Source organism: Streptosporangium brasiliense, from assembly GCF_030811595.1.
Classification (GTDB): Bacteria; Actinomycetota; Actinomycetes; order Streptosporangiales; family Streptosporangiaceae; genus Streptosporangium; species Streptosporangium brasiliense.
This window is the reverse complement of sequence record NZ_JAUSRB010000002.1, coordinates 403106-515914: the sequence shown is the minus strand read 5'-3', so window position 1 is coordinate 515914 and position 112809 is coordinate 403106. Positions and strand designations below refer to the sequence as shown.

The window sequence follows — 112809 nt, the reverse complement described above, 5'->3', positions numbered from 1 at the left end:
GAAGCCAGCGCGATCGCGGAGGAATATTACTTCTCCTTCCTGCTCGACCGCGCGAACCGCACCTTCCTCGCCATCTGCTCCGCCGCGGGCGGCATGGACATCGAAGAGGTCGCGCACAGCACCCCGGAGAAGGTCGCCAAGATCCCGGTCTCCCCGCTCGACGGGGTCGACCGGGCCAAGGCCCGTGAGATCGCCGAGGCCGGCGGCCTGCCGGCGGTCGCGCTCGACGGCGCCGCGGAGCTCATCGAGAAGCTCTGGTGCGCCTTCGTCGACGAGGACGCCTCCCTGGTCGAGGTCAACCCGATGATCCTGTCGGCCGACGGCCAGGTCAAGGCCCTCGACGGCAAGGTCACCCTCGACGACAACGCGACCTTCCGCCAGGCCGACCACGCGGTCTTCGAGGACAAGGCCGCCGAGGACCCCCTTGAGGCCGCGGCCAAGGAGAAGGACCTCAACTACGTCAAGCTCGACGGCAGCGTGGGCATCATCGGCAACGGCGCGGGCCTGGTCATGTCGACCCTCGACGTCGTCGCCTACGCCGGCGAGGCCTTCCCCGGCCGGCCCAAGCCCGCCAACTTCCTCGACATCGGCGGCGGCGCCTCGGCCGAGGTCATGGCGTCCGGCCTGGAGATCATCATCTCCGACCCGTCCGTGAAGTCGATCTTCGTGAACGTCTTCGGCGGCATCACCGCCTGTGACGCGGTCGCCAACGGCATCGTCTCCGCCTTCCAGCTCCTGGAGAGCCGCGGCGAGGCCGTCAGCCGCCCGCTGGTCGTCCGGCTGGACGGCAACAACGCCGAGCTCGGCCGGCAGATTCTGGCCGACGCCAAGCTCTCCGGCGTCGAGCTGGTTGACACGATGGACGATGCGGCCAAGCGTGCCGCCGAACTCGCCGCGGTAGGTGCGTAATGGCTATCTGGCTGACCGAGAACAGCAAGATCATTGTTCAGGGCATGACCGGCGGTGAGGGCACCAAGCACACCCGCCGCATGCTCGCCTCCGGCGCCCGCGTCGTCGGCGGCGTCAACGCCCGCAAGGCCGGCACCACCCACGAGGGCCTGCCCGTCTTCGGCACCGTCGTCGAGGCCGTCAAGGAGACCGGCGCCGACGTTTCGGTCGTCTTCGTGCCCCCGGCGTTCACCAAGGACGCCGTCAAGGAGGCCATCGACGCCGAGATCCCGCTCTGCGTGGTGATCACCGAGGGCGTCCCGGTCCACGACACCACCGAGTTCTGGGCCTACGCGGTCGCCAAGGGCAACAAGACCCGCATCATCGGGCCGAACTGCCCCGGCATCGCCTCGCCCGGCGCCTCCAACGCCGGCATCATCCCCGCCGACATCACCACCGCCGGCCGCATCGGCCTGGTCTCGAAGTCCGGGACGCTGACCTACCAGCTCATGTACGAGCTGCGTGACTTCGGCTTCTCCACCGCCGTCGGCATCGGCGGCGACCCGGTCATCGGCACCACGCACATCGACGCGCTGCAGGCGTTCCAGGACGACCCGGCCACCGACGCGATCGTGATGATCGGTGAGATCGGCGGCGACGCCGAGGAGCGCGCGGCCGCCTACATCGAGCAGCACGTGACCAAGCCGGTCGTCGCCTACGTCGCGGGCTTCACCGCCCCCGAGGGCAAGACCATGGGCCACGCCGGCGCGATCGTGTCCGGCTCGGCCGGCACCGCCCAGGCGAAGAAGGAGGCTCTGGAGAAGGTCGGCGTCCGCGTCGGCAAGACCCCGAGCGAGACCGCCCGCCTGATGCGCGAGGTCATGCAGTCCCGCTAGTCCCGCTGGTTCCGCCAGGGAGGCGCCCGATGTCCAACCGGGCGCCTTCCTCGCTGTCCGGCGCCCTTCCGTAGGGCCGTCCGGCGGTCGCCCGTACGGTCCCGCTGTCCGGCGGCCTTTCGCACGGTCCCGCCGTCCGGCGGTCTCCCGTACGGCGCGCGACACGCGGGGCGGAGGAGTCTCTCCCACGCGGAAGATCCTGAGACCATCGACTATTGTGACGGCCCTTCTCGATCAGCTCCGGACGGCTCCCCGTAACGTCCTCAGCCGTATCCCCCTGCCAGGCGTCACGGGTGACGACGACGACGTCCGCCGGCCGCTCCCCGTATCCGGGATGCTCGCCGCCGCCTGGACTCTCGGCGTGGGCCTGGCGGTGCTCACCACCCTCACCCTGGTCGGCTGGATCGCCTCCCCCAAGGGCGCGCTCGGCCCCGGCCTGCCGGGGGTCTTCCGCACCGCCGCGCAGCTCTGGCTGGCGGCCCACCACGCGGGGTTCGCGATCCCCGGCGGGTCGGTGGGGCTGCTCCCGCTCGGGCTGACGGTGCTGCCGGCCTTCCTGCTGTACCGGGCCGGCATCTGGATGACCCGGGACGCGGACCTGCGCCTGCGGCTGCCCGCCCGGCTGCCCAAGAACAGCCCGAAGGACGAGGCCAACGCCCGGCGCCGGGCCCAACTCGTGCTGGTCGCCCAGGCGGGCGTCTCGCTGGCGGCGCCGTACGCGCTGCTGGCCGGGATCATCGCGCTGGTCACCCGGAACGAGATCACCCAGCCGTTCCTCGGCGACGTGCTGGTCAGCCACGTGGCGGTGGCCTTCCTCGCGGGCTCGCTGGCCACCGCCAGGACGATCGGCCCGTGGCGGTCGATGCTGCGCCTGCTGCCCGAGCGGCTGCGCTCCGTCGTGGTGGCCTCGGCCGCCGCGCTGGGGATCATGCTCGTGGCGGGTGCCGTCATGGTGCTCGCCGCCGTCGCGGTGAACTTCCGGCAGGTCCAGGAGCTGTCCGGCGTCCTGTCGCCCGGCTTCGTCGGCGGCCTGCTGCTCCTGCTGGTCCAGGGGCTCTACCTGGTCAACGCGGTCATCTGGGGGATGGCCTACATCGCCGGTCCGGGCTTCGCGGTCGGCTCCGGCACGCTGGTCGCGCCCACCGGGGTCCAGCTCGGGACGGTGCCGAGCCTGCCGATCCTGGGCGCCCTGCCGGAGACGGGTCCCACCCCGGCGTGGGTGATGGTGGTGATCGCGCTGCCGTTCGCGGCCGGGGCGGTGGCGGGAGTCCTGGGCGTCAGGATCGCGCCGTCGCCGTCGTACGAGGGCGCGCCGCTGTGGGGGTTCGTCTGCGGGCTGGCGACCGGCGCGGCGGCCGGGCTGCTGGCCGCGCTGTCCGGCGGGCCGCTGGGCGGGGCGAGGCTCACCTCGGTCGGTCCGGCGGGCTGGGAGGTCATGCTCTCGGTGACGCTGGAGGTGGGCGTCGCCGCGGGCATCTCGGCGGGGCTGGCCAACTGGTGGCTGATCTTCCGGGGGCACAACACCGCCGTCACCAAGGCCGCCGCCAAGGTCGGCACGGCCACCGCGCCGGTCCGCAAGGCGGGAGTCAAGATCGCGAAGGCGGCGGGGGCGGTGGCCGGCAAGGTCGGCTTCGCCGAGCCCGAGGGCCTGCGCACGCTCCCCGGCCACTGGCTGGACGCCACCGAGTGCGACACCCAGCCGATCCCGGTCATCAGGGACGACTGGGAGGACGAGCACGCCTCGGCGGCGGCGGAGAACCCTCCCCAGCTCCACCACCGCGGGCCGCCACGCCCGCCCCGGCGCGACATCGTCGACGAGTCCGACGACAAGGGCGGCCACGTGATCTACCTGGACCCCTACGCCTGGGACCGCGACTGAGTCGCGGGCGGCCCGCCCCGCCCGAGGAGGGGCCGGGCGGGGGTTCCGCGGGGACCACGCGGCCGGCGGCCCGGGAGCCGCGGGAGCGGCCGGGGTCACCGACCGGCTCACCGAAGGGTCCTGAGAGTCCCCAGGATCGGGACTCCCGGGGTCAGGGGGTTCCCGGGATCAGGGAGGGAACGGGAACTGCACGTCGCCGGGCCGGACGAAGGGCATCTTCTTCTCCATCGCCCGTTCGAGCTGGTCCACGCACTCGTTCTGGGCGGTGACGGTGCCCGCGCCCCGGCGGCACTCGGCGTAGGAGGCCAGCTCGTCGCTGAAGTAGAACTGCATCGCGGTCACTCCCGCGGCGATCAGCAGCGTCAGCACCGACACGGCGACGCCGACGACGGCGGGCGTCGTCGGCTTCGTCACCGAGCGCAGGGCCCCGATCGCGCGGACCGAGGCGACGAGGGCGAACAGCGACATGACGAGCCCCGCGAGGGGGAGCATGAGCGTCAACACCACCGAGGCGAAGGCGAGCCACAACGCCCGCCGTCCCGCGCCCTCCGCCGGCCGTGCCTGGACGGGAGTCGTCACCTGACCTCCTTGCTTCGTGTGAGCGGACAGGCAGATACCCTTGCAGCGGCGTGAGTCCCCGTCGGAATGGAGTGCGTCGGTGTCATCCCAGGCCGCTCGGCTTGTGGTCCTCGTGTCCGGTTCTGGAACCAACCTACAGGCCTTACTGAACGCTGTGGCAGACGAGGCTTACGGGGCCCGGATCGTTGCGGTGGGCGCCGATCGCGACGGTATCGAGGGATTGGCCCGCGCGGAGCGCGCCGGCATCCCCACCTTCGTCGAGAGGCTGGCCGACCACCCGGGGCGTGACGTCTGGGACCGGGCGATCGCGGCGCGGATCGCCGAGCACCGGCCCGACCTGGTCGTCTGCGCGGGGTTCATGAAGATCCTCGGCGAGCCGACGCTGACCGCCTTCCCCGTCCTCAACACCCATCCCGCGCTGCTGCCCGCCTTCCCCGGCGCGCACGGGGTCCGCGACGCCCTCGCGTACGGCGTGCGGATCACCGGCTGCACGGTGATGCTCGCCGACGCCGGGGTCGACACCGGGCCGATCATCGCCCAGGAGGCCGTGCCCGTTCTCGACGGCGACGACGAGGCGTCCCTGCACGAGCGCATCAAGACCGTCGAGCGGGCCCTGCTCGTCAAGACCGTCGGCCGGATGGCCCGTGAGGGCTGGACCGTGGCCGGAAGGACCTTTCGCTTCGGACGACCCGGCGGATGAGCCGGGCGCCCCGGATGAGACCGGAACCAAACAGGAGGATCAGGAAGTGACCCGCATCGCCATCCGGCGCGCGTTGATCGCTGTGTATGACAAGAGCGGGCTGGAGGAGTTGGCCCGCGGACTCGACGCCGCGGGTGTGGAGATCGTCTCCACCGGCGGCACCGCCGCGAAGATCGCGTCGTTCGGTGTCCCCGTCACCCCGGTCGAGGCGCTGACCGGGTTCCCCGAGTGCCTCGACGGCCGCGTCAAGACCCTGCACCCGCGCGTGCACGCCGGCCTGCTGGCCGACAGCGGCAACCCCGCCCACGTCAAGCAGCTCGAAGAGCTGGAGATCGACCCGTTCGAGCTGGTGGTGGTCAACCTCTACCCGTTCCAGGAGACCGTGGCCTCCGGAGCCTCCGACCGTGACTGCGTGGAGCAGATCGACATCGGCGGCCCCGCCATGATCCGCGCCGCGGCGAAGAACCACGGCACCGCCGCGATCGTGGTCGACCCGGGCGCCTACGGCGACGTGCTCGCCGCGGTGGCCGAGGGCGGTTTCACCCTCACCCAGCGCCGCCGCCTCGCCGCGGCCGCCTACGCCCACACCGCCGCCTACGACACCGCGGTGGCCTCCTGGTTCGCCGACGTCTACGCCCCGGAGGAGGGCGCCTGGCCGAGCTACATGGGCGCCGCCTGGGAGCTCAAGTCGCCGCTGCGTTACGGCGAGAACCCGCACCAGGGCGCGGCCCTCTACTCCGGCGGGCGTGACGGCCTGGCCAACGCCGAGCAACTGCACGGCAAGGAGATGTCCTACAACAACTATCTCGACGCCGACGCGGCCTGGCGGGCCGCCTGGGACTTCACCGAGCCCGCGGTGGCGATCATCAAGCACCAGAACCCGTGCGGCATCGCGGTCGGCGCCGACGTCGCCGAGGCGCACCGCAGGGCCAACGCCTGCGACCCGGTCTCCGCCTACGGCGGTGTGATCGCGGTCAACGGCGAGGTCACCGAGGAGCTGGCCCGGCAGATCGCCGAGGTGTTCACCGAGGTCGTGGTGGCCCCGTCCTTCGCCGCGGAGGCGCTGGCCGTCCTCACCCAGAAGAAGAACATCCGGCTGCTGGCCTGCCCGCAGGGGCCGGACAACCGGACCGAGTTCCGCCGGATCGACGGCGGCCTGCTGGTGCAGGCCACCGACCGGGTGGACGCCCCCGGCGACGCCCCGTCCACCTGGGAGCTCAAGGCCGGTCCGGCGGCCTCCGCCGAGGTCCTCGCCGACCTGGCCTTCGCCTGGAAGGCCTGCCGCTCGGTGAAGTCCAACGCGATCCTGCTCGCCGCCGACGGCGCGAGCGTCGGGGTCGGCATGGGCCAGGTCAACCGGGTCGACTCGGCGCAGCTGGCGGTCTCCCGGGCCGGTGACCGGGCCCGGGGGTCGGTGGCGGCCTCCGACGCGTTCTTCCCGTTCGCCGACGGCCCACAGGTGCTCATCGACGCCGGGGTGAAGGCGATCGTGGAGCCGGGCGGCTCCATCCGGGACGCGGACGTGATCGCCGCGGCCGAGGCCGCCGGGATCACCCTCTACTTCACCGGCACCCGCCACTTCTTCCACTGAGCTCCGCTGCCGTGTACGGCCGCCGCACAGGTGGGGCGGCCGTACACGGGAGACAAGAGAGTGGCGGACCGGACAGGATTTTCTGGCCAGAGAAGGTTTAAACCCCGGTTAACCTGAACCATTCCTTCCCTCGCCTCCTGTGGAGATCCCTCATGCCTCTGCTCGATCCCGTCCTGAACGCCTTCGTGATCATGAACGGGTTCTGGGAGAGCCCCTGGCTTCTCCTCATCTTCGCCTTCGGCGCCGCCTACCTGGGCGCCAAGGCCGTGGAGGTCATCCCCTTCACGCGCAGGATCATCGAGCGGAGGGAAGCGGAGCGCGGCTGATCTCGTGGAAGGATTGAACCCATGAGCGCGCAGATTCTGGACGGCAAGGCCACCGCGGCGAAGATCAAGGCAGACCTCACGGCGCGGGTCGCCGCGCTGAGAGAGCGCGGGATCACCCCCGGGCTCGGCACCGTCCTGGTCGGCGACGACCCGGGCAGCCAGATCTACGTGGCCGGCAAGCACCGCGACTGCGCGGAGGTCGGCATCGCCTCCATCCGCAGGGACCTGCCCGCGACGGCCACGCAGGCCGAGGTCGAGGCGGTCATCGACGAGCTCAACGCCGCCGAGGAGTGCACCGGCTACATCGTGCAGCTCCCCCTGCCCCGCCACCTCGACACCATGGCGCTGATCGAGCGGATGGACCCGGCCAAGGACGCCGACGGCCTGCACCCGCTCAACCTGGGCCGGCTGGTCCACACGGTCGACGCGCCGCTGCCCTGCACCCCGCACGGCATCGTCCTGCTCCTGCAGGAGTACGGCGTGCCGATCAAGGGCGCCGAGGTCGTCGTGGTCGGCCGTGGCATCACCGTGGGCCGCTCGCTCGGCCTGCTGCTGACCCGCCGCTCGGAGAACGCCACGGTCACCCTCTGCCACACCGGCACCCAGGACCTGGCGGCTCACACCCGTCGCGCCGACATCGTCGTCGCCGCGGCGGGCGTGCCGCATCTGATCACCGCCGACATGGTCAAGCCCGGCGCCGCCGTGCTCGACGTCGGGGTCTCCCGGGTCGACGGCAAGATCGCCGGTGATGTCGCCCCCGGCGTCAAGGACGTCGCGGGCTTCCTCACCCCCAACCCCGGCGGCGTGGGCCCGATGACCCGGGCCCTGCTGCTGAGCAACGTGGTCGAGGCCGCCGAGAAGCAGGGCTAGGTCTCAGGACGCCCGGCGGCCCGCGGCGGTCGCCGCCGGCTGCGGCTCCGGGGTGCCGGCCGCGCGCTGCGGCGGCACCACCGGGGTCGGCCGGACCAGCCCCAGGGCGACGACCTCGTTGGCCAGCCTGGTGCGCCGGTTGGTCCCCTCCGGGATCCGGAACTTCTGGTAGAGGCGGAGCAGGTGCTGCTTGACCGCGGCCTCCGTCACCACCAGATCGTCGGCGATCTCCCGCGCCGTGGCCGGTGCGACGAACGCCTCGTCCGACAGCGCCGGACGGCACAGCGACGTCAGCACGTCCACCTCCCGCCGGGTCAGCTCCGGAGCCGCGGCGCGGCGGAGCTCGACCTCGGGGGCGAAGTCCTCACGCGGGACTCCGCCGATCCTGCCCCGCGCGGCGCCGAAGGAGACGACGTCGCCGTCGTCGAGCACCCTCCGGGCGATCGGCCTGCCGTTCACCCGCGTGCCGTTGCGGGACAGGCCCAGATCAACGACATACAGGTAGGGTCCGCGCCGGACGAATTCCGCGTGCAGCCGGGACACACTCGGATCGGTGAGCCGGATGTCCACTCCCCGGCCGCGTCCGATCGTCGTGATCTCGGGGCGCAACGGGACCACCTCGCCAGTGTCCTCGATGCGTATGAACGGCCCCTCCACGGCAGTTCCTCCCCAGGTAGCCCGCCGTAACTATTCCTACAGCTCCGGCTTACCCAAACGAGGTGATGCGGAATCGCCTTTGCCAGAAGGAGAATCCCTCATGAAATTGGTCTGGACCTCTCGGGAAGGTTTCCCCTGCTCACGGGTAGACTTCGAACGAAGATAAGCGGAGGAAACACTCATGGCGGACAAGCCCACAAAAGGCCTCGCCGATGTCGTAGCCGCGTCCACAGCGCTCAGTGACATCGACGGTCAGGCCGGTCTCCTTTTCTATCGTGGCTACGACATCCACGATCTGGCCGGCCGCACCACCTTCGAAGAGACCGCCCACCTGCTGCAGCGCGGAAGCCTCCCCAACGGGGAGCAGCTGGCCGCCTACGGGGCGCAGCTCGTCGAAGGGCGTAAGCTCGGCGCGCTCGCCGACGCGAACATCCCGGAGATCGCGGACAGGCAGGCGCCCATGGAGGCGCTGCGCACCCTGGTCTCGCTGGCCGGGGCCGACGATCCGGACAAGGACTCCAACAGTCCCGAGGCCAACCTGCGCAAGGCCGCCCGGCTGACCGCCCAGCAGCCGGTCCTCGTCGCCCGCTACCACGCGGCCAGGACGGGCGCCACGATCCCCGAGCCGGATCCCGGGCTGAGCGTCGCGGCCAACTTCCTGCTGCAGATCACCGGCCGCACCCCCGAGCGGCGCGAGGTCGAGATCTTCGACACCTGCCTGGTCCTGCACGCCGACCACACGATGAACGCCTCGACGTTCGCCGCCCGCGTGTGCGCCGCGACCCTGTCCGACATGCACTCGGCCATCGTGGCGGCCATCGGCACCCTCAAGGGCCCGCTCCACGGCGGGGCCAACGAGCAGGTCATGCGGACCCTGGAGGCGCTCGACCCGGCCGCCGTCGCCCAGTCCGTGCGCGACCGGCTCGCCGCCGGCGAGAAGATCATGGGCTTCGGGCACCGGGTCTACAAGACCGAGGACCCGCGCGCCACGCACCTGCGCAAGATGTCGCAGGAGCTCGCGGACGCCTCCGGCGACGACAAGTTCTACCGCATGTCCAAGGAGATGGAGGAGGTCGTCTTCGAGACGAAGGGCCTCTATCCCAACGTCGACTTCTACGCGGCGACCGTCTACCACTACCTCGGTATCCCGACAGACCTGTTCACTCCGGTCTTCTCGGTCAGCCGCATGGCAGGATGGACCGCACACGTCATCGAGCAGCACGCCGACAATCGCCTGATCCGCCCGGACAGCGAATACATCGGCGAGCGCGACCAGAAGTGGAAGCCGCTCGCCGAGCGATGAGCCGGGTGCGGGCGACGAGTGCGCGAATGAACAGCGGCCATGGGTGGGAGCGGTGAGCACAACTGAAGATCGCTGGAGACCGTATCCGCTGGTGCTGGCGGGTGCGATCCTGGCCGTTACCTTTGCCGTCCTGCTCGACCCCGAGTGGGGTGGGTTCTCTCTCGGTGTGGTCATGACGCTGGGGGCCGTGCTCCGGCTGGTGGGCAGCGGACTGCTCGCCGTACGCACCAGGACGACCGACGCCGTCACGCTCGCCGTCTTCGGCGTCGCGCTGATGGCCGGCTCGCTGGTGCTTCAGTATCCGGCGCTCATGCCGCTTTAAGCCGGACGCACGGGTGGATCGCAAGCCGCCTGAACCCGTCCGATAGCCTCAACGGCCAGTGAGCCTCAAAAGGACTGTCTGGCCAGTGTTAGTTCAGAAGGGGAACCACACGCATGCCCAAGATCAAGGTAGAGGGCCCCGTCGTCGAGCTTGACGGCGACGAGATGACCCGGATCATCTGGCAGTTCATCAAGGACCAGCTGATCCTTCCCTACCTCGACGTCGACCTGAAGTACTACGACCTCGGGATCGAGCACCGTGACGCCACCGACGACCAGGTGACGATCGACGCCGCCAACGCGATCAAGCAGTACGGCGTCGGCGTCAAGTGCGCCACGATCACCCCGGACGAGGCGCGGGTCGAGGAGTTCGGCCTGAAGAAGATGTGGAAGTCCCCGAACGGGACGATCCGTAACATCCTCGGCGGTGTCATCTTCCGCGAGCCGATCATCATGTCCAACGTGCCGAGGCTCGTCCCCGGCTGGACCAAGCCGATCATCATCGGCCGTCACGCGTTCGGCGACCAGTATCGCGCCACCGACCTGAAGATCCCGGGCGAGGGCACGCTGACCCTCACCTACACGCCGAAGGACGGCTCGGAGCCGATCGAGCTCGACGTCTACGACTTCCCCGGGGCCGGCATCGCGATGGCGATGTACAACCTGGACGAGTCCATCCGCGACTTCGCCCGCGCCTCCATGCGTTACGGCCTGTCCCGTGGCTACCCGGTCTACCTCTCCACGAAGAACACGATCCTGAAGGCCTACGACGGCCGCTTCAAGGACATCTTCGCCGAGGTCTTCGAGACCGAGTTCAAGGCCGAGTTCGAGGCCGCCGGCATCACCTACGAGCACCGCCTGATCGACGACATGGTCGCCGCGGCGCTCAAGTGGGAGGGCGGCTACGTCTGGGCGGCCAAGAACTACGACGGCGACGTCCAGTCCGACACCGTCGCGCAGGGCTTCGGCTCCCTCGGCCTGATGACCTCGGTGCTGATGACCCCCGACGGCCGGACCGTCGAGGCCGAGGCCGCCCACGGCACCGTGACCCGTCACTACCGTGAGCACCAGAAGGGCAACCCCACCTCCACCAACCCGATCGCCTCGATCTTCGCGTGGACCCGTGGCCTCCAGCACCGTGGCAAGCTCGACAACACCCCCGCGGTGATCGACTTCGCCGAGAAGCTGGAGCAGGTCTGCATCGAGACCGTCGAGGGCGGCCAGATGACCAAGGACCTCGCCCTCCTCGTCGGCGGCGACGCCAAGTGGCTGACCACCCAGGACTTCCTGGCGGCCCTGGACGAGAACCTGAAGAAGAAGATGGCCTGAGGCGTGTTCCGCGGATCCTCGCCACGGTGAGGATCCACGGACGCGCCCCGGCCGTCCGCCGGGAAACAGGAAGGGCCGCCCGCCGGGCGGCCCTTCCTGTTTCCCGCCCTCGACCCGGCACGCCTGCTCCCGGCACGGCCTGCTCCCGGCGCGGCGGCGGGCGGTCTCCACGGCCGCTACCGGGCGGCCACGGCCGAGGCGTCCTCCTGTCGTCGCCGGGACCCGTCCCCGAGATGTCCTTCTGCCGTCGCTGGGACCCGTTCCCGAGCTGTCGTCGCCGGGACCGGTTCCCGAGGTGTCCTCCTGTGGCCGCCAGGACCCGTCCCCGCGCCGCCCTGAGCTGTCCTCCGGCCAGTGCCGGGACCCGTCCCCATGCCGCGCTCAGATCCCTCCTGCGGCCCGTTCCCGTCCGTGCCGTCCGGGACTGGCTCAGGCCGTCTCCCGCCGTCCGCAGGCCGACTCTCCGCAGCCCCTCCGGCCGCCCCCGCGCCGTCCTCAGCCGGCCGTCACCGCGCCGAGCACGATCAGGTTGTCGTCGGCGAGGCCGGTCACGCGGTGCGCGCGGCCGGTCACGGCGTCCATCCTGAAGAAGCCGGCGGGGCGGCCGCCCGCCTTGGCGCTCAGCCGGACGACGACCTCGTGGGAGTTCAGCCAGCCGACGACCTCCGCCTTGGCGGGGCCGCCCAGGGAGGGGAGCGGCAGGCGCTTGAACACCTGCCGCGACCGGGCGTCGACGATGTGGAGGCTGTCGCCCCCGGCCTCCTCGGCGCCGACCGCGGCCGCGTGCCTGCCGCTGGGGGACTCGCGCCAGGCGCGGTAGCTCTTGCGGAGCCAGCCCGCCGCCTTCTCCGCGGCCGTCGCCTGCCCGGCGGGCAGTGACGTCACGGTCCCGGTGGTGAAGTCGGTCCGCAGCCGGCGCGCGCCGAGCGCGACGGTGAAGTGACGGCCGTCCGGGGAGACGCTCACCCGGGTGCCGGTCTCGGTGTCGGAGGGGGCCAGCGCGGGCGTCAGATACCGCTTCACGCCGCTGTGCAGGTCGTGGGCGACATATCGCCCCTCCGCCGCACTGAGATAGGCGATGCGGCGCCCGTCGGGGCTGAGAGCCGGGCTCAGCCGCCAGGAGCTCCGGCCGTCGCCGTACGCCAGCCGTTCGGCCGCGTCGGGCACGCTCACCGTGGACTCGCAGCGGCCCTTACCCGTGCAGCCGGCGGGCTCGCGCGCCGAGCCGGCCGGGTCGCCGCCGGCCAGCTTGAGCGTCCAGCCCGCGCAGATGACCTTCCCGGCCTTCGGCGGCGCGGAGGCGTCGCCCGCCGAGCCGCCGTCGGGACACCGCTTGGGCACCGCGTAGCGGATCGTGAGGGAGGTACGCGGGGCCTGCCAGGGCTTGAGGCCGGAGCCCGGCTCCGGGCTGCCGGTCGGCTCCGCGCTGGTGACCACCCGCATGGCCTCCGGGGCGTCCGCCGGATGGGACCGGTTCGGCTCGCCCAGTGCCGAGTTCCACACCACTCCCTGCGAGAACAGGGTGAAGGCGGCGATGAGGCCGATCGGGACGAGGGCCGCGATCGCCGTCAGGAAGGCTCCGCGGTTGCGGCGGCGCCGTAGCGCGCGCACCGACCGCGCGGTGAGGTCGGGGACCGACGCCTCGCCCGCCGCGGTCGCCAGCCTCGTCTTCAGCCGGGCCACGTTGCCCTTGGTGAGCGTGGCCACCGCCTCGGTGACCTCCGTCTCCACGGTCTCCACCGGGATGCCGAGGAGGGTGGCCATCTCGGCGTGGGTCCTGCCGTCATGGATGCACGCGACGGTGAGGAGGCGCTGCCGGGGCGGGAGCCGTACCAGGGCGGTGGCCCCCGCGGCGGTGGGCTTGCGGAGGAAACGGCGATAAAGGGCGATGTGGGCGTGTGTAGTGGTGTTCTCCCAGAGGGTGGGGGGCCAGCTGAGGCCGACCGTGCGCAAGGACCACAGGGCCAGGCGGATGGCCTGCTCGTGGCTGCCGGTGAGGAGGAGGGCCGTGCCGACGAGGGAACGCTGATCGCGCTGAACGAATTCGCGATAACCGATATATCGGCGCATGAGGGATTTGCTCCGGCTTGCGTGAGGGACGGTCAACGGTAGTGATCTAAGCGGTTGGAGCGCCAACTTGGGTTGATTGTTGCTAATTGGGTGGTTGGTGGGCCCGCCGACCCCCATCGCCGTAGGTGATGGGAGGTCACTTGGGAGTAACACGGCGGGCGGTGGAGCTACGGCATCGTAAAGTTTGGCTGGTTGGAGATTTACTACACCGTAGGGACGATGATGCCGGAGATCGCGCCGCTGGAAGCGGGGGAACCGCACCGTCTGGGGCCGTTCCGCGTCGTCGGCCGGATCGGTGAGGGCGGGCAGGGGATCGTCTACCTGGGGGTCAACGAGTCGGGGGAGCGGGCGGCGATCAAGTTGCTGCACGTGAAATTCTCCGGCGACACGACGGCCAGATCCCGCTTTGCCCGCGAGGCGCGCGCCGCCCAGCGGGTCGCCTCGTTCTGCACGGCGGGCGTGGTGGACGCCGATCTCGAAGGCGACACCCCCTACATCGCGAGCGAATACATCGAGGGCAGGTCGCTGCGGGAGGTCGTGGAGACCGACGGCCCGCTCCGGGGCGCCGCACTGCAGCGGCTGGCGATCGGCACGGCCACCGCGCTGACCGCGATCCACCACGCCGCGATCGTGCACCGCGACTTCAAACCGGACAACGTGCTCATCGCCGCCGACGGCCCCCGCGTGGTGGACTTCGGCATCGCCCGCATCCTCGACTCCACCGGGACGATCACCAGCCGGGCCATCGGCACCCCGGCCTACATGGCGCCCGAGCAGATCTCCGGCGCCGACGTCGGCCCGCACACCGACGTCTTCGCCTGGGGGGCGACCATCGCGTTCGCCGCGACCGGGGAGACGGTCTTCGCCGGCGACTCGATCGCGGTGGTGCTCAACCGCATCCTCAACCACGAGGTGGACGTCAGCGTCATGCCGGAGCCGCTGCGCGGCGCGGTCCGCGCGGCCCTGTCCAAGTCGCCCGCCGCCCGCCCGTCGGCCGACCAGATCCTGCTGCGGATGCTCGGCCACCCCGAGAGCGTGGACGCGTCGCCGGCCGTCCTCAACGAGGGGGCGCAGGTCGCCGGCCCCGACTCGGACGAGGCCACCCACCTCATGCGGATACGGGGCACGGCCCCGGACCGGCCCGCCCCCAACGCCCCGCCCGTGCCGTCCACCGGCTTCCGCGCGCAGCCCCCGGGGCCCGGCGAGCGCCCGTCCTCCCCGGCGTACAGGGAGCATCCGTCCTCCCCGGCGTACGGTGAGCATCCGTCCTCCCCGGCGTACGGTGAGCATCCGTCCGCTCCGGGCCATGGCGAGCGCGGTCCTTCCCCGGCTTACGGGGAGCGCCCGTCCGCTCCGGCGTACGGCGAGCACCCGTCCTCCCCGGCGTACAGGGAGCGTCCGTCCTCCCCGGCGTACGGCGAGCAGCCCCCGCCTCCCGCCCACGGCGAGCGTCCGTCGTTCCCGGGGCACGGCGGGTCCTCGACCGTCCCGCCCCCGGACTGGCAGACCACGCTCACCGAGCACGTCACGGACGTGGACCCGCCCCGGCGCTCCCGGAAGGGGCGCTGGGTCGCGGCCGCCGTGGCCGTCCTGCTGGTCGCCGCCGCCGTGGCGGCCGTCGCCCTCACCGGCTGGCCGCCGAGCCTGGGCGCCGGCGCCGAGCCCACCGCGTCCGCCCCGGCGGAGTTCACCTCGGTGGTGGACAAGGCGGCCCGGACCGGCAAGCTCACCGTCGGCGTGCGCGGCTTCCTGCCGGGCATCGCGCTGGAGAGCGGCGGTAAGTGGAGCGGGTTCGAGGTGGACCTCGCCACCGAGATCGCCAAGGCGCTGCAGGTGCCCGCGGACGGCGTCACCTTCCGGGCGACCAGCCGGGAGGAGCGGCCGGGGCTGCTGGCCGCCGGTGACGTCGACCTGGTCATCTCGACCTACTCGATCAACGACGGCGACGACGTCACCTTCGCCGGGCCGTACTATCTCGCCCACGTCGACGTGCTCGTCAAGGCCGGCTCCCCGATCGTCTCCGCGGCCGGTCTGGAGGGCAGGCGGCTGTGCCAGCCGGCCTCCAGCTCCTCGGTCCGCGTCCTGCAGGAGACGGTGAGCCAGATCGAACTGATCCCCGCCCAGACCTACACCGACTGCATGAACAAGCTGCTGGCCGGTGAGGTCGACGCGGTCCCGGGCGACGACCTGCTGCTGGCCGGGTTCGCCAACCGGGAGAGCGTCCGCTACAAGGTGCTCGGCCTGAAGCTGACCGACGAGCGCTACGCGGTGGCCGTGAAGAAGGGCGACAGCCGCACCTGCAAGGCAGTGCAGGGCGCGATCGCCGACCTCTACGACAGCGGCGTGATCAAGAAGCTGCTCGACAGGCACTTCTCCCGGGTCGACTTCGCCACCCGCGAGGACAGCCTCCCGGCCATGACTAGCTGCGGTTAGTCCCCTCGATCTCGGCCGCGGTCTCCTCGGCCCAGTCGCGCATCAGCCGCGTCTGACGGATGCCCAGCTCCAGGGCGTACTGACCGAAGCCGGGCTTCTTCCACGAGGACCTGGCCGCGCGCATCGCCTCCAGCTCGGCCAGCCTGATGTCGTAGGACTCGGCCTCCGCGCGGAGCAGCGCCGCGGCCTCGTGCGGCTCCAGCGTGGGCAGCAGGAAGGCGCGCAGCACCCCTTCGCTGCGGTAGGACCGTGACGGTCCCTTCTCGATCAGCCACCCGCGCAGCTCATGCGTGCCCTCGTCGGTGATCGCGTAGGTCTTCCGGCCGCGCGGGCCCTCCTCCTCGACCGTGATCAGGCCGTCGGCGGCCATCTTGTTCAGCTCCGGATAGATCTGGCTGTGCCGGGCCTGCCAGGCGTTGTTGATCGAACTCTCGAACAGTTTCGTCAGGTCGTAGCCGCTGGCGGGGCCGGAGACGGTCAGCAGGCCGAGGAGCGCGATCCGTAGGGACATGCCCTCATCATAATTATCAATTGACATGTCAAAACTGACACGTCACTATCAACAGGTGTCTACTGACGTATCGCCCTCCCACGCGGCCTCCCCTCCAAAGCCCAAGAACGGGCTGCTCCTCCTCGCCGTCCTCGGCGGGATGTTCCTGGCCATGCTCGACCAGACGATCGTCGGGACCGCCCTGCCCCGGATCACCCAGGAGCTCGGCGGCGCGGACCTCTACACCTGGGTCGTGACGGCCTATCTGCTGACCTCCACGATCACCGTCCCGCTGTACGGCAGGCTGTCGGACACCTACGGGCGCAAGCCCCTGCTGCTCGTCGGCGTCGTGCTGTTCCTGCTCGGCTCGCTCCTGTGCGGCCTCGCCCAGGACATGAACCAGCTCATCGCCTTCCGGGCGCTGCAGGGCCTGGGCGCCGGGGCGCTGCTGCCCCTCTCCCTGGCCCTGGTGGTCGATCTGTTCCCGCCGGACAAGAGCGGCCGGGTCCAGGGCGCGATGGGCGGGGTGATGGCGCTGAGCTACATCGCCGGCCCCTTCCTCGGCGGCGTCTTCACCGACCAGGCGAGCTGGCGCTGGGCCTTCATGGTCAACCTCCCCATCGGCCTGGTCCTCATCGCGATCGTCGTGGCGCGGCTGCCGCACGTGGCCGGCCAGGGCCGCGGCACCCGCCCCGACTACCTCGGCATCGCCGTCTTCAGCGGGGCGATCGGCGCGCTGCTCGTCGGTCTGACCGAGAAGGGCCTGGACGGCCACACCTGGACCAGCGGGCCCGTGCTGTGGCCCATCGTGGCCGCGGCCGTGCTGCTGGCGCTGTTCGTCCTCGTCGAGCGCGGGGCGGCGGAGCCGATCATCCCCCTGGAGCTGTTCCGCAACCGGACCTACACGCTGGCCAACGCGGTCTCGTTCTGCACCGCGTTCTGCCTCTACGCCGGGGTGGTGTTCCTGCCCCGTTACTTCCAGGAGGCCGTCGGGCTCAGCGCCACGGACTCGGGTCTGCGCATCTACCCGCTCATGCTCGGGATGGTGGCCGGCAGCGGGATCGCCGGGGCCCTCATGTCCAGGACCCAGCGCTACAAGCCGTGGCTGATCGCCGGGGCGCTGCTCATGGCGGTCGGGGCGCTGCTCTGCGCCGGGATCACGGTCGGGACCTCGGGCCTCGTCCTCGCCGGGTGGATGGCGCTGCTCGGCCTCGGCATGGGGCCGATGCTGTCGGGTCTGACCGTGGCGGTCCAATACTCGGTCCCGCCGCGGTTCACCGGCACCGCCAGCGCGAACCTGACCTTCTTCCGGCAGATCGGCGGCTCGGTCGCCCTGGCCCTCGCCGGCACCTTCTACGCCTCCGTCGTCGCGGAGGAGGCGCCCGCCCACGGGCTGCCGGCCGCCCATGCCGCCGCCACCGCGAGCGTCATCCCCTGGCTCGCCGTCGGCGGGGCGCTCGTCGCCCTCCTGGCGCTGATCGCGCTGCCCGGAGGCCGGATCAAGGCACTCGCCGCAGGACCGGCGACACTGGACGGGTAACATCCGAGCGTCACAGTTCATCCTTCGAGTGGGGGAAGGTCATGGCCCAGACTCCCGTAAAGGTCACCGTCACCGGCGCCGCCGGTCAGATCGGCTACGCGCTGCTGTTCCGCATCGCGTCGGGCCAGTTGCTGGGCGCCGACGTCCCGGTCAAGCTGAGCCTGCTGGAGATCCCGCAGGCGGTCAAGGCCGCCGAGGGCACCGCGATGGAGCTCGACGACTGCGCGTTCCCGCTGCTGAGCGGTATCGAGGTCACCGACGACGCCGGCAAGGCGTTCGACGGCGCCAACGTCGCGCTGCTGGTGGGCGCCCGCCCGCGTACCGCCGGCATGGAGCGCGGCGACCTGCTCCAGGCCAACGGCGGCATCTTCGGCCCGCAGGGCAAGGCCATCAACGACAACGCGGCCGACGACATCCGCGTCCTGGTCGTGGGCAACCCGGCCAACACCAACGCGCTGATCGCCCAGCAGCACGCCCCGGACGTCCCGGCGGAGCGCTTCACCGCGATGACCCGCCTGGACCACAACCGCGCGCTCTCCCAGCTCGCCGCCAAGCTCCAGGTCCCGGTCACCGAGATCATGAAGATGACCATCTGGGGCAACCACTCCGCCACGCAGTACCCCGACCTGTTCCACGCCGAGGTCGGCGGCAAGATCGCCGCCGAGCAGGTGGACGAGGCCTGGCTGCGCGACACCTTCATCCCGACCGTCGCCAAGCGCGGCGCCGCGATCATCGAGGCCCGGGGCGCGTCCTCGGCCGCCTCCGCCGCCAACGCCGCGATCGACCACGTCTTCGACTGGGTCAACGGCGCCGAGTGGACCTCCGCCGCGATCCCCTCCGACGGCTCGTACGGCGTGCCCGAGGGCCTCATCTCCTCCTTCCCCGTCGTCTCGCGCGGCGGCAAGTGGGAGATCATCCAGGGTCTGGAGATCGACGCCTTCTCCCGCGAGCGCATCGACGCCTCGGTGCGTGAGCTCGAAGAGGAGCGCGCCGCCGTCCGCGAGCTCGGCCTCATCTGAGCTCAGCCTCGTGTGAGCCCGGCCCCGGCTGAGCTCGATCCTGTCCGAGCCCGGCCCCGGCCGGGCTCACGACGGCTCCTCCGCGTCCAAGGGAAGGGGCCCCGGTCCGCCGGGGCCCCTTCCGCGTCTCCGGGCCCGGCCCATGAGGCTCGGCGTCCCCGAGATCCCGCGGTCCCTGCGGCCTGGAGCCCCGCCGTCCCGTCTCCCGTGGATCGGCGTCCCGGTGGCCGGGGCGCCCGCCGTGGTGGGGCGCACGGCGATTGGCGGCGTGTCGAACATGCCGTCCGGCGGCCCCCCGGCGTTAAATGATCATTGAGGGTCGGGGGATCGGTGTTCATGGCGCATGGTGCGGCGCGGGTCGTCGTTGGAATAGTCAGTCTTGCTCTCGTCGGAGCGCCCGGAGCGGTGCTGGCGGAGCCGGGGAGAAGCAATCCGGGCGGAGCCGATCTGTCCGTACGGCTGGAGAACTCGCCGAGGGTCGCGCAGCCGGGGCAGCCGCTTCTCTACCGGGCGGAGGTGCGCAACATCGGGCCCGAGGACGCGGTGCTGCCCCTGCTCACCGTCCGGGTGCCCGAGGGGGTGGAGATCCTCCGCGTCGACGTCGCCGAGTGCCGTCCGGGCACGACGGCCAACGAGGTGGTCTGCGCCTCCCCGCAGGACGTCATGGCCGGCGGCAGTGGCGGGGTGACGATCAGCGGTCTGGTCCGCCCGGGCGCGCGCGGCCCGCTGGAGGCGACCGCGACGCTCTCCTCGGAGATCGTGGACGGCAACGAGGAGAACAACTCCGCCCGGACGCTGACCCCGGTGGACGAGGGGGCCGACCTGGCGGTCCGGCTGTCGCGCAAGGCGCGGGCCGGCCGGCTGGTCATGATGGGCGCGGTCGTCCGCAACCGGGGGCCCCGGGTCGTCCGCGACGCCGCGCTCTTCTTCCACACCAGGAGCGCGCGTTTCCTGTCGGCGCGGGGCGCGCGGTGCCGGTCGTTCCCCGGACTCGTCGGCTGCAGGCTGGGCGCGGTCGGCTCCGGCAAGCGGGTCAGTCTCCGGCTGGCCTTCCGCGCGCACCGGCGCGCGCTGCGGGCCAAGGCGACCGTCTACTCCACTCACGTGGGCGACCGCCGCCCCGCCAACAACATGGCCCGCATCAACCTGCGCTAGGCCCTGTCCCCGGCCCTCCCGCCTGTCGCGGCCCCAGGCTTCCCGCCTGCCGGGCCTAACCGGGCGGCGCCCGGCCGTGGACGGCCGGGCGCCCGCCGCCGCCGGTCAGCGGGGCAGCGCGGCCCAGGCGTCGGCGACGATGTCACGGACGGACGGGTGCTCCGGCTTCCACCCGAGCTCGCGCTGGATCCGCTCCGAGGAGGCCACCAGCACCGCGGGGTCCCCGGCCCGGCGCTCGCGCACGACCGCCGGGATCTCGTGCCCGGTGACCTCGCGGCAGACCGACAAGACCTCCTGCACCGAGAAGCCCGTGCCGCTGCCCAGGTTGTAGATCTTGTGCTCGCCCGCCGAGCAGGCCTCCAGCGCCAGCAGATGGGCCCGGGCCAGGTCGCCCACGTGGATGTAGTCGCGGACGCATGTCCCGTCGGGAGTGGGGTAGTCCGTGCCGAACACGCTGACCGACTCGCGCAGGCCGAGTGCGACGGCGAGGACGTTAGGGATCAGGTGGGTCTCCACGGAGTGCCGTTCGCGGTAGACCCTGCCGTCGCCGCCGGTGTGGGCGCCGCCCACGTTGAAGTAGCGCAGGCTCACCGCGGCCAGGCCGTACAGCCCGGCGAAGGTGGTCAGCGCGGTGTCGACGGCGAGTTTGGACGCGCCGTAGGGGTTGGTCGGCCGGGTGGGGTCGGTCTCCGCGATCGGGGAGCGCTCCGGCTCGCCGTAGGTGGCGGCGGTGGAGGAGAACACAATCGTGCCGACCCCGGCGGTCCGCATGGCGTCGAGCAGGGCCAAGGTGCCGCCGAGGTTGTGCGCCCAGTAAAGGCCGGGCTTCTCCACCGACTCCCCGACCAGGGACTTCGCCGCGAAGTGGAGCACACCGTCCATCCCGGGCAGCACGTCCGCGGCCTCGGTGATCGATCCCTCCACGAAGCGCGCGCCCGGCGGCACCGCGTCGGCGTGGCCGGTGGACAGATCGTCCAGCACGGTGACCTGATGGCCCGCCTCGACGAGTTGCGCCGAGACGACGCTGCCTATGTATCCGGCGCCTCCGGTGACCAGCAGCTTCACGGAGCCTCCTGTTTGATGGTGTCTGAATGTGTTTATTTTTGTAAGGCTACTGCCAGCATATGCTGGCTCATCAAATATCGGCCACAGTCGGAACGGGCGACGGCCATGACGGAGACAGTCTCGTGAACAGCGTCCTGGCGAACATCGCCTTGGTCATGCTTTTCGTATTGATCGGGGGGTTCTTCGCCGCCGCCGAAATGGCCATGGTCTCCCTCAGGGAGAGTCAGGTCCGCAGGATCGGCACCCGGGGCCGCAGGGGAGCGCGGGCGGCCAAGCTCGCCCGTGACCCCAACCGCTTCCTGTCGGCGGTGCAGATCGGCGTCACCGTGGCGACCATGCTGTCGGCGGCGTTCGGCGCCGACACCCTCGCCCAGGACCTGATCCCGGTCGTGGACGGATGGGGCGTGCCCGACGCCGTCGCGGCCCCCCTCTCCCTGGTGCTGGTGACGCTGGCCATCTCCTACCTCTCGCTGGTGCTGGGCGAGCTCGCGCCCAAGCGGATCGCCCGACAGCGCGCAGAGGGGATCTCGCTGCTGGTCGCGCCGTTCCTGGACCGGATGGCCGCGCTGTCGCGGCCGGTCATCTGGGCCCTGTCCAAGTCCACCGACGGCGTGGTCAGACTGCTCGGCGGCAACCCCGAGGCCGACCGGGAGGAGATCTCCACCGAGGAGCTGCGCGACATGGTGGTCGGCCACCACGAGCTCGCCGCCGACGAGCGGAACCTGATCGCGGAGGTCTTCGCCGCGGGCAAGCGGCAGCTCCGCGAGGTGATGCTGCCGCGCACCGAGGTGGAGTTCATGGCGGCCGACACCCCGCTGGCCGAGGCCGCCGTCCTGGCCGCCGCCATGCCGCACTCCCGCTTCCCGATCTACCGCGACTCCTACGACGACATCGTGGGCTTCATCCACATCAGGGACCTGCTCGACCCGGTGCTGACCGGGTCCATCGAGCCGATCAGCGAACTGGTGCCGATCCGCCCGGTCAAGCTGGTCCCCACCAGCAAACGGGTGCTGCCCACGCTGTCGGAGATGCGCGGCGAGGGGCACCACCTGGCGATCGTGGTCGACGAGTACGGCGGCACCGCCGGCATCGTCACCCTTGAGGACCTGGTCGAGGAGCTCATCGGTGACATCCGCGACGAGCACGACGTCGAGGACGAGCAGGTCGTGCTGCCCGCGGGAGAGGTGGAGCTCGACGGGCTGGCCAACCTCGACGAGGTCGCGACCGAGACCGGGATCCGGCTGGCCGACGGCCCCTACGAGACCCTGGGCGGGTTCGTCATGGCGGCCCTGGGGCACCTGCCGACGTTGGGGGAGCGGGTGGAGATCCCGGGCTTCGAGATGTCGGTCACGGACATGGACGGCCGCCGGGTCTCCCGGGTCCGCATCAAGCGCCGCACCCCTCCGCCGGAGGCGCCCGCCGCCCCCGGCCCGGACGCGCCCGCCCCTCCCGGTCCGGGGTCGCCCGCCGCCCCCGGTTCAGGGCCGTCGGCCGCTCCCGGCCCGGGGACGTCCGCCACTCCCGGTCCGGGGCCGTCCACCGCTCCTTGAGACGGGGCCGTCGGCCGCTCCCGGTCCGGGGCCGTCGGCCGCTCCTGAGGCGGGGCCGCCGGCCGCTTCCGCACCGAGACGCCGGCTGCTTTCGAGTCGGAGTCACCGATCACTCCCGACACCTGACACAATTACGTGCTATGGCCAGTCCCCGTGTCCTCTCCGGAATCCAGCCCACTGCCGACTCCTTCCACCTGGGCAACTACCTCGGTGCCGTGCGGCAGTACGTAGCGATGCAGGACGGCTATGACGCGTTCTACTGCGTCGTCGACCTGCACGCGATCACGGTGGACTACCAGCCCGAGACGCTGCGCAGGCGTTCCAGGGTCGCCGCCGCCCAGCTGTTCGCCGCCGGCCTGGATCCGGAGCGCTCCACGGTCTTCGTGCAGAGCCACGTCCGCGAGCACAGCGAGCTGGCCTGGGTACTGATCTGCCTCACCGGCATGGGCGAGGCCGGCCGGATGACCCAGTTCAAGGACAAGTCGGCGAAGACCGGTGAGAGCTCGGCCAGCGTCGGCCTGTTCACCTATCCGATCCTGCAGGCCGCCGACATCCTGCTCTACCAGGCCGACCAGGTCCCGGTCGGGGCCGACCAGAAGCAGCACCTGGAGCTCACCCGCGACCTCGCGCAGCGCTTCAACCACCGCTTCGGCGAGACCTTCACGCTGCCCAAGCCGCACATCGTCGAGGGCGTCGAGAAGATCACCGACCTGCAGGACCCCACGGCCAAGATGTCCAAGTCGTCGTCCTCGCCCGGCGGCATCCTGGACCTGCTGGAGCAGCCGGGGCCGCTCCGCAAGAAGATCATGCGCGCGGTCACCGACACGGGCTCCGAGGTCCTCGCCGACGACGAGAACAAGCCCGGCATCACCAACCTCCTGCGCATCCAGTCCGCGCTGACCGGCACGCCGATCCCCGAGCTGGAGGCCCGCTACGCCGGGCAGGGCTACGGCACCTTCAAGAAGGACGTGGCCGAGGCCGTCGTGGAGACCTTCACGCCGATCCGGGAGCGGACCGAGAAGCTGCTGGCCGACGAGGCCGAGCTCGACAAGATGCTCGCCGCCGGCGCCGCGCGGGCCCGCGCCGTGGCCGCCGAGACCATGACCAGGGTCCGCGACCGGGCGGGATTCCTGCCCACCCGCTGACCCGCCGGCAGCTCGCTCCCCCGACACCCGACGGCCCGCCGGGCGACCGCCCGCGGGAGGCGCCCGTCCCCGCGCGCGGTAGGCGCACGGTAGGGCGGTAATTGGGTAGGTGACGCGGGTGACGAGCGTGCAGGAACGGATCGAGGTCTTCCGTGAGTGGGGCCGGTCGAGGATCGGCTCCACCCGGATCCGGTGGCCCTGGTTCGATCATCTGATCAGGACCGTGCAGCGATACCAGATCCAGTCCGGTGACCGGCTGGCCGGGGCGGTGACCTACTACGCGTTCCTGTCGTTCTTCCCGATCATCGCGCTGGCCTTCGCGGTCTTCGGCTACTTCCTGTCCGTCCGGCCGGACGCCATCAGGACCCTCCAGCGGGCCATCGACCAATATCTCCCCGGCCTCGCCGACCAGCTCCCGATCCAGCAGATCGCCGACTCGCGGGCCAGCGCCGGGATCATCGGTCTGCTCGGCCTGCTCTACGCCGGGCTCGGCGCCGTCGACGCCCTGCGCGACGCGCTCCGCGAGGTCTCCATGACCGCCGAGGCGCCGCTCAACTTCTTCCTGGCCAAGCTCCGCGATCTGGCAGCCCTGGTCCTGGTCGGCGTCACGATGATCGCCTCGGTGCTGGTCGGCGGCTTCGCCACCCAGGCCAGCGGGACCGTGGCCGGATGGCTGGGCCTGTCGCGGTCGGTGATCGGCAGCAATTCGATCTGGCTCGTCGGCCTGGTGGTCAGCGTCCTGGCGGACACCGTGCTGTTCGTGATCATCCTGCGCTGGATGGGCCGGTCGAGGCAGCCGCTCCAGGTCGTGCTGCGCGGCGCGCTGCTGGGCGCGCTCGGCTTCGGCGTCCTCAAGCAGCTCGCCGCGCTGATCCTGGCCAGGACGTTGAACAACCCCATCTACGGGGTGTTCGCGGTGATGGTCGGGCTGTTGGTCTGGATCAACCTGTCGGCCCGGGTGATCCTCTACGCGGCAGCCTGGACGGAGACCTCCTCGCTCGGCCCGCCCCCCGAGCCCACCCCGATCCCCGCCGCCGACGTCCCTCTCTAGCCACTCCAGCGGACTCGGCTGGAAAAATTTGTGCCCGTAAAGCCTGTCTGTGCCTATAAGAGGCATTTGGTGGCCCGGTAGGCCCGGCCGCGGCCCTCGCCCGGCCAAGCCCTTAACTCGGCCGGACCCTTGACCCGGCCGGGCCTCTCACCCGTCACCCGGCCGGACTCTTCATCCGGCCGGACCCTTAATCCGGCCGGGCCTCTCATCCGGCCGCGCCGCTTGGGCGTGCCGTTTGGACGTGCCGGGCCCGCGCTAGCGGGACCGCCTGCGCATGCCGTACACCAGCCAGATCCCGCCGCCGAGCAGGCCCGCGCCGAGCACGTAGAGGCCCACCGGGACGGCCGCGGGGGAGCCGTCCCCGGAGGCGGGGGCGGCTCCTGTGCTGCCGGGCCGGGGCGCCGGTGACGGCGGCGTCGCGGGCGGGGTGGTCGGGCCGGTCGGCATGGGGGCGGCCGCGGGGAGCGGGTCCACCAGCCGGCCGACCGGGGTGATCTTGCCGCGGGTGGCGAAGCCCCAGTCGAGCAGGTCGGCGACATCGTCCCAGAAGTAACCGTCGTGCCGCATGATCGACACGATGACGGTGTGCCCGTTCCGTTTGGCCGCGCCGACGAAGCTGCCCATGGCCTTGGACGTCCAGCCGTTCTTGACGCCGATCATGCCCTTGTAGCGCCAGAGCAGCTTGTTGTGGTTGCCGATCTCGTAGTAGCCCTTGGGCGCGGGAAACTTGTCGGTCTTCGTGCTGATGTACCGCCGGAAATCGGCGTTGGCCAGTCCGGCCCGCGCGATCAGCGCCAGGTCGTAGGCCGAGCTGCTCTGGCCGGGCTTGTCCAGCCCGCTCGGCGTCTTGGCCACCGTGTCGAGGGCCTGCAGCCGCTTGGCCTCGGCGTTCATGTCCTTCAGCGTCTCGGTCAGGCCGCCGTTGGCCTCGGCCAGCGCCATCGCGCAGTCGTTGCCCGAGACCAGCATCAACGCCTTGAAGAGGTCTTCGACGGTGTAGATCGGTTTGGAGACCAGGCCGACGGCGCTGCCCTCCTCGTTCACGGCGCGGCTGCTCGGCTTGACCTTCCGGCTCTTGTCGAGCTTCGGGATGAGGGTGAGCGCGGTCAGGGCCTTGAGTGTGCTCGCCGGCAGGTATCGTCCGTGCGGGTCCTTGGCGGCGAGGACCTCCCCGGTGTCGGCGTCGGCGATCACGTAGGACTTCGCGGCCGTCTTCGGCGGCGCCTTCACCCCTGTGGGGGCGATGATGCCCCGCTCGCCGAGCTCGTTCCCGCCGACGGGCGCTTTCTCGGCATATGCGGGAACGCCCAGGAAGGCGGTCGCCGCGAGCAGCACCCCGACGGGCGCGACGTGTTTCATCCCCATAGTGATCTCAGGGTAGCTTCGTGCCGATTCACATGCCGTGCCCCACACGCTGACCAGGGGACACATCAGGTAACGGAATACTGATGTCATGCAAATGTCGCGAAAGATCGCCGTATTCCTGCTCGCCGTCGCCGCTTTCATGGTCTTCGAGTGGATCAATCTCGGCTTCAACCTCGCGGACGGACACCCGACGGCCTTCTACGTGGTCCACGGCATCCTGATCGCCGTGAACATCGTCCTGGCCATCGTGCTCGGCGTGATCGGCCTACGCGGACTGGCGAAGCGTCCGCAGGGTCCTCCGGTGTAGCTCGGCGGCCTCCTCGGCCGAGTCGCCGATGCTGGTGAAACCGAGTTTGCCGAACTCCGGGACCGCGCCGAGCAGGTGCAGCACGTTGCCCGTGCGGGTCTCGCGGTCGAAGCCGAGGCCCTTGTCGTGGACCAGCTTGACGACCTCTCCGGGGGTGCGGCCCCGCAGGCAGGGGGCGGTGCAGTTGTCGGTGGCCACGTAGCACTTGGGCTGGTCGCCGTGCATGAGCATGCCGGTGCCGGGATCGTAGGCGGCGCCGGTGGTGAGCAGCGCGGCGCCGAACGGGTGCGTGGTGCCGCCGATGCGCAGGTTGACCTCGCACAGCAGAGCCCGGTAGCCGGCGTCGGTCTTGACGGCGAAGAAGTCCATGCCGAACAGGCCGACCACGCCCCGTCCGGCGAGGACGCGGGCGATCCGCTCGGCGCACTCGCCCACCTGGGCGCGGTAGTCCGGATGGGCGGGGAAGGCGCAGCCCTGGTAGACGTCGCCGTTCGGGCCGCCGAGGAGCTGCTCGTGCGTGGCGACCACGTCGTAGGCGCCGCCGGGGGTGATCCTGGCCAGGGCGCTGGGGGAGCGCAGCGGCCGGCCCTCGACGAACTCCTCGATCACCGCGCCCCGTTCGGCGATCTTCTCGGCGAACGTCGTCCAGGTCTCGCCCGCCGCCGAGAAGCTCGTGTGACAGGCGGTGAGCGGCCGCTCGTCCTTGATCACGATGGCGTTGCCCAGCCCGGAGTAGCTGTTGTTGAGCTTGACCATCAACTTCGTCGTGGGGCTCAGCGCGCGGGCGGCGTGCTCCACCTCGGTCAGCGACCGCAGGTCGGCGAAGCCCCGCGCCATCGGCACCCCCGCCTCCTCGCCGATCATGCGCCCGCCGCTCTTGGATCCCAGGTGGGCCAGCGAGGTGGCCGGGCCGTAGATCGGCAGGCCGAGGACCTCGGCGAGCCGTTCCTCGTGCTCGCTGACCACGAACGGCACCATCCAGGCGTCCGCCGTGCCGCCGAGCGCCGCCCGGATCCGCCTGACGACGTCCGGGCGGCGCAGCACCGACACGGTGAGCGGCTGCGTGCGAGGATCATCCAAACTGATCATTTGCAGGCGGGTGCGGGCCTCGTCGGGGTCGTCGAGGAAGCTCAGGTAGTAGTCCACGATCGCGGTGTCCACCGGCGTCGAGGACAGGTAGACGACTCCGACGCCCGGCTGCCTGAGGGTGAGCAGGAGGAACAGCAGCCGCTCCTCGTAGCAGAGGGCGCCGGTGATCCTGCGCAGCTCGTCCTGGGGGAGCGAGAGTGACGGGATGACCACCAGGGTCCCCTCGTTCGGTTCGAAGATGCTTAACCCGGCGTGCTTCTTTCCGAATGGGATTTTAGTGATCATATGCGGAGTGAAGCACGCATTCTTCCGGTTTGCATCACTCCCTCGGGTTCGATGACTGGCACCTGAGGTGACGTAAATTGCCAGGTCGTCAATGTTTCAACGGAGCCACGGACGGTCACCTCCCGGGCCGCACCACCCGGTACGGCTACCGCCCCTAGCCAATCCGGGTCATCGGCTCTGGTCCGGGTGGGTCACGAGGCACAGAAGTAATGGATGGGACGGCAAAACATTTGGTCTAGATGTCGGCGGGCGGCCACGGAGGAGAGATAAAGTCGATGTCATCGTCAGCGCGCCGGTGGTCTCACCCTGGTCCGCCGCTCCCGCGTTGGCGATCCGTCAGTCGCTCCGGCACGGCCCACGGCACCCACTCCGGCCCACCGGTGCGACGATCAATTTTCGGGCTGTCTCATGGATCGCGTGATTCTGGGCAGTGGCACGGTGCGTCGAGATCAGGCTGCTGGCGCGGATGGGATGGTGACCAATGCGGGGGCGTAATTTTCGGGGAGAACTCGACACGTTCCTCGCCGGGCATGAGCAGGACCTGATCGGCTTCCGCCGCGACCTGCACATGCATCCCGAGCTCGCGTTCGCCGAATACCGCACGACGCAGCGCGTCGCCGACCGTCTGACCGCGGCCGGTCTCATGCCCTCGGTCCTGCCGCGTGGCACCGGTCTGATCTGCGAGGTCGGCAGCGGCGACGGGCCGACCGTGGCGCTGCGGGCCGACATCGACGCGCTGCCCGTGCCGGACGAGAAGGACGTGCCCTACAGCTCCACCGTCCCCGGCGTGTGCCACGCCTGCGGCCACGACGTGCACACCACGATCCTGCTCGGCACCGCGCTCTTCCTCGCCCAGCAGGCGGAGGCCGGGCTGCTGCCCGGCCGGGTCCGGCTGATCTTCCAGCCCGCCGAGGAGCTCCCCGGCGGGGCGCTGGAGGTCATGGCCTCGGGCGGGATCAGCGGTGTCGACCGGATCTTCGGCCTGCACTGCGACCCCCGGGTGGAGGTCGGCAAGGTCGGCCTCAAGTCCGGGCCGATCACCTCCGCCTGCGACAAGGTCACGATCCGGGTGAGCGGCCCCGGCGGGCACACCGCCCGGCCGCACCTCACCGCCGACCTGGTCTTCGCCCTCGCCAAGATCCTCACGGAGCTGCCCACCGGACTGTCGCGCCGGGTCGACCCGCGTTCGTCGCTGAGCCTCGTCTGGGGCCGGGTCGAGGCGGGCTCGGTGGCCAACGCGATCCCGGACGACGGAGTCGCCGAGGGCACCGTGCGCTGCCTGGACGAGGACGCCTGGCACGCGGCCCCGGAGCTGATCAAGGGGCTGCTCGACTCGGTCGCGGGCGCCTACGGGGTCGAAGCCCGGATGGACTACGCCCGCGGCGTGCCGCCCGTCGTCAACGACAAGGTCAGCGTGCAGATGCTGACCGAGGCCGCGATGGGCGTGCTCGGGGAGGGCTCCGCGGTGCCGACGCAGCAGAGCCTGGGCGGCGAGGACTTCGGCTGGTATCTCGAGTCCGTCCCGGGGGCATACGCCCGGCTGGGCACCCGCAAGCCGGGCTCGGACCAGCTGGCCGACATCCACCAGGGCACCTTCGACGTGGACGAGACGTGCATCGGCACCGGCGTGCGGTTCCTGGCGGCGACCGCGCTGACCGCGCTCTGGGAGGGGCGGCGCCCCACCTCGGCCGAACCGGTCGCGGGCATCGCGATGTCCTGAAGGACCGGGGTCCGCGATGTCCTGAGGGACCGGGGCCGGGCGGCTCCCCCCGGAGGGCGGGGAGCCGGACGGCACGGCGGTCGGGGGATCAGCCGTCAAGAATCGGAGTCCGGTGAATGTCGTCACCGGTAATCGTGGACGTCGTCCGCTGCTCTGCCCGGCCGCTCCATTTCACTCGACATCGACTTCACCTGACGTCGACGGCCGGATTTGATCCGGGCTGACGGATGTCGCCGACGCGGGATGTGTCACGTTGTTTTCCGCGTTTTCCGGGCGTTGCCGGACGGGCTCACCGCACGGAATTCGCCGGCGCCTTCACAGAAGCCCTGATGCTTGCGTTGTGGTGGCCGGGTCGGTGAGGGGTGGACGCAACCGGGACCTGCTCCGCTGACGGCCGGGCGGGCACCACGGCCACCGGCTGTCAGCTCACGTGGCACGGTTCCCCTTGATCACGTGGCACGGTTCCTCCTGATGGAGGCGGGTTCTGAGCTGATCTTCCGAGGTGTGCCGCATCGCGCCGTGATCGTCTCGGCGCTCCGGTCCGGGGTGGGCCGAGCTCCGGCCGGGCGGCGACCGGACGGAAGCCTCGTTCCTTCCCCGGACGCGAATGTTCCCGGCCATGGACGTCAATGCGTGTTCCCGGCCATGGATGTCAATGCGCGCCACGGCGTGGACGGCGGTCAATTCGGCGGGCGCCGTGTGTTTCCTCCAGGCGTCACGGCTGACGTGAGGCGTCAGATGTTCTCCGCGGTCTGATCGGACGCTCACGGCGGTCGAGGTGGCTTTTCTCCATCGGCTCTGCTTTTCTTTACCGGGTCCGCTTTCTCGACCGGGCCCGCTTTCTCCGCCGGATCCGCCTCCCTGCCGCGCTGAGCTCTCTCCGGTCACGGCCGCCGATCTCCGATCACGGCCGCCGCTCTCCGGTAACGGCCACCGGCGGGCCGGCGCGGTGGTCGACGCGTCGGCGGCCCCGCTCCAGGCCGGGGGGCCGCGTCTCGCCGACCTGTCGCCACGGGCGGGGCCGCTGAGAAGATCGTTCGTGATCGGCCGCCATATCGTGACGCCGGACGGTGCTACCGGCGGGTAGGATCGGCCGCCTTCCTGTGTCACAAGGCGGCGTGAGCTGCATAACGGACCTATTTCGGACCCGTGCGCTGGTTTGGTCAACCCTGGTCGACCAACTATCTTCCGTGCAGGGTTGCCGTGCGTCTCTTCGCGCGTGCACTGAGACGCGAAGGGAGTCCATCTTGCTTCAGAACCGATTCGGCAAGCTGGCAGCTACCGTACTGACGGGCAGCATGCTCATGGGGGCTGCCGCGTGTGGTGGAGGCGACGACTCGACCACGTCGGCCAAGCCGAGCGACGGGGGCGCCAGCTCGGCTCCGGCCGCGACGGGCGCGAAGGTCGGTCTCGCCTATGACATCGGCGGCCGTGGCGACCAGTCGTTCAACGACGCCGCCGCAGCCGGTCTGGACAAGGCCAAGACCGAGCTCGGCCTGGCCGAGGCCAAGGAGATCGAGGCCAGCAACGGCGAGACCGAGGCGGCCAAGGAGGAGCGGCTGCGCCTGCTCGCCTCCGGCGGCTTCAACCCGATCGTCGCGATCGGCTTCGCCTACTCCGGCCCGGTGAAGAAGGTCGCCGCCGAGTTCCCGGACGTCAAGTTCGCGATCGTCGACGACGCCGCCGCGACGGGTCCCAACATCTCCAACCTCCTGTTCGCCGAGCACGAGGGCTCCTTCATCATCGGCGCCGCCGCGGCGCTGAAGTCGAAGAAGAACCACGTGGGCTTCGTCGGCGGCGTCCAGGTGCCGCTGATCCAGAAGTTCGAGGCCGGCTTCGCCGCCGGTGCCAAGGCGGTCAAGTCCGACGTCAAGGTCGACGTCAAATACCTGACCCAGCCGCCGGACTTCGCCGGCTTCAACGACCCGGCCAAGGGCAAGACGGCGGCCGAGGGCATGTGCGGGCGCCGACGTGGTCTACCACGCCGCGGGCGGTTCCGGCAGCGGCGTGTTCGAGGCGGCCAAGGCCGCCAAGGGCCTGGCCATCGGCGTCGACTCCGACCAGGCCAAGACCGCGGCCGCCGAGCTGCAGGGCGTCATCATGACCTCCATGATCAAGAAGGTCGACGTCGCCGTCTTCGACTTCCTGAAGAGCTTCAGCGGCGGCACGGTGAAGAGCGGCACCACGATCTACGACCTCAAGGCCGGCGGCGTCGACTACTCCACCACCGGTGGCCAGGTCGACGACATCAAGACCAAGCTCGACGAGTACAAGCAGAAGATCATTTCCGGCGAGATCACCGTGCCGGAGAAGACCTCCTGACCTGGTCCGGCGGACGATTCCCCGGGCCCTTCGGTCAGTCTCAACCATCCCGTTCCGCAAACAGGGCCACCCGTGCGGAGGAGGCCGTCATCAGCACCCCGACCCCGGCCGTCGAACTCGCGGGGATCACAAAACGATTCCCCGGCGTCGTGGCCAACCGCGACATCTCCCTATCTGTGCAGCAGGGCCACGTGCATGCCGTCGTCGGAGAGAACGGCGCGGGCAAGTCCACCCTCATGAAGATCTTGTACGGCATGCAGCGCCCCGACGAGGGCGAGATCCGCGTCAACGGGGCGGTCACGAGCTTCCGTTCCCCGGCCGACGCGATCGCGGTGGGCGTCGGCATGGTCCACCAGCACTTCATGCTGGCCGACAACCTGACCGTGCTGGAGAACGTGATCCTCGGCAACGAGCCCCGCACCGGTGGGGTCGCGATCGACTTCGGCGCCGCCCGCAAGAAGATCAGGAAGATCTCCGACTCCTACGGCCTCGGCATCGACCCCGACGTCATGGTGGAGGACCTGGGCGTCGGCGCCCGGCAGCGGGTGGAGATCCTCAAGGTCCTCTACCGCGGCGCCCGGATCCTCATCCTGGACGAGCCGACCGCCGTGCTCGTGCCGCAGGAGGTGGACGAGCTCTTCGACAACCTGCGCGAGCTGGTCCGCGAGGGCCTCACGATCATCTTCATCTCGCACAAGCTGGACGAGGTGCTCTCGGTCGCCGACGCCATCACCGTCATCCGGCGCGGCACCACCGTCGCCAGCGTGTCGCCCAAGAGCGTGACCGCCAGGCAGTTGGCCGAGCTCATGGTCGGCAGCGAGCTGCCCAGCCCGGAGACCCGCGACTCCACCGTCACCGACGTGGTCGCGCTCTCGGTACGCGACCTGAGCGTTCACTCGGCCGAGGAGCGCTGTCTCATCGACGGGGTCAGCTTCGACATCCGTAAGGGCGAGGTGCTCGGCATCGCCGGCGTCGAGGGCAACGGCCAGGCCGAGCTCGTCGAGGCCATCATGGGCATGCGCGCCGCGGAGGGGGAGATCCGCCTCAGCGAGGAGGACATCTCCGCCTGGCCGACGCTGCGCCGCCGCGAGGCCGGCATCGGTTACATCCCCGAGGACCGGCACCGGCACGGCCTGCTTCTGGAGGCCCCGCTCTGGGAGAACCGGATCCTCGGCCACCAGACACGGCGCCCCAACGTCCGGGGCCCCTGGATCGACCGCGGCGGTGCCCGCAAGGACACCCAGCGCATCGTCGAGGAGTACGACGTCCGCACCCCGGGCATCGACGTGGACGCCGCCGCCCTGTCCGGCGGCAACCAGCAGAAGCTGATCGTCGGCCGGGAGATGAGCGGCGACCCGGTGTTCCTGATCGCCTCCCACCCGACGCGCGGTGTGGACGTCGGCGCCCAGGCCGCGATCTGGGACCACCTGCGGGCCGCGCGCGCCGCCGGCCTGGCCGTGCTGCTGATCTCGGCGGACCTGGACGAGCTCATCGGCCTGTCGGACACGCTGAAGGTGATCCTGCGCGGCCGCATCGTCGCGGACGTGGATCCGCGGACGGTGACGCCCGAGCAGCTCGGGTCGGCCATGACCGGTGCTGGAGAGGCGGCATGAACATCCACGCAGCGCACCGAACGGGTGCGTTCCCCGAGGTGCGGCGCCCCCGCACGGCAGCCGGGGTGGTCGCATGAGCCCCGCGGAGTCGAGCTTCGCCGACCGGCTGCTCGGCCGGGTCCGGCTCGGTGGCCTGCTCTCGCTCGCCGCGCCGATCCTCGCCATCGTGTTCGCCGGCCTGATCACCTCGATCGTCCTGCTGGTCACCGGTGACCCGCCCCTGGAGACGCTGGGCGTCATGGTCGACTACGGCGTGCAGCCGCGCTCGATCGTGCTGACCCTGAACTCCGCGACGACCTATTACCTGTCGGCCCTGGCGGTGGCGATCGGGTTCCGGATGAACCTGTTCAACATCGGCGTCGACGGCCAGTACCGCCTGGCGGCGCTGGTCGCGGCGGCCGTGGGCGGCGCGGTGGCGCTGCCCGCCCCGCTGCACGTCGCCCTCATCATCTTCGTCGCCATGGTGGTCGGCGCGGGCTGGGCGTCGATCGCCGGCCTGCTGCGGGTCAGGCGGGGCGTCAGCGAGGTCATCTCCACGATCATGCTGAACGCCATCGCCACCGCGCTCGGCGCCTGGCTGCTCAACAAGGACCGTCTCGCGGTCGAGGTGTCGGGCAGCAACAACATCGGTACCAAGCCGATCGACCCGTCCGGTCAGGTGTCGGGCATGGCGATCATCCCCGGCACCGAGGCCAAGGTGTTCGGCCTGATCATCCTGGCGATCGTCATGGGAATCCTCTACCACGTGCTGCTCAACCGCACCCGCTTCGGCTTCGACCTGCGCGCCACCGGCCGCTCGGAGTCTGCCGCGGTGGCCAGCGGCGTCAACGTCAAGAAGATGATCCTGCTGGCGATGATCCTGTCCGGTGCGGTGGCCGGCCTGGTCGGCATGCCCCAGCTGCTCGGCGCGTCCTACAGCTACAGCCTGGACTTCCCCACGGGGCTCGGCTTCACCGGCATCGCGATCGCGCTGCTCGGCCGGAACAACCCCGTCGGCATCGCCTTCGGCGCGCTGCTGTGGGCCTTCCTCGACACCTCGTCGAGCATCCTGCAACTGCACGAGATCTCCCCGGAGATCGTCACCATCATGCAGGGCACGATCGTGCTCTCGGTCATCATCGCCTACGAGCTGGTCCACCGTTACCAGATCACCGCCGGCCAGCGCCGGGTGAGCAAGGAACTGGCGAGTGGCACCCCGGCCCAGGCTGAAGGAGCGTCGGCATGAGCGGAGGCGCCGTGACCCTGGCGGAGGCTCCGCTGGAGGAGCCGACGAAGCCCGTCAAGTTCAGACTCACCTGGCAGGTTCTCCTGCTCGCCTTCGGCGGGCTGGTCGTCCTGCTGTCGTTCACCCGCGCCGTCACCGGCGCCGTCGACCTCACCTCGGCGGGGGCGATCAACGCGGCCGTCGCGCTGGCCGTGCCGATCGGCCTGGCCGGCCTCGGCGGCCTGTGGTCCGAGCGGGCCGGCGTGGTCAACATCGGCCTCGAAGGCATGATGATCCTGGGCACCTGGGCCGGCGCCTGGGGGGCGATCCACTTCGCCAACCCCTGGGCGGGCGTCGTCGCCGGCGCGATCGGCGGAGCCATCGGCGGCCTGCTGCACGCGATCGCCACCGTGACGTTCGGGGTCGACCACATCATCTCCGGCGTCGCGATCAACATCCTGGGCCTGGGCGTCACCCAGTTCCTGTCCAAGGTGACGTTCGCCGAGATGCCGGGCGGCGGTGACTCCCAGTCGCCCCCCGTGCCCAAGCCGGGCACCGTGAGCCTGCCGTGGGTCGGCGACCCGCTGGCCACGCTGGAGACCAAGCAGTGGTTCCTGCTGTCCGACGTCGCGGGCATCCTGCGGGGCCTGACCACCAACGTCTCGCTGTTCACCCTCCTGTCGATCCTGCTGGTCCCGCTGACGTTCTACGTGCTGTGGCGCACGGCGTTCGGCCTGCGGCTGCGCTCCTGCGGCGAGCGGCCGGTGGCGGCGGAGTCGCTGGGCGTCAACGTCTACCTCTACAAGTACGTCGCGGTGGTCGTCTCCGGCGCCCTGGCGGGTCTCGGCGGCGCGTTCCTGTCGCTGGTGGCCGCCAGCGCCTACCGCGAGGGGCAGACCGGCGGCCGCGGCTTCATCGGCCTCGCCGCCATGATCTTCGGTAACTGGCGTCCGGGCGGCCTGGCGGCCGGCGCGACGCTGTTCGGCTACACCGACGCGCTCCAGCTGCGCCGCGGCGGCGAGTCGGTGCACGCGCTGCTGCTGCTGGTGGCCATCCTGATCGCCGGTGTGGCGGTCTACCAGCTCGTCCGGCAGAACCGCGCCAGGGCGGCCCTGATCACCGGGGTCGCGGCGATCGCGGTGTTCGTCGTGTTCGCCCTGACCGACACCATCCCGCCCCAGTTCACCTCGGTCACCCCGCACATCACCACGCTGCTGGTGCTGTCGCTGGCGGCCCAGCGGCTGCGGCCGCCCGCCGCGGACGGCGTGCCGTACCGCAGGGGACAGGCGAAGTGACCACATCGGGCAAGACGAAGGGCGCGTCGTCCGCGGCGCGCCCGTGAGCGGAACGAGCAGATGAACATCGACTGGGCCGCCCTGAGAGCGGAGGCCGTGCAGGCCATGGCGAACGCCTACGCCCCCTACTCCAAGTTCCCGGTGGGTGCCGCGGCGCTGGTGGACGACGGGCGGATCGTGTCCGGCTGCAACGTGGAGAACGCCTCCTACGGCGTCGGGCTGTGCGCGGAGTGCGGGCTGGTGTCGGCGCTCCAGGCCACCGGTGGCGGTCGGCTGACCGCCTTCACCTGCGTGGACGGGCACGAGGAACTGCTCATGCCGTGCGGGCGGTGCCGTCAGCTGCTGTACGAGTTCGGCGGCGACACGCTGCTGGTGGAGACCGTGGACGGGCCCAAGCCGATGGCGGAGATCCTGCCGTACGCCTTCGGACCCGATGACCTGAGCCGGGGGGCCTGAGCATGGACGCGATCGACGTCATCGTCACCAAGCGGGACGGCCGGGAGCTGTCGGCCGAGCAGATCGACTGGGTGATCGACGCCTACACCAGGGGGGCCGTCGCCGACGAGCAGATGTCCGCCCTCGCGATGGCGATCCTGCTCAACGGCATGACCCGGCGGGAGATCGCCGAGTGGACCCAGGCCATGATCCGGTCCGGGTCCCGGATGGACTGGTCGGCGCTGCCCGGCCGGACCACCGACAAGCACTCCACCGGCGGCGTCGGTGACAAGATCACGCTGCCGCTGGCCCCGCTGGTCGCCGCGTGCGGCGGCTACGTGCCCCAGCTGTCCGGCCGGGGGCTGGGCCACACCGGCGGCACCCTCGACAAGCTGGAGTCGATCCCGGGCTGGCGGGCGTCCCTGTCCAACGAGGGGATGCTCGACGTGCTGGGCAAGGCCGGCGCGGTCATCTGCGCGGCCGGCGACGGGCTGGCCCCGGCCGACAAGAAGCTCTACGCGCTGCGCGACGTCACCGGCACCGTCGAGTCGATCCCGCTGATCGCCTCCTCGATCATGTCGAAGAAGATCGCGGAGGGCACCGGGGCGCTGGTGCTGGATGTCAAGGTCGGCTCCGGCGCCTTCATGAAGACCGTCGACCAGGCCCGCGAGCTGGCCACGACCATGGTCGAGCTGGGCACCGACGCCGGGGTCAACACCGTCGCGCTGCTGACCGCCATGGACCGGCCGCTGGGGCGGGCCGTGGGCAACGCCCTGGAGGTCACCGAGTCGGTCGAGGTGCTCGCCGGCGGCGGGCCGGCCGACGTGGTCGAGCTGACGGTGCGGCTGGCGCGGGAGATGCTGCAGGCCGCCGGCCTGTCCGGGGGCAAGGACCCGGAGCAGGCCCTGAAGGACGGTTCGGCGATGGACGTCTGGCGCCGGATGATCAGTGCCCAGGGCGGCGACCCGGACGCCCTGCTGCCCAGGGCCGCCGAGACGCTGGAGGTCACCGCGCCCTCGTCCGGCGTGCTGACCAGGCTCGACGCGTACGGCGTGGGCCTGGCCGCCTGGCGGCTCGGCGCGGGCCGGGAGCGCAAGGAGGACCCGGTGTCCTTCGGCGCGGGCATCATGCTGCACGCCAGGCCGGGTGACCTGGTCCGTCAGGGGCAGCCGCTGATGACCCTGCACGCCGACGAGACGTCCCGCTTCGAGCGGGCGCTCGCCGCGCTGGAGGGCGCCTACGCGGTCGGCGAGACCGCCGACCCCGGCCTGCTCCCGCTGGTCATCGACCGCGTCACCGCCTGAGCGCCGCCCCGCGCCGGTCCGCCGCTCTCACCTCCGGGCCGGCCCGGGCCGCTCAGGGCCGGGCTCCCGGCGCGGGTCCGGCCTGGACCGGCTGGATGTCCGGTGCGGGTCCACTCTGGGCCGGTTGCGCGCTGTCCGGTGGTCCGGCCTGGGCCGCGCGGGCCGTGGTGTGTGCCGTCCGTGCCGTGTGGACCGGCTGGGCTGTCCGTGTCGTGTGGACCGGCCGGGCCGCTCAGGCCCGCGCTTCGGCGGGGCTGGAGCACGAGGGCCGGTCCGGCTGCCCGGAGGTGAAGATGTCCGTCAGCACGGCGCGGTGGGTGAGCAGCGCCGCCGCGTGACGGGCGCGGCCCTCGTCGGTGATGAGGACGAAGACGCCCCGCCGGTCGGCCTCGCACATCCCCCGGCGCACCAGCCCTGACTTCTCCAGGCGGGCGATCAGCCGTGAGCACGCGCTCTGGCTCAGGTGGACCGCGTCGGCCACCTCCTGAACCCGGTATTTCTCCTGGCCGCCCTCGACCATCCGCTCCAGGACCTCGAACTCGCTCATGCCGAGCTGGTGTCTCTCGGAGAGCTCGCGTTCCAGTGCGCAGGCGGTCGCGGCGTGCTTGGCCAGCACCTCTCGCCACGCGCGGACCGCGTACTCCTCGCTCATGCCGCGGATCTTACCATGCACAGGCATTAAATGCACGTGAATTAAATTCGGTTGCATTAAATGCACCTGCATGTATTGTTGCCCCCCATGAACCCCTCCCACGACGGGCGCTGGGACGCGCGCCTCTGGGCCGCGCTCACAGTGCTCTGCGCTGTCGTCTTCCTCGACGCACTCGACGTCTCGATGGTGGGCGTCGCCCTGCCGTCCATCCAGGCCGACCTCGGCCTGTCCACCTCCTCCCTGCAGTGGGTGGTCAGTGGCTACGTGCTCGGATACGGCGGTCTGCTCCTGCTCGGGGGCCGCACCGCCGACCTGCTCGGGCGGCGCAGGGTCTTCCTGGCCGCACTGGCGGTCTTCGCCGTGGCCTCCCTGCTCGGCGGCCTGGTCAGCGACGGCACGCTGCTGATCGCCGCCCGCTTCATCAAGGGGATCAGCGCCGCGTTCACCGCCCCCGCCGCGCTGTCCATCATCACCACCACCTTCGCCGAGGGCCCGGCCCGCAACAGGGCCCTCAGCATCTTCACCGCCTCCGGCGCCAGCGGCTTCTCCCTGGGCCTGGTCATCTCGGGATTCCTGACCGAGCTCGGCTGGCGCTGGACCTTCCTCATGCCGGTCCCCGTCGCGATCATCGCGCTGGCGGCGGCCCTGCGGTTCCTGCCCAAGCACCACGAGGAGAGGGCCGAGGGCGGCTACGACCTCATCGGCGCGGTGACCATCACCGCCTCGATGCTGCTGCTGGTGTTCGCCGTGGTCGAGGCCCCCGAAGCGGGCTGGGGCTCGGTCCGCACGATCGCCACCCTGGTGGCCGCAGCGGTCCTGCTGGCGGTGTTCGTGCTGGCCGAGCAGCGGGTCAAGCACCCGCTGGTCCGGCTCGGCATCCTGCGCTCGGGCCCGATCGTCCGGGCCAACCTCGGCCTGGTGATCCTGTTCGGCTCCTACGTCGGCTTCCAGTTCGTGGCCATGCAGTACTTCCAGAACTTCCTGCACTGGTCGGCCCTGGAGACCGCCCTGGCGTTCCTGCCCGCCGGACTGCTGGTGGCCGTGACGTCCACCAAGATGGGCGGCCTGGCCGACCGGTTCGGCACCGCCCGGCTGATCGTGATCGGCTCGGCCGCGCTGGCCGCCGGCTACGCCTTCTTCCTGCGGGTGGACGGCAGCCCCAGCCTGGCCACGCTCATCATCCCCGGCATGGTCCTGCTGGGCATCGCCTTCGCACTGTCCTTCCCGTCGCTGAACATCCAGGCCACCAACGGCGTCGCGGACGACGAGCAGGGACTGGCCTCCGGCCTGCTCAACACCTCGGGACAGGTCGGCGGTGCGGTCGTGCTGGCCATCGTGACGGCGGTGCTCACCTCCAGCACGAGCGCCGACCCGCTCGACGGCTTCCACGCCGCGATCACGGTCTCCGGGATCCTCGGGCTGGTCGGCCTGGTGATCGCCCTCACCGGCCTGCGCCGCCCCCGTACGGCCGTCGCCGTCGAGGACGAGAAGGTGCTGGAGACGGTCTGACGACACTCGCGCGCCGTACGGGGGACACGGGCCCCGCGCGGCACGACGGCCGGCCGCCGCGGGGATCCGGGTCCCGCGGCGGCCTCGTCGTGTGCCGCCCTCCCGGTTCCCGGCCGGATCCTGACCCCTGCCCCGGCACGCCGCCGCGATCCGGATCCGGCTGCCGCGATCGGGATCCGGTCGATCTCGGCCATCGGGTGAACCACTCCCGGGCGCGGGGCATCTAACGACCCAGGAGGCCATCATGAAGCGCACCCACCTCGTCCTCGCCCTTGTCCCGCTCGTCCTGTCCGCCGCCGGATGCGGCTCCGTCGCACCGGAGGACCTCTCCTCCGCGTCCTCGGCCGCCCCCGCGTCCTCGGCCGCGCCGCCCCAGCCCACGTCGTCGCCGGGATCCTCGTCCTCCACCCCGGGGCGGGCGGCCCCGAAACCTCCGACGAGCACCAAGGAGGTCGAGGTCAAGCGGGCCGTCGACGGGACGCCGACCGTCACCGGCGTGCGCTTCGCCGGGCACGGCGGATTCGACCGCGTGGTGATCGACCTGAAGGGGAACGTGCCGGGATACAGCGTGCGATGGGTCCCCGAGCTCGTCCAGGACGGGTCCGGCGAGCCGATCGGCGTCAAGGGCGGCGCCTACCTTCAGGTGTCGCTGAGCCCGGCCAGCGCGCACAACCGCTCGGGCAGCCCGAGCTGGGCAGGCGGGCCGATCTTCCAGGCCGGGCTGGGCAACGTGCGGCAGGTGGCCAAGACCGGTGACTTCGAGGCCGTGGTGGGGGTGGGCATCGTCCTGGACCACCGGGCGGCCTTCCGGGTGACGGAGCACAAGAACCCGAGCCGGCTGGTCGTCGACGTCGCCCACTGAACCCGAGCCCACGGAGCCCGAGGCACTCAGCCCGAGCCCACTGAACCCGAGCGACTGAACCTGAGCGCACTGGGCGCGAGCCCGCCGAGACCGATGACAGACTGGTCCGATGGTACGCAAAATCGACAGCGCGACGCGGATCCCGGTCCCGGGCGGCAAGACGATCGACGAATACGTCGGCAGGGTCAACAGCGGTGACAGCGGCATCTCGATCGCGCACATGAGGGCCCCCGCCGGGTGGGACGAGCCGGCCCAGACACCGGAGTTCGGCGAATACACGCTGGTGCTCAAGGGCACGGTCGTCGTGGAGCACGCGGAGGGCACGACCGAGGTCAACGCCGGGCAGGCGTTCGTGAGCGAGCCGGGCGAGAAGATCCGCTACAGCTGTGGCCCCGAGGGTGCCGAATACGTCGCCGTCTGCCTGCCCGCTTTCTCCCCCGAGTCCGTCAACCGCGAGGAATGACGCGCGGCGGCCGCGCGGTCCGCGCCGCGGTCACGGGCGGCCCTCCTCCGCCACGGCGGTCGCGGGCGCCGGGCGAGGCGGCGCCGGGCGTCCCGCGGCCGGCTCGCGGCCACGCGCGCCCGCGAGAGCGCCGGCCGTACACCCGGTTATACGGCGGCCCGACGGTAAGGTGATGAGATGAGTCAGCTACCCGCTCTTGAGGAGATCCGCCGGGCCCCCAAGGTGTTGCTCCACGATCACCTCGACGGTGGCCTGCGGCCTGGGACCATCGTCGAACTGGCCCGAGAGACGGGCTACGACAGACTTCCCTCGACCGACGTCGACGGCCTGCGGGCCTGGTTCCGGGAGGCGTCCGACTCCGGCTCGCTGGAGCGCTATCTCGAGACCTTCGAGCACACGGTCGGCGTCATGCAGACACGGGAGTCGCTCGTCCGGGTCGCCGCCGAGTGCGCCGAGGACCTGGCCGACGACGGCGTGGTCTACGCCGAGGTGCGCTACGCGCCCGAGCAGCACACCTCCGCGGGCCTCAGCCTCGAAGAGGTGATCGAGGCCGTGCAGGAGGGTTTCCGGGCCGGTTCGCAGGGGCGCGGCATCCGGGTGGGCACGCTGCTCACCGCGATGCGCCACCAGGCCAGGTCCATGGAGATCGCCGAGCTCGCGGTCCGCTACCGCGACGTCGGCGTGGTGGGCTTCGACATCGCCGGCGCCGAGGCGGGCTACCCTCCCACCCGGCACCTCGACGCCTTCGAATACCTCCAGCGCGAGAACGCCCACTTCACCATCCACGCCGGTGAGGCGTTCGGCCTGCCGTCGATCTGGCAGGCGATCCAGTGGTGCGGCGCCGACCGGCTCGGCCACGGGGTCCGGATCATCGACGACATCGCGGTGACCGGCGACGGCGAGGCCAAGCTCGGCCGGCTGGCGGCCTACGTCCGCGACAAGCGGATCCCGCTGGAGATGTGCCCGACCTCCAATCTGCAGACCGGCGCCGCGACCTCCATCGCCGAGCACCCGATCGGCCTGCTCCGCCGGCTGAACTTCCGGGTCACGGTCAACACCGACAACCGGCTGATGAGCGGCACCTCCGTCTCCGAGGAGTTCGCCAAGCTGGCCGAGGCGTTCGGCTACGGCTGGGACGACCTGCAGTGGTTCACGATCAACGCCATGAAGTCGGCGTTCCTGCCGTTCGACGAGCGGCTGGCCCTCATCAACGGCGTCATCAAGCCCGGATTCGCGCGGCTCAAGTGGCAGGCGTGAGCGGGCCGGCACGAGTGGAGCGAACTCGATGAAGCAGGTGTTCCGGTCGAGGGCCGCGCTGATCCTCGGCTGGATCTGGATGGCGTTCGCCGCGGGCAACGCGGTGGACCTGACCGTCCGCTACAGCGGGCCGTCCTCGCTGGTCGCCGCCGCGGTGCTGGGGGTGCTGACCGCGCTGGTCTTCATCACCTGCCTGCGCCCGGCGGTCGTCCTGGCCGAGGACGGCGTGCTGGTCCGCAACCCGCTCAGGAACACCTTCGTTCCGTGGGAGGGGGTGGAGGAGGTCACGGTCTCCCACGCGATCAAGATCACATCCGGCGACGGGAGCGTCCGCTGCTGGATGCCGCAGACCTCGGCCCGCGAGCGGGCGGCGGCCGTACGGCGCAGCAACCCCGCCGGCACCGGTGGCCGCTACCGGACCGAGCCGGCGCGCTCGAAGGGGGAGCAGGCCGCAGCCGAGGCGTTGGCGGGCAAGACCCACGCCGACTGGGTGGCCGAGCAGATCACCGAGCGCGCCGAGGCCGCCAGGCGGGCGACCGCCGGATCCGCCGGACGACAGGCCGCGGAGGCCGGCGGTGCCACCGGACCCACCGGGCCGGCCGGTGAGCCGGCGACCGGGGCCGGGCGGATGAAGGTCACCTGGGCTCCGGGCGCCCTGGGCGCCCTGCTGGCCGCGGTCGCCCTGGTGGTCGTGGCCGCCGTCGCCTCCTGACCGGCCCGGTGTGGCCGCCGTCGCCTCCTGACCGGCCCGGCGGGGCTCCGGGGCCGACGTGGGACACGGTGGAGACGTGCAGTCCGAGCTGATCCGCGATCGACTGCGGCGCTGTCGATCTCGCCTTGCCGGCCACGAGGTGTCCGCCTTTCCCGTCGGGGCGTGTCCCGGACCTTGACGGGAGGTGTCCTACGCCGCAGGATGCCCAGACCACAGCCCAGACGTCTGGGTTCACGCTCCAGATCTGCGCTTGACCCCGCGGGCGGGACGGAGAAGAGGCACAGATGACCGAAGACCACAGCCACCGGACCGAAGAGAGGACCGCCCCCCAGCCGGTGAGTCCCGTCCGTGTCGCCGTGGTCCAGCTTGATCCGCGGGTCGGGGTGGACAGCCGCAAGGACAACATGGCCCGTGCCCTGCGGTCGGCGACCCAGGCCGCCGACGGCGGGGCGGACCTGGTGGTGCTGCCCGAGCTGGCGACCACCGGGTATTCGTTCGAGACCCGCGCCGAGGTCTACGCGCACGCCGAGCGGGTCCCCGACGGCGAGACCGTGGCGGCCTGGGAGTCCTTCGCCCGCGAGCGCGAGGTGTACGTCGTCGCGGGCCTGGTGGAGCGTGAGGGCGCGCGCCTGTACGACACCGCCGTCCTGGTCGGGCCGGACGGTTACATCGGCCGCTACCGCAAGACGCATCTGTGGCACCGGGAGAAGCTGTGGTTCACCCCGGGCGACGAGGGATACCCGGTGTTCGAGACGCCGATCGGCCGCATCGGGCTGCTGATCTGCTGGGACAACTGGTTCCCCGAGGTGCCCAGGCTCCTGGCCCAGCAAGGCGCCGACATCCTCTGCAGCATCAACAACTGGGTGTCGACCTCGCAGCCGCGCTTCGACGAGTCCGGCAGGTGCATGGCCAACTACCTGACGATGACTGCCGCCCACGTCAACAACGTGTTCATCGCCGCCGCCAACCGCGTGGGCGCCGAGCGGGGAACGGAGTTCATCGGCTGCTCGATGATCGTCGGGACGGACGGCCGGCCGCTCGGCGCGGTCGCCGGCCACGAGCGGGAGGACATCCTGTTCGCCGATGTCGACCTGGTCTCCGCGCGTAGCGCGCCGGTGTGGAACGAGCTCAACGACCTGCTCAGGGACCGCCGGACCGACCTCTACGACGCCATGCTCGGCTACCGGGGCGGTCCGGCGCTGCCGCGCTGAACGCCGGACGCCGCCGGGTCCGCGCCCGCCGCGAGGGCCCGAGCCGTCCATGAGCGGCCGCGGTGTGCTCCATCAGTGGTGAGATGTGTAGTTTCGGGCGGATTATGGGAAGATCGCGTCCGCCCGACGGACCGCACGGTTCCGTCGAAACGGAGAGTTTGACGGAGCCGCACGGTTACGTCGAAAGGGAGAATCGTGAATCGCAGGACCCTCGACCTTGCCGTCCCCATGGTCTTCGCCGCCGTGATGGTGCTGGCCGCCGTTTTCGGCGCCGGAGGGACGGCTGTCCGGGCGGTGGCTCTGGTGGGCGGCATGGCGGTGGCGATCTACTACGCCGCGCTCCGCAAGAACATCAAGCAGTGACGCGCCCGGCGGCGCGTGGGGGCCGGGCCCGGAGACGCGGAAGGGGCCCCGGCGGGGACTAGGGGACTGCTCCGACGGGGACCAGGGGACTACAGGCCGAGGACGCCGGAGAGGCCGGCCTTCAGCGCGTCGAGGTCCCGTACGGCCCGCGCCCGGGCGTCGGCGACCTCCCCCGTGACGGGGACGACGACCTCCAGATAGCACTTGAGCTTGGGCTCGGTGCCCGACGGGCGGACGACGACGCGGGCGCCGCCGGACAGGCGGTAGCGCAGGCCGTCGGTGGGCGGCAGGCCCGCGGAGCCCTCGCTCAGGTCGTCGGCCGACTCGACCGCACGGCCCCCGAGCTCGGCCGGCGGGGTGGCGCGCAGGCGGGCCATCGCGTCGGTGATCAGTGACAGGTCCTCCACCCGGACCGAGAGCTGTGCGGTGGCGTGCAGGCCGTGCCGGCGCGCCTGGTCGTCGAGGAGGTCGAGCAGGGTGCGGCCGTCGAGCTTGGCCTGGGCGGCCAGGCCGGCGACGGTCAGCGCCGCGCCGATGCCGTCCTTGTCGTGGACGGGCAGGCCCGAGCCGGAGCCGACGCTGTATCCCAGGGCCTCCTCGTAGCCGAAGACCAGCCCGTCCCCGGCCTTCATGATCCACTTGAAGCCGGTGAGGGTCTCGGCGTAGCGCACGCCGTACGCGGAGGCGATCTTGCCGAGCAGGGAGGAGGAGACGATGGTGGTGGCCACCAGGCGCCCGTCGCCGGAGGTCTGCCTGATCACGTGCTCGCCGAGGAGGGCGCCCACCTCGTCGCCGGTCAGCATCCGGTAGCCGCCGTCCGCCAGGGGCACGCCCACCGCGCAGCGGTCCGCGTCGGGGTCGTTGGCCAGCACGATGTCCGCGCCGGTGCTCCGGGCGAGCTCCAGCGCGAGGTCCATCGCACCCGGCTCCTCCGGGTTGGGGAAGGCGACGGTGGGGAAGTCCGGATCGGGGGCGGCCTGTGCCCCGACGGTCGCGGGGACGTCGAAGCCCGCCGCCCGGAAGGCCCCGGCCAGCGTGGCGCCGCCCACGCCGTGCAGCGGTGTGTAGGCCACCCGCAGGTCACGGGCGTCGCCGAGCGGGAGCGCGGTCACCGCCTCCAGGTAGGCGGCCACGACGTCGTCGCCCAGCGTGGTCCAGGCGGGGTCGGCGGGGGAGCCGAGGGGCAGGCCGGAGACCGGGCCGACGGCGTCGATGGCGGCGGAGATCTCCGCGTCGACCGGCGGCACGATCTGGGAGCCGTCGCCCCAGTAGACCTTGTAGCCGTTGTCCCGGGGCGGGTTGTGGCTGGCGGTGACGGTCACGCCCGCGTCGGCGCCGAGGTGGCGGACGGCGAAGGCCAGCACCGGGGTGGGCAGCGGCCGGGGCAGGACCGAGGCGCGCAGCCCGGCGCCGGTGAGCACGGCGGCGGTGTCGTGGGCGAAGACGTCGGAGTTGTGCCGGGCGTCGTAGCCGATCACCACGTGCCGCCCGGGGCCGAGGACCCGGGCGAGACCGGCGGCGGCGCGCATGACGGTGACCCGGTTCATCCGGTTGGGGCCCGCGCCCAGCTCGCCGCGGAGCCCGGCGGTGCCGAACTCCAGCTTGGTCCCGAACCGCTCGCGCAACGCGCCCGCGTCGCCGTCCTCCAGCAGCGCGGTGAGCTCGGCCCGGGTCTCCGGGTCCGGATCCTGGGCCAGCCAGGACTGCGCAAGCCGTACGAGATCGCTGCTCATCGTCACCCCATGCTCCGGGCGGTCGCCCGCCCGCCCGTCGGCCGGTCACCGGCCGCCGCCACGGCCCGCCGGGCCGCGCGCGGTTGTCTCCTACAGCTTGTCGACGACCTTGGACAGCAGGCCGCCCATGCGTGCGGCGGTGGCGCGGCCGACCTCCAGCACTTCCTCGTGGTTCAGCGGCTCGCCCACCAGCCCGGCGCCCGGGTTGGTGACCAGGGAGATGCCGAGCACGTCGGCGCCGCCTTCGCGGGCCGCGACGGCCTCCAGCACGGTGGACATGCCGACCATGTCGCCGCCGAGGATCCGGCACATGCGGACCTCGGCCGGCGTCTCGTAGGTCGGACCGCGGAAGGCCACGTAGACGCCCTCGGCCATCGACGGCTCGATCTCGCGGACCAGGTCGCGCAGTCGCCGGGAGTAGACCTCGGTGAGGTCGACGAAGGTGGCCCCGGTGATCGGGTTGGCGCCGGTCAGGTTGATGTGGTCACTGATCAGCACCGCCTCGCCGACCTCCTGGGTCTCCGGGCGCAGGCCGCCGGCGGCGTTGGTCAGCACGACCGTGCCGACGCCGGCCTTGATCGCGGTCCGCACCCCGTGCACGACCGGGTCCACGCCGCGTCCCTCGTAGAGGTGGGTGCGGCCCAGGAAGATCAGTGCGGTCTTGCCCGACCCGGTCCGCACCGCGCGGACCCTGCCCGCGTGGCCGGCCACGGCGGGCGGTGCGAAACCGGGCAGCTCGGTCACCGGGATCTCGGCGATCGTCTCGCCGATCGCGTCGGCGGCCGGCACCCAGCCCGAACCCATCACGAGCGCGACGTCGAACGACTCGACTCCGACAGCGCTCTTCAGCGCGGTCGCGGCTCCGGCGGCGAGTGCATAAGGGTCATTGCTCACGTTGCAGAGCGTACTCGCCGTTCTTCCCGGATCGGGCCGCGCGACATCCCGGCCGGGCGCCGGGACGCCCGCGCCGGGACCGGCGGCCTCCGTCAGCCCCCGAGGGACTTGCAGGGACGGCTGCGCAGGTCCTTGACGTAGTCGTCGGGGGCGCCGGCGTGCTCGGCCGCCTCGGCGAGGATGCCGAGGTAGCGCGCGGAGGGCAGACCGCCCTCGTAGCCGTCGAGCACGTAGAACCAGGCGACGACCTCGCCCTCCAGGGTCTGCACGCGGAGCCTGACCTTGTGGTAGAGGCCGCGGGCCGCGCCCTCCCACTGGTCGAGGGAGGTCTCGTCCCATTCGGGCACGTCATAGAGGACGACGAAGACCTGTTCGTCGGGATCCTCGACGATGGAGGCGAGCGCCCCCTCCCAGCCGAGGTCGTTCCCACCGAACGTCAGGCGCCAGCCCTGAAGCCAGCCCGACCCTCGCATGGGAGAGTGCGGGGCCCGCTGGGCCATCTGCTTCGGGTCCATGTTGCTGCCGTAGGCGGCGTAGACAGGCACGGCATCCAACATTAATCGAAGATCGGCCAGACGCCCGCTCCGCCTCGGCGTCCCGTCGATTTCTTCTGTGCCCGCAGGGGTTCACGCGGTTCCGGAGGGGGACCCAATGGATGGTTGGTCCGGGGATGCGGGAGAATGGGGTACGTGACGAGGATCGTGATCATCGGTGGCGGGCCTGGCGGATACGAGGCGGCGCTGGTGGCCGCGCAACTTGGCGCACAGGTGACCGTGGTCGAACAGGACGGTCCCGGCGGGGCTTGCGTGCTGACGGACTGCGTGCCGTCCAAGACGCTGATCGCCACCTCCGTGCGCAAGCAGGCGCTGCTCGACGCCAGCATGCTCGGCGTGCACTTCACCGGCGGTCCCGACGGCGACGTCGGCGGCGTCATCGCCGACATGCCGCTGGTGAACAAGCGGGTGAAGGAGCTGGCCCAGGCGCAGTCCGCCGACATCGCCGCGCGGCTGGCCGCCGAGGGGGTCGAGGTGGTCCGGGGCGCCGGGCGGCTGGTCGACCCGCAGGTGGTCAGGGCCGGTGACCGGACGATCCGGGCCGACGTGGTCATCGTGGCGACCGGCGCGACCCCGCGCATCCTGCCCAGCGCCGAGCCGGACGGGGAGCGCATCCTCACCTGGCGTCAGATGTACGACCTGGAGGAGCTGCCCGAGCACCTCATCGTGGTCGGCTCCGGTGTTACCGGCGCGGAGTTCGCGGGCGCCTACCGCTCCCTGGGCTCGGAGGTCACGCTCGTGTCCTCGCGCGACCGGATGATGCCCAACGAGGACGCCGACGCCGCCGAGGTCCTCGAAGAGGTCTACCGCCGCCGCGGGATGAACGTCATGGGCCGTTCCCGGGCCGAGTCGGTCAAGCGCACCGCCGACGGCGTGGTCGTCACGCTGGAGGACGGCAGGACCGCCGAGGGCACCCACTGCCTGATGACGGTCGGCATGATCCCCAACACCGCCGGGATCGGCCTCCAGGAGGCCGGGGTCACCCTCGACCGGGGCGGCTTCATCCAGGTGGACAAGGTCTCGCGCACCTCCGCGCCCGGCGTCTACGCGGCCGGTGACTGCACCGGCGTGCTGATGCTCGCCTCGGTCGCCGCCATGCAGGGCCGGATCGCGGTCTGGCACGCGCTCGGCGAGGCCGTGCAGCCGCTCCGCCTGGCCACCGTGGCCTCCAACATCTTCACCGACCCCGAGATCGCCGCCGTGGGCGTCGCCCAGAAGGCGATCGAGGCCGGCGAGATCGAGGCCAACGTGGTCAAGCTGCCGCTGGCCACCAACGCCCGCGCCAAGATGCAGGGCTTCAACGACGGTTTCGTGAAGCTGTTCTGCCGCCCGCACACCGGCATCATCCTCGGCGGCGTCGTGGTCGCCCCCGGCGCGTCCGAGCTGATCCTGGCGGTCTCGGTGGCCGTCCAGCAGCGGCTCACCGTGGACCAGCTCGCCCACACCTTCGCGGTCTATCCCGCGCTGTCGGGCTCCATCACCGAGGCGGCCCGCCGCCTGATGCAGCCGACGACCCCTAGCGGGATCTGACCCGGAGCCGTCCCAGGGCGTTCCTGCCGTCCTGTACGGCGGCCGCCACGGAGTGCAGCTCCTCCTCCCGCCGGGCCACGGCCAGCGCCCTCTTGGCCGCCTCGTAGGCGTCCAGCGCGTGCCGCCAGTCCTGCTCGCCGCTGACCGCGCCGCGCCCGCTGACCTGGAACTCGTAGTCGAGCTGGTCGATCTCCTCGCCCAGCCGGGTGACGTCCTCCTCGGCGCCGCGCAGCAGGAGCGCGAGCCGGGCGCCCCGCCTGCTCCGCCGCTGGGCGCTGATCCCCCAGATCACCACCGTGACGGCCAGGCCGAGGGCGCTGACCACCACCATGACGAGCCCGACGGACGGGACACCGCTCCCGGTCCGCCCGGTGTCCGGCGTCGCGGCCGTGTCGTCCTGGGCGCTCTCGTCCTGGGCGCGGTCGGTGTCGGGGGAGATCGGGCCGACGGGCAGGCTGATGCCCGTCGGGGTGCCCCTGGCGCCGGTCAGGTCCGCGTCGTCGGCCTGGATGAAGGAGGCCCCCTCCACCAGCGCGCCGGTGAAGTCGGCCCCGTCCAGCTCGGCCTGGACGAACACGGCCTCGCTCACGTCGGCGTCCTTGAACGTCGCGTTGCGCAGGTTGGCCTGGCCCATCTTGGCCTCGTGGAGCTTGGCCCGGGTGAAGTCGGCCTTGCGCGCCTTGATCTGGCCCGGGGTGCTCTCGTTGAGGTCGGCGTCGATCAGCTTGGCGTTGGTGAAGTCGACCTGGGTCAGCTCGGCCCGGGTCAGCGCCACCCCGGTCAGGTCGGCGTGCGGGAACTCCGCCTGCCCGGCCTCGGCGTCGACCATGATCGCGCCACGCAGGTCGGCGTGGTCGGCGTGCATCTGGCCGAGGTCGGCCTCGGTGAGATCGGCGCCGCGCAGGTCGGCGTATTTCAGCGTGGCCTGGGTGAGATCGGCCTGCTTGAGGACGGCGCCGCGCAGGATCGCCCCGGTCAGGTCCTTCTGGGTGAGGTCCACGCCGTTCAGCTTGGCCTTGGTCAGGTCCGCGCAGCGCAGGCTGTAGGGGAGCGAGGCGCCCTTGGTGAAATCCCTGCCGCGCAGGTTGGGGCCCTGGCCGGGCCTGCAGGGCCCGGCCTCCGCCTGGGCCGGGGAGATCAGGGTCCCTGACAGCGCGAAGATCGCGACAGTGAGTGCCAGAGGAACGGAACGACGCACGAGAGCCTCCTCGGAAAGCAGTCCCGATCGTGTCAGTGGATCATTGCACCCCGCTAGACATCCGCTTGCACCTTATGCACAGCGTAACCATCCGATGACAGACGCGGTCCGGCGGTGCCCCGCCGGCCGCCACCGTGGTCGATCGCGAACAGCCGGTCGCCCCGCCGTACGAGCTCCACGGGGGCGGGTTCCAGGCCCAGCAGGCGGGCGCAGGCGTCGTTCGGCGCCTCCGGCGTGCCGTGCCTGCCCGTCAGCCAGGTCCTGAAGGCCGGCGGCCGGTACGTCACGGTCTCCGTGCCGCTGAAGCGGATCTCGCTGTCCGTCCGGCACGGCGCGCTCGTCCCGGTCCCCGCAGAGCCGGGCGAGGCCGTGGGGGGCGGGCCGTACGGAAAGATCACAAAGGCCGTGGTCAACAGTCCTGAGCACCAGAGGCCGGCCCGTCGCGCGGCGGCCGAAGCGGCCCCGCTGCTCAAGAACGCCCGCTCAGCCCGGGGCGGAAGGTCGCCGCGGTGGGCCGCCGGCCAAGACCCTCATGCACCGACTGGTATTCGGGAAAGCTGCCCTGCCGGATCACCCCGTTCGACGGCGTCAAGAAGCGCGCCGCCGCCGTCACCGGGAGCGAGGGCGACGGCCGCACCGGTCACGTCGGCGGCCCGACGCGGATTTTCGCGGAAGGTACTTGCGCTCACCGCTGTCGGTAACTTATAACTTCAGTAAGAGCTTTTCGAGAAGGCAGGCTTGAGGATACCTGCCTGGTCCAATGGAGGTGGTTACCGATGCTGCTGACGTCGATCGACCCGTTCGTCCAGGAGTTCGACCGTCAGTTCGACCGGCTCGCGCGGCAGGCTCTCGGATGGGGCGAGAGCGACACGCGCGGGGCCATGCCGCTGGACGGCGTCCGCCGCAAGGATGACGTTCTTCTCAAGTTCGACCTGCCCGGCATCGACCCCGACTCCATCGAGGTGACCGTCGACCGCGGCGTGCTCTCCGTGAGCGCCCGCCGCGAGGAGGAGCACGGGCAGGACGACCGGCTGTTCGTGCGCGAGCGCCCGATGGGCACCTTCACCCGCCGGGTCTACCTCTCCGAGCACCTCGACAGCGAGAAGGTCGACGCCGCCTACTCCAACGGTGTCCTGGCCGTGCGCATCCCGGTGATCGAGAGGGCGAAGCCTCGCAAGGTCGAGATCCACAAGGCCGACGAGGTCAAGTCGATCAAGGCCTGAACGCCCATGATCTGAACAGCGAACCTCGACAGGGTGGGTGCCGGGTCCCGGCGCCCACCCTGCGGCGTTCACGCCACCGCGGAAAGAGTGATGATGGTCAGGCTCCCCTTCGACGACGAACACGCCCCGCTCTACTCGGTCGGCCAGGTGGCCGACATGCTCCATGTCGAACAGGCGTTCCTGCGCCGTCTCGACGAGCACGACGTGGTACGGCCCGCCCGTTCCAGCGGCGGCCAGCGCCGATACACCCGTCACGAGATCGGGGACCTCCAGAACGCCATCCAGCTCGTCGGCGAGGGCATGACCCTCGCCGCCGTCCGCCGTATCTTCGAGCTGCAGCACCAGGTCAGGGAGCTCCAGGAGGAGCTGGCCAGGGAGCGGGCCGCCCGCCGGGAGGGCTGAGACCTCGGGTGGGTGCTCGCCCTCCCCGGCGCCCTGGCTGCTGCCCGCGGTGGAGGCCGAGACGCGTGGGCGCACGATCGCGCCGGACGCCGGGGGCTGCCAGGTCGTGGCCTCGACGCTGGGCTACGGCGCGGCGGCGCTGGGCGGCGCCGCGCGGGTGCTCGACTCGGTGGACTCGGGCCGTTTGCCGCGCGTCTCTTGACCTGAGCCTCACAGGCGTGCGCCTTTCAGGGAAGCTCCGTTCGGAACACGCGCGTAACGGACGGAGTTTCCCTGGACCGATTGTCGAAGCGCTTCGACAGAGGCGCGCTGCGCCAGTACGGCAGGCGGGTGCCCGGGGAGATCGCGGTGGTGGCGATCTGCCCCGACGACATCGCCGAGCGCTCCGGCCCGGCGCTCACCTCGGTGCTGATCCCGGCCGAGGAGGTCGGCCGCCAGGCGGTGCGGCTGCTGATGGACAAGCTCGCGGGCCGCGCCGTACCCGACGGCACGCTGCTGGAGCCCCGGCTGACCGTCCGCGACAGCACCTGAGCGGAGGCGTGCCGGTGCCCGGTCCGCGCGACAGTGGCCGGTCCGTCCCTCCGAGACGGTCCTTGAGCGGGGAGGGCCGGGACCCGGTCCGCCCGACGGCCTGGCGGGGCGGGATGGTGTCCGCGTGACGGGCAACCTGGCGGGGCGTGCAGGTGCCCGCGCGGCAGCCCCTGAGCGGCGCCTGACGTGACGACGGGCGCGCCCCCTGGGGGGACGCGCCCGTCTCGGCTGTCAGCGGTGACTACCAGTCGCCGCCGCCGAAGTCACCACCACCGAAGTCGCCGCCGCCGCCGAAGTCACCCCAGCCGCCGCCGCCGAAGTCGCCGCCGCCGCCGAAGTCACCTCCGCTTTCGGCCGCGCCGTCCGCGTAGCCGGCGCCGTAGCCGCCCATGCCCCAGCCGCCGCCCATCATGCTGCCGAGCATGGTGCCGACGAGCATGCCGGTCATGACGTCGCCGAAGCCGCCGTAGTAGCCGTAGGCGTAGGGCTGGTAGGCCGGGCCCGCGTCGTAGTAGGGGCGGCGCTGGCCGTTGACCATGACCTCGCGCGTCTGCGGCTCGAAGCCGCGCTCGATCGCCTCCGCGTCGCCCGCGCAGGCGGGCACGTCGCGCACCGCGCCGCCGGGGGGCGCCCAGCGGACGTCACGGACCGAGGGGCCGTGCTGCGGGTTGAAGAAGCAGGGCGAGCGCCGCTCGGGGAGCGGCTGGTGGTTGACGCGGGCCTTCACGCAGGCGAGGGCGTAGCGGCCCTCCTCCAGCGCGGTGGTCACGCCGCGCAGCTCGTCGGGGCGCTTGACCGCCGTGAGCTCCACCTTGGCCCGCTCGTAGGAGTCGAGCGCGCGCTGCCAGTCCTGCTGGTGCGCGGCGCCGTCGCCGAGCAGCTTGACGTCGGTGTCGAGGTCGGTGATCTCCTCACCGAACTTGGTGACGTCCTCGTCGACGGTCTGCTTGACCGCGGCCAGCTCGGCGGCCTCGCGGGCCTCGCGCTGCTGCTTCTTCTTGCGGGAGTAGAAGAAGATGCCCGCGCCGCCGGCCAGGGCCAGCACCAGGATGCCGACCAGCACGCCCGCGCTGGAGCCGCCTCCGGAGGAGGAGCCGGAGCTGGAGCCGATGCCCGCGCCGGTGGCCGCGTCGTCCGCCAGCTTGACGAAGTTGATCACGTTGTCCGTCGGGCTGGCGGTGGTCTTGGCCCGGCCCAGGAGCTCGTCGACGTCGACACCCTTGATGTTGGAGGTGCCGAACGGGGTCTTTCCGCTCATCAGCAGGACGGTGGACTTGCCGCCGATGTCCTTGCGGACCGAGGTCAGCATGGTCCTCGCCTGCGACTGGCTGGTGATCGAGCCCTCGGGCAGCAGGCCCACGTAGACCGAGGAGGTCTGCTCGGCGGCGCTGCTGATGGCGTCGGCGGCGTTGGCCGGCACTCCCGCGGCGGGGTCGATGTAGGTGTGATCTCCGTCCTTCAACCCGGCGGAGACCGTGCTGGGGTCGGGCGCCGCGGCGTTGGCCGCCGGCGCGATCATGAAGATGGCCAGCAGTCCGGCGAATAGCGCGACGATCGCGACACCGAGACGACCTGGCGCGGATTTAGTGGTGATCACGGCAGAAAGCCTCCTTCGTCCTGAAAGACGAATGAGTGGACGTCAGAGTTCCCTACTGCTTGACCGTATCCCCTCCCGGGCCACGTGTCGCAGCGAGATCGTCATCAGGCCGGTCGTGGTGCGCCCGCACGCCTGTCGTACGTGCCGTCAACAGCGGTCCCCCGCCCCGGACGGAACGTCTGTGGATCTTCCGATCAGCTGGAGGGACCGTCGGGGTGGGGGTGGTCAGGTGTCCTTGATGTCGCAGACGGTGGCGCCGGCGGTGACGCTCTCGCCCACCCCGGCCCGTAGCCCGGTCACGGTGCCCGCCCTGTGCGCGGTCAGCGGCTGTTCCATCTTCATCGCCTCCAGCACCACGATCACGTCGCCGGCGGCCACCACGTCGCCGTCGGCGGCCACGACCTTCACGATCGTGCCCTGCATCGGGCTGATCAGGCCGTCGCCGCCGGCGGCGGCCCTGCGGCCGGCCGCGGTGGCGGCGCGGCGCGGCGGGCGGGCCGCGGCCGGCCGGGCGCCGGCGGCGCCGAACCCGGCCGGCAGCACCACCTCCAGCCGTTTGCCGCCCACCTCGACGGTGATCCGCTCCCGGCCCGCCGCCTCCGCGGCGGCCGCGTCGGCGGCGGTGGTGGGGTAGGGGGGCAGGGTGTTGACGAACTCGGTCTCGATCCAGCGGGTGTGCACCGCGAACGGTTCGGCGGTGAAGGCCGGCTCGGTCAGTACCGCGCGGTGGAAGTCCAGCACGGTCGGCATGCCCTCGATGGTGAACTCCGCCAGCGCGCGGCGGGCCCGGCGCAGCGCCTGGGCGCGGTCGGCGCCGGTCACGACGAGTTTGGCGATCAGGGAGTCGAAGGCGGCCGGCACGGTCATGCCGGCCTCGTAGCCGGCGTCCAGCCGGACCCCGGGGCCGGCCGGGGCGCGCAGCGCGGTCAGCGTGCCGGGGGCGGGCAGGAAGCCGCGGCCGGGGTCTTCGGCGTTGATGCGGAACTCGATGCTGTGGCCGCGGGGGGCGGGGTCGTCGTAGCCCAGCGGCTGGCCGTCGGCGATGCGGAACATCTCGGCCACCAGGTCGATGCCGGTGACCTCCTCGGTGACGGGGTGTTCGACCTGCAGGCGGGTGTTGACCTCCAGGAAGGAGACGGTGCCGTCGTGGCCGATGAGGAACTCGCACGTGCCGGCGCCGATGTAGCCGGCCTCGCGCAGGATCGCCTTGGAGGCGGTGTACAGCTGCTCGCGCTGGGCGGGGGTCAGGAAGGGGGCGGGCGCCTCCTCCAGGAGTTTTTGGTGGCGGCGTTGCAGCGAGCAGTCGCGGGTGGAGACCACCACGACGTTGCCGTGGGCGTCGGCCAGGCACTGGGTCTCCACGTGCCGGGGCCGGTCGAGGTAGCGTTCGACGAAGCATTCGCCGCGGCCGAAGGCGGCGGTCGCTTCGCGGACGGCGCTGTCGTAGGCGTCGGGGATCTCATCCAGGGTGCGGGCGACCTTCAGGCCGCGGCCGCCGCCGCCGTAGGCGGCCTTGATCGCGATGGGCAGGCCGTGTTCGGCGGCGAAGGCGAGGACCTGTTCGGTGCCGGTGACCGGGTCGGGGGTGCCGGGGGTGAGCGGGGCGCCGACGCGGTGGGCGATGTGGCGGGCGGCGACCTTGTCGCCGAGCGCGGTGATCGCGGCCGGGGGTGGGCCGATCCAGGTCAGGCCGGCGTCGAGGACGGCTTGGGCGAAGGTGGCGTTCTCGGCGAGGAAGCCGTAGCCGGGGTGGACGGCGTCGGCGCCGGTGGCGGTGGCGACGGCGAGGAGTTTGGGGATGTCGAGGTAGGTGTCGGCGGGGGTGGTGCCGGTCAGGGCGTGGGCCTCGTCGGCCAGGCGGACGTGCAGGGCGTCGAGGTCCTGGTCGGCGTAGACGGCGACGCTGGCCAGTCCGGCGTCCTTGCAGGCGCGGGCGATCCGCACGGCGATCTCACCACGGTTGGCGATCAGGACCTTCTGCACCGACGTCGTTCCCTTCCGTACATGTGCGAACAAGGGGCCGGCGGGCCTCCAAGGGAGTTTAAACGCCCGCACAGCGGCCGGGGCCGGGGCCGTCCTTCGGTGCCGGCGGGCCTTCATGGGAGTGTAAGCGCCCCCTGATCGCCGGGCACGGCTGGGTCCTACCTGCCGAGGTACGCGCCGCCGTTGACGTGGACGACCTGGCCGGTGATGTGCCGGGCCTCGGGGGAGGCCAGGAAGCTCACCGTGGCCGCGACGTCGTCGGGCGTGCCGGGGCGCCCGTTCCTGGTGCTCTCCACCCGGCGCCGCACCCCCTCCTCGGTGAGGCGGCCGCGGAAGAACTCGGTGTCCACGATCAGGCCGGGGGAGACCACGTTGGCGGTGACGCCGCGCGGGCCGAGCTCGGCGGCCAGATCGGCGGTCCACGCCTCCACGGCGGCCTTGGCCGCGCCGTACGAGCCGGAACCGGTGCCCCGGGCCGCGATCGAGCCGACCGTGACGATCCGGCCGTGGTCGGCCAGGCGGGGGGTCAGCGCGCTGGTGACCAGCACGGCCGACATCAGGTTGGCGTTGAGGTTGGCCCACCAGCTCTCGGCCACGTCCATCAGGTCGTCGCCGGGCGCGCGGTCCAGGTTGGTGTTCCCGCCCGCGTTGTTGACCAGCACGTCGACCCGGGCCGGCAGCCGGTCCAGGGCCTCGCCCACCGCGACCGGGTTGGCCGCGTTGAACGCCACGTAGGAGAGGCCCAGCCGGTCGGCCGTCTCCTTGAGCACCTGTTCCCGCCGTCCGGTGATGGTCACCCGGTCTCCCTGCGCGGCGAACGCCGCCGCGACGGCGGCGCCGATCCCGGTGCCTCCGCCCGTCACCACAATCTCACGCACTGTCCATGACTCCTCACGTCACAGAAAATCAAGGTGAAAAGGAACGTTAGCTTCTCCGGACGTCCGGGAAGGTCCATAGCCGCTCGGCATAATCCCGGTATCACTGTGATCCACTCGCCTATCGTGATTTCGTTTGGTGAGCCCCCCGACACCGATCCCGAAGGAGACTGGCATGAGCCAGAACTTGCTCGGCGGCAATCCCGCGGAAATGCAGCAGATGGCCACCCAGTTCACCCAGCAGGCAGACCAGGTGCGGGCCACCATGGCCGCCCTCGACCGGGAGGCCGGCAAGGTCGGCACCGCCTGGACCGGTCCCGGCGCCCAGCGGTTCACCGAGGCGTGGCAGAACTACCGCGCCGCCTTCCAGCGCATGTCCGAGGAGCTCGCCGAGGCGTCCCGGGTCATCAACACCTACCGCGGCAACATCGAGTCCGCCACCCGATAGCCGGACCGCCGAGACGCCCCGGCCCGGGTGGGCCGGGGCGTCTCGGCGTGCGCGGGCCCCTCAGGTCACGGCCGTCTGGACGGGGGTCACCGACCCCAGGGTGACCAGCAGGCCCCGGCCGGGCGGGCCGCCGACCGCGCCGCGGGGCAGCCGGATCGTGAACAGGTCGCCGTCGGCGGGGCTCTGGACCGACAGCAGCAGACCCGTGCGGGCCTTGCGGGCCTCGGCGACGAAGCCGCGGTAGGCGGTGGTCAGGTCGCCGGTGGTGCCCGCGATGATCAGGCCGTGCTCGCCGTCGCGGCCGGTCCGGAGCACCTGCTCCAGGGCCGTGCCCAGGGGGGTGTCGGCGGAGATCAGCTCGGCGTCGTCGACGATCACCACATACCGCTCCTGCCCCGCCAGTGCCTCGGGCAGGTCGCCGTCCGCGCCGAGTACGGCCAGCACCCCCGGGGCGTCCACCAGCGTGCTGAGCGGGCTGCGCCGGGGGGTGACCAGGGCCACGGGCGTGCCCCGCGCCAGCAGGGAGCGGGCGGCGGTCAGCAGCGCCGAGGAGCGGCCGGACCTGGAGGGGCCCGCGACGACCGCGCCGGGCCCGTGGGCGAGCAGGTCGACGCCGAGCGGGGCCAGCGAGTCGCCTCCGGCGCCGAGCAGTGCCCACAGGGGCGAGGGAGGCTCGAAGGACGGCGCCAGCTCCAGCGCCTGCGCCGCGGTGATCCGCATGGGCAGCGCGTCCACCCGCAGGGGCGGCTCGCAGTCCCAGAGCCACCCGCCGGGCCCCGCCGCCGCGTCCCCGGCGAAGCGGGCGGGCACCGCGCGGGCCAGCGCCTGGAGCGCGCCGACCTGGGCCGGCCCGGAGGGGTCGTCGCAGAGCAGGGAGATCTGGCTCTCGGCGAGGCCGTGCTCGCCGGTGGACAGGGCGCGGCCGGGGGCGAGCGTGGCCGGCAGGTCCTTGACGGGCAGCCCGGCCAGGCCGTAGTCGGCCGGGTCGGCCAGCCGCAGGATCAGCCGGTCGTCGAAGACCGTGGAGATCTGCCCGATCAGCGCCGAGCGGTCGCCGGTCACCACGGCGCGCAGCCCGACCGCCGGGCCCTCCCGGAGCAGCTGCATCAGCGACTCGATCAGCCGCCCGTAGTCGTAGCCCTCGAAGGCGGCGACGTATCCCTCCCACCGGTCGAGCATCAGCACCAGCCAGGGCAGCCGCGGGCCCCCGGCGGCGGCGCGCAGCTCGGCCAGCGACGCGTATCCGGCCTCGGCCAGCAGCTGCTGGCGCCGCCCGACCTCGGCGCGCAGGCGGGCCAGCAGCCGCTCCACCCGGTCGAGCTGGTCGCGGGTCACCACCGCCCCGCAGTGCGGCATCGCCATCAGCGGCAGCAGCGCCCCCGAACCGCAGTCGATCGCGTGCACGTGCACGTCCTGCGGGGACGCCCCGGCCGCGATCGCCCCGGCCAGCGTGCGCAGCGCGGTGGAGCGCCCGCTCCGCGAGGCGCCGGCCAGCAGCAGGTGCCCCCCGTGGGCGAGGTCCAGCGTCAGCGCCCGCCGGTCCTGCGCCCACGGCAGGTCCGTCACCCCGAACGGCAGCGGCGGCACCTCCTCCGCCCCCGCCCGGTACGGCGGCGCACCGCCGGGCGGGTCGGCCAGGCCGGGGGCGACCACGAGGTCGCCGAGCGGCGGGAGCCAGGGGCTGGGCTGCCGCGGCACCCCGGCGATGCGGGCGGCGTCGGCCAGGGCGTCGGCGAGTATGGACAGGTCGGTGACCGGTGAGCCCTCGGGGGCCGTCCCGGGCGCCGGCAGCGGCTGTCCCAGGGCCCGCCAGCCGACCTCCGTCACCCGTGCCCTGACCTCGGCGGAGCCCCCGGGGCTCCGGCCGCCGATCCGGGCCGTCTGCACGGCCGTCGCCGCGCCCGCGCCCGACTTCACGTAGCACCGGCCGGGGGCCGACTTGGGGATGTGCGAGGCGTCCGGCCGGCCGATGACGTCGGCGGACTCGGCGGCGTCGGTCACCCGCAGCGCGATCCGCAGCGAGGTGTTCGCCTGGATGTCGGCGGTGACCACGCCGCCGGGCCGCTGGGTGGCCAGGATGAGGTGGATGCCGAGCGAACGGCCCCGCCTGGCGATGTCCACCAGCCCGGTCATGAAGTCGGGCAGCTCGCTCACCATCGCCGCGAACTCGTCGATGACCAGCACCAGCCGGGGCAGCGCGGCCGGCGGTCCGGCGCGCCCGCGCAGCGGCCCGGCCGGTGTCCTGCCGCCGGCCACGAGCAGGTCGCGGGAGGCGCGGGCCGCCCGCGTGTCGCGGATCGCGTGGTAGTCCTCGATGTCCTTGGCCCCGGCGGCCAGCAGCAGCCGCTCCCGGCGGCGGATCTCGGCGGCCAGGGACGTCAGGGCCCGCTGCGTCAGGTGGCCGTCCAGGTCGCTGACCATGCCGACCGTGTGCGGGAGCCGTACGCACTCCTTGAAGGCGGCCCCGCCCTTGTAGTCGATCAGCACGAACGTCATCTCGTCGGGCCGGTTGGCCACCGCGAGCGAGCAGATCAGGGTCTGCAGCAGCTCGGACTTGCCCGCGCCCGTGGTGCCCGCGATGAGCGCGTGCGGCCCGTCCACCCGCAGGTCGACGGAGAACGGCCCGTCGGGGCCGGCCCCGATCACGGCCTCGGTGCTCCGGCCCCAGCGCTCGGCGAGGGCCGCGCCCGACACCGAGGGCAGCTCCAGCAGCTCCAGCAGCCGCGCGGAGCCGGGCAGGGCCAGGGCCGAGTCGTCCCGGCTGACGTCGCGGATGGGGGCCAGGGAGCGGGCGAGCCGGTCGCACCAGGTGACCGAGACCTGGTCGGCCAGGATCTCGCCGAGGTCGTCCAGGCCGCCGCCGCGCAGCCGTATCATGCCGCCGTCCGTCACGGCGGCGACGGTGGCGCACTCCTCGGGCAGCAGCCGCTGGTCGTCGTCGACGGCCAGGGTGTAGACGCCCGCCCGGGGGCCCTGGCGGAGCACCTGCGGCATGCCGGGCAGCGCGCGCAGGACCTGGGCGCCGTCCAGGACGACCAGCACGTCGTAGGGGCGCTCGTCGTAGACCGGGGCGGCCTCCGCCGCCCCCGGGCCGCCGCCGAGGTCACCCCAGCCGGTCGGGACGCGGGCGAGCTTGGCCGACGGGCTCTCCTCCTCGCCGAGACGCTCGTCGATCAGCCTGGTCAGCTCGCTCACCCGGCGGGCGGCCGCCTCCGGGTCGGCGCCGACCAGCGCCACGCAGTCCTCGCCGCCGTGCGGGGCGCTGTGCGGCAGCCAGCGGACCCAGTTCCAGCGCTCGTCGCCGTCGCCGTGCGCCGACAGCACCACGATCGCCAGGTCGCGCGGGCTGTGCAGGGCGGCGGCCTGGCCGACCAGCCAGCGGGCCAGGCCGGCCGTCGCCTGCCGCGGTCCGGTCAGGCCGGCCACGCCCAGGCGGCGCATGACCAGCGCCACCGGGACCGCGTGGCAGGTCGGGAGTTCGGGCAGCGGGCCGTCGAGCGGGGCGGAGCGCTCGGGGACGAACTCCAGGGCGGCGGGGAGGTCGGCGAGGCCGACCCGGAGGCGGAGCGCGTCGGGGTCGTGGTCGCGGCGCTCCCACAGCCGCCGCCGGGGGCCGGTCGCGGTGAGCAGCACCTCGGCGGGGTCGGGCGCGGCGGCCCGGCGGCGGGTCTCGTCGGCGGCGCGGGCCTCCTCCACGGCGGCCTCGAACGCCTTCAGCCGCTCCTTGTACTGCTTGACCTGCTGGCGGTACTGCTTGCGGCCGTGCCGCCGGTCGCTCCACCACTGACCGATCATGATCAGTGGGGTCATCAGCGCGAACAGCAGGAAATACCACGTTTTGAACGCCCAGGCCATGGCCAGCCCCAGCCCGGCGGGCAGGAAGGCGGTCAGCAGCTGCAGCCGCATGGTCTCGGCGCGCTTGGGCTCGGCCGGGACCTCGAAGCGCCGCTCGCCGTCCGGGGCGCGGAGCCGGGGCGGCCGGTTGTAGGCGAGCCCGCCGTCGGGCTGGGCGTCCAGATGCGCGTCGGGCGGCTCCACGGCCTTCAGGGTCAGCACGGTCGAGCCGCAGGTCAGCAGGGCGTGCTCGGGCCACGGCGCCGGGCCTTCGAGGGGCTCGCCGGCCAGCAGCGCCACGGCCCCCGCCCCGGGTTCCACGGTGATGGCGTCGGGGGTGAGCCTGATCACGGCGGCCTCGCCGGACAGCCGGGGGTCGGGGACGGCCACCGCGCAGGCGGGGTCGGAGCCCACGGTGTGGACGCCCAGGCTGAGGCGGTGCACGGATCCGGCGGCGGGCCCGCCGATCACCCGGACCTCCACGATGCCGCCGGGCTCCTCGGCCATCGTCGCCCCGGCCAGGTCGCGGTCGAGGGTGACGAGGTCGCCGTCGCGGAGCAGGCCGAGCGCGGGGGCGTCGGGGTCCAGGGGACGGCCGTCGCGCCAGAGCGTCGGAGGGGTGGCGCCGGGGGAGTCGTGGCCCAGCCCGTAAGGCGCCTTGCTCCGTGTCAGCCGCACCACGTTGGTGGGCCGCTCGCCGCCCTGCCCGGCCAGCGACTCCGCGAGCCGCGCCACCGTGGTCGTCTCGTCCCCCTCGACCATGACATCGCGGTCGGCGTGCTCGCTGAGCACGGTGAGCATGATCCGCATCGACGCTCTCCTCGGGTCGGGCCCCGGTCCAAGGTACAGAGTGGGAACGGTCCGGGAGGAGCTGTTTGCGGCAATGCCGTGGGGCACGGGCCGGTATGTGGAAAACATGGCGGCCTGTGGACAACTGTCGGACGCTGTTGCCCGGTTATGCCGTTCTTAATGGGCGTTTGCCGATTTGAGCGCTCCGGAGAGGCTGGGGATTCACCGCGCGGAGCTGTGGAAAACTCAGCCGGGACCTGTGGGGTCCCGCCGGGCCCGGGTCCGGGCGTGGAGCTCGCCGGCCTTCTCCTCCAGCAGTCCGGCGTACGCGCTGACCTCGGAGGCGACCTCCGCCAGCCCGGCCGCCGCGCGGTGCAGCCCCGCGACGACCCGCCCCGTCGCCGGCGCGCCGGCGACGCGTTCGGCCCCGCGACGGCGTAGCCGTCCGATCGCCGTCCGGAGGAGCCGGACCCGCCCTGACCCCGGTGTGCCGCGCCTGAACCAGTTGGCCATGGCGTAAGGATGGCACATTTTGAACGGGTTCAGGGTGGTAGGAGACGCGCGATCCGGTGACGGGGGAGTGAAGGCGGCGAGACATTTGCCGGAATGAAAGGTGTAAATAGTGGGAAGCCTGTTACGTGGGTTAATCCATCCCTTATCACCTTGATAAGTCAGCTGTCACCTAGCCAAACCGTCAGTTTCTTCCAGATCAGCGTTGACAGAGGCGTTCCTATCAAACGAGCATGGGTCTTGGCTTTTGTCCGGCAGTTCATCGGCACGGTGCGCATAATGGCGTAAATTCGACCACGTAGTCCCCATATTGTGATCACTCTGGGAGTCCCCCTGCCCATGAGGACCAGTGAGAAGCCAACGAGCCGCCCCCCGGTGAACTCCGAGCGGCAAGGCCCGGCGGCCGCCCTTTCCGGACCGGCGTCGCGCAAGCTCCCCGTCCCCCCGCGCGAGCGCAGGCCCGCACTCGCGGCCCTGGCCCTGCTGCTCATCCTGGGCGGCGCGCTGGCCACCACCCTGCTGGTCCTGCGCAGCGGGGACCGGGTCTCGGCGATCCAGATCGTCCAGCAGGTCGGCACCGGCCAGCGCATCCCCCGGGCCGCCATGCGGGAGGTCCAGATCGCCGACACCGGCATCGGCTACGTGGCCTATGCCGACAGCGTCCGCGTCTCGGAGCACTACGCCCGCGTCACCCTGCTGCCCGGGACCCTGCTGACCAGGGAGATGGTCGTCTCGGCGAGCGCGGAGCTGGGCCCGGGCAAGGCACGGGTGGGCCTGGCGCTCAAACCGGGCCAGCTCCCGGCCAACCTGGCGCAGGGCGACCGGGTCCAGGTCATCCACGTGCCGGGCCGGGGCGGCGGGGCCGGCGCCCAGAGCCGCGTGCTCGCCCAGGCCGCGCTCGTCCACAGCGTCGGAGGCCAGAGCAAGAGCGGCCTGTCCGGCCAGGTGACGATCATCGTGGACGCCACGGTGTCGCCGACGATCGCCGCCTACGCCTCCAACGGCGAGATCGCCCTGGCCGAGCTGCCGGGAGCGCGCTGACGTGGCGCTCATCGTGCTGGCCGCCGACAAGGGGGCGCCGGGCGTGACCACGGCGGCCACCGCGCTCGGCGCGGTCTGGCCGCGCCCGGTGCTGCTGGCCGAGTGCGACCCCGCCGGCGGGGACATCGCCTACCGCCTGCCCGCCGCCGACGGCGGCGTGCTCAATCCCGGGCGGGGCCTGCTCACCCTGGGCGCCACCGCCCGCCGCGGCCTCCACCCCGACCAGGTCTACGAACACACCCAGAAGATCGTCGGCGGCCTCGACGTGCTGACCGGGCTGACCCACGGCGAGCAGGCCGCCGGGCTGAGGTGGCTGTGGGGCCCGCTCGGCCGGGCGCTGGCCGCCCTGCCCCACGCCGACGTGCTGGCCGACTGCGGCCGCCTCGGCGGCCACCCCGAGACGGCCGAGCTGACCGCCGAGGCCGCGATGGTGGTGCTGTTCACCAGGGCGAGCCTGGACCACGTCGCCCACCTGCGCGAGCGCCTCCAGGTGATGCCCCGCGACCCGCAGGTCGGGGTGGTGGTGATCGCCGACCCCCGGCAATACCGCACGACGATCGACGAGGTCCGCCGGATCGTCGCCGCCACCGGCAGGGAGGCCGCCTTCGTGAGCGGGCTCGCCCACGACCCCAAGGGCGCGGAGCTGCTGCGCGGCCAGTGGGGCGGGCGCCTGGACCGCTCCCTGCTGATCCGCACCGCCCGGGAGCTCGCCGGCCGCCTGGCCGCCCAGGTCCGCGCCCCGGAGCCGGCCGCATGACCATCGACCACACGCTGGTGAAGCGCTTCCGGCAGGAGGTCGGCGACCGGCTGGCCCACCAGCGCCGCTTGGACCAGGCCAGCGGCCTGGTGCCGATGACCGGCGAGGACGAGCGCCAGTTCGCCCGCGCGCTGATCGCGCAGGTCCTGGAGGAGTTCGCGCGCGGCGAGATCGGCGTCGGCCGGACCCCTCCCACGGCCGAGGAGGAGGAGGCGCTGGCCGCCGGGATCCACGCGGCGCTGTTCGGCGTCGGCCGGCTGCAGCCGCTGCTGGACGACCCCGAGGTCGAGAACATCGACATCAACGGCTGCGACCGGGTCTTCGTCGGCTACGCCGACGGCCAGGAGATCATGCGCGATCCGGTGGCCGAGTCCGACGAGGAGCTGGTCGAGCTGATCCAGATCCTCGCCGCCTACAGCGGCCTGTCCAGCAGGCCGTTCGACACCGCCAACCCCCAGCTCGACCTGCGCCTGCCGGACGGCTCCCGGCTCTCGGCGGTGATGGACGTGACGGTCCGCCCGTCGGTCTCCATCCGCCGCTCCCGGCTGGGCAAGGTCTTCCTGAGCGACCTCGTGGGCAACGGCACACTCACCCCGGAGGTCGGCCGCTTCCTGTCGGCCGCCGTGGCCGCCAGGAAGAACATCATGATCTCCGGCTCCACCAACGCCGGGAAGACGACCCTGCTGCGCGCGCTGGCCAACGAGATCCCGCCGTCCGAGCGGCTGATCACCGTGGAGCGCGCGCTGGAGCTCGGCCTCGACCAGTTCCCCGAGCTCCATCCCAACGTGGTGGCCTTCGAACAGAGGCTGCCCAACTCCGAGGGCCAGGGCGAGATCAGCATGGCGGAGCTGGTCCGCCGCTCGCTGCGGATGAACCCGTCCCGGGTGATCGTCGGCGAGGTGCTCGGCGACGAGATCGTCACCATGCTCAACGCGATGACCCAGGGCAACGACGGCTCGCTGTCCACCATCCACGCCAACTCCTCGATGGAGGTCTTCAACCGCATCGCCACCTACGCGCTCCAGGCCGCCGAGCGCCTGCCGATCGAGGCCACCCACATGCTCATCGCGGGCGCGATCGACTTCGTGGTCTTCATCGAGAAGCGCAACGAGTACGCGGCGGGCGGGCGGCTGCGCCGCTACGTGTCGAGCGTGCGGGAGGTGGCCGGGGTGGACGGCAGGGTGCTCTCCTCGGAGGTCTTCGCGCAGTCCCCCGACGGCCGGGTGCTGCCGCACGCCCCGCTGTCCTGCCTGGAGGAGCTCACCCGCCACGGCTACGACCCGGGAGGCTGGAGGTGATCCCCCTGCCGCCCGGACTGCTCGACCCGCTGGCCCTGCTGGCCGGGGCGGCCGTCGGCGCCGGGCTGTTCCTGCTCGGCCTGGCCCTGTACGGCACGCGCCCCCGGCCGTCGGCCCCCGACAAGAAGGCCGGCCGGCGCCGGCTCCTCAAGGCCCTGTCCACCCGGTCGGCAGCGGGCGCCATCGCCGGCGTGCTCGTGCTCGTGGTGACCGGCTGGCCGGTCATGGCCGTGGGGGCGGTGCTCCTCGCCCTGGGCTGGCGGGGCCTGTCCGGCGGCGCGGCCGAGGAGCGCACGGCGATGCGGCGGCTGGAGGGACTGGCCGCCTGGACCGAGTCGCTCCGCGACACCATCGCCGGGGCCGCGGGTCTGGAGCAGGCGATCCCGTCGTCGATCCGGGCCGCGGCGCCCATGCTCCGCCCGCACCTGCGCGCGCTGGTGGACCGCCTGCACACCCGGATGCCGCTGCCCGACGCGCTGCGGCTGTTCGCCGACGAGCTCGACGACCCCTCGGCCGACCTGGTCGTGGCCGCGCTGATCCTCAACTCCAAGCTGCGCGGCCCCGGCCTGCGCGACGTGCTCGGCGCGCTCGCCGTCTCGGCCCGGGAGGAGCTCGACATGCGCCGCCGGGTCGAGGCCGAGCGCCGCTCCACCCGGCGCAGCGTGCAGATCGTGGTCGGTACGGCCCTGGCCTTCGCCGTCGCGCTGGTGGTGTTCAACCCCTCCTACGTCGAGGAGTACGACAACACCCTCGGCCAGGCCGTGCTCGTGGTGGTCGCCGGGTTCTTCGGCGCCGGCTTCGCCTGGATGCGCCGCCTGGCCCGCTTCGACAAACCCGCCCGCCTGCTGGGCCTGCCCTCGGGAGGAGAGATGCGCGATGACTGAGCCGCTGCTGGCCGGATCGGTGCTCGGGCTGGGCCTCTTCCTGCTCATCCGGGCGCTGTTCCCCGCCCGTCCCGGGCTCGTGACGCGGCTGCTGGCGCTGGACGCCGCCAGGGAGGGCACCGACGTCCCGCGCATGCAGCTCGTCCTGCCCGACGAGGAGGTCAGCGCCTTCCGCCGGGGCCTCGGCGTGCGGCTGGCGCGCTTCTACGCGGCCCGGGGGTGGGAGGCCCGCTCGGCGAAGGCCGACCTGGCCCTGCTCGGCAGGTCGTTCGAGGGGTTCCTGGCCACCAAGATGCTGCTGGCCGCCTCGGGGCTGCTGGCCTTCCCGCTGCTGATCGGCTGGCTGGTGCTGATGGAGTGGGGCGTCTCGCTCACCATCCCGCTGTGGGCCGCCCTCGCCGTCGCCGGGGTCTTCTTCGTCCTGCCGGACCTGCAGATCAAACGCGACGCGGCCCGGATGCGCCGCGACTTCCGGCACGTCGTCGGGGCCTTCCTGGACCTGGTCGCGATGAACCTGGCGGGCGGGCGCGGCGTGCCGGAGGCACTGATGATGGCGGTCTCGGTGGGCAGCCCCGGCGCCGACGACGAGGGGGCCAACTGGGCGATGAACCGGATCCGCGAGGCGCTCGGCAACGCCAGGATCGTCGGCATCACCCCCTGGCAGGCCCTCGGGCAGCTCGGCGACGAGATCAACGTCGACGAGCTGCGCGACCTGTCCGCCGCGCTCGGCCTGGTCGCCGACGACGGCGCCAAGGTCCGCGCGTCCCTGACCGCCCGCGCCGCGACCCTGCGGCGGCGTGAGCTCGCCGAGGTGGAGGGGCAGGCGGGTGAGCGGTCCCAGTCGATGCTCGTCGCCCAGCTCCTGCTCTGCGCGGGCTTCGTGATCTTCCTGAGTTTTCCGGCCGCTATGAAGATGTTGGGGTCCTGACCATGCTGAGCCATCCGTGGATCGTCTATACGGCCGCCTTCCTGAGCACGCGGATCGACAGGGCGCGCAACGCCCCCACCCGAGGGGCCTCGGCCGTCGAGTGGGTCATCATCACGGCCATCATCGCCGGGGTCGCGCTGGGCCTCGCCACGCTCATCAAGACCCTGGTCGAGGGGAAACAGGCGGAGATCTCCAACCAGTTCGGCGGTGGTGGCGGCGGAGGTGACCAGGGTGGCGGCGGAGAGCCGTGACCGGCAGCGGGGCGCCGCCGTCATCGAGCTGGCGATGATCATGCCGGTGGTGCTGGCCGTCATCCTGCTCGTCGTGCAGTTCGCCCTGTGGTTCCACGGGCGCCAGGTGGCCGACGCGGCCGCCCGCGAAGGGGCCCGGCTCGCCCGGGTCGACACCGACTCCTGGGAGAACGACGCCGAGGAGCGGGCCGGCGAGGTGCTCAGGGCCGTCGGCCCCAAGCTCCTCGACGGCGCCACCGTCACCGCCTGGGAGGAGGGCGACCAGCGGGGCGTCGAGATCACCGCCACCGCGGTCCAGGTCGTCCCGCTGCTGCCGGCCACGACGTTCACCATCACCTCGCGCTTCGGCGGCCCGGTCGAGTGCTTCCGCCCCGACGACGGGAGCGAGGGATGCCCGTGACACTCCCGGCTCTCTCCCGGCGCGGCGGCGGCCCGGCGCGGTACGGCCGCGGGCAGGCCCGGCGTGGTGGCGGATCGGCGCGGTACGGCCGCGGGCCGGTGCGGTGCGGCGGTGGACCGGCGCGGTACGGCCGCGGGCAGGCCCGGCGCGGCCGCGAACGCGGGTCGCTGACGGCCGAGACGGTGCTGCTGGCCCCGGTCTTCCTGCTGTTCCTGCTCTTCCTGGTCGGCGCGGGGAGGGTGGTGGAGGCCCAGGGCGAGGTCAACGGCGCGGCCAGGGACGCGGCCAGGGCGGCCTCGGTCGAGCGCACGCTGTCGGAGGCCGAGGAGGCCGCGGGCAGGACCGCCGAGGAGTCGCTGTCGGGCGAGTGCGAGCCCGAGGTGAGCCTGGCCGGCACGGACTGGCAGGAGGGCGGCCAGGTCCGGGCCGAGGTGACCTGCACGCTGGATCTCGGCTTCCTCGGCTTCGGCGCCGCCAAGCAGATGAAGGGCGACTCGGTGGTCCCGCTGGAGCAGTTCCGGAGGGTCGAGTGAGCCGCGCGGGTGACCGGGGGTCGATGTCGGTCTTCACGGTGATCTTCTCCGTGGCGGTCTTCCTGCTGGCCGGGCTCCTGGTCGACGGCGGGGCCGCCATCAACGCCCGGTTGCGGGCCGCCGACATCGCCGAGCAGGCGGCCCGGGCGGCCGCCGACCAGATCGACGTCGAGCACCTGCGCGCCACCGGCCAGGCCCGGCTGCTGGAGGGGGGCGCGGTCTGCGCCGAGGCCGAGGAGATCGTCTCCGCGCACCGCACCGACGACGTCCAGCTCGCCGGGTGCACGGTCGGCGGCGGCCAGGCCGAGGTCACCGTGCGGGTCTCGGTGCCGTGGGAGGCGTTCTTCCTCGCCGCCTTCGGCTTCTCCGGTTCCGAGGCGGAGGGCGAGGCCACCGCCGGGCCCGACACGGGGGAGGACGTCTGATGGCCCGGCACGGCCGCGGCGGTCCCGGCGGGCGGGAAGGGCCGCCCCGGACGCCCTAGACCAATTGCGGCGAATCACTGGCCGAGCGGGTGACGGACGACGAATCTGAACGGGGAGGGAGACTCATGCCCACGCGACAGCCCATGCGCATCAGGCCCAGGCGCACCGCGGGTGACCTGTTCGCCGGACTCGGCGCGCTGGCCGCGCTGGTCGCGCTGCTCGGCGGGGTCCCCTACGCCCTGCTCCGGCTGGCCGGGCCGCCGCTCCCGCCCGAGCTGCTCGACCTCGACCTGCTGACCAGCCAGGTCGGCACCGGCACGATCGTCGCGATCCTCGTGCTGCTGGTCTGGCTGGCCTGGCTGCAGCTGGCCGTCTGCGTGATCGTCGAGGTCTACGCCGGGCTGCGGCGGGTCGGCATGCCGGCCAGGGTCCCGCTCTCCGGGAGCACCCAGGCGCTGGCCAACCGGCTGGTCTCGGCGGTGCTGGTGCTGTTCACCGTGTCGGCGGTGGTCGTGCCGATCGCGAAGGCCGGCGGCCCGCCGCCCGCCCGCCCCGCCGTCGCCGCGGCGGCCGCGCTGTCGGCGCTGCCGGCGCCGGTCGCCGAGGAGCGGGCGCCGCTGGTGCCGGTGGGGAAGGCCAAGAAGGTCTACGTGGTCCAGCCGCCGCACGGCCGGCACCACGAGAGCCTGTGGGAGATCGCCGAGAAGTGCCTCGGCGACGGGCGGCGCTATCCGGAGATCTACCGGCTCAATCAGCACAAGGAGCAGCCCGACGGCAGCCGCCTCCACATGGCCGACCTGATCAGGCCCGGCTGGGTGCTGGACATGCCGGACGACGCCCGGAACATCCACATCGTCCCGGCCGACCAGCCCCGCGACGACACCCTCAAGGAGCACCCGGGCAAGCCGGTGGAGCTCGACGGCCGCGCCCGGACCCTCACCCCCGACCGGGCGGATCTCCCGGCGGAGGCGCGGCCGGACGTCTCCCGCCCTTCGGACACCTCCGTCGTCCCCGGCGGCGGGGAGAACGCCGAGACGGGCCGGGTCCCCGCGGATCCCTCCCGGCGCTCCCCCCAGGAGCCCGCCACCGAGCGCGGCGCCGGGCGGGAGTCCCGCACGGCGGCCGATCCCGGTGGCGCCGGGCAGCAGGCCCCGGAGCGCGGCACCGGGCACGACCCGTCCGTGGCCGCCGACCCCGGCGGTCAGGACTCCGGGCTGGAGCTGCTCGACTACCTGGCGGGGGCCTCCCTGGCGGCGGCCGGGCTGCTGGCGGCGCTCGGCCGCAGGCGCCGGCGGCAGCTGTGGTACCGGGCGTTCGGGCACCGGATCGTCCGGCCGAGGGACGACGCGGCCCAGGCCGAGCTGGCGCTGCGGCTGGGCGCCGACGCTCCGGGCAGCCGGATGCTGGACATCGGGCTGCGGCTGCTCGGCAGGTCTCTGGCGGCCCAGGACCGCGTCCCGCCCACGATCTACGCCGCGCACCTGTCCTCGCGGACCCTCGACCTGTGGATCCACCCGCCCGACCGCGACGCCCCGGCCCCCTGGGCCGCCCACGACGGTGGGCAGGTGTGGCGGCTGCCGGCCCACGAGGGACGGATGCTCGACGAGCAGGCGCTCGCCGGCGCGCCGGCGCCGTATCCGGGCCTGGTCTCGCTGGGCTCCAACGGCGAGGGCCGGGTGCTCGTCGACCTGGAGGCGGCCCACGGGCTGATCAGCCTCAGCGGCGCCCAGAGCACCGCCGCGCTCGCCGCGCTCGCCGTGGAGCTGGCCACCAACCGCTGGTCGGACCGGATGCGCGTCACGCTCGTCGGTTTCGGGGAGGAGCTCGCCGTGATCGCCCCCGACCGGATCCGCTGCGCGGGCAGTCTCGCCGAGATCCTGCCCGAGCTGGAGGCCACGGCCGAGGAGCGGGGCCACGGCGGCGAGGTGCTCACCGGCCGGGTCCACGGCCGCGCCGCCGACCCGATCTGGCCGCCGCACTACGTGCTGTCCGCGGTCGCCCCGAGCGCCGAGGAGGGCCGCCGCCTGGCGGTGCTCGCCCGCAAGGGCGTCCGCACGGCCGCCGGATACGTCGTGGCGGGCGAGGTCCCGCACGCCACCTGGAACTGGGAGATCACCGACGACGGCCGGGCCACGGTGGACGCGCTCGGCTTCGAGGTGACCGCGCAGCTGCTGCCCCGCCGCCACTACCGGGCGCTGGTCGACCTGTTCCACACGGCCGGGCGGCTCGACGGGGAGCTCCTGCCCGACGGGCCGGAGCCGGTCCCGCAGACGCCCTCGATCGAGGTGCGGATCCTCGGCGCGGCCGAGATCACCGGTCCGCCGCCGATGGAGGAGGGGCGGGCGGTGCTCGCCGTCGAGCTCGTCGTCTACCTGGCGACCCACCCGGGCGGCGTCCACCCGGTGGTGCTCGGCGGGATCCTCTGGCCGCGGGGCGTGCAGCCGGTGGTCAGGGACGCCACGATCGCCAGGGTCGTCGCGTGGCTGGGCACCGACAGCGCCGGGCGGCCCAACCTCTACGCCGACGAGTCGGGGCGGCTCCGGCTCGGCCCCGAGGTGCGGACCGACTGGATGCTCTTCCGCGAGTCCGTCCGCCGCTCGCACGCCGATCCCGCCCTGCGCGCCGTACTGCTGGAGAAGGCCCTGAACCTGGTGCGCGGCCCGCTGCTGAACGGCCGCCCGCGCGGCCGCTACGCCTGGCTGGCCGCCGACGACCTGGAGTACGACGTGACCGCCGCCGTCGCGGACGCCGCTCACCGGCTCTGCGAGATACGGCTGGCCGACGGCGAGGCGGCCCAGGCCGTCGCGGCGGCGCGGGCCGGGCTGCTGCTGGCCGCCGACGACGAAGGACTCTGGAGAGACCTGCTGCGGGCCACCCATCTCACCGGTGACCCCGGCAGGCTGCGGGCCGTGGCCGAGGCCCTGCACCGGCGGGCGTCCCACCACGGCGCGGGCGGGATGGCGCCGGAGACGGAGGCGCTCATCGACGAGCTGCTGCCCTCGTGGCGGATACGTTCGGCGCCGTCGGCATGAGCGGGCCGGTGGCTGTGCGTGCAATGGGTATGCGCGTCATGGCTGTGCGTGCGCTGCGTGTGCGTGCGGTGGCTGTGCGGCCGGTGGCTGTGCGTGCGGTGGTGGCGCTGGCTCTGCTCGTGCCGGTGGTGGGCTGTTCCTCGCCCGCCCCCCGGCCGTTCACCCCCGTCGACCTCCCGGCGAGCGCCCCGAGCACCTCGGTGCGGGCCGCGCCCACCCCCCGGGTGGAGACGGTCGAGGTCGCGCCCGGCGTCCAGGTGGTGGTGGAGTGGCCCGCCGTGGCCGACCCCGACACCACCGGGATGATCAACGTCTTCCGCGATTACTTCGCCGGGTCGTTCAAGGCCGTCGTCACCGGGGGCCGCGACACCGCCTACCTGGAGACGGTCCAGGACGGCGCCAGCCGGGACGCCTACTCGTGGGTCCAGGAGTTCCTGGACCAGCGCAGGTCGGTGCGCGGGACCGCCCGCCTGTACGCGCTGAACGTCAGCTCGGTCACCGGCCCCGGGGCGCAGCTCGACGTGTGCGTGGACGAGTCGGGGATGCGGCTCGTGGACTCCGGGACCGGCGAGGCGGTCGGCGAGCAGCCCGACTGGACCAGGGAGCCCTACTTCCAGCTCGCCGGGGTGCGGAAGGGCGACGACGGGGCCTGGCGGATCAAGCTGCTCCGGCACGCGGAACTTCCCAGCGAACGCGCGAAGGGATGTCTTCGATGATCATGAATGTGGCCCTCGCGGGACTGCTGCTGCTCGCCCCGGTGGGCGCCGATCCCGGGGGCGGCGGCGGCGAGGGCTTCCAGGACGGCCGCACCGCCGGGGTCCGCCTACAGAACTCCAAGATCATCATCACCGGGACCGGGCTCAGCGGCAAGAGCGACGGCTACCGGATCAAGCGCCCTTGCTGGTACGAACCCGACAAGGGTGCCGACAAGACGCTGAAGGACCAGGAGGCGCTGCGGAATCTGTGGTTCCGCTACACCCCGGGCGCCACGGAGGAGAAGTTCCAGGAGTTCCTCAAGCAGTTCAAGGACAAGGCCGGCAAGGAGGGCCGCTGGTGGAAGCCCGCCTACAACGGGGCCGATCCCGACGGGGTGTCCTGCTGGAACGGGCTCGACCCCTTCGTGTGGGTGCCGCCCGGCACGACCCCGCCCAGCGGGATCACCATCGCCGAGCTCGTCGAGATCGCCCGCGCCGCGCTGACCGTGCCCGAGCCGAAGATCCAGCTCAATCCGGACGCCAGGAGCTACGTCAACCTGCCGACCTGGGTATGGCTGGGCGGCATCGGCGCGCCCACCCGGTCGGTGACGGCCACGATCCCGGGGTTCATGAGCGCGACCGTGACCGCCACCCTGCGGGACGTCAAGATAGACGCGGGCACGACCGCCGACCGCGCCGAGGTCAAGGAGGACTGCGGGCCGGGCGGCAAGCCGTACGTCAAGGGCGGCAAGTTCACCTGCGGCGTCCGATACCTGCGCGCCTCCGCCGACCAGCCGCGTGAGGTCTACACGCTGACCGTCACCTCGGTCTGGCCCGTCCAGGTGCAGGACAACGTGGTGCCCTTCGCCTACGACCCGATCGAGGCGGGCGCCACCCGCGACGTCGAGGTGGGCGAGGTGCAGAGCACCGTCACCGGGACCAGGTGACGCCAGGAGGGGGCCGGCCCGGCGCGCGGGCCGGCCGCCTACAGGACGCTGGTCTGGGCGAGCGCGTTCTCGTGGGTGAGCAGCCACCGCTTGACCGGCGTGCCGTAGTAGTAGCCGCCGAAGCCGCCGGTGGAGGGCAGGATGCGGTGGCAGGGGACGAACGGCGCGATCAGGTTCTGCGCGCACGCCGCCCCGGCGGCCCTGGCCGCCGTCCTCGGCATCCCCGCCCGCTCGGCGAGCTCGGCGTAGCTGATCGTGACCCCGGGCGGGACCTGGCGCAGGGCCGTCAGGAGCCGCTGCCGCTTGGGCGTCCCCGGCTGCGTCAGCTCGACGTCGTCGAGGGCCGTCAGGTCGCCGTCCAGGTAGTCACGTACGGCCTGCGCCGGACGGCCCAGGTCCGCCACCTGGCGCAGGCCGGACTCCTGCAGCCGGGGCGAGAGCCGGGCGAACATCTCGGACGGGTCGGCGGTGAAGCCCGCCGCGACGATGACCCCCTCGTGCGAGAGCAGCGCCAGCGGGCCGGTCGGGGTGGGGAGGATCTGTGCCTCGATCATCACGAACTCCATAGGTGTAGCGCGGCGTAGGCCCGCCAGGGGCGCCACCGCTCGATGTGCTCTTCCGGGATGCCCAGGTCCGCCATGGCCCGCCGCAGCCCGAGGTCTCCCACGGGCCACGCGTCCGGGTCCCCCAGCGCCCGCAGCGCGATGTAGCTGGCCGTCCACGGTCCGATGCCCGGCACCTCCAGCAGCCGGGCCACGGCCTCCCCGGGCTCCTGGGCCCCGTCCAGGTCGATCTCCCCGGCCGCCACCCTCGCGGCGAGCGCCTTCAGCGTGGCCACCCGCCGTCCGGTCATCCCGAGCCCGTCGAGGTCGGCCCCCATGAGCTCGTCGGGGGTGGGGAACAGGTGGGTGAGCTCCTCGGCGCCGGTGGGGCGGCCGGCCCGGCCGACGATGCGGCCGAGGATGGTGCGGGCGCCGGCGACGGAGATCTGCTGGCCGACCACGGCGCGGACGGCCACCTCGAAGCCGTCCCAGGCGCCCGGGACCCGCAGGCCGGGACGGGCGGCGACCAGGCCGGCCAGGGAGGTCTGGCCGAGGGCGTCGGCGATGGCCTCGGGGTCGGCGTCGAGGTCGAGGAGGCGGCGGCAGCGGGCGACGATGCGGGCCAGGTGGCGGGTGTCGTCGAGGCGCACCTCCAGCCGGACGTGGCCGGGCGCCGGGGTGAGGGTGACCGTGCCGCCCGGGACGGCCCGGCGGTAGCCCGTCTCGTCGACGTGCTCCAGCCCGGGGATCGCCCGTGCGCCGAGGAAGCGCATCAGCGACTCCGCCTCGTACGGCTCGCGCCGGTGCAGCCGGAGCGTCAGCGTGTTGTCGGTGACCGCCCGGCCCGCCGTGATCCGCAGCTCGCCGGGGGTGAAGCCGTAGGTCTCCTTCATGGTCGCGTTGAACTGCCGCACGCTCCCGAACCCCGAGGCGAACGCCACGTCGGTGATCGACAGCCCGGTCTCGGTCAGCAACTGCTTGGCCAGCAGCAGCCGCTTGGTCCTGGCGACGGCCAGCGGCCCGACGCCGATCTCGGTGGTGAACAGCCGGTGCAGGTGCCGCTCGGTGATGTGCAGCCGCCTGGCCAGCTCCCCGACCCCGCCGTCGTCGGCCACGCCCTCGTCGATGAGCCGGAGCGCCCGGCCGATCAGGTCGCCCCGGTGGTCCCAGCCGGGGTCGCCGGGGCTGAGCTCGGGCCGGCAGCGCTTGCAGGGCCGGAACCCGGCCGCCTCGGCGGAGGCCGCGTGGCGGTAGAAGCGCACGTTGCGGGAGGCGGGGGTGCGGGCGGGGCAGATCGGCCGGCAGTAGATGTGCGTGGAGGTGACCGCCGTGTAGAACCGCCCGTCGAACCGGGCGTCCCTCGCGGTCACCGCGCGGTAACAGGAATCGAAGTCAAGCTCTCTCACGGACACACTGACGACGTTAGCCGCAGCGCATTCCGGGCGACTGGCGGGAATCGGACGCGACCGTCAGGCGCCCGGTCACTTGGAGGAGACGCCGACTCCGATCTCGAATTCCCGGTAGACGCGGGCCCAGAAACCGTCGCGGAGCCAGACCCTGGCCTCGGGGTAGGGGCGCAGGGAGTGGCCGAGCTCCTTCTCCGCCTCGATGAGGAGCTCGGTGTCGATGACCGTGGGGAGGATCGGGCCGGGGAGCAGGTCGCGGATGTTGTCGCGGCCGCGGGTGAGGATCCACTTCTGGGCCACGTGCTCGCCGACCTCCTCGACCCGGGGGCGGCTGGGGCCGAGCTTGGCGATCTGGCCGACGGGTGCCTTGGGCTTGACCGCGGCGGGGGTGCGGGCGGCGAAGACCTGGGCGGGGGAGGGGGCCACCGGGGCGGCGGGGACGGGGACGGGGACCGGGGTGCGGCTGAAGAAGGAGCGGAGGAAGTCGGCGGTGATGATCTCGACGGTGTCGGACTCCCAGACGAGGCGCTCGGCCTGGTTGGTGCCGTAGGGCGGCTCGACGCCCCACAGGTGGATCCGGACGCCGTAGGCCTGGGCGGCCTCGACGGCGGGGACCATGTCCTCGTCCCCGGCCAGCAGGATCGTGTCGCTCACCGCGTGATGCCTGGCCAGCGCCTCCAGGTCGCTCCTGATCTGCGCGTCCACACCCTTCTGCTGGCCCCGCGCGTTGAGGTTGCCCAGGCGCACCTTGACCCAGGGGAGCTGGGCGATGACGCGCTGGTCCACGGTCGGCACCCGGTCGCGCGCGGCGTCGTACCAGTAGATCCTCAGCAGCTCGCCGTGAATGCGGGTCTCGGCGTGTTTCTGCAGCGCCTGGATGAGCTCGTCAGCCGCGACGCGGTATTCTTTGCGCTCCTTGGCGCCGAGAAGCACTTCCCCCGCCGCCGCGTACAGATACCCCACGTCCACCAAGACTGCGTACTTCGCGGCGACGGGATGGGAGCTGAGGTCCAGGATGGTCATGTCGTCCTCCAGGCCTCGGAACTAGCTGATCGGCTGACTATATGCGCCCATTTCTTAGATAGTCCCAACTCTCGCGCAACTTGACACCCCGTTCTTGGGATCTATCTCGGCAGTCCGCTTGATCTCCATGCGCCTTGTCCGATCGGAAGAGGTTTTCGCATGCGATGTGTGGGATTACGCCAGGTTCCGGTCTTCCGTACGGCTTTCGGCGCCGGATCCGCCTGTGACGCGAGCGCGATCACCAGTGCGGCGATCTCCTCTTGCGTCGCGTCCCCACGGACGATCCTCAGGTGCGTCATAGCGGGATGTTCCCATGCTTCTTCGGGGGCAGGCTCGTGCGCTTGTTGCGCAGGGCGCGCAGTGCCCTGACGATCTGGACTCGGGTCTCGGACGGGCGGATCACGGCGTCCACATACCCACGTTCGGCCGCGAGATACGGGTTGGCGAGGGTGTCTTCGTACTCGGTGACGAGCCGGGCCCGCTGGGCGTCGGGATCGTCGGCCGCGGCCAGCTCCCGCCGGTAGAGGATGTTGACCGCGCCCTGCGCGCCCATCACCGCGATCTGCGCGGTCGGCCAGGCCAGATTGACGTCGGCGCCCAGGTGCTTGGAGCCCATGACGTCGTAGGCCCCGCCGTACGCCTTGCGGGTGATCACCGTGACCAGCGGCACGGTCGCCTCGGCGTAGGCGTAGAGCAGCTTGGCGCCGCGGCGGATGATTCCGTTCCATTCCTGGTCGGTGCCCGGAAGGAAGCCGGGAACGTCCACGAATGTCAGCACCGGAATGTTAAAGGCGTCGCACGTCCGGACGAATCTCGCGGCTTTCTCCGAAGCGGCGATGTCCAGCGTCCCGGCGAAACTCAGCGGCTGGTTGGCCACGACCCCCACGGAACGCCCTTCGACCCGACCGAAACCCACGACGATGTTGGGCGCGAATTGCGCGTGCACCTCAAGGAATTCGGCGTCGTCGAGGACGTGCCCGATGACCGTGTGCATGTCGTAGGGCTGGTTCGCCGAATCCGGGATCAGCGTGTCGAGCTCGCGGTCCTCGTCGGTGGTGGAAAGGACCGGATCCACGTCGAAGGCCGGAGCCTCGTCCAGGTTGTTGGAGGGCAGGTAGGACAGCAGCGCCCTGGCGAACTCCAGGCAGTCGGCCTCGTCGGCGGCCTCGTAGTGGGCCACGCCCGACCTGGAGTTGTGCGTGTGCGCGCCGCCGAGCTCCTCGAACGTCACCTCCTCGCCGGTGACCGTCTTGATGACGTCGGGGCCCGTGATGAACATGTGCGACTTCTCCGACACCATCAGCACGAAGTCGGTGAGCGCGGGCGAGTAGACGGCGCCGCCCGCGCACGGGCCCATGATCAGTGAGATCTGCGGGATCACCCCGGAGGCGTGCACGTTCCGCTTGAAGATCTCGGCGTACAGGCCCAGGGAGACGACGCCCTCCTGGATGCGCGCCCCGCCGGAGTCGTTGATGCCGATCACCGGGCAGCCGGTCTTCAGCGCGTGGTCCATCACCTTGACGATCTTCTCGCCGAAGACCTCGCCCAGCGATCCGCCGAACACCGTGAAGTCCTGGGCGAACACCGCCACCGGACGGCCGTCGACCGTGCCGTAGCCGGTCACCACGCCGTCGCCGTACGGGCGCTCGCGCTCCAGGCCGAAACTCGTGGACCGGTGTCTGGCCAGCTCGTCGAACTCCACGAAACTGTCGTCGTCCAGCAGCTCCAGCACCCGCTCCCGGGCGGTCATCTTGCCCTTGGCGTGCTGCTTGTCCACCGCGCGCGCGGAGCCGGCGTGAGCCGCCTCGTCCAGGCGCCGTTCCAGGTCGGCGAGTTTGCCGGCCGTGGTGTGAATGTCGATCCCGGCGGCCACCGGCTCAGCGCTCATCGGGTTCTTCCACTCCTATCCGCTCCACACGGTCTCCGGGTGATCCCGCTCCGGGTGATCCCGGCGGGTGCGGCACGCCGTCTCCGGCACCGCACTCCGTCCGGCGCGCCGGTCGCGCCCCGGCACCCGCCCATCCTCAGCAGGGTAACCGTTTCCTGACACGGCGAACTATCGGGGGCGGCCGTTCGTTGCCCGGCCGGAGACCTGATCCTCAAAATCGGAAATTCTGCCAAAGTGGGTGTCATGACCGACATAGCCGACGCGGTACGCACGCAGCAGCTCTTCAAGAGATTCGGGCAGCAGGTGGCCGTGGGCGGTGTCGACCTCATCGTGCCGCGTGGCAGTTTCGCCGGTCTGGTCGGTCCCAACGGCGCCGGCAAGACCACCACGCTCAGCATGGTCACCGGCCTGCTCCGCCCGGACGGCGGCGCCGTCCATATCGACGGCCTCGACGTCTGGCGCGACCCGGTCCCCGTCAAAGGCCGCATCGGCGTGCTCCCCGAGGGCCTGCGCCTGTTCGAGCGGCTGTCGGGCCGGGAGCTGCTCTCCTACAACGGCCAGCTCCGGGGCATCCCCAAGGCCGAGGTGGAGCAGCGGGCCGAGGAGCTGCTGCGGGTCATGGACCTGGCGGAGTCGGCCGACAAGCTCGTCGTCGACTACTCGACCGGCATGCGCAAGAAGATCGGTCTGGCCGCCGCGCTGCTGCACAACCCCAGGGTGCTCTTCCTGGACGAGCCGTTCGAGGGCGTCGACCCGGTCAGCGCCAACACGCTGGTCGAGGTGCTCCGACGCTACACCGCCTCCGGCTCGACCGTCGTCTTCTCCAGCCACGTGATGGAGCTCGTCGAGCGTCTGTGCGACTGGGTCTCGGTGATGAACCGTGGCCAGATCGTCGCCCAGGGCCCGCTGGACCAGGTCCGCGCGGGGCGCAGCCTCAACGAGGCGTTCCTCGGACTGGTCGGCGTCCGCGGCGACGACGGCGGTGGCGGAGGGGAGGGCCTGTCATGGCTGGGCGCGACCTCGGCATGAGCGCGGCGGGCGGTGACGGCCGGATGGACGGCCCCGGCATGAGCGCGGCGGGCGGCGGTCCGCACGCCGGCGGCCCCCGCACGGGCGCGGCGGGCCCGGAACGCGGCGCGGACGCCCCCGTCCGGGTGGGGCCCGCGGTCTTCGTCCGGCTCAAGCTCCGGCTGGTCGCCGGGAACCTGCGCGGCAGCACCGAGCGGCTGCTCGGATTCGTCTTCACCGTGATCGCCGCGCTCACCGTGGCGACTCTCGGGTTCCTCGGGATGAGCATGCTCCGCTTCGCGCCCGCCGACATCGCGGCGGACGTCGTGACCGTGCTGTTCACCGTCTTCCTGACGGGCTGGGTGATCGTCCCGCTGCTGGCGTTCGGCCTGGACGACACGCTCGACCCGTCCCGGCTGTCGCTGTTCCCGCTGCGGACCGGCCAGCTCGCCGCCGGCATGTTCGCCGCCTCGGTCACCGGGGTCTGGCCGATCGCCACGCTGGTCGTCACGGCCGGGGCGGTCGCGGGCCTGGCCACCGGGGCCGGCGGGGTGCTCCTGGGCGCCGTCGCGGTGCTGCTGCAGTTCGCGCTCTGCATCGTCACCTCGCGGCTGGTCACCACCTCCCTGTCCGGCATCCTGCGCACCCGCCGGGGCCGGGACGTGCTCGCCGTCTCGGTGATCTTCTTCATCCTGGCCGCGCAGCTCCCCAACCTGCTGCTCAACGGCGGCCTGGCGGGCGACCCGGCCGGGATGCTGCGTGAGGTCGCCTCGGTGCTCCGCTGGACCCCGCCCGGCATGGCGGCGCACGCCATCACCGACGGCGGCGCCGTGGCGGCCGGCGAGCTGGCCTTCCTCGCGGTCCTGGTCGTCGTGATCGGCCGGCTCTGGATCGCGGCGCTCCGCCGGGCGCTGGTGACGACCGACGCCTCCACCGAGGCCGCCTCGGTCCGCAACTCCAGGGGCCTGCTGGCGCGCGTCCTGCCCGACGGGCCGCTCGCCGCGGTCGCCACCAAGGAGCTCAAGTACGCCCGCCGTGACCCCCGGGGCCGGGTCGGCTGGTTCGCCGCCATCGCAGTCACCGGCATCATGTCCTTCTCCCTGACCCGCGGTGACGGGTCCGGGCCGACCGGCATGGCCATGGCGATCGCCCCCGCCTGCCTCGGCGCGGTGATGATCGGCCTGCAGACGTCCAACTCCTTCGGCATCGACGGCCGCTCGCTGTGGATGAACTCCATGATCTACGGCACCGGCCGGGACTGGCGGGCCGACCTCGCCGGGCGGCACCTGGCCGTCGTGACGATCGCGGCCCCGACGCTGGCCGTGCTGGCCGTGGTCGCCGCCGTCCTCGCCGGAGACCTCCGGTGGGCCCTCCCGGCCGCGCTCACCGCGTGGGGCGTCCTCGGCGTCGGGCTCGGGGTGGGGGCCATGACGAGTGTGCTCCTGCCGTACACGGTGCCCGAGCGGCTCAACGCCTTCACCGGCGCCGCGCCAGGACAGGGCGGCGTCGCCTTCGCCGCCTCCTTCGGCGCGATGATCGGCAGCAGCCTGCTGGCGCTGCCGGTCGCGCTGCCGGTCCTGCTCGGCCTCACCTGGGTCAGCGCCCTGGCCCTGCCGTACGGCCTGCTGATCTCCTGGGGCGGCCGCCGGATCGCCGGTGACCTCGGGTTCCGGCGATATCCCGAGATCCTGGCGGCGACCTCGCAGCCGAACTGAATGGTCTAGTCCAATAGGTGAGACCAGTCTCCGCCGGAGAAAACGGACTGGCTACGCTGGCAAACATGTCCGCAATCGCGCACCAGCAGGCAGAACGTTCTTCCGCCGTCACCGAGATGCCCGACGCGCTGCGCGCGGACGTGCGGCTGCTCGGCGAGCTCCTGGGGCAGGTGATCGCCGAGTACGGCGGCGATGATCTGCTCGCCGATGTCGAACGTCTACGCAAGGCCGTCATCGCGGCCCGTCGCGGGAAGGTCTCGGTCGACGAGATCACCGCGATGGTCGCCGAGTGGCCCGTCGATCGGGCGGTGCAGATCGCCCGGGCGTTCACCTGTTACTTCCATCTGGCGAACCTGGCCGAGGAGCACTTCCGCATCCGCACGCTCCGGATCCGCGACACCGGCGAGGAGCCGCTGCCCGAGTCCCTGGCGCAGGCCGTCCAGGAGCTCGGCGGCGAGCGCGTCGGCGAGCTGGTGGAGGGGCTGCGGCTGCACCCGGTGCTGACCGCGCACCCGACCGAGGCCCGCAGGCGCGCGGTGGTCACCGCGATCCAGCGCATCAGCGACCAGCTCGCCGCCTACAACAGCCCCGAGCGGGGCGCCGCCGAGCGGGCCGAGACCCGGCGGCGGCTGCTGGAGGAGATCGACCTGCTCTGGCGGACCTCCCAGCTCAGGTCGACCAAGCTCGACCCGCTGGACGAGGTCCGCACCGCCATGGCGGCCTTCGACGAGACCCTGTTCCGGGTGGTGCCGATGGTCTACCGCTCGCTGGACGCCGCGCTCGGCGAGGGCACCGGCACCCGCGAGCCGCTGGCCCGCCCCTTCATCCGCTACGGGAGCTGGATCGGCGGCGACCGCGACGGCAATCCCAACGTCACCGCCAAGGTGACCAGAGACGCCGTGCTCATCCAGGCCGAGCACGTGCTGATCGCCCTGGAGAACGCCACCCACCGGATCGCCCGGACCCTCACGCTGACCACCGGCTACACCCCTGCCTCGGCGGAGCTGCGCGCCGCGCTCGCCGCCGCCGAGAACGACCACCCCGACCTGGTCTCGGAGATGGCCACCCGCTCCCCGCAGGAGCCGCACCGGCAGTGGCTGCTGTTCGTGGCCGCCCGGATCGCGGCCACCCGGCAGCGCGGCCTCGACCTGGCCTACCGCTCGCCCGAGGAGCTCCTGGCCGACCTGCGGGCCGCCCAGGCGTCGCTGGTCGCGGCCGGGGCGAGGCGGCAGGCGTACGGCGAGCTGCAGCACCTGATCTGGCAGGTGGAGACGTTCGGCTTCCACCTGGCCGAGCTGGAGGTGCGCCAGCACTCGCAGGTCCACGCCGCCGCGCTGGCCGAGCTCGCCGAGGGGCGGACCTCCGAGCGCACCGACGAGGTGCTGGCCACCATCCGCACGATCGGCTGGATCCAGGAGCGCTACGGCGTGACCGCCTGCTCCCGCTACGTCGTCTCCTTCACCCGCTCGGCCGACGACATCGCCGCGGTCTACGCGCTGGCCGAGCACGCGCTCGGCGACAAGGCGCCGCAGCTCGACGTGGTCCCGCTGTTCGAGTCGGGCGCCGACCTGGCCAACGCCCCCGCGGTGCTGTCGGGGATGCTGGAGATCCCCGGCATCCAGGCCCGTCTGGCCGCCGCCGGCCGGCGCCTGGAGGTCATGCTCGGCTACTCCGACTCCGCCAAGGAGCTCGGCCCGGCCGCCGCGACCCTGAAGCTGTACGAGGCGCAGGAGGCGCTGGCCGCGTGGGCCGCCGAGCACGAGGTGCGGCTGACGCTGTTCCACGGCCGGGGCGGCGCGCTGGGCCGGGGCGGCGGGCCGGCCAACCGGGCCGTGCTCGCCCAGGCCCCGGGCTCGGTCGGCGGCCGTTTCAAGGTGACCGAGCAGGGCGAGGTCATCTTCGCCCGCTACGGCCACGCCGCCATCGCCCGCCGCCACATGGAGCAGGTCACCTCGGCGGTGCTGCTGGCCTCCACCCCGTCCATCGAGGCCCGTACGGCCGAGGCCGCCGGGCGCTTCCGGGGGGTCGCCGAGCAGGTCGCCTCCGCCTCGGAGAAGGCCTACCGGTCGCTGACCGAGGCGCCCGGCTTCCCCGAGTGGTTCTCCCTGGTCAGTCCGTTGGAGGAGATCGGCTCGCTCCGGCTGGGCTCCCGCCCCGCCAGGCGCGGCCTCGGGGCGCCCCGCTCCCTCGACGACCTGCGGGCCATCCCGTGGGTGTTCGCCTGGGCCCAGACCCGGGTCAACCTGCCCGGCTGGTACGGCCTGGGCAGCGGCCTGGAGGCGGTGATCTCCGAGTCCGGCCTGGACGAGCTGCGCGCCGCCTACCGCGAGTGGCCGCTGTTCGCCTCGCTGCTGGACAACGTGGAGATGTCGCTGGCCAAGACCGACCGCGACATCGCGGCCCGCTACCTCGCGCTGGGCGGCCGGGACGACTTCGTCGAGCAGGTCCTGCACGAGTACGACCTCACCCGCCGCCTGGTCCTGGAGATCACCGGTCACAGCCGCCTGCTGGAGAACCGCCGGGTGCTGTCGCGCGCGGTCCAGCTCCGCGACCCCTACGTGGACGCGCTCTCCCATCTCCAGCTCCGTGCCCTGTCGACGCTCCGCGCCGACGACGGGCTGTCGGAGGAGGAGCGCGAGCGGCTGTCCACGCTGTTGCTGCTGTCGGTCAACGGCGTCGCCGCCGGTCTGCAGAACACCGGATGACGGCCTGCCCGCCGCCGGGCCCCGCGGGCCCCGCGGCCGAGGAGGTCCGGTGATCCGTCCCGCCCGGCCCGGCGACGTGCCGGCGGTCGAGGAGCTCGTGGCGGCGGCCTACCAGCCGTGGGCGGACCTGATCGGGATCCGCCCCAAGCCGATGGACGACGACTACGCCGCGCACGTCGCGGCCGGCCACGTCCATCTGCTGGAGGAGGACGAGCCGGGGGAGGGGATCGCCGGGCTGATCGTGCTGGTCCCCGAGGACGGCGTGCTGCTGGTGGACAACGTGGCGGTCGCCCCCGGCCGGCACGGCCGGGGGCTCGGCAGGCGCCTGCTGGCCTTCGCCGAGGACCGGGCCCGTACGGCGGGCCTGGGGGCGCTGCGGCTGTACACCAACGCCCGGATGGAGCCGAACATCGCGCTCTACCTGCGCCTGGGCTACGAGATCACCGAACGTCGCAGGTCGGGACCGCGTGATGTGGTCTTCATGGCGAAACGGCTCGACGGCTGAGCCGTCCCCGTGACGGGACGGCCCGCCGGCCTCGCCGCCGCGCTGCCGAGGCGGGAGGCGCTGAACCGGCCGGCCGGGGAGTCCGGCGGGCCGGTCGCACCGTGAGCGACGGGGCTCAGGGGAGGACCCGCTCCGGGGCCGAATAGAGGTTGAAGCGCTCCTCGCGGAGGAAACCGACCAGCGTCATCCCGAACTCCCTGGCCAGGTCGACGGCCAGGGAGGAGGGGGCGGAGACCGCGCAGACGACCGGCACGCCCGCGGCCAGGGCCTTCTGCATGATCTCGTAGCTGCTGCGCCCGCTGACCATCAGGATGTGCCCGCCCAGCGGCAGCCTCCCGCCCATCAGGGCCCAGCCGACCAGCTTGTCCACCGCGTTGTGCCGCCCCACGTCCTCGCGGATCGCCAGGAGCTCCCCTCCGGCGGTGAACAGCCCGGCTGCGTGCAGCCCCCCGGTCTTGCCGAACACGCCTTGGCCCTCCCGCAGCCGGTGCGGCAGGCCGTACAGGGTCTCGGGAGAGATGCGCAGGTCCTCCTGGGCGGGCAGCGGGGAGCAGCGGCCGCGCAGGGCGTCGAGGCTGGCGGTGCCGCAGACGCCGCAGGCGCTCGACGTCATGAAATGCCGGTCGAGGGCGGGCAGGTCGGGCAGCCGCCCGCCGCGCAGCCGTACCGTCACCGTGTTGTAGCGCGCCTCGGGCGCCACGTCGTCGTCGGTGCAGTAGGCGATGGAGGAGACCTCCTCCGCCGCGACGAGCCCCTCGCCGTGCAGGAACCCCGCGGCCAGCTCGAAGTCGTGCCCCGGGGTCCGCATGGTGATGGCGACCGTGCGGCGGGCCGCGCCGGCCTGGATCCGGATCTCCAGGGGCTCCTCGGTGGCCAGGTCGTCACGGTGGTCGCTGACGGCCCCGGCCGACACCTGCCGGATCCGGGTCCGCGTGGTCGGCCCCGGCCTCGTGACGCCATTCATGAACGCTCCGTCCCGCTCCGCACGTGTCCCATCTTCCCCCGCCCCACCTGTGCGGACAGCCGCCCTCGGGGCCACTCCTCACCCACGGTCACAGTATTCCCAGGTCATTGCCGTAATTCGGTAACAGGCGGTCGCTAGGGGAGGGAAGATGGCTAAGTGCTCGACTCGCCCTTCACCGATCTAGACCGCCCGCCGCTGTCCCAGGCGGCGCTCACCCGTGCCCTGGTCCGCCCCGGCGGCCTGTGGTCCGACATCACCGTCGTCGGCAGGACCGGTTCGACGAACGCCGACCTCGCGCAGGCCGTCCGGGACGGTGCCCGGCAGGGAGCCGTGGTCATCGCCGAGGCGCAGTTCGCCGGCCGCGGCAGGCTGGGCCGCGTCTGGAGCGCGCCGCCGCGCTCCGGCCTGACGTTCTCGATGCTGCTGCGGCCCGACCCGCCTCCCGCCGCACAGGGCTGGCTGCCGCTGCTCGTCGGCTTGGCCGTCGCCTCGGCCGTGCGCAGGATCGCCGAGGTGGACGTCCGCCTGAAATGGCCCAACGACCTGCTGATCGGGGAGCGCAAGCTCGCCGGCATCCTCGCCGAGCGGGTGGACAGCGCGGTGATCGTGGGTGTCGGGCTCAACGTGAGCGTCCGCGCCGACGAGCTGCCCGTGGAGACCGCCACCTCGCTGGTCATCGAGGAGGCCGCCTGCGTCGACCGCGACCCGATCATCCGGGCGGTGCTGCGGGAGATCGAGGCCCACTACCGCGAGTGGTCGCAGGCCGACGGCGACGCCGACGCGTGCGGGCTGCGGGCCGCCTACCTCGGGGTCAGCGCGACGGTCGGCAGCGAGGTCAGGGTGGAGCTGCCCGGGGAGCGGGTGCTCACCGGGCTGGCCACCGGCATCGACCACTCCGGCCACCTGATCGTCCGCTCCAAGGGGGAGGAGCACACGCTGAGCGCCGGCGACGTCGTGCACGTCAGACCGCACACATCATGACGTGGGGCGGCCAGGCGTGCCACGATTTGCCCCATGGGTCTCCCTGATCACCACCTGACGGAGGGGGAACAGCGCATCCGCACGTTCCACCCTCACTGGAAGCGCCTCGTCATCCCGTTCCTCGCGCTGGTCCTCATCATCGCCGGGTCCAGTGCGGCGATTTTCCTCATGCCCGCCTTCGAGTACGACTCCTACGCGCGCATCGCGGTGGCCGTGCTCGCCGTCGGGCTGCTGACCGTGTGGTCGTTCGCGCCGTACCTGCAGTGGAAGAACACCTCCTACGTGCTCACCTCGCACCGGCTGACGATCAGCACGGGCGTGCTGAACAAGTCCAACGACGACATCCCGATGAGCAAGGTCAACACCGTCAGCGCCGACCAGACGCTGGTGGAACGGATGTTCGGCTCCGGGACGCTCAACGTCGAGTCGGCCGGCGAGCAGGGCCACATCACCCTGCGCGACATCCCCCGCATCCAGGAGGTGCGGGCCGAGCTGTTCCGGGCGCTCGACGACGCGGCCGACGGAGACCCGTGAGGGACGGCGGACCAGGTGGCGTAACCTCCTGGATTGGAGCAGGAAGATGGGCGGAGGGGAAGTGACGAGACGTCCGACGGCCGAGGAGATCGAACGCCTCTTCGTCGGCTCGTCGCCCCGCTACACCCGGGTCCAGGTGGCCGAGCTCGCCGACGTGCCGCAGGATCTCGCCGAGCGGATCTGGCGGGCCCTGGGCTTCGCCACGCTCGCCGACGACGCGGTGGCCTTCACCGACGCCGACGTGGCCGCGCTCCGGCGGGTCCGGGCGATGATCGAGGGCGGGCTGCTGGACGAGCAGACGGTCGTCCGGATGGCCAGGGCGCTGGGCCAGACGACCGCCCGGCTGGCGCAGTGGCAGGCCGAGATCATGGTCGGTGCCATGCTCGACCCGGACCAGCCGCCCTCCGACGCCGACCTGGCCGCGGTCCTGGAGACCGCGCACCGGCTGCTGCCGGACTTCGAGCGGGTGCTGGCCCATGTCTGGCGCGCCCAGCTGGCCGCCGCGGGGACCCGGCTGCTGGCCATCACCGACCTCACCGAGGAGGTCGTGCCCACCCGGTTGACCCTCGCGGTGGGCTTCGCCGACCTGGTCTCCTTCACCCAGGTCTCCCGCGAACTGGACGAACGGGCCCTGGCCGAGCTGGTCGAGGGGTTCGAGTCGCGGGCCTCCGACGTGGTCGCCGCGCACGGAGGGCGGCTGGTCAAGACGCTCGGCGACGAGGTGCTGTTCACCGCGGCCGACCCGGGCAAGGCCGCGGTGATCGCGCTGGAGCTGGTCGAGGTCATCCGGCGCTACGGGCCCGAGGTGCGGATCGGCCTGGCCTACGGCCCGGTCCTGCCGGTGATGGGCGACGTCTTCGGGACCACCGTCAATCTGGCGGCCCGGCTGACGGCCATCGCCCGGCCGGGCACGATCGTCGTCGACGGCGAGCTGGCCGAGGCCGTCGCGGAGGTGTCCGGCATCGAGGCGCACCGCATCCGGCGCCGGCCCGCCCGCGGCCTCGGGGTGGTCCAGCCGTACGTGCTCCGCAGGGCCTGATAGGCATGGACGTGGGGGCGCGTCCGTGAAGACGCTGTTCCACCGGTAACCGAGTTCGAAGATTTCGAAGATGAGGTGCAGGACATGCCGTACACCGTGCAAGGAGTGGTCGCGCGTGGCAAGGGTGAGCCCGTCTCCCTGGAGACGGTCCACGTGCCCGACCCCGGTCCCGGCGAGGCGGTGGTGACCGTTCAGGCCTGTGGCGTCTGCCACACGGACCTGCACTACCGCGAGGGCGGGATCAACGACGACTTCCCGTTCCTGCTCGGCCACGAGGCCGCCGGAGTGGTCGAGGCCGTCGGCGAGGGGGTCACCGACGTGGCCCCCGGCGACTACGTGATCCTGAACTGGCGGGCGGTCTGCGGCGACTGCCGCGCCTGCCGGCGTGGCCGTCCGTGGTACTGCTTCAACACCCACAACGCCACCCAGCGGATGACCCTGGCGGACGGCACGCCGCTCAGCCCGGCCCTGGGCATCGGCGCCTTCATCGAGAAGACCCTGGTGGCCGCCGGGCAGTGCACCAAGGTGAACCCCGCGGCGCCGGCGACGGTGGCGGGCCTGCTCGGCTGCGGCGTGATGGCGGGCATCGGCGCGGCCATCAACACCGGCGGCGTGACCCGCGGCGACAGCGTGGCCGTCATCGGCTGTGGCGGCGTCGGCGGCGCGGCGGTCCACGGCTCCTGGCTGGCGGGCGCCACGAAGATCATCGCGGTCGACGTGGACGACCGCAAGCTCGCCTGGGCCAAGGACTTCGGCGCCACGCACACGGTCAACTCCCGCACCACCGACGCGGTGGAGGCGATCAGGGAGATCACCGACGGCAACGGCGCGGACGTGGTGATCGAGGCGGTCGGCCGTCCGGAGACCTACAAGCAGGCCTTCTACGCCCGTGACCTGGCCGGGACCGTGGTCCTGGTGGGCGTGCCCACCCCCGAGATGACGGTGGAACTGCCGCTGCTGGACGTCTTCGGCCGCGGCGGGGCGCTGAAGTCGTCCTGGTACGGCGACTGCCTGCCCAGCCGTGACTTCCCCATGCTCATCGACCTCTACCTCCAGGGGCGGCTGAACCTGGAGGGCTTCGTCTCCGAGACGGTCGGCCTCGGTGACGTGGAGGAGGCCTTCGCCAAGATGCAGCGCGGCGAGGTGCTCCGTTCGGTGGTGGTCCTGTGATCGACAAGATCGTCACTTCGGGCACGTTCTCGCTGGACGGCGGGACGTGGGAGGTCGACAACAACGTCTGGCTGGTCGGCTCCGACAGCGAGGTCGTCGTCATCGACGCGGCGCACGACGCCGACGCCATCGTCGGGGGGATCGGCGGCCGTGAGGTCACGGCGATCGTCTGCACCCACGGGCACAACGACCACATCAACGCCGCGGCCGATCTCGCCGCGCGGGTGGGCGCGCCGATCCTGCTCCACCCGGCCGACCAGGTGCTGTGGGAGATGGTCTACGGCGACATGCCGTACACACCGCTGAAGGACGGCCAGGTGCTCTCGGCGGGCGGCGTGGAGCTCACCGTGCTGCACACGCCCGGCCACGCGCCGGGCGCGGTCTGCCTGCACGCCCCCGGGGCCGGCGCGGTCTTCACCGGCGACACGCTGTTCAAGGGCGGCCCCGGCGCGACGGGCAGGTCCTTCTCCTCCTTCGAGACGATCATCGACTCGATCCGGAGGCGGCTGCTGACCCTGCCGGAGGACACCGCCGTGCACACCGGCCACGGCGACTCCACCACGATCGGCGCGGAGGCCCCGCACCTGGAGGAGTGGCTGGCCAGAGGGCACTGACGCCGCTGTCACGCCGCCCGGCCGCCGATGACCCGACGGGGCCGGGCGGCGCGGCGCGGCGTGGCCGGTGACGTGGCGGGGGAGCGTACCCCATATGTCGTACGTGGCGGGAGAGTGCGCCTTATGTGTCGCACAGCACATAGGCAAGCCTTACCGAATGAGTTACATTAGGTGTGCCTAACCTACTTACGTTCCACGAGAGGCCCGTCCCCCGCCATGTATGTATGTGTCTGCCGCGCGGTTACCGAGAACGAGGTGCACGACTGCATCGCGGGCGGTGCGAAGAGCGCGCGCCAGGTCCGCGACATCACCGGTGCCGGTGGCGACTGCGCTTCATGCGTGCGGAAGATCTGTGCGATCCTGAAGCGGTCTGAAGATCTGATGCCGACCGCATAGCACGAGGAGCCCGCCATGCAGGGCGACAAGAAAATCATCGAACTGCTCAACGAACAGCTCACAGCCGAGCTGACGGCCATCAACCAGTACTTCCTGCACGCCAAGATGCAGGAGAACTGGGGATACACCAGACTCGCGAAATACACCCGCGAAGAGTCCATGGACGAGATGCGCCACGCCGAGAAGCTGACGGACCGCATCCTTTTTCTCGAGGGTCTGCCCAACTACCAGAAGCTGGGCATCCTGCACATCGGCCAGACCGTCCAGGAGCAGCTCCGCGCCGACCTGAACATCGAGCTGGAGGTCGTCACCCGGCTCCGCCCCGCCATCATCCTGATGCGCGAGAAGGGTGACCACACCTCGGCCCGCCTCTTCGAGGAGATCCTCCAGGACGAGGAGCACCACATCGACTACCTGGAGACCGAGCTGGGGCTCATCGAGAGCCTCGGCGAGCAGCTCTATCTGGCCCGCTACGCCGAGCCGCCGTCGGCTTCCTGAGCCGATCGCCCGAACACGCCCGCCGCATCCTTTACGGCTGGGCGTGTTCTGTTTTGTCGGGGAGGTCATTGGCGGTCCTGTCCTTTCCAGGCCCTTACGAGGCGGGAGCAGTACCGCGCGGCCCTGAACCGTTGCGGGACGACTATCCGGGATTTATCAGTGTTTGCCCAGGTCAATGGATAGGTCAATGACGAGTCAAACCGCGCGCTGTGCCCGGGAAACGATCCCCTAAGGTCCTACGATCGCAACATGACCTGTGTACTTCTCGCCGAGGATGACACCTCGATCTCCGAGCCATTGGCGCGTGCGCTACGCCGCGAGGGCTACCAAGTTGAGGTGAGCCCCGACGGCCCGCAGGCCCTGGAACGGGCACTGTCGGGTGGCATCGACTTGATAGTTCTTGACTTGGGCCTGCCCGAGATGGACGGCCTCGAAGTGGCCAGGCGCATCCGCGCGGAGGGCCACGGCACGCCCGTGCTCATCCTCACGGCCCGGGTCGACGAGGTGGACACCGTGGTGGGCCTCGACGCCGGGGCCGACGACTACGTCACCAAACCGTTCCGCCTGGCGGAGCTCCTGGCCCGGGTCCGCGCCCTCCTGCGGCGCGGCACCTCCGAGACACCCGTGGTGCAGGGCGTGCGCATCGACGCCGACTCACGTCGCGCCTGGATGGGCGACAAGGAGCTGCACCTGACGACCAAGGAATTCGACCTGCTGCGCGTCCTCGTCCGCGACGCCGGCAAGGTGGTAACCCGCGAGCAGATCATGCGCGAGGTGTGGGACACCAACTGGTGGGGTTCCACCAAGACCCTCGACATGCACATCTCGTGGCTGCGTCGCAAGCTGGGCGACGACGCCGCCAAGCCCCGTTACATCACGACGGTCCGAGGGGTCGGCTTCCGGTTCGAACGCGAGTAGGTGATGCGTCGTCGACTACTCTCCTCCACCTTGCTCGTCGCGGTCATCGGGGTGCTCCTGCTCGGCATCCCCCTGGGCGTGGCGGTCAACCGGCTGATCGAGGAAGAAGCGACCCAGGAACTCTCCTCCCAGGCCAAAAGCCTGCTGGGGGAGGTGGAGTATGCCCGCATCCAGGATCAGCCCATCGACCCCGAGCAGCTCAAGCGCAAATACCCTGACCGTTACATACAAATCTACGCAAAAGGGACACCCCCTCAGGTGATCACGGTGGGCGACGAGCCCCCCGAGAGCCACAAGATGACCCAGGACGCCCAGTCGGAGAACGGGGTGTACGTCGCGGTCAGCCGGGACAAGACGGAGGTGGAGCACGAGATCCGGGCGTGGCTGCTGCTCATCCTGGCGCTCGCCGCGGCGGCTCTCGCGGTGGCGGTGGGGCTCGCCATCGTGCAGTCACGCCGTCTGACGCTCCCGCTCAGCGACCTGGCGATGATCGCTGAGCGGCTCGGTTCCGGGGACGCGAGGCCGAGCAAGCACCGCTACGGCATCCAGGAGCTCGACCGGGTGGCCGAGGTGCTGGACCGCAGCGCGACCCGGATCTCCGACCTGCTGGCCAGGGAGCGGGAGTTCGCGACCGACGCCTCGCACCAGCTCCGCACCCCGCTCACCGGGTTGACCATGCGGCTGGAGGAGATCGTGGCCGCCGCGCACGAGCCCGGCGTCGTCAAGGAGGAGGGCGAGGCCGCCATCGTGCAGGCCGAGCGGCTCACCGCGGTGATCGACGAACTGCTGGCCGCGGCCCGGCGGCAGCGGCATGCCCAGGCCGAGGTCGTCGAGCTCGACGACCTGCTGGACCAGCAGTTCATCGAGTGGGGCCCGGCCTTCCGCAGGGTCGGGCGGCAGCTCAAGCTGTCCGGCACGCGCGGGCTTCAGGCGGTGGGCACCAGCGGCGGCATCAGCCAGGTGATCTCCACCCTCCTCGAGAACTCGCTGGAGCACGGCGACGGCACGGTGACGCTGACCACCAGCGACAAGGACAGGTCCATCGTGATCGAGGTCGCCGACGAGGGGCAGGGCATCCCCGATGACCTCGCCCCCCGGGTCTTCGAGCGCAACGTGAGCGGGGCGGGCGGTACCGGGCTGGGGCTGACCCTCGCGCGGGCGCTGGCCGCCGCCGACGGCGGCCGCCTTGAGCTGGTACGGCCGCGCCCGGCGGCCTTCGCGCTGTTCCTGCGGCAGGTCGGCGACACCGGCAGGACCCGGGTGGTCAGCGGACCGGCGTGACCTGGCGGACCGGCGTGGTCCGAGGGCCGGTGGGGCCTGGCGGCCGGTGCGGGCCGGCATGAGCCGGCGGGCGGTCGGTCAGCGGGTCCGCGTGGGCTCGTTGGGGAGCTCCTTCGGCACGTCTTCGGTGGCCGACAGGAAGACCCACTTCTTGTAGGACCAGAACCGGAACAGCGTCCCCAGGCCGATGCCGATCAGGTTGGCGATGTTGATGCTCAGCGGGTCGGTCAGCTCCAGGGTGTAGCGGGCGAAGCCGATGCACAGCAGCCCGATCAGCAGGGCGACCCCGTTGAGCAGGAAGAACAGGAAGTATTCCCGGGCGAGCCCGCTCTGCTCCCGGTGCCGGTAGGTCCAGTGGCGGTTGCCGAAGTAGGCGAAGGTGGTCGCGACCACCGTGGCGATCACCTTCGAGGTCAGGGTCCCCCAGTGCAGGCCGTACTGGAGCAGGTTGAAGCCGCCGGTGTCGATGACGAAGGCGATCGCTCCGATGGTCCCGAACTTCGACAGCTCACGGACCAGGTCGGCGAACCGCTCGTAGGCACGTCGCAGAAACTGCACGTCTCCTGCACGGTCCTTTCCAGGGTTGGCTGTGGATCCGCCACTCGGGAGGACCTTGGACATTCTCCTGCCAGGCTACCGGTGCAGCCCCGCCTTCCGCCCGCCGCTGACCGGCTGTTGTGCATAGCAGTCAGTTAAGAATATTTCAACAAATATCGCGCGTTAGCCCGATAAATCGGGGCATCTGACGTTACTCTGATCCGGTAGATCACAGGGAGACTTCGGGGGGAGTCGATGCCCTGCGATCGGTCAGACGGATCGCCGCCCGCGACGGCCACGACCACGGGACCACTCCTTGCCCCGCCGCCTGCTCGTCCTGCTCCTCGGCCTGTGCGTGACGGCCGGCTGCGGCGCGACGGCCAGTGGGGGGAGCACACCCCGTGAGGCGGGGCCGCCGCCCGAGGCGTCCGCCCGCGCGGTCGAGCCCGCCGAGGCCGCCCGGGCCTTCGAGCTGCTGGACCGGCTCGACCGGGCCTGGCGAGAGCGGGACTGCCCGGCGATCGAGGAGCTCACCACCTGGGCGGAGAATACGCTGGGCGGCCGTGCCTGCGAGGCGACCCGGAACGGCCGCCCAGCTCCCGCCAGGAAGAGATACACCGACGCGGAGTTCTTCCTGCCGGCCACGGTCGGCGCCGACCGCTGGTTCGTCGCGCTGGCCCGCAGGCCCGTCCCGGCCTACTTCCTGTTCGTCCACGGGGGCGACGACTGGAGGCTCGCCGCCGGCCCCATCCCGGTGCGGGGCGAGCCGCGCGAGCCGGCCGGGGGCGCGGTGCCCGCCGACGATCCCGGCACCGGGGTCGAGGCGCGCCTGGCGCCGCAGCGCTACCTGACCTACCTGACCGACCCCGCCGGGGTGAGCGGGGTGACCTTCCCCAAGAAGGACGCCGCCAGGGAGCTGTTCGACGAGCTGGTCCAGCGGCCCCGGAAGGTACGGCCCGACCGGCTCGCCTCCGACGTCCGGCTGCTCGTCGGACCGGAGCGCGCGCTGCTGCTGCCCGGCGGGGGCGCGCTCGTCATCCACGCCCTGGAGATCGAACACCGGCAGCGGGCCGGGCCGGGCCGTACCTCGCTGAGGCACCCGATCTACGGCGAGGAGGTGCTGCGCGGGTTCACCGGGAAGGGCCGGGCCGCCGGGCTGACCGGCACCGAGATCGTGCTCCTGGTCACCGAGGTGAGCGGCGGAGCCAAGCTGTCCACCGTCGCCGCACGCAGCTCCCTCGCCGACCTCACCACCGGCTGACCTCCGCCTTCCGGGGGGCCGGTAAACTCAACCGCCGTGAGCAGCCCTTCTTTGGCCGGTCCCATCGGACCCGTCGTCGGCATGATCGGAGCGGGCCAGCTGGCCCGCATGACCCAGCAGGCGGCCATCGCCCTCGGGGTGGAGCTGCGGGTGCTGGCCAACTCGCCGGACGAGAGCGCCGCCCGCGTGATCGCCGACGTGCGCCTGGGCGACTACCGCAACCTGGCGGACCTGCGCGACTTCGCCAAGGGGTGCGACGCGGTCACCTTCGACCACGAGCACGTGCCCACCGAGCACATCCGCGCGCTGGCCGCGGACGGCCCCGCCGTACACCCCGGTGCCGACGCGCTCGTGCACGCCCAGGACAAGGCCGTGATGCGCGAGCGGTTGACCGCGATCGGCGCCCCCTGCCCGCCCTGGCGGCGGATCGCCACGGCCGCCGACGTCGAGGAGTTCGCCGGGGAGAACGGCTGGCCGGTCGTGCTCAAGGCCGTGCGCGGCGGCTACGACGGGCGCGGCGTCTGGGTCTGCCGGTCCGCGGCGGACGCGGCGGAGGTCCTGGCGAGCGGGGTGCCGCTGATGGCCGAGGCGTTCGTGCCCTTCGAGCGGGAGCTGGCCGTCCTGGTCGCCCGGTCGCCGCACGGGCAGGGTGTCAGCTACCCGGTCGTGGAGACCGTCCAGCGCGACGGCATCTGCGTCGAGGTGCTCGCCCCCGCGCCGGGGCTCGACCCCGAGCAGGCCGCGGCGGCCCAGCGGATCGCCCTGACGATAGCCAACGAGCTGGGCGTCAGCGGGCTGCTGGCCGTGGAGATGTTCGCCACCGCCTCCGGGCTGGTGGTCAACGAGCTGGCCATGCGTCCCCACAACAGCGGGCACTGGACCATCGACGGCTCCCGCACCTCCCAGTTCGAGCAGCACCTGCGCGCCGTGCTCGACCTGCCGCTCGGCTCGCCCGCGCAGACCGCGCCGGTCGTGGTGATGGCCAACCTCCTGGGCGGCGACGACCCCGACATCTTCTCCCGCTACGAGCACGTGATGGCGCACGACCCGGGGATCAAGATCCACTTCTACGGCAAGGAAGTACGGCCCGGCCGTAAGATCGGCCACGTCACCGCCCTGGGCACCGACCTGAAGGAGGTCCGGGCCCGCGCCCGGCACGCCGCCGTCTACCTCACCGAGGGCGTATACACGTGAGCGGGCGGGTCCACCGGCACGACACCACTGCGGAAGCGGCCCGTGCGCCGCGAGGCGAGGAGAAGGCATGACCACCGTCGGCATCGTCATGGGCAGCGACTCCGACTGGCCGGTGATGAAACTCGCCGCCGAGGCGCTGGCCGAGTTCGGGGTCGCGTTCGAGGCGGACGTGGTCTCGGCGCACCGCATGCCCGAGGAGATGATCGCCTACGGCGCGCAGGCGGCCGGGCGCGGCCTGAAGGTGATCATCGCGGGGGCCGGGGGAGCCGCTCACCTGCCCGGCATGCTCGCCTCGGTGACCCCGCTGCCGGTGATCGGCGTCCCCGTGCCGCTGAAGTATCTCGACGGCATGGACTCCCTGCTGTCGATCGTCCAGATGCCCGCCGGGGTCCCGGTCGCGACCGTCGCCGTCGGCGGCGCCCGCAACGCGGGCCTGCTGGCCGTACGCATCCTCGCCGCCGCCGACGAGAACCTGCGGACCCGGATGGAGGAGTTCCAGGTGACCCTCAAGGAGCAGGCCCACGCCAAGGGCGCCAGGCTCCGCGCCGAGGCCGCCGGTCTCGGCGCCTGAGCCGTACGGCCTCCGGGCGGCGGGACCTCCGGAGCACGCCGGGCGGCGGTGCGGGACTTCCGACTGGCGTGTGGCGGTGGTTCCGCCCTTCCCTCCTCCAGTGGAGGGGCGGAGCCATCGGTCCCGGAAGCCACTCGCCCGCGCCGGGTTCTCCGGGATGTACGGCGGATCCAGCGGTCCTCAGCATGAAGGCATATTCCTATGTGTATTTGATTCAGTTCTAGGCATACATGGGAGGCGCCCGGTGAGCCGGACGATGATCGACCTGGATGACGACCTGCTGGCCGAGGTGGCCAAGGCGTTGGGGACCGGCACGAAGAAGGAGACGGTCAACACCGCTCTGCGCGAAGTGCTGGAGAATCGGCGCCGGGCGCTGGCGCTGGCTCGGCTCATGCGCGGTGAGGCCGAGACCTATGGCTGGGGCCAAGCTGTCGCGGCAGGGCTGGTCGCCGTCTGCCCCATCACCGAGCTCGAGTATTTCTGCAGCGCGCGGTCACCGGCGGACCGTGAGCGGGGGATCGAGGACATGCGGGAGCTGTTCGGATGAGTGCCTGTCGACGACCGTGCCTATGATCGAGCCTGGCAGGTCCAGGGTCTGCTCACGGCGAAGGGGCAGCATCGGGGCGCGGGACCGGTGGATCTGGTGGTGGCGGCGACGGCAGAGCTACGGGGGCTCACGTTGTTGCACCGTGACCATGATTTCGACTGTGTCGCCGCAGTCACCGGTCAGCCGCTCCAGTGGTATGGCCCCGGGGCGGGGAAATAACCTGCCATCCATCTTTTCCTGCAGATCCGCTGAGCCGCACTTCTTCGGACAGGGCGTAGATCGGCACGCCGGAGCCCTGTCGACGATCCGTACGGCCGAGCAGCCGAGATCCCGTCTGATGATCTCCATCTCCCGGCGGACGGCCGCCAGGCGACGTGTCCGTGATTCACAGTACGGTCGCCTACGCGTGTGGGGGACGATCGAAGGGGCCGAGCCTCCGCTCCGCCGTGCTGGAGGATCAGTGCGGACCGGGTGTGCTCGCCCGGCGACTCCGGGGCTCCTCCCGAGGCGATGGGGGCTATATCGATCCTGAAGGTCGGCTCACTAGCCTGAGGGCTTCCCCCGCGCCTGAGGATGAGGAGCCAACCATGGTGAGGAAGCCGGTGTCGCTCGCGACCGTGGCGACAGCGACGGTCATGCTGACGTCATGCGGGTTGACGGGTGTCCCGCAGGGCGGCGGAGGTGAGGAACGCCAGTCCGGGCCGGCCGCCGCGGCGAGTCCCACCGAGGCCGTGCCAACCTCGCAGCCGGAGACTCCTGAGACGACGGCCACCGCCTCCTCGCCGACCGGCGCCGGAGCGGACACCCGTCCCGCACTGGCGAGCACGCAGAGCACCCGCACCTCGGCCTACAAGGCCGAGGTCGTCGGCCTGAACCGGGTCGCGGGCAAGCACCTCGTGGTCCAGCTCAGGCTCTCCAACACCGGCACCGGCGAGAACATCTCCTGGACCGGGGAGCTGGGGGACAACACCCGCCCGCTCGGCGAGATCCGCTGGGCCTCGGGCATCGGCGTGCTGGACGCGGCCGCGCGCCGCTGGCTGCTGCCGTACAAGCCGGCCGACAGCCCGTGCCTGTGCAGCGACGAGCGCCGTGACGACCTCGGCTATTTCATCAAGCCCGGTGAGTCGCTGTCCGTCTACGCCGTTCTGCCCGCCCCCTCGGGGAACCCGGCCACCACCACCGTCGTCACCCCGCTCGGCCCGCCCATGATGGACGTGCCGATCAGCGACGAGCCCGTCACGCCGCCTCCCGGGCAGACCTTCCCCGACCCCGAGGCCCAGCCGGTCACTGTGATCAGCCACCAGATCATGGCGCCGTCGGAGTCGCCCGACAGGTCGGAGGAGACCAGCGACGACGGTGAGGACCTGCACGTCAACCTCTCCTCCGACGTGCTGTTCGCGCTGAACAAGGCCGACCTGACGCCCCGGTCCAGGGCCGTGCTCACGCGTACGGCCAAGCTGATCGACGCCTCCGAGGGCGCCACGATCACGGTCGAGGGGCACGCCGACTCCTCGGGCACCGACGCCATCAACGACCCGCTCTCCCAGCGCCGGGCCCAGGCCGTGCAGCGCGCCCTGTCCGGCCTGCTGACCAGGACGGGGGTGCGTTTCCAGGCGAAGGGGTACGGCTCGCGCCGGCCGCTCTACGGCAACGAGGACGAGGAGGGACGGCGGCGCAACCGGCGTGTCACTGTGACGTTCGCCAAACCGCGGCCCGCCGAGACGCGGCCCGCGGCGACCCCCGAGGCGGACCCGGCGCCGGACGGAGGCGGCCTCACGGCGCAGGGGAAGGACGACGGGCAGCCGTTCACTCTGGAGGTGACCGGCCTGCGGCGGCTCCCCGGCGATCTGGGCGTCCTCACCTACAAGATCACCAATGACGGCGACGCGGAGGCATGGCACCACGAGCTCAACCGCTCCGCCGAATGGATGTCGTACAAGTACCAGGCCGCCAGCAATGTGCGGTTGACGGACCCCGCCACCCGGCGGCAGTACCTGCCGGGCAGGATCATGGTGCAGACCGGCGACAAGGCCGACGTCTACTGCGCCTGCACCGAGCTGGCGGGCGTCCGAGTGGGCACGGAGAAGATCGCTCCGGGCCGGACGAAGGAGTTCTGGAGCCTCTTCGCGCTGCCCGCCGGCGCCTCGTCGGCACAGGTCAAGATCGCCCAGTACCCTCCGCTGCGCGTGCCCGTCCGGTAGGACGGATCCCCGAATCTCTGCATCCCTGGTTCATCGGAGTCGTCTCGCTAGCGACGCCCATGCCGGGCCGGCGACGTGGTGCCCCGCCGCCGGTGGCCGGGCAGAGCCGAGTCCGCCCCCGCCGCCGGTCAGAAGGTGGGCGGACACGGCGCCTGGCGGATCAGGGATAGATCTTCCTGTGCTCGGCCAGCATCGTGACGTACTGCTCGATACGGCGCGCCCGGGTTTCGGCCTTCTTGGCCTCCTGCACGCGGTAGACGACCGTGTAGCGGTTGCGGCTGTCGAGCGTCGCGAAGAACTCCTCCGCGACGGGGTTCCGCGCCAGGGCGAGCGCCAGGTCTTCGGGCACGGTGGCGGTCCGCGGTCCGTCATACGCCGCGTCCCAGCGGCCGCCCCCCTCGCGCGTTCGATCTCCAGCAGGCCCGGAGGCTTCATCCGGCCCCGCTCGATCAGCGCGACGGCGACGGGCCACGCCTCCGATACCGGCTGCCGGGCACACTATGGAAGGTGCGTCCGGCGCCCTCGCAGGAGAGGCGTCGCGGCGGCCCGCTCCTCACGCTGGAGGAGCGGGCCGTCGCGGGGCGCGCCACGGTCGGCGGGTGGCGCCGAGCGGGCTGAGCCGTAGGCCCGGAGGAGCCGCGGGTGGAGCGGGACCTCAGCTGCTCACTACGGGCGGCCGAGGGCGCGGTAGTGCCAGCCCGAGGCGCGCCAGGTCTCGGCGTCGAGGGCGTTGCGGCCATCGACGATCTTGCGCGCGGCGACGACGGCGCCGAGCGCCTCCGGGTCGAGCTCGATGAACTCCTGCCACTCGGTCAGCAGCAGCACCACGTGGGCGTCCCGGGCGGCGTCCAGGGCGGAGTCGCCGTAGGAGAGCTCGGGATGGGCCCGGCGGGCGTTCTCCTGGGCGACGGGGTCGTAGACGGTGACCCGGCCGCCCTGCTCGCTGATCTTGACGGCGACGTCCAGGGCGGGGGAGTCGCGGATGTCGTCGGAGTTGGGCTTGAAGGCGGCGCCGAGCACGGCGACCGTGCACCCGTGGAAGGAGCCGCCGGCCAGCTCGCGGGCCAGGTCGACCATGCGGGCCCGGCGGCGCATGTTGATCGCGTCCACCTCGCGCAGGAAGGTGAGCGCCTGGTCGGCGCCCAGCTCCCCGGCGCGGGCCATGAAGGCGCGGATGTCCTTGGGCAGGCAGCCGCCGCCGAAGCCCAGGCCCGGGTTGAGGAACTTGCCGCCGATGCGGTCGTCGAAGGAGAGCGCCAGCGACAACTGCTTGACATCGGCGTGCGAGGCCTCGCAGACCTCGGCCATCGCGTTGATGAATGAGATCTTGGTGGCCAGGAAGGCGTTGGCGGCGACCTTGACCAGCTCGGCGGTCGGGTAGTCGGTGATCACGATCGGGGTGCCCTGCTCCAGCATGGGGGCGTACACCTCGCGCATGATCTTCTCGGCCCTGTCGGAGGCCACACCCAGCACGATCCGGTCGGGGTACAGGGTGTCCTTCACGGCGAAGCCCTCGCGGAGGAACTCGGGGTTCCAGGCCAGCTCGGCGCCCGGACCGATGGGGGCCAGCCGGGCCAGCTTGTCGGCCAGGCGCTGGGCGGTGCCCACGGGGACGGTGGACTTGCCCAGGACCAGGCACTCGCGTTTCAGGTGGGGGGCCAGCGACTCGATCGCGGTGTCCAGGTAGGAGACGTCGGCTCCGTACTCGCCGGGTTTCTGCGGGGTGCCGAGGCAGAGGAAGTGCACGTCGCCGAAGGCGGCGGCCTCCTCGTAGGAGGTGGTGAAGCGCAGTCGCCCGTTGGCGAGGTTGCGCCTGAGGACCTCTTCCAGACCGGGCTCGTAGATGGGCAGATCCCCGGCCTGCAGCCGGGCGATCTTCTCCGCGTCGACGTCGACGCCGAGGACTTCGAAGCCCAGCTCCGCCATGCACGCGGACGTCGTCGCACCCAGGTATCCGGTTCCCACCATCGTCAGGCGGTAGGCCACTGGTGTTCCTTTCGGTTCTGCCCGATTATGTGCCGTCAGAGTATCGGTATCCCTCCCGCCGCTCGCCACCTGCATAAACGGGTAGGGACACATATCACATGCGATGGATCGGTCCAGACTTTGTTGGACGTCCTACTATTTGCCCATGAGCTTCCCTCTCTACGCGCTGCCCGAAGAGCACGAGATGCTCCGGGAGACCGTCCGCGCCCTTGCCGACGAGAAGATCGCCCCTCGCGCCGCCGAGGCCGACGAGACGGGGGAGTTCCCCTGGGATGTCTACAAGGCGCTCGTCGCCGCCGACCTGCACGCCGTGCACGTCCCGGAGGAGTACGGCGGGGCGGGGGCCGACGCCCTCGCCACCGTCATCGTCATCGAGGAGGTGGCGCGGGCCTGCGCGTCGTCCTCGCTGATCCCGGCGGTCAACAAGCTGGGGACGGTCCCGCTGCTGCTGTCGGCGTCCGAGGAGGTCAAGCAGCGCTACCTCGCGCCGGTCGCCCGGGGTGAGGCGATGTTCTCCTACGCCCTGTCCGAGGCCGAGGCGGGCAGCGACGCCGCCGCGATGAAGACCCGCGCCGTGGCCGACGGCGACCACTACGTGCTCAACGGCGCCAAGATGTGGATCACCAATGCCGGGGTGTCGGAGTACTACACGGTGATGGCCGTGACCGAGCCCGGAGCCGGGGCCAGGGGCATCTCCGCGTTCGTCGTGGAGAAGGGCGACGAGGGCGTCAGCTTCGGCCCCAAGGAGCGCAAGCTCGGCATCAAGGGCTCGCCGACCCGCCAGGTCATCCTGGAGGACGTGCGCATCCCCGCCTCGCGGATGATCGGCGAGCCGGGCACCGGTTTCAAGACCGCCCTGGCCACCCTGGACCACACGCGCATCACGATCGCCGCCCAGGCGCTCGGCATCGCCCAGGGCGCGCTGGACTACGCGGTCGGCTACGTCAAGGAGCGCAAGCAGTTCGGCAAGGCCATCGCCGACTTCCAGGGAGTCCAGTTCATGGTCGCCGACATGGCGATGAAGCTGGAGGCCGCCCGGCAGCTCACCTACGCCGCGGCCGCCAAGTCCGAGCTGGCCATGCACGGCGAGCCGCAGAAGGACCTCACGTTCTTCTCCAGCGCCGCCAAGTGCGCCGCCTCCGACGCCGCCATGGAGATCACCACCGACGCCGTCCAGCTCCTCGGCGGCTACGGCTACACCAGCGACTACCCGGTAGAGCGCATGATGCGCGACGCCAAGATCACCCAGATCTACGAGGGCACCAACCAGATCCAGCGCATGGTCATGGCCCGCCAGCTCCTGAAGTAGGGCGCCGAGCTGGGAAGCACTGCTCAGCAACGGAGAACCGCCCGGCTGTGGAAGCCGGGCGGTGATCTTTCGAGTATCCGGAACCGGCGCGGGCGTACCTGCTGGTGTACGGCGTGATCGAGCCGGGCACGGAGATCCTCTCCCTCCTCGGACACGCGCCGGTCCCCCGTGAGGCGGCCGCCGGCCTGGCTGATCGACAGCGGTTTCTCACCGCGGAGGATCATCAGGTTGTTCGACCGCAGGTGCAAGCTGTCACCCGGGATCGAGGACCGTTCCCGGTCTGCGGTGCCCGCTACCGTGGTGGCCCGGCCCTCGGGGCGTGTGGTGTGCGAGGTGTCCACCCAGGCCATGGAGCGATACGAGTGCCCCTTCGCGTGATCTGGAGATCGTCCGCCGCAGGTGAAAACCGGGTGACATTTCGTATCACCTGTCAGAAGGTTGGGCGCGGTCGATGAGTTTTGTCGGTGGTGCAGGTCAGTCTTTGCATGCCCACAACTTCTTGTGAGACCCAAGGCTGGGACGCCAGCCATGAACACGTCATGTCCGACAGCCCTGATTGAGGTGCCGTGCCCAGCCCACAGCTCGACTCACCCGCCAAAACCGCGACCGCCGTTCCGGGTCGCACCCCGGCCGTGATCCGGTTGCTGGTGCTCGCCACGTTCGTGGTCATCCTCAACGAGACGATCATGATCAATGCGATCCCGAGCCTCATGGGCGCGCTGCACATCACAGAGCAGACCGCGCAGTGGCTCTCGACCGCCTTCATGCTGACCATGGCCGCTGTCATCCCGATCACCGGGTGGTTCCTGCAGCGGGTGTCCACCCGTCGCGCGTACACCACCGCGATGGGTCTATTCCTGCTCGGCACGGCGTTGGCCGCCGTCGCGCCGTCGTTCGAGGTGCTGCTGGGCGCCCGCATCATCCAGGCGTCCGGGACGGCCGTGATGATGCCACTGCTGATGACCACGCTGATGCAGGTGGTGCCCGAGTCGGACCGGGGCCGGGTGATGGGCAACGTCACCCTGGCCATCTCGGTCGCGCCCGCGATGGGCCCGACGGTCTCGGGGCTGATCCTGCAATTCGGATCCTGGCGGCTGCTGTTCGCCGTGGTGCTCCCCATCGCCGCCGTGATCACATGGCGCGGCCTGAAGCAGCTCAAGAACATCGGAGAGCCCCGGTTCAGCACCATCGACTGGTTGAGTGTGGTGACCGCCGCCGCAGGCTTCGGCGGCCTGGTCTACGGACTCAGCCGGTTCGAGGGCGGCGACGTCCGCGTGGCCACCGCGTTCGTGGCGGCCGGCCTGATCGCCATCGCCGTCTTCGTCGTCCGCCAGCTGTGGTTGCAGAAGCGCGGCGTGCCGCTGATGGACCTGCGCACCCTGCGCCACCGCACCTACACGGTCGCGCTGATCCTGATGTCGGTGTCCTTCATGGCGATGCTCGGCTCGATGATCTTGCTGCCGCTGTACCTGCAGAACGTCCGCGCGCTCAGCCCCTTGCAGACCGGACTCCTCGTGATGCCGGGCGGCCTCGCGATGGGGCTGCTCGGTCCGACCGTCGGCCGCCTGTTCGACCGGTTCGGCGGCCGGGTCCTGGTCATCCCCGGCGCGATCGGAATCATGCTCGCGCTCGCCGGCTTCACCCAGGTCACGATGACCATGCCGTTCTGGCAGCTCCTCGGTCTGCACGCGCTGCTGATGGTGAGCCTGGCCGCGACCTTCACCCCGGTATTCACCCTCGGGCTCGGAGCGGTCCCGCCCTCGCTCTACTCCCATGGCAGCTCGATCCTGAGCACGCTGCAGCAGGTCTCCGCGGCGATCGGCACCGCGCTCGTGGTCACCGTGATGAGCGCGCGAGCCGATTCCCTGAGATCCGCAGGGGTCACGGAGGCGCTCGCCAACCTCGACGGCATGCGGCTGGCCTTCATCATCGGCGCGGTGCTGTCCGTGGCTGTGGTTGTCACCGCCCTGCTCCTGCCGGGCCGAGCGGGCAGCGCCGGCGAGTTCGAGGGACCCGGCCGATGAGACCGGCGTGACGGCGGTGAAGGAGGACGCCGTTCACATATCGGAGATCACCCAGATCCACGAGGGCACCAACCGGATCCAGCGCATGGTCATGGCCCGCCGGCCCCTGAAACAGGGCTTGAGCCGGCGAAGCGCTGTTCGGCGACGGAGAACCGCCCGGCTGTGGAAGCCGGGCGGTGATCTCAGGAACCACCCTGTTCCGTCAGAGACGGGACAAGGGTTGCCGTCCGGCATCATTGCCTCATGATCGAGACCTCTGACACCGGCTGGTACGCGGTCCGCTGCGTCTTCCGCTGGGGCCCGCCACACGACAGCTACGAGGAGCGGGTCACGCTGTGGAGGGCGGGTTCGTTCGACGAGGCCATCGCCATGGCAGAGCACGAGGCGGGCGAATACGTGGCCGACAGCCCGTTCGAGTATCTGGGACTGGCGCAGGTATACCGGCTGGCGGACGACGTGATCGAGTCGGGCGCGGAGATCTTCTCCCTTCTCCGGGACAGCGATCTCGAACCGGAGGAGTATCTTAACGCCTTCTTCGACACGGGACGTGAACGACAGGAGCAGATCTCGTAGGACCTGTCAGCAGGCGCTCGTACATGGTGTTGTCATCCTTGTCGCGCTTGATATCGCCGCCAAGCGATGCGGCATGAACCTTGCCGGCGGGGGATGGATAGTCGGTGATCACCCGGTTGCCGGCATCGGTGGGGGACGGGCCGCCGGTCTCCGTACGGTCTGGATCGACCGGGGGACGTGGCCCGACCAGGAAGGCGGGGCGGACCACGTTGTCGCGGATGCGCTCCAGGCGATGGAAATTCTCCAAACGGAACAGTGAACGTTTTTCGTCCTTCCTGGCGAAGCCGGCGGACAGAGATCGCTTTGACGAGCTGATCTTCACGAAGGGGCAGCAGCCCTGTTTTCGCAGGATGCGCCAGGTCTTCAGGACGGCATCGGCGCGTTCTCCCGGGCCGTGGGGCTTGGCGTGGGTGGGGTTGGCGCTCTTTTGCGACTGCGGCTTGCCTCGACTCCCATGGCCAGTCCGAAGCCGGGTTCGGCATCACCAGGCTTCTGGACTTTGACCTGCTACCTCGGATCAAGCAGATCAACAAGGTCAAGCTGTACCGGGTGGAGAACGGCGAAGCCGACCTGCCCGATCACTTTGAAACGCTTTGGGATGCTCGGTCCAAGTAGAGGTGTAAGGCGGACGACGAAGGGAGCGAGGCCGGTGCGCCTCAGTGAAGATCCCATGGCCATCGAGGCCTTCTACCGCCGCCACGTCGATGCTGTCATGCGGTTCGTCGTACGCCGGGTGAGTGATCCCCATCTGGCCGCCGATCTGACCGCCGACATCTTCCTGGCGGTTTTGGACTCAGCGGACACCTACCGTTCCAGTCGGGGCGGCGAGATCGGATGGTTGTACGGCGTGGCGCGCAACGTCGTCGCGGCCCACCATCGCCGGACGGCTCGTGAGGCGCGGGCGACCGGCCGCGTCGCGGGCAGACGGATGATGGACGACAACGATCTCGTCCGGATGGAGGAGCGGATCGACGCCGCGCGCCAGACGCGGCGCGCTCTGGAGGCCATGGGCAACCTACCCGAGGGAGAGCGGGCCGTGCTGGAGCTCGTGGTGCACGACCAGCTCACCGTCACCGAGGCCGCCGCGGCTCTGGGCATCGGGAAGGTCACCGCACGAGTCCGGTTGCATCGGGCCAGACGCGCCCTGGGAAACGTCGCTTCGCCGTCGGCTGTGTACGTGGAGGGACAGGCATGAACGACACCTTCGAAGAGCGCCTGCTCAGTGCACTCAAAGAAGTGACCATCAGGAGGCTGGCGGAAAAGGGCATGGCTGCCCGGACACCGGTGCGACGTGGCCCAAGCCGTCGTGCCCTGGGGCTGTCCGCCGCGGTGGCGGGGGCCGCGGCGGCCGCCACGGTGGCGCTCACCCTGTTCGGCGGAGCCGGAACACCGGCTTACGCGGTGGTCAAGGGAGCGGACGGATCGGTCGAGGTGCAGATCAACGCCTTCCGCGATTCCGGCGAACTGGAGGCCAAGCTCGCCGAGGTGGGGATCACGGCGGTGGTCGACTACCTGCCCGCGGACCAGACCTGTCAGGAGCCTCGGGGCGAGCAGGCGACCGCGGGTGGGCGGACGCAGGTCGGGGTCGGCAGGGACGGCAAGGGGATCACGTTCACGATCAGCAAGGGGCAGATCGGGCCGGACCAGACGCTGGTCCTGGCGATCTCCACGGATCAGGCCGGCCCGGACAGACCACCTGTCGCGACCTCGCTGCGGGTAGTCAAGAGGCCGGTCTCAACCTGCGTGGTGACTCCCCTGCATCTCCCCGCCAACCCGCCCGGCAACGAGAACAAGCAAGACAACGGTCCCACTGACAACATCGAGCGCGGCGGTAAGGACGAGGGCCCCGGCCTGAGCACCACTACCAGTTGACGACGTAAACCGGGTCCAGCGACCTCCCCGCCCCGGCGAGGTGCGGACCTCCACGCCGCAGGCCGTCCCGGCCACGCCCACCAGGGACTTGACGGCGACACGCGCGTGCGGCGAACCCCGACCGCCCACCTCGGCGGCACGCCTCATCCTGCTCTGCCGGCCCAGCCAACCGCACGGCCGGCCGATACCTCATGCCTGAAGGCAGTTCTCATCGGATGTCGGCCGCCGGTAAGGGCGATCTTGAACTTCCCATCTTTGACACCGGAGTCGTTGAAGTGACCCATCTCGGCAAGAGGAGAGATACGAACATCCGGCTGTTGCTGGCCGTACCGATACTGGCCCTGGCGCTCGCCGGGTGCGGTGCGGAAACCGGTGGCGGCGGCGTCGTCGGCGCGAACGGCGGCACGGCCAGATCCACGGCGTCGGACCCGTCCTCGGCTCCCACCGGCAAGCGGGAGGCGGCGCTCAAGTTCGCCCAGTGCATGCGTGAGCACGGCGTCGACATGCCCGATCCCGAGCCGGGAGGCCCGATCGCGATCCAGGAACGCAAGGGAGAGGAGCGGAAGGTCCAGAAGGCCCAGGAGGCGTGCAAGCAGTTCATGCAGGCCGCGGTAGGCGAGAAGGGGCAGGGCATCGATGCGAAGGAGCGCGACATGCTGGTCAAGCTCGCCCAGTGCATGCGCCAGCACGGCATCGACATGCTCGACCCCGGCGCCGATGGGCGGATCGAGATCAACGTTCCGGCGGGAACCCCGGAGCAGAAGGTCAAGGACGCCCACGAGGCGTGCAAGCAGTTCTCCGCCGATCTGCCACTCAAGCCGTGAAGAAGCTTCTCGCGCGCGGCGGCGTCGCCCTGCTCGCGGTGGCGGCCACCTGGACGGCGTTGGTCCTGTTCGACGGCGACGGCGGCACCGCCCCGCCGAGCAGGCAGCCGGTCCCGGCGACCGCGACGATCATCAGGCAGGACCTGGTGGACACCAAGACCGTGGACGGCGCGCTCACCTACTCCGGCGAGCGCCTCCTGACCAGCGGCGCGGCCGGAACCGTGACCTGGGTGGCCGCCGAGGGCACGGTGATCCGCCGCGGCCGCCCGCTGCTCAAGATCGATCGGAAGCCGCTCGTGCTGATGTACGGCGGGCTGCCGCTCTACCGGGAGCTGCGGCAGGGCGTCACCCAAGGCCCGGACGTCGAGCAGCTGGAGCGCAACCTGAAGGCGCTCGGCTACGGCGGCTCGCTGACCGTGGACGAGCGCTTCAGCTACGCGACCTACCTGGCCGTCAGGCAGTGGCAGGACGATCTGGGCCTGCCGAGGACGGGGTGGGTGGACGCGACGCAGGTCGTGTTCGTGCCTGCCGCGGTCCGGGTGACCGAGGCGAAGGTCGATGTCGGCGGGCGTGTCGGCCCGGGGCGAGCGGTGCTCACGGTCAGCGGCATCCGGCGGCTGGTGCACGTGGATCTCGACACCGACGACCAGGCACTGGCCAGGAAGGGTGCCAGGGTCGCCGTCAAGCTGCCGGGCGGCGAGCGGATCGGCGGGGAGATCACCTTGGTGGGTACGGTCGCCAGGTCCGCCAGGTCCGGGCAGGGCCAGGACAGCGGCGAGACCACCGTCGATGTCGACATCACCCTGAACAAGACGCCACGCACCAAGCTCGACCAGGCCCCGGTCGACGTCGAACTGGAGAGCGAACGCCATGAGGACGTGCTCGCCGTACCGGTCGAGGCGCTGCTGGCGCTGCGCGAAGGCGGGTTCGGCGTCGAGGTCGTCGAAGGCTCCGCCACCAGGATCGTGCCGGTGGAGATCGGCGTGTTCGGCGGTGGCAAGGTGGAGATCGGCGGCACCGGCCTCGTGGAGGGCATGCAGGTCGGGGTGCCCGCCACATGAGCATCGTCGAACTGCGGGGCGTGACCAAGGTCTACGGCGGACAGGTCGAGGCGCTCCGCGGTGTGGACCTGACGGTCGAGTATGGCGAGTTGCTGGCCATCGTCGGCCCTTCCGGCTCCGGCAAGTCGACCGTGCTTCAGCTGATCGGAACCCTGGACCGGCCCACGGCAGGGAGCGTGCGCATCGCCGGCCACGACGTGGCCGAGCTGTCAGACAGGGAGTTGTCAGCGCTGCGCGCCCGCCACCTGGGATTCGTGTTCCAGCAGTTCCACTTGGCCGTCGGCGTGAGCGCGCTGGACAACGTGGCCGACGGCCTGCTTTACACCGGCATCGCGCTGCGCGAGCGGCGCGAGCGGGCCGAGGTCGCCCTGGAACGGGTCGGCCTCGGCCATCGGCTGGGTCACAGGCCGGACCAGATGTCGGGCGGCGAGCAGCAGCGGGTCGCGGTCGCCAGGGCCGTGGTGGGCGATCCGCCGCTGCTGCTCGCCGACGAGCCGACCGGCAACCTCGACTCGCACTCAGGGGCCGAGGTGCTGCGGGTGCTGCGCGACCTGCACGCCGTCGGGACCACGATTGCGGTCATCACCCACGACACCGAGATCGCCGAATGGTGCCCGCGGCAGGTCCGGGTACGCGACGGCCAGATCATCGCCGACGGCGGCCCCGGCAACGGCCGCCGCCCGTCGGCGGAGATCGCGAAGGGAGCAGGCCCATGACACACGCGAAGCTGTCACCTGCCCGGCTTGCTGCCGTCGACGTGCTGCGTGTCGGGGCGTCCGGGCTACGGGCCCGCCCCACCCGGGTCATCCTGTCCGCACTCGGCATCGCCATCGGCATCGCCGCCATGATCGCGGTGATCGGCATCTCGTCCTCGTCGCGGGAGCAGCTGCTGCGCCAGCTCGACCGGCTCGGCACCAACCTGCTCACCGTCGCGCCCGGCCGAACCCTGTTCGGGGAGGAGGCCAAGCTGCCCACCTCCGCGCTGAGCATGATCAAACGTATCGCCCCCGTCCTCACGGCCTCGGCCACCGGGACGGTCGACAGCACCGTGCGGCGCACCGACCACATCCCCGAGGCGGTGACCGGCGGCATCTCCGTCCAGGCCGCGAGCGCCGAGCTGCTGGTCACACTGGAGGGTGGCGTCTCCAAGGGGACATGGCTAAACGCCGCCACCGAACGGGAACCCGCCATCGTGCTCGGCTCGGAGGCCGCCAGGCGGCTCGGCCTCGTCAGGACCGGCGTGCGGGTGTGGGTGGGCAACCGATGGTTCACCGTCATCGGCATCCTGGGGCCGATGCCGCTCGCCCCGGAGATCGAACGCTCGGCGCTTGTCGGATTCCCCGCTGCCGAGACCTACCTGGGCTTCGACGGGCACCCCACGACGCTCTACGAGCGTTCTGCCGAGGAGGCGGTGGAGGCCGTCAGGGCGGTGCTGCCGCGCACCGCCAATCCGGAGAACCCGGAGGAGGTCGAGGTCAGCAGGCCCTCGGACGCGCTGGCCGCACGGGCCGCCGCAGCGGACGCGTTCACCAGCCTGTTACTCGGACTCGGCGCGGTGGCACTGCTCGTCGGCGGGGTCGGCGTAGCCAACACGATGGTGGTCTCGGTGCTGGAGCGCCGCAAGGAGATCGGCCTGCGCCGCTCCCTGGGGGCCACCCGGGGGCAGATCCGCATCCAGTTCCTGTCGGAGTCCCTACTGCTCTCCGCGCTTGGCGGCGTCGCCGGGGCGGTGCTGGGCGCCTTGGCGACGGCCGGCTACGCGCTGTCGAGGGGCTGGCCGCCCGTCGTGCCGCCGTGGGCGATCGGCGGAGCGGTCGGCGCCACGCTCGTCATCGGCACGATCGCCGGCATCTATCCCGCCATGCGCGCAGCCCGCCTGTCCCCGACGATCGCCCTGACCGCCACCTGAGTGCGGTTCCGCGCCGTCCGGCAGCCTCGCCTCGCGCTGACTCAGACTCTCACCCCATCACGAAAGCGAGGTACATCCATGTTCCCGGTTCCGATAGCTGCAGGCGCCATCGCGCTGGCGGTCCTGCTCGCAGGTCCGCCCGCCGCGACGGCGACGGCAGGACAACCCGAGCGGGCGGTCAGCTGGCGCACCTGCCCCGCCTACTCGGATGAAGCGATCCACGGCACCGGCGTCCCCGACGAACGGATACCGAAGGTCCGCGCCCTGCTGGGCAGTATGGAGTGTGGAACAGTCAGCGTTCCGCTGGACTACCGCAAGCCGCGCGGCCGGCAGATCACCATCGCGATCACCCGGCTCAAGGCCGTGGATCAGGTGCACCGACTGGGCAGCCTGGCGCTCAACCCGGGCGGGCCCGGCGGCAGCGGATACCTCATGCCCGTCGAGATCATCATGATGAGCGAGACGAACGCCCGGCTCAACGACCGGTACGACCTGATCGGCTTCGATCCTCGCGGAGTCGGCTACAGCACCAAGGTCAACTGCTCGCATCCTGGTGGAAAGCCGCCAGCGCCGGGGCCGCTGACCAAGGAGGCGGCCAGGCGCGTCTATGACAGCGAGGTGGACCACAATGGAGCCTGCGGACGATCCGACCCCGGCTTCCTCGGCGGACTCACCACGGTGACCATGGCCCGCGACCTTGATCGGGTGCGGATCGCACTGGGCGAGCGGAAGCTCGACTTCTTCGGCGTGTCCTGGGGCACCTGGCTCGGCGCGGTGTACCGCAGTACCTTCCCCGGCAGCGTGGGGCGCATGTTCCTGGACAGCGTGGCGCTTCCGCGGTTCCGCCTGGACGACTTCGAGAACGGACGCACCGCGGCGTCCGAGCGCAACTTTTCCCGCATGGCGGCGTGGATCGCACAGCGTCACGGCACCTACGGCTTCGGTACCACCCCGGCGCAGGTGCGGACCGCGATCCTGGCGCTCCGCCGCGCCTACGACGAGACCCCGAGGCGGTACACCGATCTGGCGATGGCCGCCGACGGCGCGATGGTCGCCATGCTTGCCATCCAGCCCTCACCGGAATGGCCGCGGGCCGGCAAGGCGCTCAAGGAGTTGCGTGACGCCACCGGCACCACCGCGCCGCCCACCATCAAGGAGATCTTCGGTGGAGGCCCGCAAGAGCCCCCGCCGTCCGACGCGCCGGAGCGGATCAACCCGACAGCGGGCCAGGCGGTCTTCTGCAACGAGGACCCCAGCCGGCTTGGCTTCTCCGCCGCCTGGGCGGAGTACCAGCGGCGCCTTGAGCGGAACCCGGTGACCGGACGGGCCAGCCGCTTCTCCGCCGGCTGCGCCGGCTGGCCGCTGCCGGTGCAGAAGATCCGGGTGCACCACACCGGAGGGTCGCTGGTGCTGTCCGGACACCGCTACGAAGCCATCTCCCCGTACGAGTGGACGACGCAGATGCAGTCGACCATCGGCGGCACGGTGTTCACCGTCAACGACGACATGCACGGGTCCGTTCTGCGGGAGTGCCCCGCCAAGCTGGTGTCGTACTTCACCACTGGCCGAATCGCTTGGGGCTGCGACGGCGCCGCGACGCCGTAGAACCGGCCCACTTCAGACCCAAGGTCACATC

Annotated in this window: 106 protein-coding genes and 3 pseudogenes (1 of these 109 running past the window's edge); 81 read left to right on the top strand and 28 right to left on the bottom strand. The window is 71.6% G+C overall.

Annotated features, from left to right (window positions below; translation table 11 throughout):
* The 3 genes from sucC to J2S55_RS10775 form a co-directional block, all read left to right on the top strand.
* Window positions 1-909, top strand: partial view of an ADP-forming succinate--CoA ligase subunit beta gene (gene sucC / locus J2S55_RS10785; RefSeq protein ID WP_306859362.1) — the 3' portion only. Its footprint begins 273 nt before the window's first position; the window shows 909 of its 1182 coding nt (coding positions 274-1182); its start codon lies off the left edge, out of view; it ends in the stop codon at window positions 907-909.
* A complete protein-coding gene (gene sucD / locus J2S55_RS10780; protein WP_306859360.1) occupies window positions 909-1784 on the top strand; it encodes a succinate--CoA ligase subunit alpha in 876 nt (291 codons plus the stop codon). Before sucC ends, sucD begins: the two co-directional genes overlap by 1 nt.
* Window positions 1785-2001: 217 nt before the next feature.
* Window positions 2002-3663, top strand: coding sequence for a cell division protein PerM (locus J2S55_RS10775; protein WP_306859357.1), 1662 nt, complete (start codon window positions 2002-2004; stop codon window positions 3661-3663).
* 168 nt (window positions 3664-3831) lie between these two features.
* Here J2S55_RS10775 and J2S55_RS10770 read toward each other — a convergent pair whose 3' ends face one another.
* Entirely contained in the window at window positions 3832-4242 is a 411-nt protein-coding gene (locus J2S55_RS10770) for a hypothetical protein (RefSeq protein ID WP_306859355.1), read from the bottom strand.
* A 79-nt stretch (window positions 4243-4321) separates the two neighbouring features.
* Between J2S55_RS10770 and purN the strand changes: the two genes are divergently transcribed.
* The 4 genes from purN to J2S55_RS10750 all read left to right on the top strand — a co-directional run bounded on the left by purN (window position 4322) and on the right by J2S55_RS10750 (window position 7729).
* On the top strand, window positions 4322-4942 hold the full coding sequence (gene purN, locus J2S55_RS10765) for a phosphoribosylglycinamide formyltransferase (RefSeq protein WP_306859353.1): 621 nt from the start codon (window positions 4322-4324) through the stop codon (window positions 4940-4942).
* 46 nt (window positions 4943-4988) lie between these two features.
* Window positions 4989-6533, top strand: coding sequence for a bifunctional phosphoribosylaminoimidazolecarboxamide formyltransferase/IMP cyclohydrolase (purH, locus tag J2S55_RS10760; RefSeq protein ID WP_306859351.1), 1545 nt, complete (start codon window positions 4989-4991; stop codon window positions 6531-6533).
* Window positions 6534-6685: 152 nt separating this feature from the next.
* Window positions 6686-6859 (top strand): hypothetical protein, encoded by a 174-nt coding sequence (locus J2S55_RS10755; protein ID WP_306859349.1) that lies wholly within the window; start codon window positions 6686-6688, stop codon window positions 6857-6859.
* 21 nt (window positions 6860-6880) lie between these two features.
* Window positions 6881-7729 carry a bifunctional methylenetetrahydrofolate dehydrogenase/methenyltetrahydrofolate cyclohydrolase gene (locus J2S55_RS10750; protein WP_306859348.1) on the top strand — a complete coding sequence of 283 codons (849 nt, stop codon included), beginning with the start codon at window positions 6881-6883 and terminating at the stop codon, window positions 7727-7729.
* 3 nt (window positions 7730-7732) lie between these two features.
* Here J2S55_RS10750 and J2S55_RS10745 read toward each other — a convergent pair whose 3' ends face one another.
* Window positions 7733-8386 carry an FHA domain-containing protein gene (locus J2S55_RS10745; RefSeq protein ID WP_306859346.1) on the bottom strand — a complete coding sequence of 218 codons (654 nt, stop codon included), beginning with the start codon at window positions 8384-8386 and terminating at the stop codon, window positions 7733-7735.
* Between the two features lie 181 nt (window positions 8387-8567).
* Here J2S55_RS10745 and J2S55_RS10740 point away from each other — a divergent pair, with 181 nt between their 5' ends.
* From J2S55_RS10740 to J2S55_RS10730, 3 genes are all read left to right on the top strand, one after another.
* Window positions 8568-9689 carry a citrate/2-methylcitrate synthase gene (locus J2S55_RS10740; RefSeq protein ID WP_306859344.1) on the top strand — a complete coding sequence of 374 codons (1122 nt, stop codon included), beginning with the start codon at window positions 8568-8570 and terminating at the stop codon, window positions 9687-9689.
* A 52-nt stretch (window positions 9690-9741) separates the two neighbouring features.
* The gene (locus J2S55_RS10735; RefSeq protein WP_306859342.1) at window positions 9742-10011 is read left to right on the top strand and encodes a DUF3017 domain-containing protein; all 270 of its coding nucleotides are present in this window, start codon (window positions 9742-9744) and stop codon (window positions 10009-10011) included.
* 113 nt (window positions 10012-10124) lie between these two features.
* Complete coding sequence (locus J2S55_RS10730; protein ID WP_306859340.1) at window positions 10125-11339, top strand: NADP-dependent isocitrate dehydrogenase; 1215 nt, start codon at window positions 10125-10127, stop codon at window positions 11337-11339.
* Window positions 11340-11834: 495 nt separating this feature from the next.
* On the opposite strand, the gene J2S55_RS10725 is transcribed toward J2S55_RS10730, so the two are convergent.
* On the bottom strand, window positions 11835-13409 hold the full coding sequence (locus J2S55_RS10725; protein WP_306859338.1) for a TolB family protein: 1575 nt from the start codon (window positions 13407-13409) through the stop codon (window positions 11835-11837).
* Window positions 13410-13601: 192 nt separating this feature from the next.
* Between J2S55_RS10725 and J2S55_RS10720 the strand changes: the two genes are divergently transcribed.
* Window positions 13602-15842, top strand: coding sequence for a bifunctional serine/threonine-protein kinase/glutamate ABC transporter substrate-binding protein (locus J2S55_RS10720; protein ID WP_306859336.1), 2241 nt, complete (start codon window positions 13602-13604; stop codon window positions 15840-15842).
* On the opposite strand, the gene J2S55_RS10715 is transcribed toward J2S55_RS10720, so the two are convergent.
* Window positions 15829-16353, bottom strand: a complete 525-nt coding sequence (locus J2S55_RS10715) for a PadR family transcriptional regulator (RefSeq protein ID WP_306859334.1) — start codon at window positions 16351-16353, stop codon at window positions 15829-15831. The genes J2S55_RS10720 and J2S55_RS10715 overlap by 14 nt on opposite strands.
* A gap of 55 nt (window positions 16354-16408) precedes the next feature.
* Between J2S55_RS10715 and J2S55_RS10710 the strand changes: the two genes are divergently transcribed.
* The 3 genes from J2S55_RS10710 to J2S55_RS10700 all read left to right on the top strand — a co-directional run bounded on the left by J2S55_RS10710 (window position 16409) and on the right by J2S55_RS10700 (window position 20046).
* Window positions 16409-17872, top strand: coding sequence for an MDR family MFS transporter (locus tag J2S55_RS10710; RefSeq protein ID WP_306859332.1), 1464 nt, complete (start codon window positions 16409-16411; stop codon window positions 17870-17872).
* A gap of 41 nt (window positions 17873-17913) precedes the next feature.
* Window positions 17914-18891 (top strand): malate dehydrogenase, encoded by a 978-nt coding sequence (locus tag J2S55_RS10705; protein WP_306859330.1) that lies wholly within the window; start codon window positions 17914-17916, stop codon window positions 18889-18891.
* Between the two features lie 336 nt (window positions 18892-19227).
* On the top strand, window positions 19228-20046 hold the full coding sequence (locus tag J2S55_RS10700; protein WP_306859328.1) for a COG1361 family protein: 819 nt from the start codon (window positions 19228-19230) through the stop codon (window positions 20044-20046).
* A gap of 105 nt (window positions 20047-20151) precedes the next feature.
* Here J2S55_RS10700 and galE read toward each other — a convergent pair whose 3' ends face one another.
* Window positions 20152-21111 (bottom strand): UDP-glucose 4-epimerase GalE, encoded by a 960-nt coding sequence (galE, locus tag J2S55_RS10695; RefSeq protein WP_306859326.1) that lies wholly within the window; start codon window positions 21109-21111, stop codon window positions 20152-20154.
* A 122-nt stretch (window positions 21112-21233) separates the two neighbouring features.
* Here galE and J2S55_RS10690 point away from each other — a divergent pair, with 122 nt between their 5' ends.
* The 3 genes from J2S55_RS10690 to J2S55_RS10680 all read left to right on the top strand — a co-directional run bounded on the left by J2S55_RS10690 (window position 21234) and on the right by J2S55_RS10680 (window position 24857).
* Complete coding sequence (locus J2S55_RS10690; protein WP_306859324.1) at window positions 21234-22661, top strand: hemolysin family protein; 1428 nt, start codon at window positions 21234-21236, stop codon at window positions 22659-22661.
* A gap of 140 nt (window positions 22662-22801) precedes the next feature.
* The gene (gene trpS / locus J2S55_RS10685) at window positions 22802-23806 is read left to right on the top strand and encodes a tryptophan--tRNA ligase (protein WP_306859322.1); all 1005 of its coding nucleotides are present in this window, start codon (window positions 22802-22804) and stop codon (window positions 23804-23806) included.
* Between the two features lie 118 nt (window positions 23807-23924).
* Complete coding sequence (locus tag J2S55_RS10680; protein ID WP_306859320.1) at window positions 23925-24857, top strand: YihY/virulence factor BrkB family protein; 933 nt, start codon at window positions 23925-23927, stop codon at window positions 24855-24857.
* 255 nt (window positions 24858-25112) lie between these two features.
* Here the strand turns inward: J2S55_RS10680 and J2S55_RS10675 are convergent, their stop codons facing one another.
* A complete protein-coding gene (locus tag J2S55_RS10675) occupies window positions 25113-26216 on the bottom strand; it encodes a D-alanyl-D-alanine carboxypeptidase family protein (protein WP_306859318.1) in 1104 nt (367 codons plus the stop codon).
* 94 nt (window positions 26217-26310) lie between these two features.
* Here J2S55_RS10675 and J2S55_RS10670 point away from each other — a divergent pair, with 94 nt between their 5' ends.
* Window positions 26311-26529: an SCO4848 family membrane protein gene (locus J2S55_RS10670; protein ID WP_306859316.1), complete on the top strand. Its 219-nt coding sequence runs from the start codon at window positions 26311-26313 to the stop codon at window positions 26527-26529.
* On the opposite strand, the gene J2S55_RS10665 is transcribed toward J2S55_RS10670, so the two are convergent.
* Window positions 26488-27831 (bottom strand): peptide ligase PGM1-related protein, encoded by a 1344-nt coding sequence (locus J2S55_RS10665; RefSeq protein ID WP_306859314.1) that lies wholly within the window; start codon window positions 27829-27831, stop codon window positions 26488-26490. The two genes, J2S55_RS10670 and J2S55_RS10665, sit on opposite strands and share 42 nt — an antisense overlap.
* Before the next feature lie 553 nt (window positions 27832-28384).
* Between J2S55_RS10665 and J2S55_RS10660 the strand changes: the two genes are divergently transcribed.
* From J2S55_RS10660 to J2S55_RS10625, 8 genes and pseudogenes are all read left to right on the top strand, one after another.
* A complete protein-coding gene (locus J2S55_RS10660; RefSeq protein ID WP_306859312.1) occupies window positions 28385-29623 on the top strand; it encodes a M20 family metallopeptidase in 1239 nt (412 codons plus the stop codon).
* Between the two features lie 1298 nt (window positions 29624-30921).
* Window positions 30922-31521: pseudogene (locus J2S55_RS10655) on the top strand (BMP family lipoprotein); the annotation flags it as partial.
* Window positions 31522-31594: 73 nt separating this feature from the next.
* Window positions 31595-31945, top strand: coding sequence for a BMP family lipoprotein (locus tag J2S55_RS10650; protein ID WP_306875297.1), 351 nt, complete (start codon window positions 31595-31597; stop codon window positions 31943-31945).
* An 89-nt stretch (window positions 31946-32034) separates the two neighbouring features.
* Window positions 32035-33558 (top strand): ABC transporter ATP-binding protein, encoded by a 1524-nt coding sequence (locus J2S55_RS10645; protein WP_306875296.1) that lies wholly within the window; start codon window positions 32035-32037, stop codon window positions 33556-33558.
* Window positions 33559-33631: 73 nt separating this feature from the next.
* The gene (locus J2S55_RS10640) at window positions 33632-34783 is read left to right on the top strand and encodes an ABC transporter permease (protein ID WP_306859310.1); all 1152 of its coding nucleotides are present in this window, start codon (window positions 33632-33634) and stop codon (window positions 34781-34783) included.
* The gene (locus tag J2S55_RS10635) at window positions 34780-36057 is read left to right on the top strand and encodes an ABC transporter permease (protein ID WP_306859308.1); all 1278 of its coding nucleotides are present in this window, start codon (window positions 34780-34782) and stop codon (window positions 36055-36057) included. Before J2S55_RS10640 ends, J2S55_RS10635 begins: the two co-directional genes overlap by 4 nt.
* Before the next feature lie 60 nt (window positions 36058-36117).
* Complete coding sequence (locus J2S55_RS10630) at window positions 36118-36513, top strand: cytidine deaminase (protein ID WP_306859306.1); 396 nt, start codon at window positions 36118-36120, stop codon at window positions 36511-36513.
* Between the two features lie 2 nt (window positions 36514-36515).
* Window positions 36516-37796, top strand: coding sequence for a thymidine phosphorylase (locus J2S55_RS10625; RefSeq protein WP_306859304.1), 1281 nt, complete (start codon window positions 36516-36518; stop codon window positions 37794-37796).
* A gap of 232 nt (window positions 37797-38028) precedes the next feature.
* Here J2S55_RS10625 and J2S55_RS10620 read toward each other — a convergent pair whose 3' ends face one another.
* Window positions 38029-38448, bottom strand: coding sequence for a MarR family winged helix-turn-helix transcriptional regulator (locus J2S55_RS10620; RefSeq protein ID WP_306859302.1), 420 nt, complete (start codon window positions 38446-38448; stop codon window positions 38029-38031).
* An 87-nt stretch (window positions 38449-38535) separates the two neighbouring features.
* On the opposite strand from J2S55_RS10620, the gene J2S55_RS10615 reads away from it, so the two are divergent.
* The 7 genes from J2S55_RS10615 (at window position 38536) to J2S55_RS10585 (ending at window position 44825) form a co-directional block, all read left to right on the top strand.
* Entirely contained in the window at window positions 38536-39957 is a 1422-nt protein-coding gene (locus J2S55_RS10615; RefSeq protein WP_306859300.1) for an MFS transporter, read from the top strand.
* 244 nt (window positions 39958-40201) lie between these two features.
* The gene (locus tag J2S55_RS10610; RefSeq protein ID WP_306859298.1) at window positions 40202-40819 is read left to right on the top strand and encodes an AMIN-like domain-containing (lipo)protein; all 618 of its coding nucleotides are present in this window, start codon (window positions 40202-40204) and stop codon (window positions 40817-40819) included.
* Between the two features lie 109 nt (window positions 40820-40928).
* Complete coding sequence (locus tag J2S55_RS10605) at window positions 40929-41282, top strand: cupin domain-containing protein (RefSeq protein ID WP_306859296.1); 354 nt, start codon at window positions 40929-40931, stop codon at window positions 41280-41282.
* Between the two features lie 177 nt (window positions 41283-41459).
* Window positions 41460-42539 (top strand): adenosine deaminase, encoded by a 1080-nt coding sequence (locus J2S55_RS10600; protein ID WP_306859293.1) that lies wholly within the window; start codon window positions 41460-41462, stop codon window positions 42537-42539.
* Window positions 42540-42567: 28 nt separating this feature from the next.
* The gene (locus J2S55_RS10595) at window positions 42568-43251 is read left to right on the top strand and encodes a PH domain-containing protein (RefSeq protein WP_306859291.1); all 684 of its coding nucleotides are present in this window, start codon (window positions 42568-42570) and stop codon (window positions 43249-43251) included.
* A gap of 284 nt (window positions 43252-43535) precedes the next feature.
* Window positions 43536-44462, top strand: a complete 927-nt coding sequence (locus J2S55_RS10590) for a nitrilase family protein (protein WP_306859289.1) — start codon at window positions 43536-43538, stop codon at window positions 44460-44462.
* A 195-nt stretch (window positions 44463-44657) separates the two neighbouring features.
* Window positions 44658-44825 carry a hypothetical protein gene (locus J2S55_RS10585; protein WP_306859287.1) on the top strand — a complete coding sequence of 56 codons (168 nt, stop codon included), beginning with the start codon at window positions 44658-44660 and terminating at the stop codon, window positions 44823-44825.
* Between the two features lie 89 nt (window positions 44826-44914).
* Here the strand turns inward: J2S55_RS10585 and J2S55_RS10580 are convergent, their stop codons facing one another.
* The 3 genes from J2S55_RS10580 to J2S55_RS10570 form a co-directional block, all read right to left on the bottom strand.
* A complete protein-coding gene (locus tag J2S55_RS10580) occupies window positions 44915-46558 on the bottom strand; it encodes a phospho-sugar mutase (protein WP_306859285.1) in 1644 nt (547 codons plus the stop codon).
* A 90-nt stretch (window positions 46559-46648) separates the two neighbouring features.
* The gene (locus J2S55_RS10575) at window positions 46649-47452 is read right to left on the bottom strand and encodes a purine-nucleoside phosphorylase (RefSeq protein ID WP_306859283.1); all 804 of its coding nucleotides are present in this window, start codon (window positions 47450-47452) and stop codon (window positions 46649-46651) included.
* Window positions 47453-47544: 92 nt separating this feature from the next.
* Window positions 47545-48009 carry a gamma-glutamylcyclotransferase family protein gene (locus J2S55_RS10570; protein ID WP_442480486.1) on the bottom strand — a complete coding sequence of 155 codons (465 nt, stop codon included), beginning with the start codon at window positions 48007-48009 and terminating at the stop codon, window positions 47545-47547.
* 132 nt (window positions 48010-48141) lie between these two features.
* Here J2S55_RS10570 and J2S55_RS10565 point away from each other — a divergent pair, with 132 nt between their 5' ends.
* Window positions 48142-49536 carry an NAD(P)H-quinone dehydrogenase gene (locus tag J2S55_RS10565; RefSeq protein ID WP_306859281.1) on the top strand — a complete coding sequence of 465 codons (1395 nt, stop codon included), beginning with the start codon at window positions 48142-48144 and terminating at the stop codon, window positions 49534-49536.
* Here J2S55_RS10565 and J2S55_RS10560 read toward each other — a convergent pair.
* On the bottom strand, window positions 49523-50734 hold the full coding sequence (locus J2S55_RS10560) for a pentapeptide repeat-containing protein (protein WP_306859279.1): 1212 nt from the start codon (window positions 50732-50734) through the stop codon (window positions 49523-49525). The genes J2S55_RS10565 and J2S55_RS10560 overlap by 14 nt on opposite strands.
* A 53-nt stretch (window positions 50735-50787) precedes the next feature.
* A complete protein-coding gene (locus J2S55_RS10555) occupies window positions 50788-51021 on the bottom strand; it encodes a hypothetical protein (RefSeq protein ID WP_306859277.1) in 234 nt (77 codons plus the stop codon).
* Between the two features lie 489 nt (window positions 51022-51510).
* Between J2S55_RS10555 and J2S55_RS10550 the strand changes: the two genes are divergently transcribed.
* From J2S55_RS10550 to J2S55_RS10535, 4 genes are all read left to right on the top strand, one after another.
* The gene (locus tag J2S55_RS10550) at window positions 51511-51957 is read left to right on the top strand and encodes an Hsp20/alpha crystallin family protein (RefSeq protein ID WP_306859275.1); all 447 of its coding nucleotides are present in this window, start codon (window positions 51511-51513) and stop codon (window positions 51955-51957) included.
* A 90-nt stretch (window positions 51958-52047) separates the two neighbouring features.
* Window positions 52048-52359, top strand: coding sequence for a MerR family transcriptional regulator (locus J2S55_RS10545; protein ID WP_306859273.1), 312 nt, complete (start codon window positions 52048-52050; stop codon window positions 52357-52359).
* Between the two features lie 49 nt (window positions 52360-52408).
* Entirely contained in the window at window positions 52409-52561 is a 153-nt protein-coding gene (locus J2S55_RS10540; protein ID WP_306859271.1) for a hypothetical protein, read from the top strand.
* A gap of 80 nt (window positions 52562-52641) precedes the next feature.
* Window positions 52642-52890: a substrate-binding domain-containing protein gene (locus tag J2S55_RS10535; protein ID WP_306859269.1), complete on the top strand. Its 249-nt coding sequence runs from the start codon at window positions 52642-52644 to the stop codon at window positions 52888-52890.
* 241 nt (window positions 52891-53131) lie between these two features.
* Here the strand turns inward: J2S55_RS10535 and J2S55_RS10530 are convergent, their stop codons facing one another.
* From J2S55_RS10530 to J2S55_RS10520, 3 genes are all read right to left on the bottom strand, one after another.
* On the bottom strand, window positions 53132-54487 hold the full coding sequence (locus J2S55_RS10530; RefSeq protein WP_306859267.1) for a hypothetical protein: 1356 nt from the start codon (window positions 54485-54487) through the stop codon (window positions 53132-53134).
* A gap of 225 nt (window positions 54488-54712) precedes the next feature.
* Window positions 54713-56470, bottom strand: a complete 1758-nt coding sequence (locus J2S55_RS10525) for an acetyl/propionyl/methylcrotonyl-CoA carboxylase subunit alpha (protein ID WP_306859265.1) — start codon at window positions 56468-56470, stop codon at window positions 54713-54715.
* A 158-nt stretch (window positions 56471-56628) separates the two neighbouring features.
* Entirely contained in the window at window positions 56629-57348 is a 720-nt protein-coding gene (locus J2S55_RS10520) for an SDR family NAD(P)-dependent oxidoreductase (protein WP_306859263.1), read from the bottom strand.
* A gap of 172 nt (window positions 57349-57520) precedes the next feature.
* Here J2S55_RS10520 and J2S55_RS10515 point away from each other — a divergent pair, with 172 nt between their 5' ends.
* A complete protein-coding gene (locus J2S55_RS10515) occupies window positions 57521-57793 on the top strand; it encodes a WXG100 family type VII secretion target (protein ID WP_012888044.1) in 273 nt (90 codons plus the stop codon).
* Window positions 57794-57853: 60 nt separating this feature from the next.
* Here the strand turns inward: J2S55_RS10515 and J2S55_RS10510 are convergent, their stop codons facing one another.
* Together J2S55_RS10510 and J2S55_RS10505 are read right to left on the bottom strand one after the other, a co-directional pair.
* On the bottom strand, window positions 57854-62437 hold the full coding sequence (locus J2S55_RS10510) for a type VII secretion EssC family protein (protein ID WP_306859259.1): 4584 nt from the start codon (window positions 62435-62437) through the stop codon (window positions 57854-57856).
* A gap of 225 nt (window positions 62438-62662) precedes the next feature.
* A complete protein-coding gene (locus J2S55_RS10505) occupies window positions 62663-62929 on the bottom strand; it encodes a hypothetical protein (protein ID WP_306859257.1) in 267 nt (88 codons plus the stop codon).
* 372 nt (window positions 62930-63301) lie between these two features.
* Between J2S55_RS10505 and J2S55_RS10500 the strand changes: the two genes are divergently transcribed.
* From J2S55_RS10500 to J2S55_RS10445, 12 genes are all read left to right on the top strand, one after another.
* Complete coding sequence (locus tag J2S55_RS10500) at window positions 63302-63967, top strand: hypothetical protein (protein WP_306859255.1); 666 nt, start codon at window positions 63302-63304, stop codon at window positions 63965-63967.
* Window position 63968: 1 nt separating this feature from the next.
* Entirely contained in the window at window positions 63969-64724 is a 756-nt protein-coding gene (locus J2S55_RS10495) for a hypothetical protein (RefSeq protein ID WP_306859253.1), read from the top strand.
* Complete coding sequence (locus J2S55_RS10490) at window positions 64721-66022, top strand: TadA family conjugal transfer-associated ATPase (protein ID WP_306859251.1); 1302 nt, start codon at window positions 64721-64723, stop codon at window positions 66020-66022. The genes J2S55_RS10495 and J2S55_RS10490 overlap by 4 nt, the downstream gene beginning before the upstream one ends.
* The gene (locus J2S55_RS10485; RefSeq protein ID WP_306859249.1) at window positions 66019-66906 is read left to right on the top strand and encodes a type II secretion system F family protein; all 888 of its coding nucleotides are present in this window, start codon (window positions 66019-66021) and stop codon (window positions 66904-66906) included. The genes J2S55_RS10490 and J2S55_RS10485 overlap by 4 nt, the downstream gene beginning before the upstream one ends.
* Window positions 66899-67834, top strand: a complete 936-nt coding sequence (locus J2S55_RS10480) for a type II secretion system F family protein (protein WP_306859247.1) — start codon at window positions 66899-66901, stop codon at window positions 67832-67834. Before J2S55_RS10485 ends, J2S55_RS10480 begins: the two co-directional genes overlap by 8 nt.
* Window positions 67835-67836: 2 nt before the next feature.
* A complete protein-coding gene (locus J2S55_RS10475) occupies window positions 67837-68085 on the top strand; it encodes a Flp family type IVb pilin (protein ID WP_306859245.1) in 249 nt (82 codons plus the stop codon).
* Window positions 68066-68485 carry a TadE/TadG family type IV pilus assembly protein gene (locus tag J2S55_RS10470; protein ID WP_306859243.1) on the top strand — a complete coding sequence of 140 codons (420 nt, stop codon included), beginning with the start codon at window positions 68066-68068 and terminating at the stop codon, window positions 68483-68485. The genes J2S55_RS10475 and J2S55_RS10470 overlap by 20 nt, the downstream gene beginning before the upstream one ends.
* Window positions 68476-69018, top strand: a complete 543-nt coding sequence (locus J2S55_RS10465; protein ID WP_306859241.1) for a TadE/TadG family type IV pilus assembly protein — start codon at window positions 68476-68478, stop codon at window positions 69016-69018. Before J2S55_RS10470 ends, J2S55_RS10465 begins: the two co-directional genes overlap by 10 nt.
* Window positions 69015-69443 (top strand): pilus assembly protein TadG-related protein, encoded by a 429-nt coding sequence (locus J2S55_RS10460; protein ID WP_306859239.1) that lies wholly within the window; start codon window positions 69015-69017, stop codon window positions 69441-69443. Before J2S55_RS10465 ends, J2S55_RS10460 begins: the two co-directional genes overlap by 4 nt.
* A gap of 125 nt (window positions 69444-69568) precedes the next feature.
* Window positions 69569-72475 carry a BTAD domain-containing putative transcriptional regulator gene (locus tag J2S55_RS10455; RefSeq protein ID WP_306859237.1) on the top strand — a complete coding sequence of 969 codons (2907 nt, stop codon included), beginning with the start codon at window positions 69569-69571 and terminating at the stop codon, window positions 72473-72475.
* A gap of 83 nt (window positions 72476-72558) precedes the next feature.
* Window positions 72559-73191, top strand: coding sequence for a hypothetical protein (locus tag J2S55_RS10450; protein WP_306859235.1), 633 nt, complete (start codon window positions 72559-72561; stop codon window positions 73189-73191).
* Window positions 73188-74117, top strand: coding sequence for a hypothetical protein (locus J2S55_RS10445; protein WP_306859233.1), 930 nt, complete (start codon window positions 73188-73190; stop codon window positions 74115-74117). Before J2S55_RS10450 ends, J2S55_RS10445 begins: the two co-directional genes overlap by 4 nt.
* A 38-nt stretch (window positions 74118-74155) precedes the next feature.
* Here J2S55_RS10445 and J2S55_RS10440 read toward each other — a convergent pair whose 3' ends face one another.
* From J2S55_RS10440 to J2S55_RS10420, 5 genes are all read right to left on the bottom strand, one after another.
* Entirely contained in the window at window positions 74156-74671 is a 516-nt protein-coding gene (locus tag J2S55_RS10440) for a methylated-DNA--[protein]-cysteine S-methyltransferase (RefSeq protein ID WP_306859231.1), read from the bottom strand.
* On the bottom strand, window positions 74671-76071 hold the full coding sequence (locus J2S55_RS10435; protein ID WP_306859229.1) for a DNA-3-methyladenine glycosylase 2: 1401 nt from the start codon (window positions 76069-76071) through the stop codon (window positions 74671-74673). Before J2S55_RS10435 ends, J2S55_RS10440 begins: the two co-directional genes overlap by 1 nt.
* 69 nt (window positions 76072-76140) lie before the next feature.
* A complete protein-coding gene (locus tag J2S55_RS10430) occupies window positions 76141-77088 on the bottom strand; it encodes an NYN domain-containing protein (protein ID WP_306859226.1) in 948 nt (315 codons plus the stop codon).
* Between the two features lie 101 nt (window positions 77089-77189).
* The gene (locus tag J2S55_RS10425; RefSeq protein WP_306859224.1) at window positions 77190-77387 is read right to left on the bottom strand and encodes an acyl-CoA carboxylase subunit epsilon; all 198 of its coding nucleotides are present in this window, start codon (window positions 77385-77387) and stop codon (window positions 77190-77192) included.
* Window positions 77384-78976 (bottom strand): acyl-CoA carboxylase subunit beta, encoded by a 1593-nt coding sequence (locus J2S55_RS10420; protein ID WP_306859222.1) that lies wholly within the window; start codon window positions 78974-78976, stop codon window positions 77384-77386. The genes J2S55_RS10425 and J2S55_RS10420 overlap by 4 nt, the downstream gene beginning before the upstream one ends.
* A 243-nt stretch (window positions 78977-79219) precedes the next feature.
* On the opposite strand from J2S55_RS10420, the gene J2S55_RS10415 reads away from it, so the two are divergent.
* From J2S55_RS10415 to J2S55_RS10400, 4 genes are all read left to right on the top strand, one after another.
* Complete coding sequence (locus J2S55_RS10415) at window positions 79220-80005, top strand: ABC transporter ATP-binding protein (RefSeq protein ID WP_306859220.1); 786 nt, start codon at window positions 79220-79222, stop codon at window positions 80003-80005.
* A complete protein-coding gene (locus J2S55_RS10410; RefSeq protein ID WP_306859219.1) occupies window positions 79981-81699 on the top strand; it encodes a hypothetical protein in 1719 nt (572 codons plus the stop codon). The genes J2S55_RS10415 and J2S55_RS10410 overlap by 25 nt, the downstream gene beginning before the upstream one ends.
* A gap of 65 nt (window positions 81700-81764) precedes the next feature.
* Complete coding sequence (locus tag J2S55_RS10405; protein WP_306859217.1) at window positions 81765-84404, top strand: phosphoenolpyruvate carboxylase; 2640 nt, start codon at window positions 81765-81767, stop codon at window positions 84402-84404.
* Between the two features lie 49 nt (window positions 84405-84453).
* Window positions 84454-84909, top strand: a complete 456-nt coding sequence (locus J2S55_RS10400) for a GNAT family N-acetyltransferase (RefSeq protein ID WP_306859215.1) — start codon at window positions 84454-84456, stop codon at window positions 84907-84909.
* A 115-nt stretch (window positions 84910-85024) separates the two neighbouring features.
* On the opposite strand, the gene fdhD is transcribed toward J2S55_RS10400, so the two are convergent.
* Window positions 85025-85873: a formate dehydrogenase accessory sulfurtransferase FdhD gene (gene fdhD, locus J2S55_RS10395; RefSeq protein WP_306859212.1), complete on the bottom strand. Its 849-nt coding sequence runs from the start codon at window positions 85871-85873 to the stop codon at window positions 85025-85027.
* Between the two features lie 156 nt (window positions 85874-86029).
* Between fdhD and J2S55_RS10390 the strand changes: the two genes are divergently transcribed.
* The 9 genes from J2S55_RS10390 to J2S55_RS10350 all read left to right on the top strand — a co-directional run bounded on the left by J2S55_RS10390 (window position 86030) and on the right by J2S55_RS10350 (window position 93304).
* The gene (locus tag J2S55_RS10390; protein WP_306859210.1) at window positions 86030-86854 is read left to right on the top strand and encodes a biotin--[acetyl-CoA-carboxylase] ligase; all 825 of its coding nucleotides are present in this window, start codon (window positions 86030-86032) and stop codon (window positions 86852-86854) included.
* 33 nt (window positions 86855-86887) lie between these two features.
* On the top strand, window positions 86888-87388 hold the full coding sequence (locus J2S55_RS10385) for a PH domain-containing protein (protein ID WP_306859208.1): 501 nt from the start codon (window positions 86888-86890) through the stop codon (window positions 87386-87388).
* Between the two features lie 46 nt (window positions 87389-87434).
* Window positions 87435-88427 (top strand): adenylate/guanylate cyclase domain-containing protein, encoded by a 993-nt coding sequence (locus J2S55_RS10380; RefSeq protein WP_370879616.1) that lies wholly within the window; start codon window positions 87435-87437, stop codon window positions 88425-88427.
* 84 nt (window positions 88428-88511) lie between these two features.
* Complete coding sequence (locus J2S55_RS10375) at window positions 88512-89597, top strand: S-(hydroxymethyl)mycothiol dehydrogenase (RefSeq protein ID WP_306859204.1); 1086 nt, start codon at window positions 88512-88514, stop codon at window positions 89595-89597.
* Window positions 89594-90211: an MBL fold metallo-hydrolase gene (locus tag J2S55_RS10370; protein WP_306859202.1), complete on the top strand. Its 618-nt coding sequence runs from the start codon at window positions 89594-89596 to the stop codon at window positions 90209-90211. The genes J2S55_RS10375 and J2S55_RS10370 overlap by 4 nt, the downstream gene beginning before the upstream one ends.
* Window positions 90212-90427: 216 nt before the next feature.
* Window positions 90428-90607, top strand: coding sequence for a (2Fe-2S)-binding protein (locus J2S55_RS10365; protein ID WP_306859200.1), 180 nt, complete (start codon window positions 90428-90430; stop codon window positions 90605-90607).
* A 15-nt stretch (window positions 90608-90622) separates the two neighbouring features.
* A complete protein-coding gene (bfr, locus tag J2S55_RS10360) occupies window positions 90623-91105 on the top strand; it encodes a bacterioferritin (protein ID WP_306859198.1) in 483 nt (160 codons plus the stop codon).
* Between the two features lie 249 nt (window positions 91106-91354).
* Complete coding sequence (locus J2S55_RS10355) at window positions 91355-92023, top strand: response regulator transcription factor (RefSeq protein ID WP_012888073.1); 669 nt, start codon at window positions 91355-91357, stop codon at window positions 92021-92023.
* A 3-nt stretch (window positions 92024-92026) separates the two neighbouring features.
* Entirely contained in the window at window positions 92027-93304 is a 1278-nt protein-coding gene (locus J2S55_RS10350; RefSeq protein WP_306859180.1) for a sensor histidine kinase, read from the top strand.
* Between the two features lie 78 nt (window positions 93305-93382).
* On the opposite strand, the gene J2S55_RS10345 is transcribed toward J2S55_RS10350, so the two are convergent.
* Window positions 93383-93862, bottom strand: a complete 480-nt coding sequence (locus J2S55_RS10345; RefSeq protein WP_306859179.1) for a GtrA family protein — start codon at window positions 93860-93862, stop codon at window positions 93383-93385.
* 295 nt (window positions 93863-94157) lie between these two features.
* Here J2S55_RS10345 and J2S55_RS10340 point away from each other — a divergent pair, with 295 nt between their 5' ends.
* The 6 genes from J2S55_RS10340 to J2S55_RS10320 all read left to right on the top strand — a co-directional run bounded on the left by J2S55_RS10340 (window position 94158) and on the right by J2S55_RS10320 (window position 99615).
* The gene (locus J2S55_RS10340) at window positions 94158-95102 is read left to right on the top strand and encodes a hypothetical protein (protein ID WP_306859177.1); all 945 of its coding nucleotides are present in this window, start codon (window positions 94158-94160) and stop codon (window positions 95100-95102) included.
* 36 nt (window positions 95103-95138) lie between these two features.
* On the top strand, window positions 95139-96296 hold the full coding sequence (locus tag J2S55_RS10335) for a 5-(carboxyamino)imidazole ribonucleotide synthase (protein WP_306859175.1): 1158 nt from the start codon (window positions 95139-95141) through the stop codon (window positions 96294-96296).
* Between the two features lie 67 nt (window positions 96297-96363).
* Window positions 96364-96867, top strand: coding sequence for a 5-(carboxyamino)imidazole ribonucleotide mutase (gene purE / locus J2S55_RS10330; protein WP_306859173.1), 504 nt, complete (start codon window positions 96364-96366; stop codon window positions 96865-96867).
* Window positions 96868-97123: 256 nt separating this feature from the next.
* Complete coding sequence (locus J2S55_RS10325; protein ID WP_306859171.1) at window positions 97124-97414, top strand: type II toxin-antitoxin system VapB family antitoxin; 291 nt, start codon at window positions 97124-97126, stop codon at window positions 97412-97414.
* A complete protein-coding gene (locus J2S55_RS48270; protein WP_370879615.1) occupies window positions 97415-97633 on the top strand; it encodes a PIN domain-containing protein in 219 nt (72 codons plus the stop codon). It abuts the gene before it with no gap.
* A 368-nt stretch (window positions 97634-98001) separates the two neighbouring features.
* The gene (locus tag J2S55_RS10320; RefSeq protein ID WP_306859169.1) at window positions 98002-99615 is read left to right on the top strand and encodes an OmpA family protein; all 1614 of its coding nucleotides are present in this window, start codon (window positions 98002-98004) and stop codon (window positions 99613-99615) included.
* Between the two features lie 160 nt (window positions 99616-99775).
* On the opposite strand, the gene J2S55_RS10315 is transcribed toward J2S55_RS10320, so the two are convergent.
* The gene (locus J2S55_RS10315; protein ID WP_306859167.1) at window positions 99776-99964 is read right to left on the bottom strand and encodes a YdeI/OmpD-associated family protein; all 189 of its coding nucleotides are present in this window, start codon (window positions 99962-99964) and stop codon (window positions 99776-99778) included.
* Between the two features lie 317 nt (window positions 99965-100281).
* Complete coding sequence (locus J2S55_RS10310; RefSeq protein ID WP_306859165.1) at window positions 100282-101601, bottom strand: UDP-glucose dehydrogenase family protein; 1320 nt, start codon at window positions 101599-101601, stop codon at window positions 100282-100284.
* A 145-nt stretch (window positions 101602-101746) separates the two neighbouring features.
* Between J2S55_RS10310 and J2S55_RS10305 the strand changes: the two genes are divergently transcribed.
* The 3 genes from J2S55_RS10305 to J2S55_RS10295 all read left to right on the top strand — a co-directional run bounded on the left by J2S55_RS10305 (window position 101747) and on the right by J2S55_RS10295 (window position 105507).
* On the top strand, window positions 101747-102910 hold the full coding sequence (locus J2S55_RS10305; RefSeq protein ID WP_306859163.1) for an acyl-CoA dehydrogenase family protein: 1164 nt from the start codon (window positions 101747-101749) through the stop codon (window positions 102908-102910).
* A gap of 566 nt (window positions 102911-103476) precedes the next feature.
* Window positions 103477-104934, top strand: coding sequence for an MDR family MFS transporter (locus J2S55_RS10300; RefSeq protein ID WP_306859161.1), 1458 nt, complete (start codon window positions 103477-103479; stop codon window positions 104932-104934).
* A 243-nt stretch (window positions 104935-105177) separates the two neighbouring features.
* Entirely contained in the window at window positions 105178-105507 is a 330-nt protein-coding gene (locus J2S55_RS10295) for a hypothetical protein (protein WP_306859159.1), read from the top strand.
* Between the two features lie 290 nt (window positions 105508-105797).
* Here J2S55_RS10295 and J2S55_RS10290 read toward each other — a convergent pair.
* Window positions 105798-105955, bottom strand: a pseudogene (locus J2S55_RS10290) (IS5/IS1182 family transposase); the annotation flags it as partial.
* Here J2S55_RS10290 and J2S55_RS48265 point away from each other — a divergent pair.
* The 8 genes and pseudogenes from J2S55_RS48265 to J2S55_RS10255 all read left to right on the top strand — a co-directional run.
* A pseudogene (locus J2S55_RS48265) lies at window positions 105952-106077 on the top strand (Tn3 family transposase); the annotation flags it as partial. The pseudogenes J2S55_RS10290 and J2S55_RS48265 overlap by 4 nt on opposite strands.
* A gap of 79 nt (window positions 106078-106156) precedes the next feature.
* Window positions 106157-106702, top strand: coding sequence for an RNA polymerase sigma factor (locus J2S55_RS10285; protein ID WP_306859157.1), 546 nt, complete (start codon window positions 106157-106159; stop codon window positions 106700-106702).
* On the top strand, window positions 106699-107379 hold the full coding sequence (locus tag J2S55_RS10280; protein WP_306859155.1) for a hypothetical protein: 681 nt from the start codon (window positions 106699-106701) through the stop codon (window positions 107377-107379). Before J2S55_RS10285 ends, J2S55_RS10280 begins: the two co-directional genes overlap by 4 nt.
* A gap of 215 nt (window positions 107380-107594) precedes the next feature.
* On the top strand, window positions 107595-108203 hold the full coding sequence (locus J2S55_RS10275; protein ID WP_306859152.1) for a hypothetical protein: 609 nt from the start codon (window positions 107595-107597) through the stop codon (window positions 108201-108203).
* On the top strand, window positions 108200-109264 hold the full coding sequence (locus J2S55_RS10270) for a peptidoglycan-binding protein (RefSeq protein WP_306859150.1): 1065 nt from the start codon (window positions 108200-108202) through the stop codon (window positions 109262-109264). Before J2S55_RS10275 ends, J2S55_RS10270 begins: the two co-directional genes overlap by 4 nt.
* The gene (locus tag J2S55_RS10265) at window positions 109261-109980 is read left to right on the top strand and encodes an ABC transporter ATP-binding protein (protein WP_306859148.1); all 720 of its coding nucleotides are present in this window, start codon (window positions 109261-109263) and stop codon (window positions 109978-109980) included. Before J2S55_RS10270 ends, J2S55_RS10265 begins: the two co-directional genes overlap by 4 nt.
* Window positions 109977-111173, top strand: coding sequence for an ABC transporter permease (locus J2S55_RS10260; RefSeq protein ID WP_306859146.1), 1197 nt, complete (start codon window positions 109977-109979; stop codon window positions 111171-111173). The genes J2S55_RS10265 and J2S55_RS10260 overlap by 4 nt, the downstream gene beginning before the upstream one ends.
* A 78-nt stretch (window positions 111174-111251) precedes the next feature.
* Window positions 111252-112778, top strand: coding sequence for an alpha/beta fold hydrolase (locus J2S55_RS10255; protein ID WP_306859144.1), 1527 nt, complete (start codon window positions 111252-111254; stop codon window positions 112776-112778).
* Window positions 112779-112809 lie beyond the last annotated feature (31 nt).

Coding starts and splice junctions, on each gene's coding strand:
- sucD (WP_306859360.1), top strand. CDS start 909: ATGGCTATCTGGCTGACCGAGAACAGCAAGATCATTGTTCAGGGCATG.
- J2S55_RS10755 (WP_306859349.1), top strand. CDS start 6,686: ATGCCTCTGCTCGATCCCGTCCTGAACGCCTTCGTGATCATGAACGGG.
- J2S55_RS10750 (WP_306859348.1), top strand. CDS start 6,881: ATGAGCGCGCAGATTCTGGACGGCAAGGCCACCGCGGCGAAGATCAAG.
- J2S55_RS10740 (WP_306859344.1), top strand. CDS start 8,568: ATGGCGGACAAGCCCACAAAAGGCCTCGCCGATGTCGTAGCCGCGTCC.
- J2S55_RS10730 (WP_306859340.1), top strand. CDS start 10,125: ATGCCCAAGATCAAGGTAGAGGGCCCCGTCGTCGAGCTTGACGGCGAC.
- J2S55_RS10725 (WP_306859338.1), bottom strand. CDS start 13,409: ATGCGCCGATATATCGGTTATCGCGAATTCGTTCAGCGCGATCAGCGT.
- J2S55_RS10715 (WP_306859334.1), bottom strand. CDS start 16,353: ATGTCCCTACGGATCGCGCTCCTCGGCCTGCTGACCGTCTCCGGCCCC.
- J2S55_RS10705 (WP_306859330.1), top strand. CDS start 17,914: ATGGCCCAGACTCCCGTAAAGGTCACCGTCACCGGCGCCGCCGGTCAG.
- J2S55_RS10700 (WP_306859328.1), top strand. CDS start 19,228: ATGGCGCATGGTGCGGCGCGGGTCGTCGTTGGAATAGTCAGTCTTGCT.
- trpS (WP_306859322.1), top strand. CDS start 22,802: ATGGCCAGTCCCCGTGTCCTCTCCGGAATCCAGCCCACTGCCGACTCC.
- J2S55_RS10675 (WP_306859318.1), bottom strand. CDS start 26,216: ATGAAACACGTCGCGCCCGTCGGGGTGCTGCTCGCGGCGACCGCCTTC.
- J2S55_RS10670 (WP_306859316.1), top strand. CDS start 26,311: ATGCAAATGTCGCGAAAGATCGCCGTATTCCTGCTCGCCGTCGCCGCT.
- J2S55_RS10660 (WP_306859312.1), top strand. CDS start 28,385: ATGCGGGGGCGTAATTTTCGGGGAGAACTCGACACGTTCCTCGCCGGG.
- J2S55_RS10640 (WP_306859310.1), top strand. CDS start 33,632: ATGAGCCCCGCGGAGTCGAGCTTCGCCGACCGGCTGCTCGGCCGGGTC.
- J2S55_RS10635 (WP_306859308.1), top strand. CDS start 34,780: ATGAGCGGAGGCGCCGTGACCCTGGCGGAGGCTCCGCTGGAGGAGCCG.
- J2S55_RS10630 (WP_306859306.1), top strand. CDS start 36,118: ATGAACATCGACTGGGCCGCCCTGAGAGCGGAGGCCGTGCAGGCCATG.
- J2S55_RS10625 (WP_306859304.1), top strand. CDS start 36,516: ATGGACGCGATCGACGTCATCGTCACCAAGCGGGACGGCCGGGAGCTG.
- J2S55_RS10620 (WP_306859302.1), bottom strand. CDS start 38,448: ATGAGCGAGGAGTACGCGGTCCGCGCGTGGCGAGAGGTGCTGGCCAAG.
- J2S55_RS10615 (WP_306859300.1), top strand. CDS start 38,536: ATGAACCCCTCCCACGACGGGCGCTGGGACGCGCGCCTCTGGGCCGCG.
- J2S55_RS10610 (WP_306859298.1), top strand. CDS start 40,202: ATGAAGCGCACCCACCTCGTCCTCGCCCTTGTCCCGCTCGTCCTGTCC.
- J2S55_RS10605 (WP_306859296.1), top strand. CDS start 40,929: ATGGTACGCAAAATCGACAGCGCGACGCGGATCCCGGTCCCGGGCGGC.
- J2S55_RS10600 (WP_306859293.1), top strand. CDS start 41,460: ATGAGTCAGCTACCCGCTCTTGAGGAGATCCGCCGGGCCCCCAAGGTG.
- J2S55_RS10595 (WP_306859291.1), top strand. CDS start 42,568: ATGAAGCAGGTGTTCCGGTCGAGGGCCGCGCTGATCCTCGGCTGGATC.
- J2S55_RS10590 (WP_306859289.1), top strand. CDS start 43,536: ATGACCGAAGACCACAGCCACCGGACCGAAGAGAGGACCGCCCCCCAG.
- J2S55_RS10580 (WP_306859285.1), bottom strand. CDS start 46,558: ATGAGCAGCGATCTCGTACGGCTTGCGCAGTCCTGGCTGGCCCAGGAT.
- J2S55_RS10570 (WP_442480486.1), bottom strand. CDS start 48,009: ATGTTGGATGCCGTGCCTGTCTACGCCGCCTACGGCAGCAACATGGAC.
- J2S55_RS10550 (WP_306859275.1), top strand. CDS start 51,511: ATGCTGCTGACGTCGATCGACCCGTTCGTCCAGGAGTTCGACCGTCAG.
- J2S55_RS10545 (WP_306859273.1), top strand. CDS start 52,048: ATGATGGTCAGGCTCCCCTTCGACGACGAACACGCCCCGCTCTACTCG.
- J2S55_RS10515 (WP_012888044.1), top strand. CDS start 57,521: ATGAGCCAGAACTTGCTCGGCGGCAATCCCGCGGAAATGCAGCAGATG.
- J2S55_RS10510 (WP_306859259.1), bottom strand. CDS start 62,437: ATGCGGATCATGCTCACCGTGCTCAGCGAGCACGCCGACCGCGATGTC.
- J2S55_RS10505 (WP_306859257.1), bottom strand. CDS start 62,929: ATGGCCAACTGGTTCAGGCGCGGCACACCGGGGTCAGGGCGGGTCCGG.
- J2S55_RS10490 (WP_306859251.1), top strand. CDS start 64,721: ATGACCATCGACCACACGCTGGTGAAGCGCTTCCGGCAGGAGGTCGGC.
- J2S55_RS10480 (WP_306859247.1), top strand. CDS start 66,899: ATGACTGAGCCGCTGCTGGCCGGATCGGTGCTCGGGCTGGGCCTCTTC.
- J2S55_RS10475 (WP_306859245.1), top strand. CDS start 67,837: ATGCTGAGCCATCCGTGGATCGTCTATACGGCCGCCTTCCTGAGCACG.
- J2S55_RS10465 (WP_306859241.1), top strand. CDS start 68,476: ATGCCCGTGACACTCCCGGCTCTCTCCCGGCGCGGCGGCGGCCCGGCG.
- J2S55_RS10455 (WP_306859237.1), top strand. CDS start 69,569: ATGCCCACGCGACAGCCCATGCGCATCAGGCCCAGGCGCACCGCGGGT.
- J2S55_RS10445 (WP_306859233.1), top strand. CDS start 73,188: ATGATCATGAATGTGGCCCTCGCGGGACTGCTGCTGCTCGCCCCGGTG.
- J2S55_RS10440 (WP_306859231.1), bottom strand. CDS start 74,671: ATGATCGAGGCACAGATCCTCCCCACCCCGACCGGCCCGCTGGCGCTG.
- J2S55_RS10430 (WP_306859226.1), bottom strand. CDS start 77,088: ATGACCATCCTGGACCTCAGCTCCCATCCCGTCGCCGCGAAGTACGCA.
- J2S55_RS10425 (WP_306859224.1), bottom strand. CDS start 77,387: ATGACGCACCTGAGGATCGTCCGTGGGGACGCGACGCAAGAGGAGATC.
- J2S55_RS10420 (WP_306859222.1), bottom strand. CDS start 78,976: ATGAGCGCTGAGCCGGTGGCCGCCGGGATCGACATTCACACCACGGCC.
- J2S55_RS10415 (WP_306859220.1), top strand. CDS start 79,220: ATGACCGACATAGCCGACGCGGTACGCACGCAGCAGCTCTTCAAGAGA.
- J2S55_RS10410 (WP_306859219.1), top strand. CDS start 79,981: ATGGCTGGGCGCGACCTCGGCATGAGCGCGGCGGGCGGTGACGGCCGG.
- J2S55_RS10405 (WP_306859217.1), top strand. CDS start 81,765: ATGTCCGCAATCGCGCACCAGCAGGCAGAACGTTCTTCCGCCGTCACC.
- fdhD (WP_306859212.1), bottom strand. CDS start 85,873: ATGAATGGCGTCACGAGGCCGGGGCCGACCACGCGGACCCGGATCCGG.
- J2S55_RS10385 (WP_306859208.1), top strand. CDS start 86,888: ATGGGTCTCCCTGATCACCACCTGACGGAGGGGGAACAGCGCATCCGC.
- J2S55_RS10380 (WP_370879616.1), top strand. CDS start 87,435: ATGGGCGGAGGGGAAGTGACGAGACGTCCGACGGCCGAGGAGATCGAA.
- J2S55_RS10375 (WP_306859204.1), top strand. CDS start 88,512: ATGCCGTACACCGTGCAAGGAGTGGTCGCGCGTGGCAAGGGTGAGCCC.
- J2S55_RS10365 (WP_306859200.1), top strand. CDS start 90,428: ATGTATGTATGTGTCTGCCGCGCGGTTACCGAGAACGAGGTGCACGAC.
- bfr (WP_306859198.1), top strand. CDS start 90,623: ATGCAGGGCGACAAGAAAATCATCGAACTGCTCAACGAACAGCTCACA.
- J2S55_RS10355 (WP_012888073.1), top strand. CDS start 91,355: ATGACCTGTGTACTTCTCGCCGAGGATGACACCTCGATCTCCGAGCCA.
- J2S55_RS10350 (WP_306859180.1), top strand. CDS start 92,027: ATGCGTCGTCGACTACTCTCCTCCACCTTGCTCGTCGCGGTCATCGGG.
- purE (WP_306859173.1), top strand. CDS start 96,364: ATGACCACCGTCGGCATCGTCATGGGCAGCGACTCCGACTGGCCGGTG.
- J2S55_RS10325 (WP_306859171.1), top strand. CDS start 97,124: ATGATCGACCTGGATGACGACCTGCTGGCCGAGGTGGCCAAGGCGTTG.
- J2S55_RS10320 (WP_306859169.1), top strand. CDS start 98,002: ATGGTGAGGAAGCCGGTGTCGCTCGCGACCGTGGCGACAGCGACGGTC.
- J2S55_RS10305 (WP_306859163.1), top strand. CDS start 101,747: ATGAGCTTCCCTCTCTACGCGCTGCCCGAAGAGCACGAGATGCTCCGG.
- J2S55_RS10295 (WP_306859159.1), top strand. CDS start 105,178: ATGATCGAGACCTCTGACACCGGCTGGTACGCGGTCCGCTGCGTCTTC.
- J2S55_RS10280 (WP_306859155.1), top strand. CDS start 106,699: ATGAACGACACCTTCGAAGAGCGCCTGCTCAGTGCACTCAAAGAAGTG.
- J2S55_RS10275 (WP_306859152.1), top strand. CDS start 107,595: ATGTCGGCCGCCGGTAAGGGCGATCTTGAACTTCCCATCTTTGACACC.
- J2S55_RS10265 (WP_306859148.1), top strand. CDS start 109,261: ATGAGCATCGTCGAACTGCGGGGCGTGACCAAGGTCTACGGCGGACAG.
- J2S55_RS10260 (WP_306859146.1), top strand. CDS start 109,977: ATGACACACGCGAAGCTGTCACCTGCCCGGCTTGCTGCCGTCGACGTG.
- J2S55_RS10255 (WP_306859144.1), top strand. CDS start 111,252: ATGTTCCCGGTTCCGATAGCTGCAGGCGCCATCGCGCTGGCGGTCCTG.